The following is a 115343-nucleotide window of genomic DNA, read 5'->3' as shown; positions in this document are numbered from 1 at the left end:
TCCTGGCCGGTGGCGGATTCCCTCTGGGTGTGTTCGCTGCGCGGGAAGAGGAGCGCCTCGTAGGCGGCCAGCGCCGCTTCGGTGTCGTTCGGGTGGTCGGCCAGACAGCGGCCGAGGTCGGCGCCGTCGATGAGGGCGAGGTTGGCGCCTTCGCCCGCGAACGGGGACATCAGGTGCGCGGCGTCGCCAGTCAGCGACACGCCCGGGACGCGTTCCCAGCGGTGGCCGATGGGCAGCGCGTGGATCAGACGGGGGATCAGCGGGCCGTCCGCGTCGTTGATGAGCTGGCGCAACTGCGGCGCCCAGTCGGCGAAGTGCTCCAGCAGGGCCGTCTTAACGAGGTCAGGGTTGCTGAAGTCCCAGCCGGTGAGGGTGGTTTCTGGAGTGCGCAGCGCGGTGTAGATGTGCAGGCTGCCGTCGCCCGAGGAGGCCCTGGTCACCGCCGAGGGCGAAGAACATGCCGCCGCCCAGGAGTTCGGCCGCCTCGGGGTGGCGGGTCGCGGCGTCGAGCAGGTCCAGTTCGACGAACGAGATGCCGGTGTACTCCGGTCGGGCCGCGGAGACCAGCGGGCGGATGCGGGAGAAGGCGCCGTCGGCGCCGATGAGCAGGTCGCAGGTGATGGCCACGCCGTCGGCGAAGGTGACCTCGTGTTGTCCCTCACCGAGCGCACGGGCGCCGGTGACCTGGCGGCCCCAGCGGATCATGTCCTTGGGCAGCGCGTCGAGCAGCAGGTCGCGCAGGTCGCCGCGGTCGATCTCGGGACGGTCCCCGGTGCCGTCGTCTTCCTCGGCGAGCAGCACCTTGCCGTGCTTGTTGAACACGCGCAGTGTCTCGCCGCCGGCATGGACACGGGCCCGGAATGCGTCGTAAAGGCCGGCGGTGCGCAGGGCGGCCTGCCCGGTGTCCTCGTGGATGTCGAGCATGCCGCCCTGGGTGCGGGCCTGCGGTGAAGCGTCACCTTCGAAGATGGTGGCGGCGATGTTGTTGATGTGCAGGACTCGGGCGAGGGCCAGGCCGCTCAGGCCGCCGCCCACGATGGCGATGGGGTGGTGGGTGGTGGGGGTCATCTGCGGTTACCTTTCGGGGCGGCGGCCGGCTGCCGGCCGTCGGAGTGCGCTTGGCGAGGCATTGCTCAGAGTTCAGGCGGGAACAGGCTGTGCGGGGCGGTGTCGCTGAAACAGGCGTCCAAGATGAACGCGGACGCCTCGGCGGCCTTGGCGCTGCGGGTGAACATGGCTTCCTCGTAACGGGCCACGGCCGCGTCGAGGTCGCCGGGCTGCGCGGTGATCGCCTTCGCCAGTTCGGCACCATCGAACAGAGCCAGGTTTGCGCCGCTGCCGGCAAACGGCGACATGAGGTGTGCCGCATCTCCCAGCAGCGTCAGGCCGGGCACGTGCTGCCACGTCAGACCGACGGGCAGGGCGTAGATGGTCCGCGGGATGAGAGCGCTGTCCGCCTCGCTGATCAGGGCGCGCAGTTCGGGGGCCCAGTCGGCGAACTCCTTCAGCAGAATGGCCTTGCCCGTGTCGGCGGAAGTCCAGTCGGTGTGGTGGATCCATTCGCGTGATGTGCGCAGGGCGATGTAGATGTGCAGCGAGCCGTCGGGTTCGCGGTGGGCGAGCAAGCCGCGGTTGGCGCCCAGAGCCATCAGCATGCCGTTGCCGACGACCTTGGCAGGGCCGGGGTGCCGGGCGTCGGCGTCGTAGTGGTCGACCTCGATGAAGGACACTCCGCTGTAGACGGGGACCGCGTCGGTGACCAGGGGGCGGATGCGGGACCAGGCGCCGTCCGCGCCGACGAGCAGGTCGCTGACCGCCTTTGTGCCGTCCTGGAGGGTGATCTCATGGCGCCCTCCGTCGAGAGCGCGGGCCGAGAGCACGCGGCTCCCCCACCGGATCGTGCCGGCAGGCAGCGAATTGATGAGCATGGCGCGCAGGTCGCCGCGGTCCACTTCGGGCCGGTCGCCCTCATCGCTGTCGTCGACGGCATCGACGAAGACGGTGTTGTGCTGGTCCAGGATCCGCTTGGCCTGCCCACCGGCGTGCACGATGCTGCAGAACTGTCCGATCAGCTGGGCATCAGCGAGTGCGGGCTGACCGTCGTCGGCGCCGATGTCGAGCATGCCGCCCTGCGTGCGGGCGTCGGGCGAGGCATCCGCCTCGAACACGGTGCAGGGGATGTCGTGCAGGTGAAGTACGCGTGCGAGGACGAGCCCGCCAAGGCCGCCACCTACGATCGCGATGGTCGGGGTTGTCATCTGGTCTCCAAGAGTTCGGTCCCGGCCGGAGGCCGGGCGAGGGGCGCCGGCAGGCAGCGGCGCGGAGGAAGGGTGTCGATCAGCCGATGCTGTACGTGCGCACGGGGGCCAGGGCCGTGGACCAGTCGACGAGCTGGTCGAGGACCGACTTCAGGGCCGCGGTCTGATGCTCACCAGGGGTGAAATCGCTGAAGCCAGCGAAGTCGGTGTGCATGCTCAAGGCGACCTGAGCGGACACAACGGCGATCTGCAGCGCGCCCATGACCGGCCGCAGTGCCTCGACGGCGCGCACGCCGCCGTCCATGCCGTACGACACGAAGGCGGCCGCCTTGTTGTTCCACTCGGCGTAGACATGGTCAAGGGCGTTCTTGAGCACGCCGGGGAAGGAGTGGTTGTACTCCGGGGTGACGAAGACGAAGCCGTCGTACCCCGCGACGGTGCGGGCCCACTCCTGAGTGGCGGGCTGGGTGTAGCGACCCATGGCCGGCGGCATGGGCTCGGACAGATGGGCGAGGTTGACCTCGGCGAGATCGACGAGGTCGAAACGGGCGTCACTGCGCTGGCGGGCCTGGTCAAGAACCCAGCCGGCTACGGCCTCGCCGCGGCGGCCCTCACGGGTGCTGGCCAGCACAACAGCAATCTTGATCATGAGAACTCTCCGTGGAGTGGGAAGGACGTGGACGGGAGTTGGCGAAGCTGCCGGTTCGGGTAGTGGAGGCAGCGCATGCGGTGCGCGGGCGGATCTACTTGCCGGGTTTGCCGCGCAGCGCCACTTCCTTGATCAGCCAGGAGGCGGCGAACCAGGCGGCACACAACACCGCGAGGGCGAGGAAGACCGAACCCGTGCCCTGGGCCACCCCGTCGAGGTACGCCCGGCCGTCGTCCGGGGTGCGTCCGTCGAGCGCGTGGGTGAACAGGGACCCGAAGGCGGTGACGCCGAGGGAGCCGCCGAGGCACACCGTCTGCTGGAACAGCGGGAGGTACAGCACGCCCGCGAACATCACGATGCTCACTCGTGGGCGCCCTGGTCCCGCCGCGGGAGCGGAGGGCATCCGGCTCGGGCGCTGCCGGGTGAGCCGAGGCCGGCGTACGACCCGGACCGCACGACACTGACCCGTTGAGCGGCGACACGAGGAAGAAGGACGATCCCACGCGCGCCGGCGTCATGATCAGCGGCTGGGGCAACTACGGCAAGACCGCGTCCGTCTGCTCAGCCGGGGCCGTCTTCGAAGACCAATGGCTGAAACTACACGACAGTCTCCACCCTGGGGCGCTACCGGGCACGCGTGATCTTCATGCACCGGTCGTCTACGTCTCCACCCCGGTGACAGCGACCCCGAAGAGCCTGTGCGCATCAATCCTGGGCTTCTTCCGTGCCCCGACCCGCAGGGCGGCCACACTGCCGGAACTGGTACGGCAGGTTGCCGACTCCCTGCACGACCACGGCGTCAAAGCACTGATTCTGGACGACATCAGCCGACTTCGGATGCACCGTGCCGACGACCAGGACGTCCTCGACCTGCTGCGGGCCTTCATGAGTCTGGACGTCACGTTGATCCTGACCGGCGTCAACATCCAGGGCGTCGGGCTGCTGCGCGAGGCCAGATGGAACAAGAAGACCCGGCAGTGGGAGATGCCACCGCTGGAGTCAACCCGCATCCACGGCTTGGAGATCACCCAGACCGAGCACCGTTTCGACCTCATCGAGCTCGATCGCTTCCGCTACGTGACTCCGAACCAGATCGCTACCTTCGTCGGCCACTTGAAGGGAATCGAGCAGCATCTGCGGCTGATGCATGCGAAGCCGGGCATGCTCACGGACGGCACCATGCCGGAGTACCTCATGCGCCGTACCGGCGGCGTCATCGGCCTGTTGGGACGACTGCTCGAGGACGGAGCTCAGGAGGCCATGGAGTCCGAGAAGGAACTGATCGACGAAAGCCTGCTGGACGAAATCGTGCTCAGGCGGGACGCACCCGAGCAGGCGCCAGACGAGCCCGTGATCCCGGCGGACTCGCAGACGGCCGTCACAAGGCGGCGGGCGAAACGGCCGCGGAACACCACGTTCGATGACCATGGCCCCACTGCGCACGCGGGCGCCTGACAAATGAGCCTGGGTCCTCTCCCCCGGAGTCTCGAACCTGCGCCAGGAGAGTCCCTGGTCAGCTACCTGCTGCGGCTCGGGCATCGCCTCAGCCTCCCGCCTCTGCAGCTGATCCGTGCCGCGGGCTGGACTGATCGCGTCCACGCTGCACACATCCCAGGCAGTCTGTTGTTGAGTCTCACCGGGCCGGAGACACAAGGGTTCGCCCGCCTGACCCGGCAGACAGCCGCGGAAGTGTCGGCACTGACACTGGCACAGTGGCGAGACCGGTATCCGCCCATCGCCCAGTCGGAATCGTCCGCGCCCGGGCCGGGACCGAGGAGGCCGGACCCGTGGCTCTTCGTCGGCTCCCCCCGGTATTGCCCCTCCTGCCTGACAGGTGACTGCTCCCCGGCTCAGCAACTCCACGGCGGCGCCTGGCACAAGCTGTGGCACCTTCCCAGTTCGAACGAGTCCTCCGCGAGCTCGGCGCCGAACTCCGAGCACCCCGGCGACCGCTCATCGACTACCAGCGCCGACGCGAGGCACTCAGGGACTGGGCTCTTCCTGGGGACGATTGGGATGCCCTGGTCAGCGAGTTGCCACCGCTTCCCGGCCCCATCCGGCCACCGGTCGGTGACCGCAAACGCCAGGACGCCTCCGTCTACATCTGGGTACAGGTCACACAAGGCGAGCATCTCTTCGCCCCGCGCACCATCGAGGCCGAACAGCCTCAACACATCCAGCTCGAATGGGCCCTCCGCCGCAACACCACCTGGTACAACCTCGTCCGCCCAGACACCTTTCGACACTATGCCGACCTGCGGAAACTCCTCGCCGAATATGCCCAACAGCTCGCCCGGGACATCGACTCGGGTGCAGTCAGCCCCTCCATACCCAATGAGCAGCCCGACGCTCACGCACAGTGAACACTGAGAGTTTTGATCCGCCAACTAACCCCCTCAAGATCCGCCAACAAGAATTCCCCACGGGCTCCTGGCCTGCATGGTTCAGACCATGATCCGCCAGCTAAAACTCTCGGTCACAGCGGTCCGGAGGATCCATGCAGGACCGCATTGCATAAAAGTGCAGCGAAACGTATAGTCATGCCATCCAGGAGGAGGGTTTTTCCATGGCGGTACGTGCGGCGGTGGCCGGAGCGAGCGGGTATGCGGGCGGTGAGCTGCTGCGTCTGCTCCTGACCCACCCCGAGGTCGAGATCGGCGCCCTGACCGGGAACTCCAACGCCGGACAGCGACTGGGCGCGCTCCAGCCGCACCTGCTGCCGCTCGCGGACCGGGTGCTGGAGCCGACCACCCCCGAGGCGCTCGCCGGGCACGACGTCGTCTTCCTCGCGCTGCCGCACGGCCAGTCCGCCGCCGTCGCCGAGCAGCTCGGCGACGAGGTGCTCGTGATCGACATGGGCGCCGACTTCCGTCTGAAGGACGCCGGCGACTGGGAGACCTTCTACGGCTCCCCGCACGCCGGCACCTGGCCCTACGGCCTGCCCGAACTGCCGGGTGGCCGCGCCGCGCTGGAGGGGTCCAAGCGTGTCGCGGTACCCGGTTGCTACCCGACCGCCGTCTCCCTCGCCCTGTTCCCGGCCTACGCCGCCGGGCTCGCCGAGGCCGAGGCCGTGGTCGTCGCCGCGTCCGGCACCTCCGGCGCGGGCAAGTCGCCCAAGCCGCACCTGCTGGGCAGCGAGGTCATGGGCTCCATGTCGCCGTACGGCGTGGGCGGCGGGCACCGGCACACCCCCGAGATGATCCAGAACCTCAGCGCGGCGGCCGGCGAACGCGTCACCGTGTCCTTCACGCCCACCCTGGCGCCGATGCCCCGCGGCATCCTCGCCACCTGCTCCGTGAGGGCGAGGCCCGGCGTCACCGCCGAGTCCGTGCGCGCCGCCTATGAGAAGGCCCTCGCCGACGAGCCCTTCGTCCATCTCCTCCCCGAGGGGCAGTGGCCCGCCACCGCCTCCGTGTACGGCTCCAACGCCGTCCAGGTGCAGGTCGCGTACGACGCCGCCGCGGGCCGGATCGTCGCGATCAGCGCCATCGACAACCTGACCAAGGGCACCGCGGGCGGTGCCGTCCAGAGCATGAACATCGCCCTGGGTCTCGACGAGACCACGGGACTTTCGACGATCGGAGTTGCGCCGTGAGTGTGACGGCAGCAAAGGGATTCACGGCGGCGGGCATCGCCGCCGGGATCAAGGAGAACGGCAACCCCGACCTGGCCCTCGTGGTCAACAACGGCCCCCGCCGCGCCGCCGCCGGCGTCTTCACCGCCAACCGCGTGAAGGCCGCCCCCGTGCTCTGGTCCGAGCAGGTCCTCAGGAGCGGGCAGCTCGCCGCCGTGGTCCTCAACTCCGGCGGCGCCAATGCCTGCACCGGTCCCAAGGGCTTCCAGGACACCCACGCCACCGCCGAGAAGGCCGCCGAGGTGCTGGGCGTCGGCGCCGGCGAGGTCGCCGTCTGCTCGACGGGCCTCATCGGCGTCCTGCTCCCCATGGACAAGCTGCTCCCCGGCGTCGAGACCGCCGCAGGACAGCTCTCCGAGCACGGCGGCGAGAAGGCCGCCATCGCCATCAAGACCACCGACACCGTCCACAAGACGTCCGTGGCCGGCAAGGACAGCTGGACCGTCGGCGGCATGGCCAAGGGCGCGGGCATGCTCGCCCCCGGCCTCGCCACCATGCTCGTCGTCCTCACCACCGACGCCGACGTCGACGGCGAGACCCTGGACAAGGCGCTGCGCGCGGCCACCAAGGTCACCTTCGACCGCGTCGACTCCGACGGCTGCATGTCCACCAACGACACCGTGCTGCTGCTCGCCTCCGGCGCCTCCGGCGTCACCCCGGCGTACGAGGACTTCGCCGAGGCCGTACGGCAGGTGTGCGACGACCTCGGCCAGCAGCTCATCCGCGACGCCGAGGGCGCCAGCAAGGACATCAAGGTCGAGGTCGTGAACGCGGCCACCGAGGACGACGCCGTCGAGGTGGGCCGCTCCATCGCCCGCAACAACCTCCTCAAGTGCGCCATCCACGGCGAGGACCCCAACTGGGGGCGCGTCCTGTCCGCCATCGGCACCACCCGGGCCGCCTTCGAGCCCGACCGCCTCAACGTCGCCATCAACGGCGTCTGGGTCTGCAAGAACGGCGGAGTGGGCGAGGACCGCGACAAGGTCGACATGCGCTACCGCGAGGTGCACGTCGTCGCCGACCTGGCCGCCGGCGACGCCACCGCCACCATCTGGACCAACGACCTCACCGCCGACTACGTCCACGAGAACAGCGCCTACTCCTCATGACCGTCACCCGTAAGCACACCGCGCTGCCCAAGGCGCAGATCCTCATCGAGGCCCTGCCCTGGCTGACCCGGCACCACGGCAAGACCGTCGTCATCAAGTTCGGCGGCAACGCCATGGTCGACGAGGACCTCAAGGCGGCCTTCGCCCAGGACGTCGTCTTCCTGCGGCACGCCGGGCTGAAGCCTGTCGTCGTGCACGGCGGCGGCCCGCAGATCAGCCGCGCGCTCGAGACGCACGGCATCGTCAGCGAGTTCAAGGCCGGCCTGCGCGTCACCACCGAGGACGCCATGGACGTCGTGCGCATGGTGCTCGCCGGGCAGGTCCAGCGGGAGCTGGTCGGGCTGCTCAACCGGCACGGCCCGCTCGCCGTCGGCCTCACCGGCGAGGACGCGCACACCCTCACCGCCATCAAGCACCAGCCCGAGATCGACGGAGAGCTGGTCGACATCGGGCGGGTGGGCGAGATCACCGAGATCGACACGGGCGCGATCGAGGCACTGCTCGCCGACGGCCGCATCCCGGTCGTCTCGTCGATCGCCCGCTCCCAGGACGACCACCATGTCTACAACGTCAATGCTGATACGGCGGCTGCGGCACTCGCTGCTGCTCTGGGCGCCGAAACCCTCATGGTCCTCACGGACGTCGAGGGCCTCTACGAGGACTGGCCGAACAGCGACGAGGTGATCAGCCGTCTCACCGCGTCGCAGCTGGAGAAGCTCCTGCCGGACCTGTCCTCCGGCATGGTGCCCAAGATGGAGGGCTGCCTCCACGCCGTACGCAACGGCGTGAACACCGCCCGCGTCATCGACGGCCGGGTCCAGCACTCGATCCTGCTGGAGATCTTCACGGACGAGGGCATCGGCACCATGGTCGTGCCCGACGAACAGGGGGAGTCGTGAGCAACGCGGAACTCACCGCCCGGTGGCAGGGCGCGCTGATGAACAACTACGGCACCCCCCGCCTCCCCCTGGTGCGCGGGGAGGGCCAGCGGCTCTGGGACGCCGACGGCAAGGAGTACCTCGACTTCGTCGGGGGCATCGCGACCAACGCCCTCGGCCACGCCCACCCGGCGGTCGTCGAGGCCGTGACCCGGCAGATCTCCTCCCTCGGCCACATCTCCAACCTCTTCCTCGCCGAGCCGACCGTGGCACTGGCCGAGCGGCTGCTCCAGCTCTTCGGCCGGGACGGCAGGGTCTTCTTCTGCAACTCCGGCGCCGAGGCGAACGAGGCCGCCTTCAAGATCGGCCGGCTCACCGGACGCACCCACGTCGTCGCCACCGAGGGCGCCTTCCACGGCCGCACCATGGGCGCCCTCGCCCTGACCGGGCAGGCCGGCAAGCGGGAGCCGTTCCTGCCGCTGCCCGGCGACGTCACCCACGTGCCGTTCGGCGACGCCCAGGCCCTGGACGCGGCCGTCACCGAGGACACGGCCGTCGTCGTCCTCGAACCCATCCAGGGCGAGCTGGGCGTCGTCGTCCCGCCCCCCGGCTACCTCAAGGCGGCCCGCGCCATCACCGCCGCCAAGGGCGCGCTGCTGGTCCTCGACGAGGTGCAGACCGGCGTCGGCCGCACCGGGAACTGGTTCGAGTACCAGGCCCACGAGGGCGTGCTCCCGGACGTCGTGACCCTCGCCAAGCAGCTCGGCGGCGGTCTGCCGCTCGGTGCCACCGTCGCCTTCGGCCGCGCGGCCCACCTGCTCGCACCCGGACACCACGGCACCACCTTCGGCGGCAACCCGGTGGCCTGCGCCGCCGGACTCGCCGTGCTCGACACCATCGCCGACGAGGGGCTGCTGGAGAACGTCAAGCGGCAGGGCGCGAAACTCCGCGACGGGATCGAGGGCTCCGGCCACGCGTTGATCGACCACGTCCGGGGAGCGGGCCTCCTCCTGGGTATCGTGCTCACCGAGCCGCTCGCGCCCCAGGCGCAACAGGCGGCTCAGGACGCCGGGTTCCTTGTGAACGCGCCCGCCCCCGATGTCGTACGGCTGATGCCTCCGCTGAACCTCGGCGACGACGCGGTGGACGCGTTCCTCGGGGCGCTGCCCGGCATCCTGGACGCCGCCGGCCAGGCGGGCGGGGAAGGACGATCCGGAGAATGAGACGACGATGAGCCAGGAGCAGGATCAGGAGCGCACGGCGGGAGGGGCCGGGCAGGCCGGGCCCGCCGTGCCGCAGACCCGTACCGCGCGGCACCGGCGGATCGTGGACATCCTCAACCGGCAGCCGGTGCGGTCGCAGAGCCAGCTCGCGAAGCTGCTCGCCGACGACGGGCTGAGCGTCACCCAGGCGACGCTCTCCCGCGACCTCGACGAGCTGAACGCGGTCAAGATCCGCAACAACGACGGGGATCTGATCTACGCGGTGCCCAGTGAGGGGGGTTTCCGCACGCCGCGGGCGCCGTTGGGGGAGTCCGCCAAGGAGGAGCGGATGCGGAGGCTGTCGGCGGAGCTGCTGATTTCCGCGGAGGCGTCCGCGAATCTGGTCGTCCTTCGGACGCCGCCCGGGGCCGCGCAGTTCCTGGCGTCCGCGATCGATCAGGCGGAGTTGCAGGACATTCTCGGGACCATCGCCGGGGACGACACGTTGCTGCTGATCAGCAGGGAGCCCACGGGTGGGCAGGCGCTGGCTGATCACTTGCTGCGGTTGGCTCAGAACGGGCACTGAGGGGTCGGCCGCGCGCCCTAAGGCGCCTGCCGACTGCGGGCAGTCGTTCCGCTTGGGGCGGCACGGGTGGGCGCAGGCGGCACCCCCCAGCGGGCCTGTGTCGCACCCCTGTGCGGCCACCGGGTTGTGGGGCCTGTTGCACGCCGGGTGCGGCCCGGTGCGTGGCTGGTCGCGCAGTTCCCCGCGCCCCTTACGGGGTGCTCGTCAGCCCAGCCACCGGGCTAGGTGTGCTGTGCAACGTACCTCGTCGCCCGCTGTGATCAGGAGGGCCTCCGTGTCGGGGAGGGACTCCAGCCAGCGCAGGCCCTCCCGTGAGCCCATCGCGAAGGCCGCCGTGGCCCAGCAGTCCGCCCACGTCAGCCGGGGAGCGACCACCGTCACCGCCACCAGGTCGGTCACCGCGGAGAGGCCCGTACGGGGGTCGACGATGTGGTCGCCGCGCTCCGCGGTCCCCGACGTGGCCACCGCAAGCTCCCGCGCGCCGGCCGCGGAGACCACCGCCGCCAGCCCTCCGGGGCGCAACGGGTCCGCCACACCCACCCGCCAGGGCCGTCCCGTCCCCGGTGACCCGAGCAACTGGACGTCTCCGCCCCCGTTGACGTTCACCCCCGACGCCCCGGCCGCCAGCAGCCGCCGGGCCGCGCGCTCGGTGGCCCAGCCCTTGACGATCCCGGTCGGGTCGAGCTCTCCCCGGTACCGCGTGCTGAACCAGCCTCCGCTGACCCGTTCCGCCTCCGCGGCCAGCTCCAGCACCTCGGCGACCTCGGGATCGCACGCCCCGACGTCCAGCTCACCGCGCGCCAGCCGGGAGATCTGGCTGTCCTCGCGGTAGGTGCTGAACACCTCGTCCACCCGGCGCAGTCCGGCGACGGCGTCCTCCATCGCCGCGCGCACCGCGCCCGGTTCCCCGCCGCGGACGTCGAGCGAGAAGACGGTCCCCATCGTCTCCTCCACGCGACGCACCGCGGCGGGCGCCTCGACGGGTTCGGCGGCCACCGTGTCAGCCACCGGCCTGGTCCAGCGCCGACTGGAGGGACTCCTTGTAGCCGGCGCTGGTGTACGTGGCGCCCGACACGGCGTCGATGTCGGCGGAGCCGGCCCGCACCGCCGCCTGGTTGAGCTTCGGTACGGCGTCGGACGTGACCTGGTCGCTCTGGCCGCCCCTGGGCGCCTGGACCGCCTCCGCCCTGGTGATCTTCCCGCCGTCGACGGTGACACGTACCTGGACGGGCCCGTACTGGGTCTGCGCCACCTCGCCGGTGACCGTCCGCGCCTCGGCCGCGGCACCGCCCTCCGGGGCGGCGGGCGCGGCGGCGCGCGCCTTGTCCAGGGCCGACTGGAGGGACTGCTTGTAGCCGTTGCTCGTGTAGGTGGCGCCGGAGACGGCGTCGATCTCGGCGCTCTGCGCGGCCACGGCCGCCTGGTTGAGTTTCGGTACGGAGCCGGCGGTGACCTGGTCGCTCTGGCCGCCCTTGGGTGCCTGGACCGCCTCCGCCTTGGTGATCTTCCCGCCGCTGACGGTCAGCCGGACCTGCACCGCCCCGTACTGGGTCTGCGCCGCGTCGCCGGTGACCGTGCCGTCCCCGATGGGACGGGCGCCACCCTGCACGGACTCCGCCGCGGGAGGGGCGCCGCCCGCCGCAGCGGCCGACCCCGGGTCGGACCCGGGTTTCAGCGACAGCAGCAGCACGATCCCGGAGACGGTGACGGCGGTCGCCAGCACGGCACGCCGGAGGGGGTGACTCTTCCTCATCGCTTCTCAAGCTCCTGGAGGGTAACGGGCGACCGGGGCCGACGGCCCGCCGCTCACATCTCGAACGACTCGTGGTGGATCCGCCGCGCGGGGACCCCGGCGTCGCGCAGCGCCGCGTACACCTGCTGGGCGAACCCGGGCGGCCCGCACATGAAGACGTCGTGGCGGTCGATGTCCGGCATCTTGCGCCGCAGGCTCTCCGCGGAGATGTCCGGGCGCTCCCCGTCGGGGCTGTTCACCGCGTACATCAGCCGGGCGCCGCGCTCGTCGGCGATCTTCGCCAGCTCGCCCCACAGCGCCAGGTCCTGCGTGCTGTTGGCCCGGTACAGCAGGGTGATGTCACCGGACGCGCCGGGCAAAGTCTCGAACAGGGCGCGCATCGGGGTGATGCCCACCCCGCCCGCGACCAGCAGCACCTTGCCGCGGCTGCGCCGCTGCGCGGTCAGCGCCCCGTAGGGGCCCTCGGCCCACACCCGGGTGCCGGGTTCCAGCTCACGCAGCCGGGAGCTGTGGTCACCGATCGCCTTGACGGTGATCCGCAGCATGTCCGGGCGGGGTGCCGCGGACAGCGAGTACGGGTGCGAGCTGAACCGCATGCCGGGCGCCAGGAACCGCCAGCGGAAGAACTGCCCGGCCTCGGCGCCCATCCGGTGCAGCCGGCGCCCGCCGATCAGCACCGACACGACGCCCGGAGTCTCCTCGACGACCGCGTGGACGCGCATTTGGTGCCGCAGGTTCAGCCGGACCGGGGTGATGATCCGGTACCAGAGGACCAGTGCGGTGACGGCGCCGTAGAGGCCGTACCAGAAGGTCTTCGCGGACGGGGTGACCGCGAACTCGTTGCCGGTGGTGATCTGGTGCCAGAACGTCAGGAACACTGCCGCGTAGGTCAGCAGGTGCACGTGGTACCAGCCGTCGTACGGCAGCCGGCGCCGGACCGGGCCGACCGACAGGAAGGCGATCACGAACAGCAGGCCGGTGCCGATGGCGGCCTTGCCCATGTCCGGCAGCGTGGTGACGGAGGTGACCGTCTGCGACACGATGTCGGCGAGGGTCCTGCCGGCCTGCCGGGCGTAGCCCCACATGATCAGGAAGACATGGGCGACGACCAGGCTGACGGTGTAGCGGCCGCTCATCGCGTGCCAGCGGGCGACCCGGTCCGAGCCGACCCGCCGTTCCAGCGCGGGCACCCGCGCCATCTGCAGCACGACCAGGGCCATCAGGTATCCGGCGAGCAGACCGGTGATCCGGCCGGCGGCGATGATCTTCCCGGTGGTGTCCGCGATGGACGGCGTGCTCGTCCACCACAGCCAGAGCACGGCCACCGCGCCCGCGCCCACGGCGAGCAGCAGCGGCACGGCGGGGGAGCGGCGCGGACGGATGCGGCGCATCGTCTGGCGGCGGGCGGCACGGCCGCCGGCGAGCGTGGTGGTCACGGTTCCTCCGTGGGACTCGGCCCTTGGCCCACTCATACGTGCCGTCACGCTGGAGTGTTCAGAGGAATCCGTGCTTCTGCCGCGCCCCTCAGTAGCGGGTGACGGCCGTGCGTCCGCCGGTCGTGCCGATCGCCAGGTGCGGGGCCCGCGCCGGGTCGGCTCAGCGCAGGATCCGCCGCATCGCGCTCTTGGACACGGAGACACAGCCGGCCGTGGCGCCACGCCCGTCGACGTGCAGGAAGATGCCGGCGCCCCGGCCGCGCACGGGCTTGCGGTAGTTGAAGTCGACGACCAGGGCGTGGGCGTACTGGGCGCGGTAGGTGATCAGGTGTTCCGCCTGGCCGGCCCGGCAGTCGCCCGCCCGGGGCTCGGTCCAGCGGTTGTAGGAGCGCGAGTCGTTGTCCTGGCACCACCAGGAGTTCTGCCGTACGGGGCGGTAGGTGTACCGGGTCCCGGACGGGGCCGCCTCGGTCCCGAAGGCGTACGGCATGCCGTACAGGCCGGTGGGGGTGGTGCTGGTGCCCTGTTTGCGCCGTGTCCCCTCGACGAGTGTGCCCGAGCCGAAGCGGGCCGGTGCGGAACCGGCCGCCGTCCAGCGTCCGCCCTTGCGGTTCCACCAGGTGACCGTGCCGGTGGTGGAGTCCGTCCCCGCCGCCACCGCGGTGATGAGCTGGGTGCCGCCCCCGGTGTCCGCCATCCGCTCCGGCAGCGGCGACCCGGGACGCTGGGCGGTGCCGAGCGCGAGCAGGGACAGGGACACGAGGACGGCGGCGGAGACGGCACCTGGGCGCATGGGTCAGACGCTAGACGGGGGCAGCGGCAACGGCAGCCCGGGAAGTCCGTCCATGCTCGTCGCGATGTGCTCCTTCTTGGTGAAGTAGGCGTCCAGGGAGGTGTCGTCCTCCCGGGCGAACCGCTTCTCGTGCAGGTCGCGTTCGCTCTCGTACGCCATGAAGGGCACGGCGTAGCCGCAGGTGTCGCGGATCAGCTCGGCCCGCACGACGACGATCGCGCGCAGCCCGTGGGTCCAGGGGTCGATGTCCGGGAAGTGCGCGAGCAGCTGCGCGAACCGCGGATCGTCCCGGAACACGGGCTCCCCGCGCCCGTGCACGCGGACGATGTTCGGCGGCCCCTGGAAGGCGCACCACATCAGGGTGATCCGGCCGTTCTCCCGCAGATGGGCGACGGTCTCGGCGTTGGAGCCGGCGAAGTCGAGGTAGGCGACGGTGAGCTCGTCGAGGACCGCGAAGGATCCCTTGAGCCCCTTGGGTGAGAGGTTGACCGTGCCGTCGGCGGACAGCGGAGCGGTGGCGGTGAAGAAGACGGGCTGGTCCTCGATGAAGGTGCGCAGGCGCCCGTCGATGCGTTCGTACGTTTTCCCCATGTCAACCGATTATCGGGCCAGATTCTTCGTCTGTCTAAGGATTTTCCGGCGCTGTCCCGGTCTCGGTGACGGAGGGACCGTGGCCGCCCCGGCCGGCGCGTACACGGGGCGGCCACAGCGCCTGTCACCTCACTCGGTGAGCGTGCAGGCGGCCAGGGGTGGCGGGCTCGTCCCTGAGGGGTGTCTCCGGGTGGGTCGAAGCGGCGCCTGTCCCGGTGAGCAATACGCGCAAGCGGTTTCTCGCGTTCAACGCCCGTACGGAGTGGCCTTCGAAAGGTCCGGGTGTGGCGTCGCCCGGACCCTGAATTGACGAATCATGCGGACTCCTGCATACTCATGCATGTCAGCGATTGCACTGTAAGGAGAAACCCGTGACCGAGCGCGTCGTACTCGCCTACTCAGGCGGTCTGGACACCTCCGTCGCCATCGGCTGGATCGCCGAGGAGACGGGCGCCGAGGTCATCGCCGTTGCGGTCGACGTCGGCCAGGGCGGCGAGGACCTGGACGTCATCCGCAAGCGCGCGCTCGCCTGCGGTGCCGTCGAGGCCGAGGTCGCGGACGCGAAGGACGAGTTCGCCGAGGAGTACTGCCTCCCGGCGATCAAGGCCAACGCCCTCTACATGGACCGCTACCCGCTGGTCTCCGCGCTGTCCCGGCCGACGATCGTCAAGCACCTCGTCGCCGCTGCGCAGAAGCACGGCGCCACCACCGTCGCCCACGGCTGCACCGGCAAGGGCAACGACCAGGTCCGCTTCGAGGCCGGCATCGTCGCCCTCGCCCCCGACCTGAAATGCATCGCCCCGGTCCGCGACTACGCGATGACCCGTGACAAGGCCATCGCCTTCTGCGAGGCCAAGGGCCTGCCGATCGCCACCACCAAGAAGTCCCCGTACTCCATCGACCAGAACGTCTTCGGCCGTGCCGTCGAGACCGGCTTCCTCGAGGACATCTGGAACGCGCCCATCGAGGACGTCTACGAGTACACCCAGAACCCGGCCGTGGCCCGGGAGCCCGACGAGGTCGTCATCACCTTCAAGGAGGGCGTCCCGGTCGCCATCGACGGCAAGCCCGTCACCGTCCTCCAGGCGATCCAGCAGCTCAACGAGCGCGCCGGCGCCCAGGGCATCGGCCGGATCGACATGGTCGAGGACCGCCTCGTCGGCATCAAGTCCCGCGAGGTCTACGAGGCCCCCGGCGCGATCGCCCTGATCACCGCCCACCAGGAGCTGGAGAACGTCACGGTCGAGCGCGAGCTGGCCCGCTACAAGCGGCAGGTCGAGCAGCGCTGGGGCGAGCTGGTCTACGACGGCCAGTGGTTCTCCCCGCTGAAGCGCGCCCTGGACGGCTTCATCGCCGAGGCCAACCAGCACGTCAACGGCGACATCCGGATGACCCTGCACGGCGGCCGCGCCGTCGTCACCGGCCGGCGCTCGGAGTCGTCCCTGTACGACTTCAACCTGGCCACCTACGACACCGGCGACACCTTCGACCAGGCCGCGGCCAAGGGCTTCATCGACATCTACAGCCTGTCGTCGAAGATCGCGGCCAAGCGCGACCTCGGCTGAGCCGCAGCGCCTGACGACCCCTTACACGCACTAGCCTGACAGCCGCCTCCCCGCGCTCCCGCGGGGAGGCGGCGGCACATCCGGAACCCTCGAGGAGCACGCAAGTGAGCAGCAACAGCGGTGACGTCCGGCTCTGGGGCGGCCGTTTCGCCGACGGTCCCGCCGAGGCCCTGGCGAAGCTGTCCGCGTCCGTCCACTTCGACTGGCGGCTGGCCCCCTACGACATCGCCGGCTCCCGCGCCCACGCGCGCGTGCTGCACACGGCGGGCCTGCTCACCGAGGACGAGCTGACCCGCATGATCGAGGGCCTCGACCGGCTGGAGGCCGACGTGGCCTCCGGCGCGTTCACCGGCACCATCGCCGACGAGGACGTCCACACCGCCCTGGAACGCGGACTGCTGGAGCGCCTCGGCCCTGACCTCGGCGGCAAGCTGCGCGCCGGGCGGTCCCGCAACGACCAGGTCGCCACCCTCTTCCGGATGTACCTGCGTGACCACGCCCGCGTCATCGCTTGCCTGATCGCCGACCTCCAGGACGCCCTGGTCGGGCTCGCCGAAGCCCACCCGGACGTGGCGATGCCCGGCCGCACCCACCTCCAGCACGCCCAGCCGGTGCTCTTCGCCCACCACGTCCTCGCGCACGTGCAGTCCCTCTCCCGGGACGCGGAGCGCCTGCGCCAGTGGGACGAGCGCACCGCCGTCTCCCCGTACGGCTCCGGCGCCCTCGCGGGCTCCTCCCTCGGCCTGGACCCGGAGGCGGTCGCCAAGGACCTCGGCTTCGAGCACGGCAGCGCCGGCAACTCCATCGACGGCACGGCCTCCCGCGACTTCGTCGCCGAGTTCGCCTTCATCACCGCGATGATCGGTGTGAACGTCTCCCGGATCGCCGAGGAGGTCATCATCTGGAACACGAAGGAGTTCTCCTTCGTCACCCTCCACGACGCCTTCTCCACGGGCTCGTCGATCATGCCGCAGAAGAAGAACCCGGACATCGCCGAGCTGGCGCGCGGCAAGTCCGGCCGCCTGATCGGCAACCTCACCGGCCTGATGGCCACCCTCAAGGCCCTCCCGCTCGCGTACAACCGTGACCTCCAGGAGGACAAGGAGCCGGTCTTCGACTCCATCGACCAGCTGGAGATTCTGCTGCCGGCCTTCACGGGCATGATGGCCACCCTCACCGTGCACCGCGAGCGCATGGAGGAACTGGCCCCGGCCGGCTTCTCCCTCGCCACGGACATCGCCGAGTGGCTGGTCCGCCAGGGCGTGCCGTTCCGGGTCGCCCACGAGGTGGCCGGCGAGTGCGTGAAGGTCGCCGAGGCGGAGGGCAAGGAGCTGGACGAGCTGACCGACGAGCAGTTCGCGAAGATCTCCGCGCACCTCACACCGGAGGTGCGCTCGGTCCTCGACGTCCCCGGTGCCCTGGCCTCCCGCAACGGCCGAGGCGGCACCGCCCCGAGCGCGGTGGCGATCCAGCTGGCGGAACTGAAGGAGAACGTAGCCCTCCAGCACAAGTGGGCCACAGCGAAGAAGCAGTAGCAAAGACGCCCCTCAGGGGCGCGGGGAACGGCGCGCTCAACTCCCACGCCGCCGCTCCCACCGCGCCCCGAAGTCCCACCCCCTCAGGGGCGCGGGGAACGGCGCGCTCAACTCCCACGCCGCCGCACCCACCGCGCCCCGAAGTCCCACCCCCTCAGGGGCGCGGGGAACTGCGCGAACAACCCCCACGCACCCGCACTGACCGTGCCACCAAGACCACCCCCCTAGGGGCGCGGGGAACTGCGCAAATGCACCCGCACCCGCCATCCCCCGCGAAGCGCCCGCGCTCATGGGCGCCCGCCCTAATCCCAAGGCGGAGCCACACTTCGGGTTACGTTGGCCCCAACGCCGCACCGGAGCCGACCCGACGGAGTCGAGATGCCCTTCGCCCGCCTGGCCACCGCCACCACCCCCACCGCCCACCTCGGCCTGGGCCTCGCCGCGATCGCCCGCCCCGGCTACATCACCCTCGGCCGGGACGCCGACCTCGGCGATCACGACCACCGCACCGTCGAGAACCTCCGCACCCGCACCCACGAACTCCTCGACGCCGCCTACGCCCAGGGCGTGCGCTACTTCGACGCCGCCCGCTCCTACGGCCGCAGCGAGGAATTCCTCGCCGACTGGCTGAAGAACCACCCGGACGTCACCGACGTGGTCGTCGGCAGCAAGTGGGGCTACACCTACACCGCCGGCTGGACCACCGACGCCGAACGGCACGAGGTCAAGGACCACTCCCTCGCCGCGTACGAACGCCAGCGTGCCGAGACCGACGCGATCCTCGGCGACCGGCTGGACCTCTACCAGATCCACTCGCTGACCCCGGACAGCCCCGCCCTCGCCGACAAGGAACTGCACGCCCGGCTCGCCGAGGCCGCGGCCCAGGGTCTCACCGTCGGTTTCTCCACCAGCGGCCCCCGCCAGGCGGACGCCATCCGCGCCGCCCTCGCCGTCACGGTCGACGGAGCGCCCCTCTTCCGCACGGTGCAGTCGACCTACAACGTTCTGGAGACCTCCGCCGGCCCCGCGCTCGCCGAGGCCCACGACGCCGGGCTCACGGTGATCGTCAAGGAGGGCATGGCCAACGGCCGCCTCGCCGGCCCCCAGGCCCCCGAGCCGTTGCGCGCCGTCGCCGAGGAGACCGGCCTGGGCTGCGACGCCGTGGCCCTCGCCGTCGCGCTGCGTGAGCCGTGGGCAGGCATGGTCCTGTCGGGCGCGGCCACCACCGTCCAGCTCGTCTCCAACCTGCACGCGGCGGCCGTCGACCTGACCGACGACCAGCTCGCCCGCCTGGCCCCGCTGGTCGAGAGCCCCGACGCGTACTGGCAGCACCGCAGCGGCCTGCCCTGGCACTGACCTCACCCTCGCCGTCCGCCGCCGACAGCCTCGGAACGACGCCACGCGATGAGACATGAGTACCCCACGTGAGACATCAACGTCTCACGTGCGGTACTGTCGTCTCATGGCTGTCGACCGAGACCAGGTGCTGCGCAGCGCCGCCGCCCTGCTGACCCGCAAGTCCACCGCGACGATGGACGAGGTCGCCAGGGCCGCCGGCATCAGCCGCGCCACCCTGCACCGCCAGTTCGCCGGGCGGGACGCACTGGTCCGCGCCCTCGAAGCGCTCGGGATCGCCGAGTGCGAGGCCGCCCTCGCCGCCGCCCGCACCGACGAGGGCTCCGCCACCGACGCCCTACGGCGCCTGGTCGCCGAGATCGAACCGCACGCGGGCCTGCTCGCCTTCCTCTACTCCGAGAACCAGCTGTTCGAGGGCGAGGAGCAGAACGAGGGGTGGGCCAGGATCGACGAGGGCGTCGCGGACCTGTTCCGGCGCGGCCAGTCGAGCGGCGAGTTCCGCATCGACCTCACCCCGGCCTGGCTCACCGAAGCCCTCTACGGCCTGCTCGCCTCCGCCGCCTGGGCGGTCGCCGAAGGCCGGGTCGCCCCCAACGACTTCACCCACATGATCGTCGAACTGCTGCTCGGCGGCGTACGACGCCCGGAAGAACCGGCACGAAGGAAGCAGTCATGACCAGCGCCATACGGCCGTACAGCACGACCGAGGAGACGCCGCGGCCCGGGCGCTGGCTCGCCCTCTCCGTCCTGGTGCTCGCCGTCCTGCTGGTGGCCGTCGACGCGACCGTCCTCGGCCTGGCCACCCCGTACATCAGCGAGGACCTCGCACCCACCGGCACCCAGCTGCTGTGGATCGGCGACGTCTACTCCTTCGTGATCGCCGGTCTGCTCGTCTCCATGGGCAGCCTCGGCGACCGCATCGGCCGCAAGCGCATCCTGCTGTACGGCGCCGCGGCGTTCGGCGCGATCTCCGTGCTCAACGCGTACGCGCACACGCCCGAGGTGATGATCCTGGCGCGCGCCCTGCTCGGCGTCGCCGGGGCCACGCTGATGCCGGCCACCCTCGCCCTGATCCGCAACCTCTTCCACGACCCGCGCGAGCGGAGCCTCGCCATCGGCATCTGGGGCGCGACCGCCTCGGCGGGCACCGCGGTCGGCCCGATCCTCGGCGGTCTGCTGCTCGAACACTTCTGGTGGGGCTCGGTCTTCCTGATCAACCTGCCGGTGATGGCCGTCCTGGTGGTCGTCGGCATCAAGCTCCTGCCCGAGTCCCGCACGCCGCAGCCGGGCCCGTGGGACCTGACCAGCGTGGTCCTGTCCCTGTCCGGGATGATCGGCGTCGTCTACGCGGTGAAGGAGACGGCGAGTCACGGCCCCGCCCCGTCCGCCCTGGCCGCGGGCCTGCTGGGCGCGGCGGCCCTGTACTTGTTCGTCCGCCGCCAGCTCACCCTCCCGGTGCCGCTGCTGGACGTGCGGCTGTTCCGGCACCCGGGGTTCAGCGGCGCGGTGCTGGCCGACCTGCTGGCCGTCCTCGGACTGTCCGGCCTGGTCTTCTTCCTCTCCCAGTACCTGCAACTGGTCCAGGGCCGCCGCCCGTTCGAGGCGGGCCTCGCGGAACTGCCCGCGGCGATCGGCGCGGTGGTGGCCGGCCTGGTCGCCGGCCGTGCCGCGCGCCGCTTCTCGGTGCGCTCGGTCGTCGCCGGGGGGCTGGCCGCCATCGGTCTCGCCCTGGCCGCCCTCACCGTCATCGGCCAGTCCACCGGCTACCCCCTCCTCGGGGCGGCCCTCCTGGTCGTCGGCGCGGGCGCGGGCTTCTCGTTCACGGTGACCGCGGACGTGATCCTCTCCAGCGTGCCGAAAGAACAGGCGGGAGCGGCCTCCGCCGTCTCGGAGACGGCGTACGAACTCGGCGCGGCCCTCGGCATCGCCGTCCTGGGTTCCATCGTCACCGGCGTCTACCGGGGCTTCCCCGGCCCGGCGGGCACCCCGGCCGCCGCGCACGAGTCCCTGGGCGGCGCGGTGGAAGCGGCGACCCACCTGCCCGCCGCCACCGCCGCCCCCATGCTCGACGCGGCCCGCGAGGCCTTCGTCAACGGCCTCACCCTGGCAGCGGGAGTCGGAGCAACAGTTCTCCTCGCCGCCTCAGCAGCAGCCTGGTACATGCTCCGCAACCAACACCTGGACAACACCTGACCCGCTGAAGGGGCGCGGGGAACGGCGCGCTCACCCCCCCACAGACCCCCACCAGCCCCCGCGCCCATGGAGCCGCCCTCCAGGGGCGCGGGGAACGGCGCACTCAACCCCCACAGACCCGCACCAGCAACCCCCGCGCCAATGGAGCCGCCCTCCAGGGGCGCGGGGAACTGCGCGACAAGCCCCCACCCGCCCGCAGGGACCCGAAACCGCGGTGGGCGCCGGCGGAGGAGACTCCACCGGCGCCCACCGGAAAGAAACGCCGGCCGACTAGGCCGCCTCTTTCGCCTTGCTCGCGTACATGTCCACGTACTCCTGCCCCGACAGCCGCATGACCTCCGTCATCACCGAGTCGGTGACCGCCCGCAGCACATACCGGTCGCGGTCCATGCCCTCGTAGCGCGAGAACTCCATCGCCTCACCGAACCGCACGGTGACCCGCCCCGGCCGGGGCACCCCCGCGCCGCCCGGCTGCAGCTTGTCCGTGCCGATCATGGCGAACGGCACCACCGGCGCCCCGGTCATCAGCGTGAGCCGGGCGATGCCGGTACGCCCCCGGTACAGCCGTCCGTCGGGGGAGCGGGTGCCCTCCGGGTAGATCCCGAAGACGTTCCCCTCCTCCAGCACCCGGCGCCCGGTCATCAGCGCGGCCACACCGCCCCGGCCGCCGTCGCGGTCGACGGGGATCATGCCGACGCCCGTGAAGAACCACGCCATCAGCCGCCCCTTGAAGCCCTTGCCGGTGACGTACTCGTCCTTGCCGATGAAGAAGACCTGCCGGTCGCAGACGAGCGGCAGGATCATCGAGTCGATGAAGGTGAGGTGGTTGCCGGCCAGGATCACGGGACCGTCACCCGGGATGTGCTCCGCGCCCTCCACCCGTGGGCGGAACATCAGGCGCATGATCGGACCGAGCACTGCCTTGATGAGCGCGAAGCGGGACAACGGGCCCTCCGGTGGGAAGCGGACGTCGACGAATGCCGTATGAGTCTGTGCAGGTGAGGACATTACTCGCGGTCCGGGGAGTCACGCACATCGGACTCGTGGCAGTTAACCGAGGTCTTACGGACTCTTGACCGGGGTTCACCTGCGCGCCCGTACCCGTGGGCGGTGGGCAACACGGCCGTCACGCTGTGACGGAGCTCGCTCGCACGACGACGGCGCTCGCCCCGGCCCGCGCTCCGTGCGGGTACCCGGGTGCGCCGGTACGAACCGGACGTGCCGTCACATCGCCTCCGCAATACGACATGTGTACGTCATCCGTATGAGGGGCGGACGCCCACGCGGACGCCACGCGACACCACCCGCGTGTTCGGCTCCAGGTCTCCCGTGCGTCATTCACGCCCCCCTACGATCGGCCCGCACCGGACGAGCCGACACAGGAGGCGTTCATGGCAGCACGGGAGTCGAACGAACAGGCGAGCGGGACCGGACGGCGGGCCCTGCTCGGCGCGGCGGTCCTCGGCGCGGGCGGAACCGTCCTCGGACTCGGCGGCACGGCGCGGGCCGCCGGCGCCGGACACGGTCACGGGAGCGGGAGCGGCCGGGGCCTGGGCAGCCTGCCCGTGCCGACCGTCATCGGCCACCGGGGCGCCAGCGGCTACCGTCCCGAGCACACCTTCGGCTCGTACCAGCTCGCCCTCGACATGGGTGCCGACATCGTCGAGGCCGGCGACCTCGTCCCCACCAAGGACGGTCACCTCGTCTGCCGGCACGAACCGGAGATCGGCGGGACCACCGACGTCGCCGAGCACCCCGAGTTCGCCGGCCGCCGCACCACCAAGATGCTCGACGGCGTCCAGGTCACCGGCTGGTTCACCGAGGACTTCACGCTCGCCGAGCTCAAGCGGCTGCGGGCCGTGGAGCGCATCCCCGCCAACCGCCCGCACAACACCCTCTACAACGGCCGCTGGGAGATCCCCACCTTCGAGGAGGTGCTGCGCTGGCAGGACGAGCAGACCCGCAGGCGCGGCAAGCAGGTGTGGATCTACCCCGAGCTCAAGCACCCCACCTACTTCCGCAAGCTGGGCCTCGGCCTGGAGGAGCGGGTGGCGAAGGTGCTGCGCCGGCACGGCAAGGACCGCAAGAACTCACCCGTCATCCTGCAGTCGTTCGAGCCGACCGCCGTCGAGCGGATGAACGAACTGGTCGGCAACCCGCTCGTCGTCCTGCTCGACGCGGCGGGCACCCGCCCCTGGGACTTCACCGAGACCGGCGACCGGCGCACCGTCGACGACCTGATCACGCCCAAGGGCCTGAAGACGATCGCCTCCTACGCGCAGGGCATCGGCCCCACGCTCGACCTGATCATCCCGCGCGACGCCTCCGGCCGGCTGACCGAGCCCACCACCCTGGTCCGCGACGCGCACCGGGCGGGCCTGATCCTGCACCCCTACACCATGCGCAACGAGAACCCGTTCCTGCCCGCGGAGTTCCGCAAGGGCGGCGACCCCGACGCCTACGGCGACGTCTTCGGCGCCTACCGGGCGTATTTCGCCACCGGCATCGACGGCGTCTTCACCGACAACCCCGACACCGGGCTGCTGGCCCGCGAGGACTTCGTCAACCGCTGACCCGTCCCGCCCCGGAAGGGGTGAGGTACGCGCGCCCCGGGCAACCCCGCCCGGGGCGCGCGGGTCGTTGCGCATGTGAGAACCGATCCGCTCTCCGCGTACGACCCGCCCGCCCTCGACCCGCCCGCCCCCGACCTGGTCTCCCTCGACCTGGTCGCCCTGCTCCGACCCCTCCTCGCCGCGGAGGCCGCCGCCGAGGCGTTCGGCTCCGGTGCCGAACCGGGCGACCTGGAACAGGCGGTCTGGCTGCGGCTGCTGGAGCGGCTGCGCCGCGCCGGCCCGCCGCCCGATCCGCCCCTGTGGCTGCGCCGGGCCGTCCGTGCCGAGGCCCGCAGGGTTCGCCGTACCGCCCGTCGCGAGACGGCGCTGACCTGCGAACCGGCCGACGCGGACCGCCCGGACCCCGAACGGCTCGCCCTCGCCGCCGCCCGCCGCCGCGTCCTGCGTGACGCCGTGCGCCGGCTGCCCGGCCGCTGCCCCCGCCTGCTCGCCGCGTTGCTGTCCCCGCGCGATCCGACCTACCGGGAAATCGCAGGGGAGTTGGGTATCTCACAGGGCGGTCTCGGCCCGGAACGCTCCAGATGCCTGGGATGTCTGCGGCGTTTACTCGCGGCGGAGGTTGCGGCGCGCTGAGGACGGGGATAGGAGTGAGGGACAACAGGTGATCAGGTGAGCGGGAGGCGTGCGCACATGGGCATGAGCGTGACCATCTCTGCGGCGGCCGAGCAGGACGCGGAGCAGATCTTCAGGTTGCAGTACCTGTGCTTCCAGAGCGAAGCCGCCCTCTACGGCAACTACCGCATCGATCCCCTGATCCAGAGCCTCGACTCGGTGCGCGAGGAGGTCACCGGCGACTGCGTGTTCGTCGCCCGCCTCGGCGACGAGATCGTCGGCTCGGTGCACGGCAGGATCACCGAGGACGGTGCCGCCGCGATCGGCAAGCTCTGCGTCCACCCCCGCCTCCAGGGACACGGCATCGGCGCCCGGCTGCTCAAGGCCGCCGAGTCCGCCCTCGCGGGGGAGCGCGGCGCCCGGACCTTCCGGCTGCACGCCGGTCACCGCAGCGAGAGCAACCTCAGCCTCTACAGCAAGGTCGGCTACCAGCGCGTGGGTACGTCCCGCGGCGCCGACGGCGTACCGATGATCGTGCTGGAGAAGAAGGCGGAGACGTACGCGACGACCGCCTGACCGTGACGGCGTGACACAGGGGGGCGGCCGCCCGAGGGGGGCGCCCGTCAGGCCGCCGGCTCCTGCGGCCGCGCCCGGCGCAGCCAGTACACGGCGGTCAGCGGCAGCAGCACGGGGATGAAGAGGTAGCCCATCCCGTAGTCGGACCACACGGTCGCGTCGGGGAAGGCGGACGGCTCCACCAGCGTCCACGTGCCCACGGTCAGTACGCCCACGAGCTCGGCGGCGCAGCACACCAGCGCCGCCTTGCGGGCCTTCTCCCCGCCGCGCACCAGCGTGTAGGTGATGAAGCCGTAGACGACGCCGGCCATCGCCGACAGCGAGTAGGCGAGCGGTGCCCGGTCGAACTCGGTGGCGATCTGGTAGACCGAGCGCGACACCGCGCCGACCACCATCACCCCGTACAGCCAGACCAGCAGCACCCCGGGCCCGCCGGTCAGCCGTGTCCGGTTCGGCCGCTCCTGCGTCGCGGTCACCTCAGCCTCCCCAGATGTCGAAGAGCCGCACCTCGAGCACGGCCAGCACCACGCCGCTCGCGGCGACGGTCACCGAACCCCAGCGGGTGCGCTCGCCCAGCGACAGGAAGCCCGCCGCCGGGACACAGGCGAACGAGCCCAGCAGATACGCCACGAAGATGGTCGTTCCCTGCCCCGGCTTCTCGCCCCGGGCCAGCTGCACGATCCCGACCACCAGCTGCACCAGCGCCAGCAGCGATACCACGGCCATGCCGATGAAGTGCCAGTCCTTCGTCGGCTGGTCACGGTAGGCGGCCCAGCCGCACCAGGCGGCGAGCAGCAGCGCGGCGACAGCGGTCACCACGGTCAGGACATCCAGCATGGCAGCGAGCCTATTACGCCGGAAAAGCCGCGCCCACGTCGGCCCCGCGGGCACCGTTCCCGGTCCGCACCCCGAGGCCCGTAGGGTCGATGGCATGACCATTCACGCGCGCGCCCTGCTCTTCGACAACGACGGGACCCTCGTCTCCTCCCTGGACTCCGTGAACCGCTGCTGGACGCGGTGGGCCGTGGAGTACGGGCTCACGGCCGAGGACTTCGCGCGGATCGAGCTGCACGGCCGGCCGGCCGCCGAGATAGCCGCCGACCTGCTGCCCGCCCGCGTCGTGCCGCAGGCCGTCGCGCGCATCGAGGACCTGGAGGTGGAGGACGTCACCGACGGCGGGGTCAGCCTGCTGCCCGGGACCGCGGAGTTCCTTGCCGCCCTGCCCGCCGAGCGCTGGGCCGTGGTCACCTCCGCCACCCGGCGCCTCGCCGAGGCCCGGCTCGGGGCCGTCGGCATCCTGCCCAAGACCCTGATCGCCGCCGACGACATCACCCGCGGCAAGCCCGACCCGGAGCCCTACCTGCTCGCCGCCCGCACCCTCGGCGTCGACCCGGCCCACTGCGTGGTCTTCGAGGACGCCCCCGCCGGACTCCAGGCCGGCCGCGCCGCCGGCATGACGACCGTGGCCTTGGCCACAACCCACCAGGCCGGGGAGCTGACGGCCGACCTGGTCGTCGACGACCTCTCCGCCCTGTCCGCACTGGTCACGGACGCCGGAGTCGAGATCTCCGTACGCCCCTGACGTGCGCGCACGGGTGTCCACGGCTGTCCAGTATGCGGACAGCCGTGTCCGCTCCGGGGTGAACGTCTGCTTTACTGACCGCATGACCACGACGAGCGACCGCATCCCTGCGACCGAGGCGACCACGACGCCCGGTGCTCGTTGTATGTGTCCGCTCCGAATGCGCGCCTTCTAGAGGGCCCCCGCACCGCCTGAGCCTCGCGCCCCGAAGCGAGACCGCTCGCGTCCGCCCGCATGCCCCGCATGCGCGACCGAGCCACGCCCCGCGCACGTTCCTCCACGGCCTTCCGCGCCGCACCGCGAGTTCCGTGCCGCCCCATGCCTTCCCCCCGTATGCCTCGTGCCCGGCGCCCACGACGCGCCGCGCACTCGACAGTGACGGAAACCCACGTGATCACCACCTCGGGCCTCACCAAGGTCTACCGCTCGCGCGGCCGCGAGGTCACCGCCCTGGACGGCGTCGACCTCCATGTCCGCGAAGGAGAGGTCTACGGCGTCATCGGCCAGTCCGGCGCCGGCAAGTCCTCCCTCATTCGCTGCGTCAACCTGCTGGAGCGACCCACCGCGGGCACCGTGACCGTGGCCGGCCAGGACCTCACCGCGCTCACCGGCCGCGGCCCGCGGGCCGGCCGGGAACTGCGCCAGGCGCGCAGCCGTATCGGCATGGTCTTCCAGCACTTCAACCTGCTGTCCTCGCGCACCGTCCAGGACAACGTCGAACTTCCGCTGGAGATCCTCGGCAAGAGCGGGAAGGAACGTTCCCGCAAGGCGCTGGAACTGCTCGACCTGGTCGGTCTCGCCGACAAGGCCAAGGCGTACCCGGCCCAGCTCTCCGGCGGGCAGAAGCAGCGTGTCGGCATCGCCCGCGCCCTCGCCGGCGACCCCAAGGTGCTGCTCTCCGACGAGGCCACCAGCGCCCTCGACCCGGAGACCACCCGCTCGATCCTGCAACTGCTGCGCGACCTGAACCGCCAGCTCGGCCTCACCGTCCTGCTCATCACCCACGAGATGGACGTCGTGAAGTCGATCTGCGACTCGGCCGCCCTCATGGAGCGGGGCCGCATCGTCGAGTCCGGCACGGTCACCGACCTGCTGGCCACCCCCGGCTCGGAACTCGCCGCCGCGCTGTTCCCCGTCGGCGGCGAGGCCACCGGCGAGGACCGCACCGTCGTCGACGTCACCTTCCACGGCGAGAGCGCCACCCAGCCGGTCATCTCCCAGCTGTCGCGCACCTACAACATCGACATATCGATCCTCGGCGCGGCCATCGACACCGTCGCCGGCCTCCAGGTCGGCCGCATGCGCATCGAACTGCCCGGCCGCTACGAGGACAACGTCGTGCCCATCGGCTTCCTGCGCGAACAGGGCCTGCAGATCGACGTCGTCGACCACGACGAGCCCACGCTGGTGAAGGAGGGCGCCAAGTGACCTGGTCCGAGATGCAGCCGCTGCTCGAACAGGCCTGTACCGAGACGCTGATCATGGTCGGCTGGTCCACCCTGATCGCCGTCGTCGGCGGCCTCCCGCTCGGCATCCTGCTGGTCCTCACCGACAAGGGCGGACTGCTGCAGAACACCGTGGTGAACAAGGTCATCGGGCAGATCGTGAACATCGGCCGCTCGCTGCCGTTCATCATCCTCATGGTCGCCCTGATGAACTTCACCCGCTGGGTCACCGGCACCACCATCGGCAGCGAGGCCGCGATCGTGCCGCTCGCCATCGGCGGCATCCCCTTCTTCGCCCGGCTCGTCGAGACCGCCGTGCGCGAGGTGGACCACGGGCTCGTGGAGGCCGTGCAGGCGATGGGCGGCAACACCTGGACCATCGTCCGCAAGGTCCTCGTCCCCGAGGCCCTGCCCTCGCTGATCGCCTCGACCACGACCACGGTCATCGCGCTCATCGGCTACTCCGCCATGGCCGGCACGGTCGGCGGCGGCGGACTCGGCGACCTCGCCGTCCGCTACGGCTACCAGCGCTTCGAGACCGGCCTGATGTGGATCACCGTCGCGATCCTCGCCGTGGTCATCTCCCTCATCCAGTTCGCCGGCGACTTCGCCGCCCGCGCCCTGCACCGCCGCGGCGCCCGCTCCGGACCCGGTCCGAAGCTGCGGCTGCTGAAGGGCGAGGAGCCCGCCGCGGCCGAGGTCGGCAAGGTCGCCTGACCCGGTCCCGGCCCGCCCCCAGACTCCCCGTGCACCGCGACGGGGTCGCACCACCCAAGGAAAGGCACTTTTCGTGCGTAACACCGCCAAGATCACCACCGCCGTCCTCGCCGCCGGAGCCCTCACCCTCGGGCTCTCCGCCTGCGGCTCGGACAAGGACGCCGCCTCCGACACCTCCGGCCCGCTGGTCGTCGCCGCGAGCCCCGTGCCCCACGCCGAGATCCTGAACTTCGTCAAGGACAACCTCGCCGAGAAGGCCGGCCTCGACCTCGAGGTCAAGGAGTTCACCGACTACGTCACCCCGAACACCGCGACGGAGGACGGCTCGGTCGGCGCCAACTTCTTCCAGACCCAGCCGTACCTCGACGACTTCAACAAGAAGAACGGCACGCACATCGTGTCCGTCGTCGACGTGCACCTGGAGCCGCTCGGCCTCTACTCGCACAAGGTGAAGAAGGCCGACGAGCTGAAGAGCGGCGCGACGGTCGCGATCCCCAACGACACCGTCAACGAGGGCCGGGCCCTGCAACTGCTCGCGGCCAACGGCCTGCTCACCCTCAAGGACGGCGTCGGCACCTCGGCGACCCCCGCGGACATCACGGACAACCCCAAGAAGCTCACCTTCAAGGAGCTCGAGGCCGCCCAGACCCCGCGCTCCCTGGACGACGTCGACGCCGCGGTGGTCAACGGCAACTACGCCATCGAGGCCGACCTGAAGCCCGCCAAGGACGCCCTGGTCCTCGAAGAGGCGAAGAACAACCCGAACAGCAACCTCCTCGCCGTCAAGGAGGGCCAGGAGGACGACCCGCGGGTGAAGAAGCTCGCCGACCTCCTCACCTCGCCCGAGGTGAAGAAGTACATCGAGGACACCTACGCCGGATCGGTCCTTCCCTCCTTCTGACCCCCCCCGGATCCACCGCGACGCCCTCCACGGGGTCCGACTCCGCGCCGCTCGGCGACGGGGGAGGACCCCGTGGTGCGTTCCGGTGCTTGCATGCTGCATGCTGGGCAGTTCAGCAGCACCCGACGGTCTCTCAGTTACGGAGCGGCGCATGACGAGCACCTTCCCCGACATCTCCATCAGCACGGAGCGGTTGGTGCTGCGTCCCCTCGACGTGGACGACGTCCCCGCCCTCGCCGCGATGATGAACGACGAGCAGGTGGGCGCCTGGACCGACGTCCCCCAGCCCTTCTCCGAGGAGGCCGCCCGCGCCTGGATCACCGACGACGCGCCCGCCGCACGGGCCTCCGGCCGCGGACTCGACCTCGCGGTCACCGAGTTCCTCACCCAGCGCCTGGTCGGCGTCATCCGGCTGGCGGGGACCGACTGGCACGTGCGCTCCACCGTACTGTCCTACATCGTCGCGCCGTGGGCGCGCGGGGAGGGATACGCCTCCGAGGCGGCGCTCGCCACCGCCCAGTGGCTCTTCGGCGACCAGAAGCTCGAACGCGTCGAACTGCGCACCGCGGCCGACAACGCGGCGGCGCAGCAGGTCGCCCAGAAGATCGGCTGCATCAGCGAGGGCGTGCTGCGCAACGCCTGCATAGCCAGGGTCCGCACCGAGGACGGAGGCTGGAGCGAGGTGCGCACCGACTTCATCGTGTGGAGCCTGCTGCCGGAGGACATCGAGGGCGCGGACGGCCAACTGGCCGACAGCAACGGCTTCTCCGGCTACACCGACTGGAACTGACGTCCGACGAGCGCCCGGCGGACGACACCGGCGCGGCGGTCCGTGCCCGCACCAGGTAATCTCGACAGACCGCCCCCGGGCGGAACAGCCGACGACGACCTGCGCGAACCCAGGAGACTGACGACGATGGCCGACCGGGTCACGGTGATCGGCTGGGACGGCTCGCCGCTGACCGAGGCGGCACGCGCCGCACTGGGAGCCGCCACCCTGGTGGCCGGCGCCGCTCACCACCTGGCACTCCCCGAGGTGCCCGCCACCGCCGAGCGCATCCGGCTCGGCTCCGTCGCCCTCGCCGCCCGGCGCGTCGCCGCCCACCGCGGCACCGCGGTCGTGCTCGCCGACGGCGACCCCGGCTTCTTCGGAGTCGTACGGACCCTGCGCGCGCCGGAGTTCGGCCTGGAGGTCGAGGTCGTACCCGCCGTCTCCTCGGTCGCCGCCGCCTTCGCCCGGGCCGGCATGCCCTGGGACGACGCGGAGGTCGTGGTGGCCCACCCCCGCACCCTGCGCCGCGCGGTGAACGTCTGCCGGGCCCACACCAAGGTGGCGGTCCTCACCTCCCCGGGCGCCGGCCCCGCCGAACTGGGCCTGCTCATGGAGGGCGTCCACCGCTCCTTCGTCATCTGCGAGGAACTCGGCACCGAGCGCGAGCAGGTCACGGTCGTCACCTCCGACAAGGCCGCCGACCACACCTGGCGCGACCCCAACGTGGTGATCGTCATCGGCGGTCCGGTGGCCGCCGGCGACTCCGCGGGCTGGCTCGCCGGGCGCGGCCCCGCGCCCGGACCGCGCGGCTGGACGCTGCCCGCCGAGGAGTACGGCGGCGAGCTCGGCGAGGGCGAGCAGGACGTCCTGCGCACCGGCCAACTCGCCCGCCTCGGACCGGGCCTCGGCGACCTCGTCTGGGACATCGGCTGCGGCTCCGGCGCCTTCGCCACCGACGCCGCACGCGCCGGAGCCGCCGTCATCGCCGTCGACAGCGACCCGCGGGCCTGCGCCCGCACCGACGCCGCCGCCCGCCGTCACGGGGTCCAGATGCAGATCGTCCACGGCACCGCCCCGCAGGTCATGGAGAACCTGCCCGAACCGGACGTCGTCCGCGTCGGCGGCGGGGGAGCGGCCGTGGTCTCCGCCGTCGCGGACCGCCGCCCGCAGCGCATCGTCACGCACGCCGCCACCCGCGACGCGGCCGAGCTGATCGGCCGGAACCTGACGGAACACGGCTACCGGGTCGAGTGCGCGCTGCTGCAGTCCGTCCAACTCGACACGCGGGCCTGGACGGAGACGGAACGGAGCGTTGTGTTCCTGCTCAGCGGGGTGCTGCCCGCGCGCGGCCGCTGAGCCGCACGGCCGTCCCCGTGATCGGGTTGTCGTACCGCGCGCGGTAGGCTGGCCGATCGTTGTACCGCACCGGACACCCGACGCTTCGTCGGTCAATGTCCAAAAAGCGCGCCCGTTTTGGGGTGGGTCGTGGTACGGCAGGAACCGGAGGACGCGCAACGTGGCGCAGTCCACAGCGGAACCGTCGCCGATCAAGCTGACGCGACGGCGGTACGGCCGCGACAATGCCAGTGAATGGCTTTGTCGCCTTTTTCGGGCGGGCCGTTCGTGCCGCTGGGGACGCACGCTCGTTCTCCAGTATGGGGCGGTCGGTGCGCCGTTCCGGGTGAGCTGGTCGTAGGAGCACTAACCGATGGGCGAGGGGTACGCATGACCGACACCGGCCAGGTCCCGGGCGAGGGACTGCCGGAGAACGCAGGCAGGGTGGAGCAGCCGGGCGTCACCGCGCCTGAGGCGTACACCTACCTCTCCGACAGTCCCGCCGAGGACGAAGACCTGCTGCTGCCCGGCGCCCAGGGCGCCTGGGGCAACGAGATCGCACCGCCCGCGCCCGAGCCGGTGGTCGAGACCGTCCACCAGCCCGGCCCGCACGAGACGGCCGGCCGCGACAGCGGATCGGTCGACCTGGGCGGCGTCCGGCTCCCCGAGCCGCCCCAGCAGGCCCCGGCCGCGCCGCGCCGCCCGCTGCACCTCGGCCCGCCGATGCCCGACCTCTCCGCCAGCCCGGTCCGCTCCCTCGCCGACCGCGGCCCCGCCGACCTGCCGGCCCGCCAGCCCGGCCCGCCGACCCTCGGCCCCGAGTACCTCGACGTCCCGCGCGCCCGGGAGACCGCCGCACCGCAGGTCGCGGCGGCGCAGGCCACCGGGCCGTGGGCCGCCCGGGGCACGGCCGGCGCGGGTGTGGGGACCGCGGAAGCGACAGCCCCCGAGGCGGGGTCCGTCGACGCGGCCCAGGCGGTCGTCGCCCGGGTCGCCACCGACGCGGTCGCGCAGGCGGACGTGAGCGCGGGGGCAGCAGGCGGCGAACAGGCTCCCGCCGCGGTGCCGTACACCGACCACGGCACGCCGGTGCCGGCGCCGGGTGCGCCCGGCGACACGGCCGCCGGGCAGGCGTATCCGCAGGCGGACGCGGTCGCGTCCGTGCCGGCCGGTCCCGGGGCGCCCGAGGGCGTGCCCTCCGAGGGGGTCGCCGTCGCGCCGGAACACGCCGAGGTGGCGGAGCCCGTGGCGGAGGTTCCGCAGCGGGCTGAAGCCGTACAGCAGGCGGAACCCGTTGCGGAGGCTCCCGTGGCGGCGCCCGAGGCGGGCCTGCCCCGGCAGGGGACGGCCGGGGCCGCTCCGGCGCCGGGCGAGGCGGACCCCGCGGGCGTCGCCGTGGCCGAGGCCGGTCCGGCCCAGGAGGCGCCCGTGCCGGGTGCCGGGACCGTGGAGCCTGTCGCAGAAATGCCCGACGGTGACGTCGCCGTCGCCGCGCCCGAGGGGACGCAGGTGCCGCAGGAGGCCCCCGCCGCCGAGGACGTGGCCGTGGCGCAGACGCCTCAGGTGCCGGACGCCGAAGGCGTGGTGCCTCAGCCTCAGGTCGAGCACCACGCGGAGACCGAGCCCGAGGCCACCGTCGCGCAGGAAGCCCCGGACACCGCGGCCGAGCAGGCCCAGGCTCCGCAGGACGCCGTCCAGGCGCCGGTCGTCGACGGCGCCGTGCCGCAGCCGGCCGGTGACCGGACCGCCGGTGCGCCGGTGGGCGAGCCCCAGAGCGACCCCGAGGCGGGCGCGGCACCCGGCACCGACGTGCCGCAGCCGGCTCCCGTCGCGGAGACTCCCGTACCCGAGCCCGTCCAGGCACCCGCACCCGAGGCAGCCGCCGCCGCGCCGGTGCCCGAGCCTCTCGCGGCGCAGAGCGTGCAGGCGTCCGAAGCCCCGGCGCCCGAAGCTTCCCTCGCGCCCGAAACGGCCCTCGTACCCGAAGCCGTGGCGCCCGAAGCCGTGGCGCCCGAAGCCGTGGCGCCCGAAGCCCCGGCACCGGACGCCCCCGGCACGCCGGTCCCGGCCGCCGCACCCGCCGCCGAGGACGAGACGGCCGTGGCCTCCCCGGAGCCGGAAGCCGCCGCACCGGCCGCGGACGCCACCGCCGACCCTGCCGTCGCCGACCCGTCCGCCGCCCCCGCCCCCGCCGAGCCCGAGGCCCCCGCACCGGCCGACGCCGTGCAGGGACCCCAGCAGACCCCCGCGCACGCGACCCCGCTGCCCGGCACCCTGCCGCTCACGCCCGAGGCCGACCAGCCGCTGGGGCAGTTCGTCCCCGTGGACGGCACCGTGCCCACCGCTCCGCACCTCGCCCCCACCCCGCCGCAGGACGTCACCGTCCCCGAGGACGGGACCGCCCCGGCCGACGCCGTACCGGCCGCCGCCGTGGCCGACGCCGACACGGACGTCCCGCAGAACGCCGACGACCTGGACACCCAGGGCGCCGGAGTGGAACCGGAACCGGCGGCCGGCCCGGCGGGGCCCGCCGCCCCCGGGTACGCGGACGCCGAGCGTGAGGCCGTGCTGAAGGTCATGCGCGAGCGCCGCGACATCCGCAACGGCTTCCGCAGCGACCCCATCCCCCACGAGGTGCTGCTCCGGGTCCTGGAGGCCGCCCACACCGCGCCCTCCGTCGGCCACTCGCAGCCCTGGGACTTCGTCGTCATCCGCTCGGCCGAGACCCGGCGCCGGATGCACGAACTGGCCATGCGCCAGCGCGAGGCCTACGCCAAGTCGCTCCCCAAGGGCCGGGCCAAGCAGTTCAAGGAACTGAAGATCGAGGCCATCCTCGACACCCCGGTGAACATTGTCGTCACCGCCGACCCCACCCGCGGCGGCCGCCACACCCTCGGCCGGCACACCCAGCCGCAGATGGCGCCGTACTCCTCCGCGCTCGCCGTGGAGAACCTCTGGCTCGCCGCCCGGGCCGAAGGACTCGGCGTCGGCTGGGTCAGTTTCTTCGACGAGCGCGAGATGGTCCGCGCCCTGGAGCTGCCCGACCACCTGGAGGTCGTCGCGTACCTGTGCGTCGGCTACGTCGACGAATTCCCGGACGAGCCCGAGCTGATGCAGGCCGGCTGGTCCAGGCGTCGCCCCCTGTCCTGGGTGGTGCACGAGGAGACGTACGGCCGCCGCGCCCTGCCCGGAGAGGACCCCCACGACCTGCTTGCCGAGACCGTCGCGCAGATCCGCCCGCTGGACGCCAAGGCGCTCGGCGAGGCGTGGGAGCGCCAGAAGCGTATGACCAAGCCGGCCGGAGCGCTCGGCATGCTGGAGATCATCTCCGCGCAGCTGTCCGGCCTGTCCCGGCAGTGCCCGCCGCCGATCCCGGAGCCCGCGGCCGTCGCGGTCTTCGCCGGCGACCACGGGGTGCACGCCCAGGGCGTCACCCCCTGGCCGCAGGAGGTCACCGCCCAGATGGTGGCCAACTTCCTCGGCGGGGGAGCGGTCTGCAACGCCTTCGCCGCCCAGGTCGGCGCCGAGGTCTGCGTCGTCGACGTGGGCGTCTCCTCCGACCTGCCGGCCACTCCCGGGCTGCTGCCGCGCAAGATCCGCGCCGGCACGTCCGACATGACCACCGGCCCGGCGATGACCCGCGAGGAGGCCAAGCAGGCCGTCGAGGTGGGCATCGAGACGGCCCGGGACCTGGTCGCGGCCGGCAACAAGGCTCTGCTCACCGGCGAGATGGGCATCGCCAACACCACCGCGTCGGCGGCCCTGATCTCCGTCTTCACCGGCGCGGACCCGGCCGAGGTCACCGGCCGCGGCACCGGCATCAACGACGAGACGCTGGTCCGCAAGACCGACGTCGTGCGCCGCGCCCTGGAACTGCACCGGCCCGACCCGGCCGACCCGCTGGGCGTCCTGGCCGCCGTCGGCGGCTTCGAGCACGCAGCCATGGTCGGCCTCCTGCTCGGCGGCGCGTCGCTGCGTACGCCGGTGATCCTGGACGGCGTCAGCGCCGGCGCCGCCGCCCTGGTGGCGCGGGCCATCGCCCCCGAGGTCCTCGCGGCCTGCATCGCGGGCCACCGCAGCGCCGAACCCGGCCATGTCGCGGCGCTCAACAAGCTGGGTCTGCGTCCCCTGGTCGACCTCGACCTGCGGCTCGGCGAGGGCACGGGCGCCCTCCTCGCGCTGCCGCTGGTGCAGAGCACCGCGCGGGCCATGCACGAGGTCGCGACGTTCGACTCGGCGGGCGTGACGGAGAAGTAGCGGCCGACGTCCCCGCCCGCCCGTCGACACGGGGAGGGCGGGGACACCGGACTCCCAGGGCTCCGTGGCGCCCACGGGCCGGTACGAGTGAGACCCGTCCCACTCACCGGACCCAGCCCGCCCCCGCCGCCCGCGGGCATAAAATGCCACGTCAGGCCCGCTCCGACGCCGCAGCGTGCCCGCGCTGACCCATCGCTCGTCCGAGGAGCTCCCGCTGATGGCCGAACACCCGCCCTACCCCGTAGGCCTCCGCCTCACCGGCCGCCGGGTCGTCGTCCTCGGCGGCGGTCAGGTCGCCCAGCGGCGCCTTCCCGCCCTGATCAGGGCCGGCGCCGACATCCACCTCGTGTCCCCCGGAGCCACTCCGTCCGTCGAGGCGATGGCGGACGCCGGCGAGATCACCTGGCATCGGCGTCCCTACGCCGAGGGCGACCTCGCGGAGGCCTGGTACGCGCTGATCGCCACCAGCGACCCCGAGGCCAACACGGCGGCGTCCGCCGAGGCGGAGAACCACCGCGTCTGGTGCGTCCGCTCCGACGACGCCGACCGGGCCACCGCCTGGACCCCGGCGACCGGCCACAGCGAGGGCGTCACCGTCGCCGTGCTCACCACCGACGCGCGCGGACGCGACCCCCGGCACACCGCCGCCGTCCGCGACGCCGTGGTCGAGGGCCTGCGCGACGGCACCCTCGTCGCCCCGCACCACCGCACCCGCACCGCGGGCGTCGCCCTCGTCGGCGGCGGCCCGGGCGACCCGGACCTCATCACCGTGCGCGGCCGGCGCCTGCTCGCCGAGGCCGACGTGGTCATCGCCGACCGGCTCGGCCCGCGCGACCTGCTCGCCGAACTCCCGCCGCACGTCGAGGTGATCGACGCGGCGAAGATCCCGTACGGTCGCTTCATGGCCCAGGAGGCCATCAACAACGCGCTGATCGAACACGCCAAGCAGGGCAAGTCCGTGGTCCGCCTCAAGGGCGGCGACCCGTACGTCTTCGGCCGCGGGATGGAGGAGCTCCAGGCGCTCACCGAGGCCGGCATCCCCTGCACCGTCGTCCCCGGCATCACCAGCTCCGTCTCCGTACCGGGCGCGGCCGGCATCCCCGTCACCCACCGCGGTGTGGCGCACGAGTTCACCGTGGTCAGCGGCCATGTCGCCCCCGACGACGAGCGCTCGCTGGTCGACTGGCCGTCCCTGGCGAAGCTGACCGGCACCCTCGTCGTCCTCATGGGCGTCGACAAGATCGGCCGGATCGCCGAGACCCTGGTGGCGCACGGCAAGTCCCCGGACACCCCGGTCGCCCTCGTCCAGGAGGGCACCACCGCCGCCCAGCGCCGTGTCGACGCCACCCTCGCCACGGTCGCCGAGACCGTCGTCGCGCAGGACGTGAAGCCGCCGGCGGTCATCGTCATCGGCGACGTCGTGGCCGTGGGTCCGGACGGGACGGCGGCCTGACATGGGCGAGATCATCACCGTCGACGATCCCGCGGACCCGCGCCTGCAGGACTACACCGACCTCACCGACGTCGAACTGCGCCGCCGCCGCGAACCCGCCGAGGGCCTGTTCATCGCCGAGGGTGAGAAGGTCATCCGGCGCGCCGGGGACGCCGGTTACGCCATGCGGTCCATGCTCCTGTCGCAGAAGTGGGTCGACGTCATGCGGGACGTCATCGACCGCTCCGACACCCCGGTGTACGTCGTGGAGCCCGCGCTCGCCGAACAGGTCACCGGCTACCACGTGCACCGCGGCGCGCTCGCCTCCATGCAGCGCCGGCCCCTGCCCACCGCCGCCGACGTGCTGCGCACGGTCCGCCGCGTGGTCGTCATGGAGTCGGTCAACGACCACACCAACATCGGCGCGATCTTCCGCTCCGCAGCCGCCCTCGGCATGGACGCGGTGCTGCTCTCCCCGGACTGCGCCGACCCGCTGTACCGCCGCAGCGTCAAGGTCTCCATGGGCGCCGTCTTCTCCGTGCCGTACGCCCGCCTGGAAACCTGGCCGAAGGACCTCGCGTCGGTCCGTGAGGCGGGGTTCACCGTGCTCGCCCTGACCCCGGACGAGCGGGCCCGGTCCCTCGACGAGGCGGCCCCGCACCGGATGGACCGGGTGGCGCTGATGCTCGGCGCGGAGGGCAGCGGCCTGTCCGCGCGCGCCCTGGCCGCCGCCGACGCCTGGGTCCGCATCCCGATGTCCCACGGCGTCGACTCGCTCAACGTGGGCGCGGCGGCCGCGGTGGCCTTCTACGCGGTGACGGCGGGCCGGCCGCAGGAGTAGGGGGTCCCCGTCCGGCGGCGTCCGGCGGGACGTGAGCGCCGCGGGCTCAGGACGGACCCTGGCAGCCCTGCACCAGCGCGATGCCGAACGCCACCACCAGCGTCACCACCACGAACACGAACAACCGCTGCCTGAGCAGGCGCGGATTGGCCGGACGCAGACCGGACCCGCTCGTCCGGGGGGCGGGCCGGCGGCCGCCCGTACCGGTGCCGGGCCGCGTGGCGCCGCGGGAGGCGGGACCGGAGCGCGGCCTGGGGCGCGAGGGCGAGCCCTGGCGGGGCGCACCCTCACGGGGCGCACCCCCTCCCCGGGACGCCGGGACACCGCGACCGCTCCGTGAGGGTGTCGGGCCACCACCCCGGGAGACGGGACCGGGACCGCGCCCGGCCGACGCTCCGCGCGGGGGAGTGGCCCGGCCGCCCTGCCTGCGCGCGTCCCGCTCCGGATAGGTGTCCGCGAGGCGCCCGGTGGGCCGCTCGGACTCCGGGGTGCGCGGCGCGGGCGGGCGGACGTCGGCGAGGCCCTGCGCCTCACGCGCGGCGATCTCCTTGAGCCGCAGCGACAGTTGCAGTGTGCTGGGCCGCTCCTCGGGGTCCTTCGCCAGACAGGCGCGGACCAGCGGGGCCAGCGCGTCCGGGACACCCTGCAGCTGGGCCTCCTCGTGCACCACGCGGTACAGCATCACCTCGGAACTGCCGTGCCCGAAGGGGGAGTCGCCCATCGACGCGTAGGCGAGCGTGGCGCCCAACGAGAACACGTCGGTGGCGGGGGTGACGGCCGCGCCGCGCACCTGCTCCGGGGCGAGGAACCCGGGCGAGCCGACGGCCGTGCCGACGTGCGTGAGCGTCGAGGCGCCGGTGGCCCAGGCGATGCCGAAGTCGATGATCCGCGGCCCCTTCGGGGACAGCAGGATGTTGGACGGCTTGAGGTCCCGGTGCACCACACCGGCCTCGTGCACGGCGACGAGCCCCTCGGACAGGGCGGCTCCGACGGCGGCCACCTCGGCCGCACCCAGCGGGCCCTCGTCGGCGACCTTGTCGTGCAGCGACGGGCCCGGCACGTACTGGGTGGCGAACCAGGGGCGGTCCGCCTCCAGGTCGGCGGCCACCAGCCGGGCGGTGCAGCCACCCCTGATGCGCCGGGCCGCCGAGACCTCGCGGGCGAACCGTGAGCGGAACTCCTGGTCCTCCGCCAGGTCGGGACGGATGACCTTCAGCGCGACCCGCTGCCCCTTCTTGTCGGAGCCCAGGTAGACCACGCCCATCCCGCCCGCGCCGAGCCGTCGGTGAAGCCTGAAAGAGCCGACGACGCGCGGGTCCTCGCGCCTCAGGCGCATCATCGCCATGTTCATCCCCGCTGCCCGGTCCTGTGACGTGCCACAGCTTACGTTTCCACACCCGTCCGTGCGCAGAGGCCGCGCCCTCCCGTATCGACGGATTGTCAGTGGCCGGTGGGAGACTTGAACAGTGGTCAGGGGACGCGTGAGCAGGCCGGGTTCACGCGACGGCGCAAGGCGCCGGTCCCAACCACCCGAAGGGTAAGGGGGATTGATCACGTGAAGGGTGACCGTGTGGAGATCGTCGTGGACGCCGGGGACACGACGCGTACGTACGAGGTGGTGGCCTCCAGGGCCGGGCGCAGGGTGGAGACGGCGGTGCGACGAGGAGTGGTCGAAGTGAGCGAAGTCACCCGAACCGGGGCTGTGGTACGGACCGCGCGTTTCATGGCGAACCGGGTGCTCGCCCTGGTCGAGCAGCCCGTGCCGCGACAGGACACCTCGGAGGGGTCCTGACGGGGCGGCCGTCCCCTCGGGGATGTCCCTGAGGCGGAGGACCCCGTCTCCACCCAGGGGAGTACGACGCCGGTGCCCGCTCATCCTCGGGGAGGCCCGCCAATCGGTACGAGGGCATGACGTGACGGATGCCGGTAAGCCCTAGATTTGTCACCGAGCGGCGGGTGCAGCACTCGTCCCCCGAGGTCAACGCCCGCCGCCGTCAAAGACAACAGAAACGGTCAGGAGAGGGGCCATGGCGTACACGGCACCGCGGACACTGCTCCGCACGCGGGAACGCGGCGAGGGCCGCCGGCACCCGCTGGTGGCGACGCTGATGGCCCTGCCCCTGGCGGTCCTGCTCCTCCTCGTCTTCGACGGGTGGGAGACGGTGACCACACAGGCGTCGTCCGTGGGAGAGATGCTGGGGCGCTGATCGGCGACCCCCAGGCCCGGAAGAGCGGTCCGGGCGGGGACATCACCCATGAAACCCCGTGGGGACGGGGGTGCGGCGGACGGCAAAATGCCGGCGCAGCTGGGGAGCTGCGCCGGCATTGCCATGTCCGGGCACGCCGGGCGTCCGTAGGCCCGTACGCCGCGGCCCGGTCGGGCACGCGACCGCGACGTGGCGTCCCGCCCGCGTAGCCTCACCCCGTGACCCCGGACCTGCCTTCCGCCCTGACCGCCCGCGCCGCTCAGGCGGCTCACGCGAGTGCCGTCGCCTGCGCCTGCGTCGCGGCCACCCTGGCCCACCGCGAGGACACCACCGTCGTCCGGCACGCCGCCACCGTGGCCAAGGCACACGCCCCCGGCACCGACCCCGGCGAACTGGCCCTGCGCGTCGCCGTCGCCGCCGGCCTCCCCGGCGTCCTGCTGCCCCCGCTCGCCCCGGCCCCGGTCGAACTGCACGGCCGTCCGGTCACGTACTGGCCCTACGGCACACCCGTGGACCCCGACGACCCGGACGCCGCCCCCTGGGAGGAGGCGGCCACCCTCCTGGCCCGCCTGCACCTCGCCCCGCTCCCCGCCGGGCTGCCCCCGATGCGCGGCCCCGAGAAGGCGGCCCGTGCCGTCGCCCTCCTCCGGGACACCCGACCCCGCCATCCCGCCGCCGCCCCGCTGCTGGAGGCTTGGGCGGAGCTGCCTCCTTGGGCCCGAGGGGAGGAACCGGCGCCGGGCGCCGCACGCCTGTGCCACGGCGACTTCCACCTCGGCCAGCTGATACGCCGGGCCGGGCCCGGCACCCCCTGGCTGCTGATCGACGTGGACGACCTGGGCTCCGGCACACCCGTGTGGGATCTGGCCCGCCCCGCCGCCTGGTACGCCTGCGGCATGCTCGGCCCCGACGCCTGGCACCGCTTCCTGACCGCCTACCGCGCGGCCGGCGGTCCGGCCGTACCGGCCGACGGCGACCCGTGGACCGCGCTGGACGTCCCGGCCCGCGCGCTGACCGTCCAGACCGCCGCCCGCGCCGTCACCAAGGCGGTCGCCGCGGGCCGGGCGCTGGACGAGGTGGAGGAGTCGCTGGTCGACGCCTGCGCCCGCATGCGTTCCGTGGCGGCGCCGTCCCCGGCGGACTGAGACCAATTTCCGCGACATAGGGTGCAACCGGCCCGCGGCAGGAGAGAGTCTGTCCTGGCGATACGCGAAGCAGGAACGACCGGCGAGGAGTTGAACCGGATATGCAGTGTCCGAAGTGCCGTGCCCCCATGCACACCTACAACCGCAACGGTGTCCAGATCGAGCAGTGCAGCGGGTGCCGGGGGATCTTCCTCGACTACGGCGAGCTCGAGGCGCTGACCCGGCTGGAGTCCCAGTGGTCGCAGCCCGCCCCGCCCCCACCCTCCGCACCCCAGGCGTACCCGGCCGCGGCGCCGCAGGCCCCGGCCTGGGGAGCGCCGCACGGCGGCCACTACGGCGGCCACCGCCGCCACAAGAGCTTCGGCCACATGCTGTTCTCCAGCTGACGGCACACGACGAAGCCCCCGGTCGAGGGACCGGGGGCTTCGTGCGGTGTGGACGATACTGGGATTGAACCAGTGACCTCTTCCGTGTCAGGGAAGCGCTCTCCCGCTGAGCTAATCGTCCTCGGGACCACGACCACTCCGCGGAGCGGATCATGGGCACTGCGTGCGCGATACTGGGATTGAACCAGTGACCTCTTCCGTGTCAGGGAAGCGCTCTCCCGCTGAGCTAATCGCGCGGGTACGGATCTTCGAGAAGATCCAGTGGACGATACTGGGATTGAACCAGTGACCTCTTCCGTGTCAGGGAAGCGCTCTCCCGCTGAGCTAATCGTCCTTGGAGGTGGAGACGGGATTTGAACCCGTGTAGACGGCTTTGCAGGCCGTTGCCTCGCCTCTCGGCCACTCCACCAGGAGTGTAGGGGACCGGGAAGCCCCCTCTTCCTTCGAGCGGACGACGAGGCTCGAACTCGCGACCTCAACCTTGGCAAGGTTGCGCTCTACCAACTGAGCTACGTCCGCCTGTCGTTTCGGTCCGCTTGCGCGTCCCGGCGACGAACTGAACTCTAGCGGATTCCCGGGCCAGCACAAAAACCCGTTTGCCCAGCGTGCTGCGCTGCGCCTGCTCACAGGCGTGGCCACGTCACCGCCACGCGGGCCGCCATAGACTCGTGGCGTGCTCGACCTGCCACCTCTCGCGCGCTTCGGTGACCGTGTCGCCACCGGCCTCGCCGACGTCACCGACGACCCCGCCGCCCTCGACTCCACGGGCTTCTGGGCCGTCGCCGCCGACTTCGAGGGCCGTCTGACCTGCGCCCGGTTCCGGGACGTCCGGGACGAGCCGGTGCCCCGGCCGGCGCCGGGGGGATGGCGGGGACCCGCGGCCGGTGACTGGACGTCCTCCCTCGACCGCGCCGCGTACACGGCGGCGGTGCGCCGCATCCGCGACCACATAGCCGCGGGCGAGGTGTACCAGGCGAACCTCTGCCGCGTCCTGTCCGCTCCGGTGCCCCCCGGCGCCGACGTGGACGCCCTGACCGCGCTGCTGGCCCGTGGCAACCCGGCGCCGTACGCAGGAACGATTCGGCTGCCCCGGCACGGCGTGGAGATCGCCACCGCGTCCCCCGAGCTGTTCCTGCGCCGGGACGGGCGGGTCGTCGAGTCCGGGCCCATCAAGGGCACCGGCCGCACCGAGGCGGACCTCCTGGAGAAGGACTACGCCGAGAACGTCATGATCGTCGACCTGGTCCGCAACGACATCGGGCAGGTCTGCGCCACCGGCACGGTCACCGTGCCCGACCTGTGCGCCGTCGAGAAGCACCCCGGTCTGGTCCACCTCGTGTCGACCGTCCGCGGCGAGCTGAGGGACGGCCAGGGCTGGCCCGAACTCCTCGGCGCGGCCTTCCCGCCCGGTTCCGTCACCGGGGCGCCCAAGTCCAGCGCGCTGCGGATCATCGAGGCCCTGGAACCGGCACCGCGCGGCCCCTACTGCGGCGGGATCGGCTGGGTCGACGCCGACCGTGGCACCGGTGTGCTCGCCGTCGGCATCCGCACCTTCTGGATCGACCGGGACACGGACGGCACGGCCGTGCTGCGGTTCGGCACCGGCGCCGGCATCACCTGGGGTTCCGACCCCGAGGGGGAGTGGCGGGAGACCGAGCTGAAGGCCTCCCGGCTGCTCGCGGTAGCGTCGGGGACGTACCAGGTGAGCGAAAGGATCCGGACGTGAAGATCTGGCTCGACGGCGCGCTGCGGGACATCGAGTCCGCCCGCGTCTCCGTCCTCGACCACGGACTGACCGTGGGCGACGGCATCTTCGAGACGGTGAAGGTCGTGGACGGCCGGCCGTTCGCCCTCACCCGGCATCTCGACCGGCTGACCCGCTCGGCCCGCGGGCTCGGGCTGCCCGACCCCGACCTCGACGAGGTGCGCCGCGCCTGCGCCGCCGTCATCGAGGCCAACCCGGTGCCGCTCGGCCGGCTCCGCCTCACCTACACCGGTGGGCAGGGCCCGCTCGGCTCCGACCGCGGCGAGCACGGCCCCACCCTCGTGGTCGCCCTCGGCGGGACCGCGCGCCGCCCCGACTCCACGGCCGTCGTCACCGTGCCCTGGACCCGCAACGAGCGCGGCGCCCTCACCGGCCTGAAGACCACCTCGTACGCCGAGAACGTCGTCGCCCTCGCCCGCGCGCACCAACACGGCGCCACCGAGGCGCTGTTCGCCAACACGGTCGGACAGCTCTGCGAGGGCACCGGGTCGAACGTCTTCGTCGTCCTCGACGGCGAGATCCACACCCCGCCGCTCGCCTCCGGCTGCCTCGCGGGCATCACCCGTGCCCTGGCCGCCGAGTGGACCGGAGCCAAGGAGACCGACCTGCCGCTGGACGTCCTGCGCGAGGCCGACGAGATCTTCCTCACCTCCACCCTGCGCGACGTGCAGGCCGTGCACCGCGTCGACGACCGTGAACTGTCCGCCGCCCCCGGCCCGGTGACGGCCAAGGCGATGCGGGTCTTCGACGAGCGGTCCGCGGCGGACATCGATCCGTGAGGGGCCGGAAAACCGGCTGAAGCGGGGGAGCGAAGCGGGTAGAACACCCCTGATGACCACCACCCTGCGGCCGACCGAGCCGCTTCAGCGGAACCCCGACGGGACACGCTCGCGCCGTTTCCACGTCTGCGTGAACAGCCGTCCCGTCGGTGAGGTGCACCTGGGCACGGACCCGGTCTTCGGCGACGCCGTGGCCCGGGTCGTCAGCCTGCGCATCGACGAACCGGACCGGCGGCGCGGCCGGGGCACGGTCGCCGCCCTGGCTGCGGAGGAGGTGGCCCGCACGTGGGGCTGCCGGCGCATCGAGGTCACCGTGCCCGCCGAACCGGGCACCCCCCTCTCCCTCGCCACCGCACTCGGCTACGTCGTGCGCAACCGGTCCATGGAGAAGGCCCTCGGCGGCACCCCGCCCGCCCTCCCGGACGGCACGCGCGCACGGCCCATGACCGAGGAGGAGTTCGTCCCCTGGCAGACCGCGAGCTCGGCGGACTACGCCCAGGAGTGGGTCCGGCGCGGGGTTCCGGAGGCCGAGGCACGCGCCAAGGCCGCCTCCGACCAGGCGGCGCTGCTGCCCCACGGCCTCGCCACCGAGGACATGGTCCTCAGCGTCCTCGAGCACGAGGGCGTTGTGGTCGGCACGCTGTGGCTCGCGCTGCGCGGGGAGCGCGCCTACGTGTTCGACGTGGAGACCGTGCCGGTGCACCGCGGCCGGGGGCACGGCCGCAGCCTGATGCTCCTGGCCGAGGCCCAGGCCGCCGCCGCGGGCAACCGGGCCGTCGGCCTCAACGTCTTCGCCGGCAACACCCCGGCGGAACGGCTCTACGCATCGCTCGGCTACACGACGACGAGCTACTCGCTGTACAAACCACTGACGTAACCGCCACCGCCCCGCCGACCCGGGTCACGGCCGCTCCCGGACGGGGCGAACGGACCCGCCCGCCCACCAGGGCGGAGGCTTTCGTGGCCGGCTCGGCGTGCTGTCAGGCGCCAGGCGCCAGGCGGCGCGGGGCCGGTCAGGCCTCCGGGTCCGCCAGCAGGCGGTCCGCGATCTCCTCGATGCGTGCCCGCAGCCCCTCCTGGCTCTTGCCGCCGTCGAGCCGCTCGCCGCCGATGACGTACGTCGGCGTCCCGGTCACGCCGATCGCCTTGCCCTCGGCCTGGTCCGCGTCCACCACCAGGATGTGCCGCCCGTCGATCAGGGCGGTGTCGACCTCCTCGGCGTCCAGACCGAGCTCGCCGGCGACCTCGGCCAGGACGGACTCGCCCCGGCGGTCCAGCTCGTCGAGCCGGTCCAGCACGGCCTCCACGTACGGCCACCCCTGCCCCTGCTCCCACGCCTCCTCGGCGGCCTGCGCGGCGGCGAAGGCGTGCTTGTGCTTCTCCAGCGGGAAATGCCGCAGCCGGATCTCCAGGCGGTCGCCGTACCGGGCACGCAGGGCGCGCAGGTCGGTTAGGGCGGTGCGGCAGTCGGAGCACTGCAGCTCACACCACACCTCGAGAACGGGGGCGGCGGCGCGGGCGGGGGAGGAGTCACTCATGGTGACAGTCTTCCAGCCGGGCCCCGCGCCACCCAATCCGGGCACGTACCGGGCGGGCGCCGACCGGCACCTGCGGATGATCCGCGACCCGGAGATGTCCCTGATGTCCGCCCCGAGCATGGCCGGGCGGCCTGCGCCGGGTGCAGGATGGAAGGGACGAGACCCTCTCGTGCCCGTACGCACCTGCCCTGGAGGACCGGATGATTGCCGAGACCGTCTGCTCCGCCGTCGCCGCGGCGGGCCTGGGCATCGCGGTGGTCACGGCCTACCGCAAGCGCTACCTCGCCGCGACCCGCATCGCCGCGTACGCGCTGGTGCCGCTCGGCCTGGTCATGGCCGGGGTCGTCGACTGGCTCGCGGACACCGCCTTCAGCCCGACCGCCTGGGCCGGATTCGGCGTGCTGGGACTGGCCTGGGTGCTGTTCGCCACCACCCGCGTCGTGGAGCGCCGACGCGGCGGCACCCGTAAGGAACGCAAGGCGGCGCGGCAGGCGGCCGCCCCCACGGCCGCGGCACCGGGCGCCTCCGCGCCCGCCCTGGGGCGGACGGCCCCTCAAGAGGAAAGCCCCGCGACCCGCCGCGCGCCGGCCTCCCAGGGGGACGACGACTTCAGCGACATCGAGGCCATCCTCAAGAAGCACGGCATCTGACGCCCCTCGCACCACATGCGTCACAGGGGGTCCCGGACCGCCCGGAAGTGATCACCAACCGAACCGTAGGTCGCGGTTTCGGCGTACCCGCGTGCTTTCCGTGAGTGTTGATCGCGTGGCGCCCGTCGGATGCGTCATCATCGCGGCGAGATGCTGGACACGACACAGAGCGATGCCGCGCCGCTGCAGGACGAGCCGCGCGGATGCCTTTTCGCCCTATCCCAGCCACCGCTGATGATCTTTCTTGCGGTGATCGGGTGTCTGCTGCTCACGGCTGCCCTGCACGACCTGCTGTGGCTGTGAGCCGTACCCGCGGTTCCCGGCGTCACCCGTCGGGACCGCGTCGGCCCACCGTCCGTCCGTAGCGCCCGAAGGGGTCAGCCCGCCGCTTCCTTGCGGCGCGCCCGGTAGGCGGCGACGTGCAGCCGGTTGCCGCAGGTCCGGCTGTCGCAGTAGCGGCGCGAGCGGTTGCGGGAGAGGTCGACGAAGGCGTGCCGGCAGTCCGGCGCCTCGCAGCGGCGCAGCCGCTCCTGCTCACCGGCGACCACGAAGAACGCCAGCGCCATCCCGCAGTCGGCGGCCAGGTGGTCGGCCACCGAGGCGCCGGGCGCGAAGTAGTGCACGTGCCAGTTGTAGCCGTCGTGGTCGGTGAGCCGGGGAGTGGTGCCGGCCGCCGCGATCAGCTCGTTGATCATCGTGGCCGCGCTGCGGGCGTCGGGCGCGGCGAAGACCGCGGCGAACCGGGCCCGGATCTTGCGTACCCCGGCCAGGTCGAACTCGGTGAGCGTGCCGACCTCGCTGACCTTGTGGTCCCGCACGAACGCCTCGAGGGCGGCGACGTCCGGCAGTCCGTCCGGTGTCGCGTCGTCCTCCGGTGCGGTGTTCACCAGATCCACCACGGTGTCCAGCGCGCACCGGGTGTCATGGGTGATCAGCACGATTCGCTCCCTGGCCTGGGGGTCGGGCGGGCGCCCGCCGATGCTGGCCGATGGTAGTGGCTCCGGCGCGCCCGGCACCTCCCCCTGTTCCGCACATGGCTTCGAATCCAACGCGGAACGGCGCCCGGTCGTTCCCGGCCGCCCGTGCGTGTGCCCCCGCGGACAGCGTGGGTGTGCCCTCGCGGACAGCACAACGGCGCCGGACCGCGGTGGACCGCGGCGCCGGCGCCGGTGTGTGTGAGCCGTATGCGGCTGCCCGTATGCGGCTGTCCGGGCCCGAGCCGTCACCCCGAGTCGACGGCGTCGGGCGGTTCCGTGGCCCTCGCCTAGCTTTCCGCCAGGATGTGCGAGAGCTCCTGATCGAGATCGAAGTGCCGGTGTTCCGTGCCGGGCGGCACGGCGGCGTCTGTGCGCTTCAGGAAGGACTCCAGGGCCCGCGCCGGGGCCTCGAGCAGGGCTTCCCCCTCCGGAGAGCTCAGGGCGATGCACACGACGCCCTGACCATGACTGCGCGACGGCCAGACGCGGACGTCGCCGGTGCCCGTGGGGCGGTGAAGTCCCTCGGCGAGGAGGTCGCGGGCGAACACCCACTCGACGGTTTCCTCGGCTCCGGTGTGGAAGGTGGCGTGCACGGCGTAGGGGTCGGCCGTGTCGTACCGCAGGCCTGCGGGGACAGGCAGGGAGGACTCGCTCGACACAACGAGGCGCAGGTGCAGCTCGCAGCTGACCGTGGTGTTCATAAGCGCCAGGGCCTTTCGCTCAGTGTGCGCTCGGGGATTCGCACGTCGGCGAAATCGACATGCCACCTACGGTGCCGTTGTAAACCCCTCTGAGTGTTTTGCGTGGGATTACGTAACTCTTCCGGCCGAGAGATCGTTCGCGGCCTGCGCCCATTCCGGTGACGTCTTTCGCTCGGGTAGTGTTGGGCTGCATGAACACGGGGAGTGACGAGTCCGTCGAGGTCACGGCAGTGACCCACGGGGTGACGGTGGACGAGGGCGAGGGCCGGGACGAGCGGGGGCTCGGTTCGCGGGCGCCCGAGTTCGTCAGAGCACGGCGGGCGCTGCATCTGAGCTGGCAGGTGGGGGTCTTCGTCGTCGGCCTGGCCGTCGTGGTGGCCGGCGTGATCATGCTGCCGTTGCCCGGCCCCGGGTGGGTCGTGATCTTCGGCGGCATGGCGATCTGGGCGACCGAGTTCGTGTGGGCCCAGCTGGTGCTGCGCTGGACCAAACGCAAGGTCACCGAGGCGGCCCAGCGGGCGCTGGACCCCAGGGTGCGTCGCCGCAACATCATCCTGACCTCGGTCGGCCTGGTGATCGTGGCCGCGCTGGCCGGCTTCTATCTGTGGAAGTTCGGTCTGCAGATGCCCTGGAAGATCAAGGATCAGTGACGCGCGCCGGGGGCCGGACCGCGCGGCCCCCGGTGGTCACGGGCACCCCCTGACATGGGGTAATGTTCTCCCTGCGTCCGGGCGATTAGCTCAGTGGGAGAGCGCTTCGTTCACACCGAAGAGGTCACTGGTTCGAACCCAGTATCGCCCACCGGATCAAGGCGGCCCGGCTCACGAATCGTGAGCCGGGCCGCTTCGTCGTGCGGGCCCATGCGCCGCCCCCGGCCCCCGTCGCGGGGTTCCGCTTCTCTCGCGTGCACCCAACCGTGGCCTTTCGCGTCGATGGCCGGCGCCCATGGGGCGCTGTTCGGCCGGTCGGCCACGCGGTGCCGGCCTGCCGGTTTTCGTCCCGCCAGGGATCGGTGGCGGGCGCGGCCGTCGTCAGGCCCGTGCCGGGGGCGGGCATCGATTGGTGTCCGAATCACTGACGTGCCCTGAGGGCCTTCGTGTCTTGTGCCGGGCTCCGGGGACCGGACGGTGACGGTCCGTTATGTGTGGTGGGGCGCCGAGGACCGGGCGCGGCGCGTCAACAAGAGCATCTGCCTCTTGGAGAAGAAGTATCCGGAGAGCGAGGTCGAGACCGGCTTCCAGCCGTACCCCTATTCCTGGAAGAAGTTCAACACCCGGGCCCCGGGCGGGAATCCGCCGGACATGTTCCGAAATGCCATTGGCCCACTACGCGAATAGGACGCGAATAATGTGTCGCTCGACCCCGGTGAGCAGGTGACGGCCGGCGACCTCGCGCTCCGAGGGGCCGCATGCCGTGACGCACGAGGCGGGCGCATGCGGGCACACTCCGTACATGGACCGGAACCATTACCGCTTCCGCAGTGTGTGGACCCTGTCCGCGCCCGCCGCGACCGTGTACGGAGTACTGGAGCGGATCGAGGACTACCCCCGGTGGTGGCCGCAGGTGCGGGAGGTCGCCCGCCTGGACGACAGCACCGGCATCGTCACGATCCGCTCCGTCCTGCCGTACGACCTGACCTTCACCCTGCGGGAGGGGAGGCGGGACCGGGAGAACGGCGTGCTGGAGGCAGGGCTGTCCGGCGACATCGACGGCTGGGCCCGCTGGACCGTCACCGATCTGGGCGCGCACGGCTGCCTCACCCACTACGAGCAGGAGGTCGACGTCCGTGCGCGGCTGCTGCGCCTGCTGGCGGTGCCCGGCCGTCCCCTCTTCCGCGCCAACCACGCGCTGATGCTGCGGGCCGGGCGGCGCGGACTGGCGGCACACCTCGAAGCGGTTTGAACGAAGCCCGCCCGGACCTGTATTGTTCAGTGCGTTCCCGGGCGATTAGCTCAGTGGGAGAGCGCTTCGTTCACACCGAAGAGGTCACTGGTTCGAACCCAGTATCGCCCACGCTCGGGAGAGCGACGTGTGTCCGCCGAAAACGCGGACCGCGTCGCTCTCTTTGTTTCTGTGCCGCCTCGCGCGTTGTGTGGGGGGCTCCGCCACCCACACCCCCGGCTCACAGTGCCGTCGTGGGCCGGTGATGTGAGGTCACGCCGCTGCCGGCAGATCCGGGCGCAGGGGCCAGGCCGGATCGACGACCTCCTCCGTGCCCGTGCGTGCGAACCACGCCTGCAGGCCCCGCGCCTGCGCCGCGTACCACACCGCCTGCAGCGTGTGCAGCTCACCGGGGGACAGCCGCTCCAGCCGGGCCGCGAACCGCCTCCCCACCGCCCGGGTGACCTCCAGCGCCGCCACCGCGTCCGCCGCCGCGTCGTGCGCGCCTTCCAACTCCACCTCGTAGTGCGCGCACAGGTCCGTCAGCGTGCGGCGGCCCTTGCGGTAGCGGTCCAGATGCTTGTCGAGCACCCGCGGATCCAGCACCAGCAGCGGCGTCCGCTCGAACCAGCGGGCCAGTGACGACGCCCGGTGCCGGCGCAACTCCCGGTCCAGCAGGGTCAGATCGAACGGCGCGTTCATCACCACCACCGGACGGCCCACCGCCGCCTGCTCCGCCAGCGCCTGGGCCACCTCGTACATCACCGGCGCGGGCCAGCGGCCGTTGCGCTGCAGGTGCTCGTCCGTCAGCCCGTGCACCTGCGTCGCCGCGGCCGGCACCGGCACCCCCGGGTTCACCAGCCAGCGGGTCACCCGCGGCCGGGAGCCCGGGGCGTCCTGCACGACAAGGGCGGCCGACACGATCCGGTCGGCCTCGACGTCCACACCCGTCGTCTCCGTGTCAAAGGCGGCCAGCGGCCCCTCGTACCAGCACGTCATACCCACCAACCCCTCGCTCACCACCAGCAGTTGACGCGCCGCCCACTGCTCGGTCCGGTGATACCCGCGCTGTTTGCGCCGTACGCCGGAAGGAGACAACAGGAGTACGGGTCTCTGCAGTTCAGCGACCCGCACGTGGGATTCGACTGTTCTGGAAGGCTGTTGGTCATGGCCATCGCGCAGCCCGAACGGGGCGGGCTGCTGCCGGAGCGCACACCGGTCGCTCGCGGCACCCTCGCCACCACCGCCTGCATGGAGACGTTGCAGGTCGGCTATCTGCACGCCGTCGCCGCGGCGGCCGGCTGCTCGCTGTCCCAGCCCTTCCCGGACAACGGCATCGACTGGCACGTCAGCCACAGCGCCCCCGGACACCTGGTCGACGACGAGGTCACCATCAAGGTGCAGCTCAAGGCCACGTCTCAGATCGCCCCACACCCCCGGGGCCGTTCCTTCTCCTTCACGCTGGACAACGCCCACCTGGAGAAGCTCGCCCGCACCCCGGTCTCCGTGCACAAGATCCTCGTCGTGATGATCCTGCCGCGCTCCCAGGACGACTGGCTGCGCGCCCACCACGACCGGCTCGACCTGCGGCACTGCTGCTACTGGACCAACCTCGCGGGGCACCCCGTGACCGGCCGCCGGCGCACCACCGTGCGGATCCCCACCTCACGTGTCTTCGACGACCGGGCGCTGTGCGAGATCATGACGCGGGTCGGGACGGGAGGAAGGCCGTGACCCACCGCCCGACCGGGGAGCCCGCCCGGCCCGTACGCCCGCACCCCGCCGACGCCGCACTCGACGGGCCGCCCCCCGAGGCCGCGGACACCGACCCCGCCGTGCTCACCGCCCTGCTGCGCCGGCACGGCTGGCAGCGGCGCGGCGGCGCCCCCGGACGCTACGGCCGCTGGGCCCCGCCCGGCCCGGACACCGGCACCAGCCTGCTGGTCCCGGTCGGCCGGGCCTTCCCCGACAGCGAGGACCTGCTCGCCGAGGCGCTGCTGGCCCTTTCCCGCAGCGGCACCCCCTCCGCCCGCGAGATCCTGCTCGCCCTCTCCCTGCCCAGCGACGAGATCCGCTGGTGGCGCGACATCCCGGCCGGGCCCGGCGACGCCGTCGCGTGGACGGCGGAGGAGCAGCTGCGGTCCGCCGCCCGCCGCACCCTCCTCTCCGCGGCGCTCGCCACCCGCGCCCGCACCGGTTTCCACGGCGCCCGGCACCGCCGCCCGGCCGCCGCCGCGCTGGACGGCGTCCTGGTGGGCCCGGCGCGGGGCGGCCGTACCCTCACCGCCTTCGTCCCCGTCACTTCCGGCCGCCCCCTCGCGGTGTGCCTGTTCCACGCCCTGCACGCCGCCCGCGAGGCCGTCGACTACCGGCGCGCCACCGGGGGCATGGACGCCTTCACGACGGCCGTCGGGGCGGGCGTCAACCACGAACTCACCGAGGCCCTCGTCGCCCTCGTCCGGGGCACCGAGGGCGCCCGGGTCGCCGTGTCCTGGGCCCCCGCGGCCGGTGTGCCCGAGGGCTGCGTGGCCGCCGCCGAGCCCGTGGAGTTCTCACCCGGCGACCTGCCCGTGCTCATCGAGGCCGGCCGCCGCTACCGGAGCGCGGAGCCGTCCGTCACGGTCACGGTCACCGGCGCGGTGGTGCGCATGTACCGGTCGGAGCCCCGGGGCGAGGGGACGGTGCGGCTGCGGGTGCTCGCCGGGCCCGACGTCGGACACGTCCGCGTCACCCTGGGGGAGGAGCACTACCGGATCGCCGGGCACGCCCACCTGATGGGCCTGCCGGTGCGACTGCGCGGGCGGCTGCTCGGCCGGAGCGGATTCCGCCGTCTCACCGAGGTCCAGGAGGTCGCTCCGGCCCAGGTGGACGAGGCCGAACGGGACCGGCTGATGAAGGCGCTGCAGGAGAGCGCGGACTGCTTCGGCGAGGCCTGCGGCCCGGCCTGCGACGACTGATTTCGCGTCCCGCCGTCCCGGGTCGGTACGATCGCACCCATGCGTGCGCTCCGGTATGGCGCCGCGACCACAGCCTTCAGTCAGGAGAGACCGGTGTCAGACGTCCGTGTGATCATCCAACGCGATTCCGAGCGGGAAGAACGCGTGGTGACGACGGGCACTACGGCCGCCGAGCTCTTCGCGGGCGAGCGCTCGGTCATCGCCGCGCGGGTGGCCGGCGAGCTCAAGGACCTCGCGTACGAGGTTCGGGACGGCGAGACCGTCGAAGCCGTGGAGATCTCCTCCGAGGACGGCCTGAACATCCTGCGCCACTCCACCGCGCACGTGATGGCCCAGGCCGTGCAGGAGCTGTTCCCCGAGGCCAAGCTGGGCATCGGCCCGCCGGTCCGGGACGGCTTCTACTACGACTTCGACGTGGACAAGCCCTTCCACCCCGATGACCTCAAGGCCATCGAGAAGAAGATGCAGGAGATCCAGAAGCGCGGCCAGCGCTTCTCCCGCCGTGTCGTCACCGACGACGAGGCACGCGAGGAGCTCGCCGACGAGCCGTACAAGCTGGAGCTGATCGGTCTCAAGGGCGCCGCGTCCCACGACGACGGCGCGGACGTCGAGGTCGGCGCCGGCGAGCTGACGATCTACGACAACCTGGACGCCAAGACCGGCGAGCTGTGCTGGAAGGACCTCTGCCGCGGTCCCCACCTGCCCACCACCCGGAACATCCCGGCGTTCAAGCTGATGCGCAACGCCTCCGCGTACTGGCGCGGCAGCGAGAAGAACAAGCAGCTCCAGCGCATCTACGGCACCGCCTGGCCCTCCAAGGAGGAGCTGAAGGCCCACCTGGAGTTCCTCGCCGAGGCCGAGAAGCGCGACCACCGCAAGCTCGGCAGCGAGCTCGACCTGTTCTCCATCCCGGAGCAGATCGGCTCCGGCCTCGCCGTCTTCCACCCCAAGGGCGGCATCATCCGCCGGGTCATGGAGGACTACTCGCGGCGCCGCCACGAGGAGGAGGGCTACGAGTTCGTCTACACCCCGCACGCGACGAAGGGGAAGCTCTTCGAGACCTCGGGCCACCTGGACTGGTACGCCGACGGCATGTACCCGCCCATGCAGCTCGACGAGGGCGTGGACTACTACCTCAAGCCCATGAACTGCCCGATGCACAACCTGATCTTCGACGCGCGCGGCCGCTCCTACCGCGAACTGCCGCTGCGTCTCTTCGAGTTCGGGACCGTGTACCGGTACGAGAAGTCGGGCGTGGTGCACGGCCTGACCCGGGCCCGCGGCTTCACGCAGGACGACGCGCACATCTACTGCACCCGCGAGCAGATGTCCGAGGAGCTCGACAAGACCCTCACCTTCGTCCTCAACCTGCTGCGCGACTACGGCCTGACCGACTTCTACCTGGAGCTGTCCACCAAGGACCCGGAGAAGTTCGTCGGCACCGACGAGGCCTGGGAGGAGGCGACCGAGACGCTGCGCCAGGTCGCCGAGAAGCAGGGCCTGCCGCTGGTCCCCGACCCGGGCGGCGCCGCCTTCTACGGCCCGAAGATCTCCGTCCAGGCGAAGGACGCGATCGGCCGTACCTGGCAGATGTCGACCATCCAGCTCGACTTCAACCTGCCGGAGCGCTTCGACCTGGAGTACACGGCCGCGGACGGCACCAAGACCCGCCCGGTCATGATCCACCGCGCGCTGTTCGGCTCCATCGAGCGGTTCTTCGCGGTGCTGCTCGAGCACTACGCGGGTGCCTTCCCGGCCTGGCTCGCCCCGGTCCAGGCGCTCGGCATCCCGATCGGCGACGCGCACGTCGAGTACCTGGAGAAGTTCGCGGACGCGGCCCGCAAGCAGGGGCTGCGCGTCGAGGTCGACTCCTCCTCGGACCGGATGCAGAAGAAGATCCGCAACGCCCAGAAGCAGAAGGTGCCCTTCATGGTCATCGCGGGCGACGAGGACATGGCGAACGGCGCGGTCTCCTTCCGCTACCGCGACGGCTCGCAGGAGAACGGCATCCCCGTCGACGAGGCCATCGCCAAGATCGCCAAGGTCGTCGAGGAGCGGGCGCAGGTCTGACCCGCGCAGGCGTCGAGACCCCCGGGATCTCCCGGGGGCCTTTTCCGCGTGCCGCCGGACACGCCATATGCTGCACGCATGACGAGTGAGCCGGAGCAGCAGTTGGGAGTGGGCACGCAGGACGCGTTCCAGCGTCTGTGGACGCCCCACCGGATGGCCTACATCCAGGGCGAGAACAAGCCGAGCGGCCCCGGCGCCGGCGACGGCTGTCCCTTCTGTTCCCTCCCGGCCGGCTCCGACGAGGACGGGCTGATCCTGCGCCGCGGCGAGCTGGTCTACGCGGTGCTCAACCTGTACCCGTACACGGGCGGCCACCTGATGACCGTGCCCTACCGGCACGTGGCCGACTACACCGAGCTCACCTCCGAGGAGACGGCGGAGCTCGCCGCGCTCACGCAGCAGGCGATGACGGCGCTGCGCACGGCCTCCGGCGCCCACGGCTTCAACATCGGCATGAACCAGGGCACGGTCGCGGGCGCGGGCATCGCCGCCCACCTGCACCAGCACGTCGTCCCGCGCTGGGGCGGCGACACCAACTTCATGCCGGTCATCGGGCACACCAAGGTGCTGCCGCAGCTGCTCGCGGACACCCGCAAGATGCTGGCGGAGGCCTGGCCCACGGACTGACACCGGCCGGCCGGTCCGGCCCGCGGGCGGGGGCCGTCACCCGGACCCCGCCCGGCCGGTGCGCCTACGCGTCGTACAGGTCGGCGTTCTTCGGCGCGACGTCCTGCACCGCCGTGGAGAGGGACGAGGAGCGGGAACCGAACTTCTCCGTGTCCACGCCGTTCTCCGCCAGCACCTTGATCGCCGCCGAGTGCACCACCCGGAGCACCGGGGTGGCCGCCCGCAGCGCGTCGTCCGCCATGAACCGGTGCCGCCAGGGCTTGTCCGCCCAGGCGTGACGCAGTCCGAACGGCTCGGGCAGGCTGAGCTTGCCGCCCAGCCAGTACAGCAGCGGCGGGTACTTCGTCAGGGGCGCCCGCGCGGCCAGCCGTACCACCTCGTCCGAGTCGACCAGCGGGAGCTTCACCTTCCGGGTCTCCCAGAACTTGATCGACTTCTGGACCTCCTTCTCCTTGGCCGCCGGCTTGGTCGTGAACAGGGAGTGCACCGGCCCGAGGGCGTGCCCGGTCACCTCGATGCGCAGCGTCTCGTGCAGCACGGTCACCGTGATCAGCATGGTGATCACCAGCTGGCCGTCCCACAGGGTCCACTGCACCCCCAGGTAATGCCGGTCGCCCGCGCCGAACTGCTGCTTGTTGCAGATCTCCTGTATCGCGTGCTGCTTGACCTGGTACGCCTCGACGTCCGTGCCCTCGGGCCGGGACACCGACGTGGCGTTCTCCCCGATGGGCGTGACGATCCAGTGGCGGATCGACGGCTTGGGGAAGCCGCCGGTGTTCAGCGGCCCGCGCTCCAGCATGCGCAGCCGGTCGTGAATCGCCTTGATCACGTCCCAGCTGCGGAACGGGTGGATCTCCCGGTCGGGGTCGGCCTGCACCAGGTCCTCGGCGAGCTGCCAGCTGCCCCAGCGGGTGCCCATGCCGAGGATGCCCTTGGGGCCGGCGTAGAACACGGAGTTGGACTGCTGCTCGGCGCTGAGCCGGGCCAGGGACTGGCGCAGCTGCTCCGCCGCGGTCTCACCGGGGCTGCTCGGCACCGCCTCGGGCACCTTGGCGCCGATGCTGCTGCCGGAGAGCAGGCTGTCCCAGCGCTCCCGAAGGTCCCTGGCGGTGCGCTCGCAGATCTGCTTGGCCCAGAACCAGCCCAGCACCGGGGCCACCACCGCCGCGCGGGCGTACCAGCCCCAGAAACCGTCGAAGGGCATGCGGAGCAGGAACAGCGCGGCCAGGGCGCCGACGCCGACCAGCAGGGCGGTGGCGAACGCGCCGGCCCGCTTGTCGTCGCGCTTGGTCATCGTCGTACGGATCTGGAAGACCAGCAGCCACACCAGCAGGCCGGGCAGGAAGAGCAGCCCGCACAGGACCATGACGGCACTCAGCCAGTTGTCGCGCTCGCGGCGGATGCGGTGCGCGGCCAGCGCGTGCTCGACCACCACCTGGGGCTGGGTGCCGAAGGACTGGATGAGCGGGGCGCGGCCGGAGCCGAGCATGCGGTCGATGACCGCCCGGGAGAACGCCTCGCCCAGATTGGGCCGGAACAGCTTGATCCGGGGCTTGGCGACCTCCGACTTGTGCCACTCGCTGTTGGCCTTGAGTATCTCGTCGGCCTCGTTGTCCCGGTAGGCCGCCGAGGCCAGCGCGAACGTGGGTGTCTGGCCCTCGTCGCCCGTGCGCGGTACCTGCGGACCGAAGAAATCCGCGTAACCGCTCTCAACGGTCATTCCCGCCCCCCGATCGCCGCGACTGTCGTCTTGCGGCCTTCCCGACTTCCGTGCTGTGCACACCTGTTGATCAGGTGTTCAGCGTATAGGCAGCCACCGTCGTCCGCCGGGGGTCGGTCCAAGCCGTTCTCCGGTACGGAGCGGGGCGCATCGGAGTGCCGGTACGGCGCGGCACGCGCGCGGGCGCCCGCCGGGAGCACCGGCGGGCGCCCGGCGCCGGTCACGAGGCCGCGCGCGCCTCCTCCTTGACCCGCTCCGCGACCTGCGGCGGCATGGGTTCGTGCCGGGCGTAGCGGCGGCTGAAGCGGGCCGTGCCGTGCGACAGCGACCGCAGATCGACCGCGTACCGGCCGATCTCGATCTCCGGCACCTCGGCCCGGATCAGGGTGCGCCCGCCGGGTGACTGCTCGGTGCCCAGCACCCGGCCGCGGCGGCCGGACAGGTCACTCATCACGGGCCCGACGTAGTCGTCTCCGACCAGCACGCTCACCTCGGCCACCGGCTCCAGCAGATGGATCCGCGCGTCCGCGGCGGCCTCCCGCAGGGCCAGCGCGCCCGCCGTCTGGAACGCGGCGTCGGAGGAGTCCACCGAATGCGCCTTGCCGTCCAGCAGCGTCACCCGCACGTCGATGAGCGGATGCCCGGCGGCAACTCCCTTGATCGCCTGGGCCCTTACGCCCTTCTCCACCGAGGGGACGAACTGCCGGGGCACGGCGCCGCCGACGACCTTGTCCACGAACTCGATGCCCGAACCGTTCGGCAGCGGCTCCACCTCGATCTCACAGATCGCGAACTGCCCGTGCCCACCGGACTGTTTGACGTGCCGGCCGCGTCCGGACGCCTTGCCGCCGAACGTCTCCCGCAGCGACACCCGGTGCGGCACGACGTCGACCTGGACGCCGTACCGGCTGCGCAGCCGCTCCAGCGCCACGTCCGCGTGCGCCTCGCCGAGGCACCACAGCACCACCTGGTGGGTGTCCGGGTTCTGCTCCAGACGCATCGTCGGGTCCTCGGCCACCAGCCGGCTCAGCCCCTGGGACAGCTTGTCCTCGTCGGCCTTGCTGTGCGCCTCGATGGCCAGCGGCAGCAGCGGGTCCGGCATCTCCCAGGGCTCCATGACCAGCGGGTCGTCCTTGCCGGACAGAGTGTCCCCGGTCTCCGCGCGGCCCAGCTTCGCCACGCACGCCAGGTCGCCCGCGATGACGTGCGACACCGGCCGCTGCTGCTTGCCGAACGGCGTGGACAGGGCGCCGACCCGCTCGTCGACGTCGTGGTCCTCGTGGCCCCGGTCGCTCAGCCCGTGGCCGGACACATGGACGGTCTGGTCGGCGCGCAGCGTCCCGGAGAACACCCGCACCAGCGAGAGCCGTCCCACGTAGGGGTCGGAGGAGGTCTTCACCACCTCCGCGGCCAGCGGGGCGTCGGGGTCGCACGGCTTCAGCTCACGCGGCCTGCCGTCCGGGGTGGTCACGCGCGGGGTGCCGTGCTCCAGCGGGGTCGGGAAGCCACCGGTCATCAGGTCGAGCAGTTCCACCGTGCCGAGCCCCTGACGCGCCCCGGGGGCGGCGGGCGCGGCGGCCAGCACGGGGAAGAACACGCCCCGCGCCACCGCCCGCTGCAGATCCTCGATCAGCGTCTTGACGTCGACGTCCTCACCGCCGAGATAGCGGTCCATGAGGGTCTCGTCCTCGCTCTCGGAGATGATCCCCTCGATCAGCCGGCCGCGCGCCTCCGCGATCAGCGGCACATGGTCGCCGACCGGCTCCGACTCCACGCGCTCGCCGCTCGAGTAGTCGAACAGCTTCCGCGTCAGCAGGCCGATCAGACCGGTCACGGGCGTGTGCCCGTCGGGCCCCTCGGGGCCGCGCAGCGGCAGGTACACCGGCAGTACGGCGTCGGGGTCGTCCCCGCCGAAGGTCTCCGCGCAGATCCGGGTCATCTCCTCGAAGTCGGCGCGGGCCGCCTCCAGATGCGTGACGACGATGGCGCGGGGCATGCCGACCGCCGCGCACTCGTCCCACACCATGCGGGTCGAGCCGTCCACGCCGTCCGCGGCGGAGACGACGAAAAGGGCCGCGTCCGCGGCCCGCAGACCGGCCCTGAGCTCCCCGACGAAGTCGGCGTAGCCGGGGGTGTCGAGCAAGTTGACCTTGATGCCGCCCCATTCCACCGGCACCAGGGAGAGCTGCACCGAACGCTGCTGCCGGTGCTCGATGTCGTCGTAGTCGGAGACGGTGCCGCCGTCCTCCACGCGGCCCGCCCGGTTCACCGCCCCCGCGGTCAGCGCGAGGGCCTCCACCAGCGTCGTCTTGCCCGATCCGGAGTGGCCGACCAGCACCACGTTCCGTACGGACGTGGGGCGGTCGGCCGCCTGTGCCCTGCCGGCGGCCCCGGGGTGTGTGTGCGCCTTGTCGCCCATGATCCTGCCTCCCGTGCACGGTGAGGTCACTGTGGGCGCGGACCCGTCGAACCCTTCCCCGGACCCGGTCCGGGGGCATCGCCTGCGGTGCGGCTACGGCGGCGCCCGCGGTCCTTCGAGCTTTCCACTCCCGTCACGGCGCGTCCATACGAAGGACCGGATCCCGCGCGCCGCCCCGGTTCACGGAGACGCGGTCCGCTCCGGCGTGGCGGCCGGGGGCCACGGTACGGGTGCCCCGCAGCCGCGCACCCGCGTGCGTGACTACGATGGGGCCGCCGGTGGCCAGCAGGGGTCACCCGGTCACACCGACCGTCGGGAAGGCCATGCTGAACAAGTACGCGCGTGCATTTTTCACGCGTGTCCTCACACCGTTCGCCGCGTTTCTCATCCGACGGGGGGTCAGCCCCGACACGGTCACGCTCATCGGCACCGCGGGCGTGGTGGCCGGCGCGCTGGTCTTCTACCCCCGGGGCGAGTTCTTCTGGGGCACGGTCGTCATCACGCTCTTCGTCTTCTCGGACCTGGTCGACGGCAACATGGCCCGCCAGCTCGGGCGCTCCAGCCGCTGGGGCGCCTTCCTGGACTCCACCCTGGACCGGGTCGCCGACGGCGCGGTCTTCGGCGGGTTCGCCCTCTGGTACGCGGGCTCCGGCGACAACAACGCGCTCTGCGCGGTGTCGATCTTCTGCCTGGCCAGCGGCCAGGTGGTGTCGTACACCAAGGCGCGCGGCGAGTCGATCGGCCTGCCGGTCGCCGTCAACGGTCTGGTCGAGCGGGCCGAGCGGCTGGTGATCTCGCTGGTCGCGGCCGGGCTCGCCGGGCTGCACGCGTTCGGGGTGCCCGGCATCCAGTACCTGCTGCCGATCGCCCTGTGGGCCGTCGCCGTCGGCAGCCTCGTCACGCTGGTCCAGCGGGTGGTCACCGTCCGACGTGAGTCCGCCGAGGCGGAGGCCGCCGAGCAGCAGCAGGCGCAGGGGAGCGAGGCCGCGCAGTGAGTGCCCAGGAGCGGCTCGCCGACGCCCTGTACGGCGCCGGCTGGGGCACCGTGAAGAAGCTGCCCGAGCCCGTCGCCGTCCGCCTCGGCCGCACCATCGCCGACATCGCCTGGAAACAGCGCGGCAAGGGGGTGCAGCGGCTGGAGAGCAACTACGCGCGCGTCGTGCCGGACGCGGGACCGCAGCGGCTGGCGGAACTGTCCCGCGCGGGCATGCGCTCGTACCTGCGCTACTGGATGGAGTCCTTCCGGCTGCCCGCCTGGAGCCCCGCGCGCATCGCGGACTCCTTCCAGCCCACGGACCTGCACCACCTCAGCGACGGCATGGAAGCCGGCAAGGGCGTGATCCTCGCGCTGCCGCACCTCGCCAACTGGGACCTCGCCGGCGCCTGGGTCACCACCCAGCTCGGCCTACCGTTCACCACCGTCGCCGAGCGCCTCAAGCCGGAGACCCTCTACGACCGCTTCGTCGCCTATCGCGAGGGCCTCGGTATGGAGGTCCTGCCACACAGCGGCGGCTCCGCCTTCGGCACCCTGGCCCGGCGACTGCGCGACGGCGGCCTGGTCTGCCTGGTCGCCGACCGCGACCTGTCCTCCTCGGGCGTCGAGGTGGACTTCTTCGGCAGTCCCGCCCGGATGCCCGCCGGCCCCGCCCTGCTGGCCCAGCAGACCGGCGCCCGGCTGCTGCCCGTGACCCTCTGGTACGACGACTCGCCGGTGATGCGGGGCCGCGTCCACGCCCCGGTCGAGGTTCCCGCGTCAGGTACGCGCGCCGAGAAGACGTCCGTCATGACACAGGCGCTGGCCGACGCCTTCGCCACGGGAATCGCCGACCATCCGGAGGACTGGCACATGCTGCAGCGCTTGTGGACCGGAGACCTCGATTCCGCGACCGCCCGCGAGAAGGACCAGAAGGGGACCTCGTGAGGATCGGCATCGTCTGCCCGTACTCCTGGGACGTGCCGGGTGGCGTCCAGTTCCACATCCGTGACCTGGCCGAGTACTTCATCCGTCTCGGGCACGAGGTGTCCGTCCTCGCCCCGGCCGACGACGACACCCCGCTCCCGCCCTACGTCGTCTCCGCCGGCCGCGCCGTGCCGGTGCCGTACAACGGTTCGGTGGCCCGGCTCAACTTCGGCTTCCTGTCGGCCGCGCGGGTGCGGCGCTGGCTGCACGACGGCGCCTTCGACGTGGTGCACATCCACGAGCCGTCCTCACCGTCCCTGGGCCTGCTGACCTGCTGGGCGGCGCAGGGCCCGCTGGTGGCGACCTTCCACACCTCCAACCCGCGCTCCAAGGCGATGATCGCCGCGTACGCCATCCTCCAGGCCGCACTGGAGAAGATCAGCGCGCGGATCGCGGTCAGCGAGTACGCCCGCCGCACCCTCGTCGAACACCTGGGCGGTGACGCGGTGGTCATCCCCAATGGCGTCGACGTCGACTTCTTCGCCAAGGCGGAGCCCGCGCCCGAGTGGCAGGGCGACACCATCGGCTTCATCGGCCGCATCGACGAGCCGCGCAAGGGCCTGCCGGTGCTGATGCGGGCGCTGCCGAAGATCCTCGCCGCCCGACCGGGGACGCGGCTGCTGGTGGCCGGGCGCGGCGACGAGAAGGAGGCGGTCGAGTCGCTGCCGGCCGAACTGCGCCCGCGCGTCGAGTTCCTCGGCATGATCAGCGACGAGGACAAGGCCCGCCTGCTGCGCAGCGTCGACCTGTACGTGGCGCCCAACACCGGCGGCGAGAGCTTCGGCATCATCCTGGTCGAGGCGATGTCGGCGGGCGCCCCGGTGCTCGCCTCCGACCTCGACGCGTTCGCCCAGGTCCTCGACCAGGGCGCGGCGGGCGAGCTGTTCGCCAACGAGGACGCGGACGCGCTCGCCGACGCGGCGGTGCGGCTCCTGGAGGACCCCGTGCGCCGTGAGGAACTGCGGGCGCGGGGCAGCGCCCATGTGCGCCGCTTCGACTGGTCGACGGTCGGCGCGGACATCCTCTCCGTCTACGAGACGGTCACGGCAGGCGCGGCAGCGGTCGCCACGGACGACAGGGCGACGGGCCTGCGGGCCCGCCTGGGCCTGGCCCGGGACTAGACGGCGGTAGGACGAGCGCCCCTCAGGGGCGCGGGGAACTGCGCGCTCAGCCCCCAGCGGGCCGCACCCGGCGTACGACGACGCGAGGCACTCTCTTAGCCGCAAGTACGGCGCTGAAGGCAGGCCCGCCGGGAGGGTGCCGCCCGCGGCCACCCGTGCCGCCAAGCGGCACGACTGCCCGCAGCCAGCGGGCGCCGGGGTGAACGCCCCCGAAGGGGCGCGGGGAACTGCGCGGCCGGCCACCGACGGGCCGCACCCGGCGTACGACGACGCGAGGCACCCCCTGAGCCGCGGGTACGGCGTGGAGGGCGAGGCCTCCCGAGAGGGTGCCGCCCGCGCCCACTCTCCCCCCACTCTCGGCTCCGCTCGAGCGGGGGGACCCCCATCGCCCCAAGCGGCACGACTGCCCGCAGACGGCGGCGTCCTCAGGGCGCGGGGAACTGCGCGGCCGGCCACCGACGGGCCGCACCCGGCGTACGACGACGCGAGGCACCCCCTGAGCGCCGGGTACGGCGTGGAAGGCGAGGCCCGCCGAGAGGGCACCGCCCCAGGGACCGCGCCCGGCGCAGCCGGTACTAGCCTTGCCGCCCGTGACCCCAACCCTGATCTGGATCCTCGTCGTCCTCGTCGCCGTAGGCCTGTACCTGAGCTGGACGGCCGGCCGGCTGGACCGGCTGCACGCCCGGATCGACGCCGCCCGCGCCGCGCTGGACGCGCAACTGCTGCGCCGCGCCTCCGTGGCGCAGGAACTGGCCACCTCCGGCGTGCTCGACCCCGCCGCGTCGATCGTGCTCTACGAGGCGGCGCACGCGGCACGGCAGGCGGTGGAGGAGCAACGGGAAGTCGCCGAGAGCGAGCTGAGCCAGGCCCTGCGGGCGGTCTTCGCCGACGCCCAGCAGGTGGACGCGGTCCGGGAGGCACCCGGGGGAGAGGAGGCCGCGCTGGAGCTCGCCGAGGCCGTCCGCAGGGTGCCGATGGCCCGCCGCTTCCACAACGACGCCGTACGGGCCGCCCGCGCGCTGCGCCTGCACCGCAAGGTGCGCTGGTTCCGGCTGGCCGGCCACGCGCCGTTCCCGATGGCCTTCGAGATGGACGACGAGCCGCCGACGGCCCTGGTGGAGCGGGCCGCCTGACGGCAAGATCCAGCCACTTCACCGACGGGCGGCGACCGAAAACGAGCCACCGGCTCTCCATTGGCCCTTGCTGTGGCCTGCTCCGTTCACGTTTCCTCAGTGCTGCAGAATCCCCCTCACCTCAGCGAGGTCATCCGTGTCCAGCACGCTCACCGAAAACCAGGGTCCCGAGACCGGCACCGCGCGCGTCAAGCGCGGCATGGCCGAACAGCTCAAGGGCGGCGTGATCATGGACGTCGTCACGCCGGAGCAGGCGAAGATCGCCGAGGACGCCGGCGCGGTCGCCGTCATGGCCCTGGAGCGCGTCCCGGCCGACATCCGCAAGGACGGCGGTGTGGCCCGCATGTCCGACCCGGACATGATCGAGGGCATCATCGACGCCGTCTCGATCCCGGTGATGGCCAAGTCCCGCATCGGCCACTTCGTCGAGGCCCAGGTGCTGCAGTCGCTCGGCGTCGACTACATCGACGAGTCCGAGGTCCTCACCCCGGCCGACGAGGTCAACCACTCCGACAAGTGGGCCTTCACCACCCCCTTCGTGTGCGGTGCCACCAACCTCGGCGAGGCCCTGCGCCGCATCGCCGAGGGCGCCGCGATGATCCGCTCCAAGGGCGAGGCCGGCACCGGCAACGTCGTCGAGGCGGTCCGTCACCTGCGCCAGATCAAGAACGAGATCGCCCGCCTGCGCGGCTACGACAACAACGAGCTGTACGCCGCCGCCAAGGAACTGCGCGCCCCGTACGAGCTGGTCAAGGAGGTCGCCGCGCTGGGCAAGCTGCCCGTGGTGCTGTTCTCCGCCGGCGGTGTGGCCACCCCGGCCGACGCCGCGCTGATGCGCCAGCTCGGCGCCGAGGGCGTCTTCGTCGGCTCCGGCATCTTCAAGTCCGGCGACCCCGCCAAGCGCGCGGCGGCCATCGTCAAGGCGACCACCTTCTACGACGACCCGAAGATCATCGCGGACGCGTCCCGCAACCTCGGTGAGGCCATGGTCGGCATCAACTGCGACACCCTGCCCGAGACCGAGCGCTATGCCAACCGCGGCTGGTGACGCACGGATGACCGATGCGCCTGTCATCGGCGTCCTGGCCCTCCAGGGCGACGTACGGGAGCACCTGGTGGCCCTGGCCGCGGCCGACGCCGCGGCCGGGCCGGTCAGGCGCCCCGAGGAACTCGCCGAGGTGGACGGCCTCGTCATCCCCGGCGGGGAGTCGACCACGATTTCCAAACTGGCCGTGCTGTTCGGCCTGATGGAGCCCCTGCGCGCACGCGTGCGTGACGGCATGCCGGTCTACGGCACCTGCGCCGGCATGATCATGCTCGCCGACAAGATCCTCGACCCGCGCTCCGGGCAGGAGACCGTCGGCGGCATCGACATGATCGTGCGCCGCAACGCCTTCGGCCGGCAGAACGAGTCCTTCGAGGCCGCCGTCGACGTGAAGGGCGTTCCCGGGGAACCCGTGGAGGGCGTCTTCATCCGCGCCCCCTGGGTGGAGTCCGTCGGCGCCTCCGCCGAGGTCCTCGCCGAACACGACGGCCACGTCGTCGCGGTCCGCCAGGGCAACGCGCTGGCCACCTCGTTCCACCCGGAGCTGACCGGCGACCACCGGGTGCACCGGCTGTTCACCGACATGGTGCGGGCGTACCGGCGCGGCGAGTCCTTGTAGGATTCCTGCGTTCGTTGCAGAGATGGGTTACGCGAAGGAGACAGGCAGATGTCCGGCCACTCTAAATGGGCCACGACGAAGCACAAGAAGGCCGTGATCGACGCCAAGCGCGGCAAGCTCTTCGCGAAGCTCATCAAGAACATCGAGGTCGCGGCCCGGATGGGCGGAGCCGACCCCGAAGGCAACCCGACGCTGTACGACGCCATCCAGAAGGCGAAGAAGCAGTCGGTCCCCAACAAGAACATCGACTCCGCGGTCAAGCGCGGTGCCGGCCTGGAGGCCGGTGGCGCCGACTACGAGACGATCATGTACGAGGGCTACGGCCCCAACGGTGTCGCGGTGCTCATCGAGTGCCTCACCGACAACCGCAACCGCGCCGCCTCGGACGTGCGCGTCGCGATGACCCGCAACGGCGGCTCCATGGCCGACCCGGGTTCCGTGTCGTACCTGTTCAACCGCAAGGGCGTGGTGATCGTCCCCAAGGGTGAGCTGTCCGAGGACGACGTCCTCACCGCCGTCCTCGACGCGGGCGCCGAGGAGGTCAACGACCTCGGTGAGTCCTTCGAGGTGCTCAGCGAGGCCACCGACCTGGTCGCCGTGCGCACCGCGCTGCAGGACGCCGGCATCGACTACGAGTCGGCCGACGCCAACTTCGTCCCGACCATGCAGGTCGAGCTGGACGAGGAGGGCGCCAGGAAGATCTTCAAGCTCATCGACGCGCTGGAGGACAGCGACGACGTGCAGAACGTCTTCGCCAACTTCGACGTCAGCGACGAGATCATGGAGAAGGTCGACGCGTGACGCTCCGCAGCCGGCGGGCCGACGGGAACACACCCCGTCGGCCCGCCGTGTTGTCGGTGGCACCCGATAGCCTGCACAAACAGGTGATCGAGCAAGGGGGCGACGCGTGCGCGTGCTGGGGGTGGACCCGGGACTGACCCGGTGCGGTGTCGGCGTGGTCGAAGGGGTCGCGGGACGCCCGCTGACCATGCTCGGCGTGGGAGTCGTCCGCACCCCGGCCGACGCCGACCTCGGGCACCGCCTGGTCGCCGTCGAGCAGGGCCTGGAGCGGTGGCTGGACGAACACCAGCCCGAGTTCGTCGCCGTGGAGCGCGTCTTCAGCCAGCACAACGTGCGTACGGTGATGGGCACCGCCCAGGCCAGCGCCGTGGCGATCCTCTGCGCCTCCCGGCGCGGCATCCCCGTCGCGCTGCACACCCCCAGCGAGGTCAAGGCCGCCGTCACCGGCTCGGGCCGGGCCGACAAGGCCCAGGTCGGCGCCATGGTGACCCGCCTGTTGCGGCTCGACGCACCGCCGAAGCCCGCCGACGCCGCCGACGCCCTGGCCCTCGCCATCTGCCACATCTGGCGCGCCCCCGCCCAGAACCGGCTCCAGCAGGCCGCCGCCGCGCACGCGGCGCGCGCCCCCCGGACACCGCCGAAGACCCCACGGGCCCCCGCGGCCTCCCACGCATCGAAAGGCCGTACGGCATGATCGCCTTCGTCAGCGGCACGGTCGCCGCCCTCGCCCCCGACACCGCGGTGGTCGAGGTCGGCGGTGTCGGCATGGCCGTCCGGTGCACGCCGGACACGCTGTCCACGCTCCGTGTCGGCCAGCCCGCGAAGCTCGCCACCTCCCTAGTCGTCCGCGAGGACTCCCTGACCCTGTACGGCTTCGCCGACGACGACGGACGCCAGGTCTTCGAGCTGCTCCAGACCGCCAGCGGCGTCGGCCCCCGGCTGGCCCAGGCGATGCTCGCCGTGCACAGCCCCGACGCCCTGCGCAGAGCGGTGGCCACCGGGGACGAGAAGGCGCTGACCGCCGTCCCCGGCATCGGCAAGAAGGGCGCCCAGAAGCTGCTCCTCGAACTGAAGGACCGGCTCGGGGAGCCCACCGGCGCCCCCGCGGTCGGCGCGCCCGTCACCACCGGCTGGCGCGACCAGCTGCACGCCGCCCTGATCGGCCTCGGGTACGCGACCCGCGAGGCCGACGAGGCCGTGGCCGCGGTCACCCCCCAGGCGGAAGCCGCCGAGGGCGCCGTACCGGTGGGGCAGCTGCTGAAGGCGGCCCTGCAGACGCTGAACCGCGCCCGATAGCCCGCGCCGGCCGCCCGGCGGCCCGCACCCGCGCCCGAGTCCGCATGGAGAGCTGAGGCACACGCACATGAACTGGGACGACACGAACGACACCGCCGCCTCCGAGCGGCTGGTGGAATCGGTCGCCGACCGCGAGGACCAGGCCGTCGAGGCCGCGCTGCGTCCCAAGGACCTGGGCGAGTTCATCGGCCAGGAGAAGGTCCGCGAGCAGCTCGACCTCGTCCTGCGCGCCGCCCGCGCCCGCGGCGCCACCGCGGACCACGTGCTGCTCTCCGGCGCCCCCGGCCTCGGCAAGACCACCCTCTCCATGATCATCGCGGCCGAGATGGAAGCCCCCATCCGCATCACCTCGGGCCCCGCCATCCAGCACGCGGGCGACCTCGCCGCGATCCTGTCCTCCCTCCAGGAGGGCGAGGTCCTCTTCCTCGACGAGATCCACCGCATGTCGCGGCCCGCCGAGGAGATGCTGTACATGGCGATGGAGGACTTCCGCGTCGACGTGATCGTCGGCAAGGGCCCCGGCGCCACCGCCATCCCGCTGGAGCTGCCGCCCTTCACCCTGGTCGGCGCCACCACCCGGGCCGGCCTGCTGCCGCCCCCGCTGCGCGACCGCTTCGGCTTCACCGCGCACATGGAGTTCTACGAGCCGGCCGAGCTGGAGCGGGTCGTCCACCGCTCGGCGAGCCTGCTCGACGTGGAGATCGACACCGAGGGCGCCGCGGAGATCGCCGGCCGCTCCCGCGGCACCCCCCGCATCGCCAACCGCCTGCTGCGCCGCGTCCGTGACTACGCGCAGGTCAAGGGCGACGGCCGGATCACGAAAGATGTGGCCGCCGCGGCCCTCGCGGTGTACGAGGTCGACGCCCGGGGCCTGGACCGGCTGGACCGGGCGGTGCTGGAAGCCCTGCTCAAGCTGTTCGGCGGCGGCCCGGTCGGCCTGTCCACGCTCGCCGTCGCCGTGGGGGAGGAGCGTGAGACCGTGGAGGAGGTGGCCGAACCCTTCCTGGTCCGGGAGGGACTGCTCGCCCGCACACCGCGCGGACGGGTGGCCACCCCGGCGGCATGGTCGCATCTCGGCCTCACGCCGCCCCGGTCGCAGGGCGCCGGAAAGGGACAAGGGGACCTGTTCGGGGCGTGACGGCGAGCACGTTGGCCCGGGCAGGAACCCGGGTGCCATGCTGAGCGTTGTTCCGGTGGTGCGGACTCGCTTAGACTCCGCCGATGCCGCCCTTGTCGGTGGCAGTACATACCCCCAACCATCAGGCCGTTCACCATCGCGGTCGTGTGAAGGAAGTTCCGACCCGTGAGTCTCCTGACCCTCCTCCCGTTCATTGTGCTCATCGGGGCCATGTTCCTGATGACCCGGTCGGCCAAGAAGAAGCAGCAGCAGGCCATCGAGATGCGGAACCAGATGCAGCCCGGTTCCGGCGTCCGCACGATCGGGGGCATGTACGCCACGGTCAAGGAGGTCAGCGAGGACACCGTCCTCCTCGACGCCGGGCCGGGTGTGGAGCTGCTGTTCGCCAAGAACTCGATCGGCGCCGTCCTCACCGACGAGGAGTACAACCGCATCGTGCACGGCATCGAGCACGACCTGCAGTCCGACGCCGACGTCGTCCCGGACGACGCCTCCTCCCTCACCGAGACCGACGACTCCTCCGACGCTGCCGCCGTCTCCGACGACACGCCTGTCGACCTCGGCAAGAAGGACGCGGCCGACGAGCCGGCGGACGAGCCCGCCGACGCCACGGCGGACGCGCGGTCGAAGAAGTCCGACGGCGAGACCGACGCGAAGTAGCCGTGTTCACGGGGCGCGCGGGTGATGCCCGCGCGCCCCGGGACATGCCCGGCTCGCACGGGATCCCGACACCATGTCATGGCCACCCGCCCCCTGACCGGGGACGAGGCGGCCCGAGAGGGAGTACGAGAAGGTGGCAGCACTCAAAAAGGGACGGAACGCGAGCGCCACAAGCAAGCCGTGGCGCTCGCTGGCTCTGATCCTGATCGCCATCGTGGCGCTCACCGGAGGGATGTTCGCCTCCGGGCACACCACTCCGCGTCTCGGCATCGACCTGGCCGGTGGCACGAGCATCACGCTGGCAGCGGTCCCCGAGGCCGGCCAGGAGTCCGCGATCAACAAGACCAACATGGACACCGCTGTCTCCATCATGGAGCGGCGCGTCAACGGTCTTGGCGTCTCCGAGGCCGAGGTCCAGACGCAGGGCGAACGCAACATCATCGTCAACATTCCCAAGGGCACGAATTCCAAGCAGGCCCGGGAACAGGTCGGCACCACCGCCAAGCTCTACTTCCGTCCCGTCATCGCCACCGAGCTGGCCGGCGGCGGGGCCGCCCCGGAGCCGAGCGCCACCGGCGACGCCTCCGCCGACCCCTCCGGCGACAAGGCCACGGACAAGGAGGCCACCGGCGGCTCCTCGCCCTCGGCGTCCACCAGCCCCTCGGCGAGCGCCACCACCCAGGGCCGCGCGGTCACCGACGCGCTGAAGGCCGACGAGAGCCCCGCCGCCACCGACAAGGCGAGCCCCTCCCCGTCCGCCACGGGCGGCGCTGCCGACGACGACAGCAGGCTCCAGGCCCAGTACGCCGCGCTCGACTGCACCAAGGAGAGCGTCCGCGCCACCGCCGGTGACGGCGCCAAGGCCACCGACTCCACCGTCGCCTGCGGCCAGAACTCCCAGGGCCAGTGGCAGAAGTACATCCTCGGCCCCGCCGCCGTCGACGGCACCGACGTCGACGAGGCCGACGCCGTCCTGAACACGCAGTCCGGCGCCGGCTGGACCGTGACCATGAAGTTCACGGGCGAGGGCTCGAAGAAGTTCGCCGACATCACCGGCCAGCTCGCGCAGAAGCCGTCCCCGCAGAACCAGTTCGCGATCGTCCTGGACGGCGAGGTCGTCTCCGACCCGTACGTCCGGCAGGCCCTGACCGGCGGCAACGCCGAGATCTCCGGCAACTTCACGCAGCAGTCGTCGCAGGAACTGGCGAACATGCTGTCCTACGGCGCGCTGCCGCTGACCTTCCGCGAGGACAGCGTCACCACCGTCACCGCCGCCCTCGGCGGCGAGCAGCTGCAGGCCGGTCTCATCGCCGGTGCCATCGGCCTCGCGCTGGTGATCCTCTACCTGCTCTTCTACTACCGCGGCCTGTCCTTCATCGCCGTCGCCTCGCTGCTGGTCTCCGCCGCGCTCACCTACGTGATCATGGCGCTGCTCGGCCCGACGATCGGCTTCGCGCTGAACCTGCCGGCCGTCTGCGGTGCCATCGTGGCGATCGGTATCACGGCGGACTCGTTCATCGTCTACTTCGAACGGGTCCGGGACGAGATCCGCGAGGGCCGCACCCTGCGTCCCGCCGTGGAGCGCGCCTGGCCGCGCGCCCGGCGCACCATCCTGGTCTCCGACTTCGTGTCCTTCCTCGCCGCCGCCGTGCTCTTCGTGGTCACCGTCGGCAAGGTGCAGGGCTTCGCGTTCACCCTGGGTCTGACCACGGTCCTCGACGTGGTGGTGGTGTTCCTCTTCACCAAGCCGCTGCTCACGCTGATGGCCCGCCGCAAGTTCTTCGCGAGCGGACACAAGTGGTCCGGCCTCGACCCGAAGGCGCTGGGTGCCAAGCCACCGCTGCGCCGCACCCGTCGTCCCTCCGCCCCTGCCCAGACGAAGGAGGCGTGAGAGATGTCGAAGCTCGGCACCCTCGGCGCCCGACTGCACCACGGCGAGATCGGCTACGACTTCGTCAAGAACCGCAAGATCTGGTACGGCATCTCGATCCTGATCACCATCACGGCCATCGTCGGCCTGGCGGTGCGCGGCCTGCACATGGGCATCGAGTTCCAGGGCGGGGCGGTCTTCACGACCCCGAAGAACATGAGCGTCTCGGTCTCCACGGCCGAGGGCTTCGCGGAGGACGCCTCCGGCCACGACGCCATCGTCCAGAAGCTCGGTGACGGCAGCCTGCGCATCCAGGTCGCCGGCATCGACACCAAGACCTCGGACACCATCAAGGACCGGCTGGCCGACGACCTCAAGGTCGACGGCGAGCAGATCAACGCCGAACTGGTCGGTCCCAGCTGGGGCGAGCAGATCGCCAACAAGGCCTGGCAGGGTCTGGGGATCTTCCTGATCCTGGTGGTGATCTATCTGGCGATCGCCTTCGAGTGGCGCATGGCGCTCGCGGCGTTCGTCGCACTGATCCACGACATCACCATCACGGTCGGTATCTACGCCCTCGTCGGCTTCGAGGTCACCCCCGGCACGGTGATCGGTCTGCTCACCATCCTCGGTTACTCGCTGTACGACACGGTGGTCGTCTTCGACAGCCTCAAGGAACAGACCAAGGACATCACCAAGCAGACCCGCTGGACCTACAGCGAGATCGCCAACCGCTCGATCAACAGCACGCTGGTGCGGTCGATCAACACGACGGTCGTGGCGCTGCTGCCGGTGGCGGGGCTGCTGTTCATCGGTGGCGGTGTCCTGGGCGCCGGCATGCTGAACGACATCTCGCTGTCGCTGTTCGTCGGCCTCGCCGCCGGTGCGTACTCCTCGATCTTCATCGCCACGCCGCTGGTCGCCGACCTCAAGGAGCGCGAGCCGGCGATGAAGTCCCTGAAGAAGCGCGTGCTGGCCAAGCGGGCCCACGGCGGGGACACGGACGCCGACCAGGCGGTCCCCGCGGCCGACAGCGACTACGACGACGAACCCGAGGACGTCGCGGCCGCCGTCGTCGGACCCCGTAACCAGCCCGCCTCCCGCGCGCGTGGCCGTGGCCGTCCTTCGGGGAAGCGCCGATGACCCAGCACACCGACCTCTCCGCCCTGCTGCTGAGCCGGATCCGGGACGTGGCGGACTACCCGGAGCCGGGCGTGATGTTCAAGGACATCACCCCGCTCCTGGCGGACCCCAAGGCGTTCGACGCGCTCACCGAGGCGCTCGCGGACGTCGCCCGCCGGGCCGGTGCCACCAAGGTGGTCGGCCTGGAGGCACGCGGCTTCATCCTCGGCGCCCCGGTGGCCCTGCGGGCCGGCCTGGGCTTCATCCCGGTCCGCAAGGCGGGCAAGCTCCCCGGGGCCACGCTCAGCCAGGCCTACGACCTGGAGTACGGCTCCGCCGAGATCGAGGTGCACGCGGAGGACCTCGGCGGCGACGACCGCGTCCTGGTCGTCGACGACGTCCTGGCCACCGGCGGCACCGCCGAGGCCTCGCTCCAGCTCATCCGCAGGGCGGGCGCCGAGGTCGCGGGCCTCGCCGTGCTGATGGAGCTCGGCTTCCTCGGCGGCCGGGCCCGGCTGGAGCCCGCCCTGGCGGGCGCCCCGCTGGAGGCGCTGCTCACGGTCTGAGGACCCTGAGGGCCCCGCACAGCGGACCCGACGACACCACGCAGGCGGACCCGGAGGAATCCGGCGTCCGCCTCGTGCGTTTCTCCGGTTGACGGTCCTCACACCGCTCCGGAGGCGATCGTCGGGCCCGGGCTCGCTACCATGGGGTCTCCGGAGCCTGACCGGGGACCCGGATCGCGCACGAGGAGCCCTCTTGCCAGACGAGGCCCAGCACCTGACCGCCGCCAAGCCCGAGTCCGCCTCGGCAGCCGCGGCGAAGCCCGCGCCGAGCGCGCCACAGGCGAAGAACGACACCCGCGGGCCGGTGCAGCGCGCCCAGGCTGCTCCCGTCGACAAGCCCGAGCAGCCGCGGCCCAAGCCGGCGCCCCCCGACCGCTCCGCCCCGTCGGCCCGCACCAACACCGGCCAGCCGCGCTCCGGCTCCTCCAACCGCGTCCGCGCCCGCCTGGCCCGGCTCGGCGTGCAGCGGGCCAACCCGTACAACCCGGTGCTGGAGCCGCTGCTGCGGATCGTCCGCGGCAACGACCCCAAGATCGAGAACGCCACGCTGCGCCAGATCGAGCGCGCCTACCAGGTCGCCGAGCGCTGGCACCGCGGCCAGAAGCGCAAGAGCGGCGACCCGTACATCACCCACCCCCTCGCCGTCACCACGATCCTCGCCGAGCTCGGCATGGACCCGGCCACGCTGATGGCCGGGCTGCTGCACGACACCGTCGAGGACACCGAGTACGGCCTGGAGGACCTGCGCCGTGACTTCGGCGACGTCGTCGCCCTGCTCGTCGACGGCGTCACCAAGCTGGACAAGGTCAAGTTCGGCGAGGCCGCGCAGGCCGAGACCGTGCGCAAGATGGTCGTCGCCATGGCCAAGGACCCCCGCGTCCTGGTCATCAAGCTCGCCGACCGCCTGCACAACATGCGCACCATGCGCTACCTCAAGCGCGAGAAGCAGGAGAAGAAGGCGCGCGAGACCCTGGAGATCTACGCGCCGCTCGCCCACCGCCTGGGCATGAACACCATCAAGTGGGAGCTGGAGGACCTCGCCTTCGCGATCCTCTACCCCAAGATGTACGACGAGATCGTCCGCCTGGTCGCCGAGCGCGCGCCCAAGCGCGACGAGTACCTCGCCATCGTCACCGACGAGGTGCAGCAGGACCTCAGGTCCGCCCGCATCAAGGCCACCGTCACCGGCCGGCCCAAGCACTACTACAGCGTCTACCAGAAGATGATCGTCCGCGGCCGTGACTTCGCGGAGATCTACGACCTGGTGGGCATCCGCGTCCTCGTGGACACCGTCCGCGACTGCTACGCGGCCCTCGGCACGGTGCACGCGCGATGGAACCCGGTCCCCGGCCGGTTCAAGGACTACATCGCGATGCCCAAGTTCAACATGTACCAGTCGCTGCACACGACGGTCATCGGCCCCGGCGGCAAGCCCGTCGAGCTGCAGATCCGCACGTTCGACATGCACCGCCGCGCAGAGTACGGCATCGCCGCGCACTGGAAGTACAAGCAGGAGGCCGTCGCCGGCGCCTCCAAGATCCGCACCGACGCGCCCAAGTCGTCCGGCAAGAGCAAGGACGACCACCTCAACGACATGGCGTGGCTGCGCCAGCTCCTCGACTGGCAGAAGGAGACCGAGGACCCGGGCGAGTTCCTGGAGTCGCTGCGCTTCGACCTCTCGCGCAACGAGGTCTTCGTCTTCACCCCCAAGGGCGACGTTATAGCGCTGCCCGCCGGTGCCACCCCCGTGGACTTCGCGTACGCGGTGCACACCGAGGTCGGCCACCGCACCATAGGCGCCCGGGTCAACGGCCGCCTGGTGCCGCTGGAGTCGACCCTCGACAACGGCGACCTGGTGGAGGTCTTCACCTCCAAGGCGGCCGGCGCGGGCCCCTCCCGCGACTGGCTGGGCTTCGTGAAGTCGCCCCGCGCCCGCAACAAGATCCGCGCCTGGTTCTCCAAGGAGCGCCGCGACGAGGCGATCGAGCAGGGCAAGGACTCCATCGTCCGCGCCATGCGCAAGCAGAACCTCCCCATCCAGCGCATCCTCACCGGCGACTCGCTCGTGACGCTGGCGCACGAGATGCGTTACTCGGACATCTCCGCGCTGTACGCGGCGATCGGCGAGGGCCATGTCTCCGCGCAGAACATCGTGCAGAAGCTGGTGCAGGCCCTCGGCGGCGAGGAGGCGGCCACCGAGGAGATCGACGAGTCGGTCCCGCCCACCCGCAGCCGCCGCAAGCGCCGCTCCAGCGCCGACCCCGGCGTCATCGTCAAGGGCGTCGAGGACGTGTGGGTCAAACTGGCCCGCTGCTGCACCCCCGTACCGGGCGACCCGATCATCGGCTTCGTCACCCGCGGCAGCGGCGTCTCCGTGCACCGCAGCGACTGCGTGAACGTCGACTCGCTGTCCCGCGAGCCCGAGCGGATCCTCGAGGTCGAGTGGGCGCCCACCCAGTCCTCGGTGTTCCTGGTCGCCATCCAGGTCGAGGCCCTCGACCGCTCCCGGCTGCTCTCGGACGTCACGCGCGTGCTGTCCGACCAGCACGTCAACATCCTCTCCGCGGCGGTGCAGACCTCCCGCGACCGGGTCGCCACCTCCCGGTTCACCTTCGAGATGGGCGACCCCAAGCACCTGGGACACGTCCTGAAGGCCGTACGCGGTGTGGAGGGCGTCTACGACGTCTACCGCGTCACCTCGGCCCGCAACCGCGGCTAGGAAGCGCGCCAGGCACACGGAAGGGGCCGCCGTACCTCGGGTACGGCGGCCCCTTCCGTGTGCGTGCGGCCCGCCCTCAGCCGCCGAACTCCTGCAGACCCTTCAGCGCCTGCTCCAGCAGGGCCTGGCGGCCCTGCAGCTCGCGCTCCAGCTTGTCCGCCTTGGCGGTGTTGCCCTGCGCCCTGGCCTGCTCGATCTGGCGCTCGAGCTTGTCCACGGCGGCCTGCAGCTGACCGGTCAGACCCTCGGCCCGCGCACGGGCCTCCGGGTTCGTCCGGCGCCACTCGGCCTCCTCGGCCTCCTGCAGGGCGCGCTCCACGGTGTGCATCCGGCCCTCGACCCGCGGCCGGGCGTCCCGCGGCACATGGCCGATGGCCTCCCAGCGCTCGTTGAGCGCACGGAACGCGGCCCGGGCGGCCTTCAGGTCCGTGATCGGCAGCAGCTTCTCCGCCTCGCCGGCCAGCTCCTCCTTGAGCTTGAGGTTCTCGGCCTGCTCCGCGTCACGCTCGGCGAACACCGAGCTGCGGGCGGCGAAGAAGACGTCCTGGGCGCCGCGGAAGCGGTTCCAGAGGTCCTCCTCGTGTTCGCGCTGGGCGCGGCCCGCGGCCTTCCACTCCGTCATCAGGTCGCGGTACCGGGCCGCCGTCGGACCCCAGTCCGTCGAGTTCGACAGCGCCTCGGCCTCAGCGACCAGCCGCTCCTTGGTCCGGCGCGCCTCCTCGCGCTGCGCGTCCAGCTGCGCGAAGTGCTGCTTGCGCCGCTTGGAGAACGCCGACCGCGCGTGCGAGAAGCGGTGCCACAGCTCGTCGTCGGACTTGCGGTCCAGCCGCGGCAGGCCCTTCCAGGTGTCCACCAGGGCCCGCAGCCGTTCCCCGGCCGCCCGCCACTGGTCGGACTGCGCCAGCTCCTCGGCCTCGGTGACCAGCGACTCCTTGGCCTTGCGCGCCTCGTCCGACTGACGGGCCCGCTGCGCCTTGCGCTCCTCGCGGCGCGCCTCCACCAGCTCCACGAGCTTGTCCAGCCGGGCCCCGAGGGCCGCCAGGTCGCCGACCGCGTGATGGGCGTCCACCTGCTCGCGCAGGTGGCCGATCGCGGCCATGGCGTCCTTGGACGACAGGTCGGTGGTCTTCACTCGCTTCTCGAGGAGGCCGATCTCGACAACCAGGCCCTCGTACTTGCGCTCGAAGTAGGCCAGCGCCTCGTCGGGGGAGCCGGCCTGCCAGGAACCGACGACCTTCTCGCCGTCGGCCGTACGCACGTACACGGTTCCCGTCTCGTCGACGCGGCCCCACGGGTCGCTGCTCACAGCGCCTCCTCCACATGATGCCGTCGAGGGGGCCTGTGTGCTCCCCCGGGCATCGTCCACAGTTTCGTCACGGCCAACATAGGCGACCGACGGGATGCCTGTCCGCATCCCGCGCGACCGAAATTACGCAGTTGGGGCTCACGATGCGGCGACGGTCGCCTTGTTGATCACGACCGTCGCGTTGGGCGCCCCGTCGCCGGCCCCGGTGCTCTCACCGGCGTCGGCGATCTTCTTCAGCACCTTCAGACCGGCGTCCGAGATGGTGCCGAACGGGCTGTAGCTCGGCGGGAGCTGGCTGTCCTGGTAGACCAGGAAGAACTGGCTGCCGCCGCTGTCCTTCTGGCCGGTGTTGGCCATGGCGACCGTGCCCGCCGGGTAGACGTTGTCCTTCAGGCTCGCGTCCTTCAGGTTCTCGTCCGGGATGGTGTAGCCCGGCCCGCCGGTGCCGGTGCCCGTGGGGTCGCCGCACTGCAGCACGTAGATGCCGTTCGTGGTGAGCCGGTGGCACTTCGTGTGGTCGAAGTAGCCCTTGTCCGCCAGGAAGTCGAACGAGTTGACCGTGTGCGGGGCCGCCGACGCCTTCAGCGCCACGTCGATGGCGCCGCAGGTGGTGTCCAGCTTCAGCGTGTACTTCGCCGACTTGTCGATCGACATCGCCGGCTCCTTCTTCCAGGTCTTCTTCGCGACCTCGCCCTTCGCGGGCTCCTCGCACGGGTCCGGGGCCTTGCTGGGCGCCTCCGCGCCCGGCGTGGCCTCGGCGCCCGGCGTGGCCTCCGCGCTCGTGGTGGTCTTGTCGTCGTCCTGCTTCAGCACCCCGGTCGTGTACAGCGCGAGGCTGCCGATCAGGACCACACCGAGCACCGACGCGATCACCGCGTTGCGGACCCGCGCCTTCTGACGCGCCTCGGTACGCCGCTGCTGCTGCCGCAAGAACTTCTCCCGGGCGAGCTGACGCCGCCGCTGCTCCTGGCTGACCACCGGGTTCTCTCCTCATGCGTCTCGTGTGCCGGCCGGTACGCGTGCGTACGTGCGGTGAGCCGACCCCCTGCGTGTGCCCCGTACCGTATATGGGTTCGCTGAGGAATCGGCAGCGCCGGTAGGCTCTGACCACGGGCGCAGCCCCGTCGCAAGTCTCCCGTACCGACACAAACGAAGGACGATCGTGCTCATTGCCGGGTTCCCCGCCGGGGCCTGGGGGACGAACTGTTATCTCGTCGCCCCCGCCGCCGGCGAGGAGTGCGTGATCATCGACCCCGGCCACCAGGCCGCCGACGGCGTCGCGGAGGCGGTCCGCAAGCACCGGCTCAAGCCCGTCGCCGTCGTCCTCACCCACGGTCACATCGACCATGTCGCCTCGGTGGTCCCGGTGTGCGGGGCGCACGACGTCCCCGCCTGGATCCACCCCGAGGACCGGTACATGATGAGCGACCCCGAGAAGGGCCTGGGCCGTGCCATCGGCATGCCGCTCATGGGGGAGCTGACGGTGGGGGAGCCGGACGACGTCAAGGAGCTCACCGACGGCGCGAAACTGCGGCTGGCGGGCCTGGAGTTCGGTGTCTCGCACGCGCCGGGCCATACCAAGGGGTCGGTGACCTTCGGCCTGCCCGAGTCGGCGGACGTCCCGCCGGTCATGTTCTCGGGCGACCTGCTGTTCGCCGGCTCCGTCGGACGCACCGACCTGCCCGGCGGTGACATGGCCGAGATGCGCGACTCGCTGGCCCGCGTGTGCCTGCCGCTCGACGACTCGACCGTGGTGCTGTCCGGCCACGGCCCCCAGACGACCATCGGCCAGGAGCGCGCCACCAACCCGTATCTGCGGCAGGTGGCGGCCGGCCAGGGAGCGCCAGAGGCTCCCCGACGAGGAATGTGACGACTACTTCCGTGAGCACTTTCAAGGCCCCGAAGGGCACGTACGACCTGCTGCCGCCCGATTCCGCCAAGTTCCTCGCTGTGCGCGAGGCGATCGCGGCCCCGCTGCGCGGCTCCGGCTACGGCTACATCGAGACACCCGGCTTCGAGAACGTCGAACTGTTCGCGCGCGGTGTCGGAGAGTCCACCGACATCGTCACCAAGGAGATGTACGCCTTCGAGACCAAGGGCGGCGACCGGCTCGCCCTGCGCCCCGAGGGCACCGCATCCGTGCTGCGCGCCGCCCTGGAGGCCAACCTGCACAAGGCGGGCAACCTCCCGGTCAAGCTCTGGTACTCCGGCTCGTACTACCGCTACGAGCGCCCCCAGAAGGGCCGCTACCGCCACTTCTCCCAGGTCGGCGCCGAGGCGATCGGCGCGGAGGACCCCGCGCTGGACGCCGAGCTGATCATCCTCGCCGACCAGGCGTACCGCTCGCTCGGCCTGCAGAAGTTCCGCATCCTGCTCAACAGCCTCGGCGACAAGGAGTGCCGCCCGGTCTACCGGGCCGCGCTGCAGGACTTCCTGCGCGGCCTCGACCTGGACGAGGACACCCTGCGCCGGGCGGACATCAACCCGCTGCGCGTCCTGGACGACAAGCGGGAGTCGGTGCAGAAGCAGCTCACCGGCGCGCCCCTGTTGCGCGACTACCTCTGCGACGCCTGCAAGGCGTACCACGAGGAGGTCCGCGAGCTGATCACGGCGGCGGGCGTGGCCTTCGAGGACGACCCCAAGCTCGTGCGCGGCCTGGACTACTACACCCGCACCACCTTCGAGTTCGTCCACGACGGCCTGGGCTCCCAGTCCGCGGTGGGCGGCGGCGGCCGCTACGACGGCCTGTCCGAGATGATCGGCGGCCCCGCGCTGCCGTCCGTCGGCTGGGCGCTCGGCGTCGACCGCACCGTGCTGGCGCTGGAGGCGGAGGGCGTGGAGCTGGAACTGCCCGCCACCACCAGCGTGTTCGCCGTGCCGCTGGGCGAGGAGGCCCGCCGCGTGCTGTTCGCGAAGGTCACCGAGCTGCGCAAGAACGGCGTGGCCGCGGACTTCGCCTACGGCGGCAAGGGCCTGAAGGCCGCGATGAAGGCGGCCAACCGCTCGGGCGCCCGGTACGCGCTCATCCTCGGCGAGCGGGACCTCGCCGAGGGCGTCGTCCAGCTCAAGGACCTGGAGTCCGGCGAGCAGACCGCGGTCGGCGTGAACGAGGTCGTGGCGGAACTCGAGTCCCGCCTCGGCTGAGCCATCCGCTCCACGGGCGCCGGGTCCCCTCGCCAGGGGGCCCGGCGCCCGCCTCGTCAACGGGGCGCACCCCGCCGCCACCCGGAAGGGGAGCCGGGACCGGACGCCTGTGCGGGCGCCCCGCGAAGGTCGGCCGAAACCCCGCGTCCCGGGGCGAACAGACGTACGTCCTTATCCACGGTCAACGGCGCACGCACCGAGCCGTACGGCACAATGGCCCCTGCCCGAAGCAGTCCCCACTCACCAGTGACGGAATCGGCGTGATGAGCAAGACGACAGTCAGGGACGTCGACATGGAGCCCGAATCCCCCTCCCCGCACCAGCGTGCCGCCTCCGCGCCGCGCACCGAGGGCGCGAGCCGGGCGTTCGCGCTGCTCCTGATCATCACCGGCGCCGCCGGCGTCCTCGCCGCGTGGGTGATCACACTCGACAAGTTCAAGCTGCTCGAGGCCAAGGTCAAGGGTGAGACGTTCGTCCCCGGCTGCAGCCTCAACCCGGTCGTCTCCTGCGGCAGCGTCATGGAGAGCGACCAGGCCTCCGTGTTCGGCTTCCCCAACCCGATGCTCGGCCTGGTCACCTACGGGATCGTGGTCTGCGTCGGCGTGAGCCTGCTCGCCCGGGCCCGCTTCCCGCGCTGGTACTGGCTCACCTTCAACGCCGGCACCCTCTTCGGCGTCGGCTTCTGCGCCTGGCTGATGTTCCAGTCCCTGTACCGGATCAACGCCCTGTGCCTGTGGTGCTGCCTGGCCTGGGTCGCCACGATCATCATGTTCTGGTACGTGACCTCCTTCAACATCCGCAAGGGCTTCCTGCCCGCCCCGAACTGGCTGAAGAGCTTCTTCGGCGAGTTCACCTGGGTCATGCCGGTGCTGCACATCGGCATCATCGGCATGCTGATCCTGACCCGCTGGTGGGATTTCTGGACCAGCTGACCGCCCGCCCGGGCTGTCGGCGCGGTGCTTTAGGGTTTCAGGGTGGAGCCCGACCTGTTCACCGCCGCAGCAGAAGAACGCCAGGAGAAGGACCCGGCCGGCAGCCCCCTGGCGGTCCGGATGCGCCCGCGCACCCTCGACGAGGTGGTGGGCCAGCAGCACCTGCTGAAGCCGGGATCCCCCCTGCGCAGACTCGTCGGCGAGGGCTCCTCCGGGCCCGCCGGCCCGTCCTCGGTGATCCTCTGGGGCCCGCCCGGCACCGGCAAGACCACCCTCGCCTACGTGGTCTCCAAGGCCACCAACAAGCGTTTCGTGGAGCTGTCCGCGATCACCGCGGGCGTCAAGGAGGTCCGCGCGGTCATCGACGGCGCGCGCCGCGCCTCCGGGGGGTACGGCCAGGAGACCGTCCTCTTCCTCGACGAGATCCACCGCTTCAGCAAGGCCCAGCAGGACTCCCTGCTCCCGGCCGTGGAGAACCGCTGGGTCACCCTGATCGCCGCGACCACCGAGAACCCGTACTTCTCGGTCATCTCCCCGCTGCTGTCGCGCTCCCTGCTGCTCACCCTCGAACCGCTCACCGACGACGACGTCCGCGGTCTGCTGCGGCGCGCCCTCACGGACGAGCGGGGCCTCAAGGGCGCCGTCACCCTCCCCGAGGACACCGAGGACCACTTCCTGCGCATCGCCGGCGGGGACGCCCGCCGCGCGCTCACCGCCCTGGAGGCCGCGGCCGGCGCCGCGCTCGACAAGGGTGAGGCGGAGGTGACCCTGGCGACGCTGGAGGAGACCGTCGACCGGGCCGCCGTGAAGTACGACCGCGACGGCGACCAGCACTACGACGTCGCCAGCGCCCTGATCAAGTCCATCCGCGGCTCCGACGTGGACGCCGCCCTGCACTACCTGGCCCGCATGATCGAGGCCGGCGAGGACCCCCGCTTCATCGCCCGCCGCCTGATGATCTCCGCCAGCGAGGACATCGGCCTCGCCGATCCGAACGCGCTGCCCATCGCGGTCGCCGCCGCCCAGGCCGTCGCCATGATCGGCTTCCCCGAGGCCGCCCTCACCCTCAGCCACGCCACCATCGCCCTCGCCCTCGCGCCCAAGTCGAACGCGGCCACCACCGCGATCGGCGCCGCCCTGGAGGACGTGCGCAAGGGACTGGCCGGATCCGTGCCGTCCCACCTGCGCGACAGCCACTACAAGGGCGCCGGCAAGCTCGGTCACGGCAAGGGCTACACCTACCCGCACGACCTGCCCGAGGGCATCGCCGCCCAGCAGTACGCGCCCGACGCCCTGAAGGACCGCGAGTACTACGAGCCCACCCGGCACGGCGCGGAGGCGCGGTACGCGGACGCGGTGGAGTGGACCCGGAAGCACCTCGGTCGCAGGCGGTCCTGAGCACCCTGTAGACTCACGCGAAGTGCTGTGTCCCGTGTCCGGCTCCGGTCGGCGCCTCAGGCGGGACGACCAGCCGGATCCTTCGATCCAGGAGCGTCGCGCACCGTCGTAGGTGTCGCGGGCAGCCCACCACCACCCGTACGTCACGGGACCGGTCGGTGGGCCGTTCGTGTGCTGCACGTATGTGCCCAGACCAGGGGAGCGGCTGCCCGGCTCGTCCCGCGTGGACCTGCTGGGATTCCCCGGCTGCGGATGCGACCTCCCGTAACCCTGAGGCAGCCGTAAAGGAAAAGGAAAAGAAGTGGCGAACCAGTCCCGCCCCAAGGTCAAGAAGTCGCGTGCCCTCGGCATCGCGCTGACCCCGAAGGCCGTCAAGTACTTCGAGGCCCGCCCCTACCCGCCGGGTGAGCACGGCCGTGGCCGCAAGCAGAACTCGGACTACAAGGTCCGTCTGCTGGAGAAGCAGCGTCTGCGCGCGCAGTACGACCTCTCCGAGCGGCAGCTCGTCCGTGCCTACGAGCGCGCCTCCAAGACCTCGATGAAGACCGGCGAGGCCCTGGTCATCGAGCTCGAGCGCCGTCTCGACGCGCTGGTCCTGCGTTCGGGCATCGCCCGCACGATCTACCAGGCCCGCCAGATGGTCACGCACGGCCACATCCAGGTGAACGGCAAGAAGGTCGACAAGCCTTCCTTCCGTGTCCGCCCGGACGACGTCGTCGAGGTCCGCGAGCGCAGCAAGGAGAAGACCCTCTTCACGATCGCTCGTGAGGGTGGCTTCGCCCCCGACGGTGAGATCCCGCGCTACCTGCAGGTGAACCTCAAGGCCCTGGCGTTCCGCCTGGACCGTGAGCCGAACCGCAAGGAGATCCCGGTGATCTGCGACGAGCAGCTCGTCGTCGAGTACTACGCCCGCTGATCCCAGCAGGCACGCGGTATCCCGAGCCCGTCGTCTTCCCGCCCCTCGGGGCGGGCGAGGCGGCGGGCTCGTCTTCGCCCCGCCCCGCGCGGAACTCCGGCCGTGCCGGACACTAATCCGGTACGGAGACGCGCCACCGGCGCGATAGGCTCGGTGACACGACTTTCTCGATGTTCAGGCGCGTTTCAAGGGAGCGGGTGCACACAGTGTCCGGTGGCGAGGTGGCCGGAATCCTGGTGGCCGTCTTCTGGGCGATCCTGGTCTCCTTCCTCGCCGTCGCGCTGGCGAGGCTGGCCCAGACGCTCCGGGCGACCACCAAACTGGTGGCGGACGTGACCGACCAGGCCGTCCCCCTGCTGGCGGACGCCTCCACGGCGGTGCGCTCCGCGCAGACCCAGATCGAACGGGTCGACGCGATCGCCTCCGACGTCCAGGAGGTCACCTCCAACGCCTCCGCGCTGTCCACCACCGTGGCCTCCACCTTCGGCGGCCCTCTGGTCAAGGTCGCCGCCTTCGGCTACGGCGTGCGCCGGGCCGTCAGCGGCCGCAAGGAGGACGCGCCCGCCAAGACGCGGCGCGACGTGATCGTGGGCCGCACCGTCCCGGGCGCGCGGCGCGACAAGCGGACCCGGGGAAAGAAGGACTGACCCGACGATGTTCCGCCGAACGTTCTGGTTCAGCACCGGCGTCGCCGCCGGCGTGTGGGCCACCACCAAGGTCAACCGCAAGCTCAAGCAGCTCAAGCCCGACCACCTCGCCGTCACCGCGGCGAACAAGGCGATCGAGGCGGGCGGCCGGCTCAAGGACCGCGCGGTGGACTTCGCGCTCGAGGTCCGCGACAACATGGCCCGGCGGGAGGCCGAACTGGGCGACGCGCTCGGGCTGAACGCCCCCGTCGACCGTGAACTGCCCGCGCCCCGCGGCTACGCCGTGATCGAGAACCGCAACAGCCCCCCGTACGTCGAGGGCTCCAAGAAGTCGACGTACCCGACGTACCCGTACAACCGGAATGAGGACCACTGATGGAGTCGGCCGAGATCCGCCGCCGCTGGCTGAGCTTCTTCGAGGAGCGCGGGCACACCGTCGTCCCGTCGGCGTCGCTCATCGCGGACGACCCGACTCTGCTGCTCGTCCCGGCCGGCATGGTGCCCTTCAAGCCCTACTTCCTCGGCGAGGTCAAGCCGCCCTTCGACCGCGCCACCAGCGTGCAGAAGTGCGTGCGCACCCCCGACATCGAAGAGGTCGGCAAGACCACCCGCCACGGCACGTTCTTCCAGATGTGCGGCAACTTCTCCTTCGGCGACTACTTCAAGGAAGGCGCCATCAAGCTCGCCTGGGAGCTGCTCACCAGCCCCCAGGACAAGGGCGGTTACGGCCTGGAGCCCGAGAAGCTCTGGATCACCGTCTACCAGGACGACGACGAGGCCGAGCAGATCTGGCGCGACGTCGTCGGTGTGCCCGCCGAGCGCATCCAGCGCCTGGGCAAGAAGGACAACTTCTGGTCCATGGGCGTCCCCGGCCCCTGCGGCCCCTGCTCCGAGATCAACTACGACCGCGGCCCCGAGTTCGGCGCCGAGGGCGGCCCCGCCGTCAACGACGAGCGGTACGTGGAGATCTGGAACCTCGTCTTCATGCAGTACGAGCGGGGCGAGGGCACCGGCAAGGACGACTTCGAGATCCTCGGCGACCTGCCCAGCAAGAACATCGACACCGGCCTCGGCCTCGAACGGCTCGCCATGATTCTGCAGGGCGTGCAGAACATGTACGAGATCGACACCTCCATGGCTGTCATCGAGAAGGCCACCGAGCTGACCGGCGTCCGCTACGGCGACGCTCAGAGCTCCGACGTCTCCCTGCGCGTGGTCACCGACCACATGCGCACCTCGGTCATGCTCATCGGCGACGGCGTCACCCCCGGCAACGAGGGCCGCGGTTACGTGCTGCGCCGCATCATGCGCCGCGCCATCCGCAACATGCGCCTCCTCGGCGCCACCGGCCCGGTCGTCAAGGACCTCATCGACGTCGTCATCGGCATGATGGGGCAGCAGTACCCGGAGCTGGTCACCGACCGCGAGCGCATCGAGAAGGTTGCCCTCGCCGAGGAGAACGCCTTCCTCAAGACGCTGAAGGCCGGCACCAACATCCTCGACACCGCCGTGTCCGAGACCAAGGCCGCGGGCTCCGACGTGCTCCCCGGCGACAAGGCCTTCCTGCTGCACGACACCTGGGGCTTCCCCATCGACCTCACCCTGGAGATGGCCGCCGAGCAGGGCCTCTCCGTGGACGAGGACGGCTTCCGCCGCCTGATGAAGGAGCAGCGGGAGCGCGCCAAGGCCGACGCCCGGTCCAAGAAGACCGGCCACGCCGACCTCGGCGCCTACCGCGAGATCGCCGACCGGGCCGGCGCCACCGACTTCATCGGCTACACGGACACCGAGGGCGAGTCCGCCGTCGTCGGCATCCTCGTCGACGGCGTCTCCTCGCCCGCCGCCACCGAGGGCGACGAGGTCGAGATCGTCCTGGACCGCACCCCCTTCTACGCCGAGGGCGGCGGCCAGATCGGCGACACCGGCCGGATCCGCACCGACTCCGGTGCCGTCATCGAGGTCCGCGACTGCCAGAAGCCGGTCCCCGGCGTCTACGTCCACAAGGGCGTCGTCCAGGTCGGCGAGGTCACCGTCGGCGCCCGCGCCCACGCCGCCATCGACGACCGCCGGCGCAAGGCCATCGCCCGCGCCCACTCGGCCACCCACCTCACCCACCAGGCCCTGCGCGACGCCCTCGGCCCGACGGCCGCCCAGGCCGGTTCCGAGAACCAGCCCGGCCGGTTCCGCTTCGACTTCGGCTCCCCGGCCGCCGTCCCGCAGACGGTCATGCTGGACGTCGAGCAGAAGATCAACGAGGTGCTCGCCCGCGACCTCGACGTCCGCGCCGACGTGATGGGCATCGACGAGGCCAAGAAGCAGGGCGCCATCGCCGAGTTCGGCGAGAAGTACGGCGACCGGGTCCGCGTGGTCACCATCGGCGACTTCTCCAAGGAGCTGTGCGGCGGCACCCACGTGCACAACACCGCCCAGCTGGGTCTGGTGAAGCTGCTCGGCGAGTCCTCCATCGGCTCCGGCGTGCGCCGCATCGAGGCCCTGGTCGGCGTGGACGCCTACAACTTCCTCGCCCGCGAGCACACGGTCGTCAACCAGCTCACCGAACTGCTCAAGGGACGTTCCGAGGAGCTGCCCGAGAAGGTCTCCGCCATGCTCGGCCGGCTCAAGGACGCCGAGAAGGAGATCGAGAAGTTCCGCGCCGAGAAGGTGCTCCAGGCCGCCGCCGGTCTCGCCGGGTCCGCCAAGGACATCAAGGGTGTCGCCGTCGTCACCGGCCAGGTCCCGGACGGCACCACTGCCGACGACCTGCGCAAGCTCGTGCTCGACGTGCGCGGCCGCATCCAGGGCGGCCGGGCCGCCGTGGTGGCCCTGTTCAGCGCGGTCAACGGCAAGCCCCTCACCGTCATCGCCACCAACGAGGCCGCCCGCGAGCGCGGGCTCAAGGCCGGTGAGCTGGTGCGCACCGCCGCCAAGACCCTCGGCGGCGGCGGTGGAGGCAAGCCGGACGTCGCCCAGGGCGGCGGCCAGAACCCGGCCGCCGTCGGCGAGGCCGTGGACGCCGTGGAGCGTCTCGTGGCGGACACCGCCAAGTGAACGACGGTCCCACGCACCAGCAGGCGGACGGCCCGGCCCTGCGCCGCGGCCGCCGCCTCGCGGTCGACGTCGGGGACGCCCGGATCGGGGTCGCCTCCTGCGACCCCGACGGGATCCTCGCCACCCCGGTCGAGACCGTCCCCGGCCGGGACGTCCCGGCCGCGCACCGCAGACTGAGGCAGCTCGTCGAGGAGTACGAGCCGATCGAGGTCGTCGTCGGTCTCCCTCGCTCCCTCAAGGGGGGCGAGGGCCCCGCCGCCGCCAAGGTCCGCGGCTTCACCAAGGAGCTGGCACGTATGATCGCCCCGGTTCCGGTGCGGCTCGTGGACGAGCGGATGACCACGGTGACGGCCAGTCAGGGGCTGCGCGCCTCGGGCGTGAAGTCCAAGAAGGGCCGCGCCGTCATCGACCAGGCTGCCGCTGTGATCATCCTCCAGCAGGCACTGGAATCCGAACGGGTGTCAGGCAGACCACCCGGCGAGGGCGTCGAAGTGGTCATCTGATCGCGATACGGTAACGTTCCGCGCGATGCGGGCGGTGTTCGAACAGCCCCGCACTAAGAGAGGCGGAACGGGAGCCGCGGTCGTCAGGTGGCCGGGCTGCCGCCGCCTCGCGGCTCTAGGGGATCGATGACTGAGTATGGCCGGGGCCAAGGCTCCGAACCGTGGCATCCGGACGACCCGTTGTACGGGGACGGCGGATGGGGAGGGCAGCAGGGCCGGCAGGCCGCGCAGCCTCCCTACGACGGCCAGGCGCAGCAGTACCCGCAGCAGCCGCAGACGCAGCAGCAGTACGGCGACTGGGACACCGGTGACCAGGGCGGATACGGCGACCAGTCGTACCCGCAGTACGACCAGTACGGTCAGCAGTACGCGCCCCAGCAGCCCCAGCAGCCTCATCACCAGTCTCAGCAGCCGCATCACCAGCAGCAGTACCCGCAGCAGCAGCCCCAGCAGCAGTACGACCAGAACGGCTGGCCCACGGGCTCCTACCCCCAGGACCCCTACGCCGGCGGTCCGGCGGACCCGTACGCCCAGCAGCCGTCCGCTCCGTACGGCGGGGAGCAGTCCGACTACTACGGCACGCCCGAGGCCTACCCGCCGCCCGAGCCCCCCGGCCGCCGGCGCGCCGAGCCCGAACCCGAGCCGCGGACGGACTGGGACCCCGGCCCCGACCAGGGCGAACACGCGTTCTTCGCGGGCGGCGACGACGACGATGACGGCCGCGACGAGGAGCCGGAGGACCGGCGCGGACGCGGTGACCGCAGGGGCGGCAAGGAGCGCCGGGGCGGCAAGGAGAAGAAACGACGCAGCGGCCTGGCGTGTCTCGTGGTCGTCGTGGTCTTCGGCGGCGGCCTGGCCGGTGTCAGCTACTTCGGCTACCAGTTCTACCAGGATCGTTTCGGCAGCGCCCCGGACTTCGCGGGCTCCGGCAACGGCGAGCAGGTCACCGTCACCATCCCCAAGGGCTCGGGCGGTTACGCCATCGGCCAGGAGCTCAAGAAGATGGGCGTGGTCAAGAGCGTCGACGCCTTCGTCGCGGCGCAGGCGGCCAACCCGGACGGCAAGAGCATCCAGGACGGCGTCTACACGATGCAGAAGGAGATGTCGGCCGCCAGCGCGGTCGAACTGATGCTCAGCCCGACGAGCCGCAACAACCTGATCATCGCCGAGGGCAAGCGCAACGGAGCCGTCTACGAGCTCATCGACGCGCGCCTGGAGGTCAAGAAGGGCACCACGGCCAAGGTCGCCGAGACCAAGTGGAAGACGCTCGGCCTGCCCGCCTGGGCCATGAACCACCCGGACGTGAAGGACCCGCTGGAGGGTTTCCTGTTCCCGTCCAGCTACGCCGTCGCCAAGGGGCAGACGCCGGAGGACGTCCTCAAGCAGATGGTGGCTCGTGCCACCGAGAAGTACGAGTCGCTGGACTTCGAGGCCAAGTCCAAGAGCCTGGGCCTCGACGGGCCGTGGGAACTGGTGACGGTCGCGAGCCTGGTGCAGGCCGAGGGCAAGACCCACGACGACTTCCGCAAGATGTCCGAGGTCGTCTACAACCGGCTGAAGCCGACCAACACCGAGACCTACCAACTGCTGCAGTTCGACTCGACCTTCAACTACCTGAAGGGCGAGAGCAACATCGACATCGCCGAGTCCGAGATCAAGAGCAACAAGGACCCGTACAACACGTACACCAACAAGGGCCTGCCGCCCGGCCCCATCGGCAACCCCGGTGACGAGGCACTCCAGGCGGCGCTGAAGCCGACCGCGGACGGCTGGATCTACTTCGTGGCGACCGACGGTGTGAACAAGACCGAGTTCGCCAAGACGCACGACGACTTCCTGAAGCTGAAGGACAAGTTCAATGACCGTTAGGAGCGGGGCCCGCCGTGCCGCCGTGCTCGGCTCCCCGATCGCCCACTCCCTCTCCCCGGTGCTGCACCGCGCCGCCTACGCCGAACTCGGCCTTCAGGGCTGGACGTACGACCGGTTCGAGGTCGACGAGCAGGCGCTGCCCGGCTTCCTCGAGACGCTCGGCTCCGAGTGGGCGGGACTGTCGCTGACCATGCCGCTGAAGCGGGCCGTGATCCCGCTGCTTGACTCGGTCAGCGACACCGCCGCCTCGGTCGACGCGGTCAACACCGTCGTCCTCGGCGAGGACGGCCGCCGCACCGGCGACAACACCGACATCCCCGGCATGATCGCCGCCCTGCGCGAGCACGGCATCGACAAGGTGGACACCGCCGCGATCCTCGGCGCCGGCGCCACCGCCTCCTCCGCGCTCGCCGCGCTGGCCCGCGTCTGCTCGGGCGAGATCGTCGTCCACGTGCGCAGCGAGGCACGGGCCGCCGAGATGCGGCAGTGGGCGGAGCGGCTCGACGTCACCGTGCGGATCGCCGCCTGGGACGACGCCGAGCAGGCCCTGCACGCCCCGCTGGTCATCAGCACCACCCCGGCCGGCGTCACCGACGCCCTCGCCCACGCCGTGCCCGAGCGCCCGGCGGCCCTCTTCGACGTGCTGTACGACCCGTGGCCGACCGTCCTCGCCGCCCGCTGGTCCGCGTACGGCGGGGCCGTGGTCAGCGGCCTCGACCTGCTGGTGCACCAGGCGGTGCTCCAGGTGGAGCAGATGACCGGACGGTCGCCGGCCCCCCTGGAGGCCATGCGGCACGCGGGCGAACAAGCCCTCGTCGCGCGATAGGATCCCGCCTCGGTTCCGCAGGGGGCGGAGCCAGGGAGGGGCGGCCGCGCGGCGCCCGGAGAGCGGAGCCGACTTCCTCGGCCCGTACGCCCCGCAGCGGGACAGCGACGACGGCCGGCTCGGCGCCCACGCGCCGGAGCCCGCCGCGGACGCCCGCCGGCCGAGCGGGGCCGACTTCCTCGGCGCCTACGCGCCCCCGCGCGGGAGCGACGACCGGGCCTGACCGGGTGCCCGGCCCGTGATCCCGGCCGTCCGCCTGCTGGACCGGCGGCCGGGCACCGTGCCCGACGTGGGAGGATCGAAGCACGGCGGACCGGGACCCGCGCACCCCGCCCCGCCGCACGCGTACGCGAAAGGGCGCGCGCAGGGCAGTACCGGGGCGCGAACACGGAGGAGCACCGTTGAGCAGGTTGCGCTGGCTGACCGCGGGGGAGTCCCACGGTCCCGCACTCGTCGCGACGCTGGAGGGCCTTCCCGCCGGCGTGCCGATCACCACGGACATGGTGGCGGACCACCTGGCGAGGCGGCGGCTGGGCTACGGCCGCGGTGCCCGGATGAAGTTCGAGCGGGACGAGGTCACCTTCCTCGGCGGTGTCCGGCACGGCCTGACCCTGGGCTCTCCGGTCGCGGTCATGGTGGGCAACACCGAGTGGCCGAAGTGGGAGCAGGTCATGGCGGCCGACCCGGTCGACCCCGAGGTGCTCGCGGGCCTGGCCCGCAACGCCCCGCTGACCCGGCCCCGCCCCGGCCACGCGGACCTGGCCGGCATGCAGAAGTACGGCTTCGACGAGGCCCGTCCGATCCTGGAGCGCGCCTCCGCCCGGGAGACCGCGGCCCGGGTGGCGCTCGGCGCGGTCGCCCGGTCGTACCTGAAGGAGACGGCCGGCATCGAGATCGTCTCCCACGTCGTCGAGCTGTGTTCGGTGAAGGCACCGCGGGGCGTGTACCCCACGCCGGCCGACGTCGAGAAGCTCGACGCCGACCCGCTGCGCTGCCTGGACGCCGACACCTCGAAGGCGATGGTCGCCGAGGTCGACCAGGCGCACAAGGACGGTGACACCCTCGGCGGCGTGGTCGAGATCCTCGCCTACGGCGTGCCCGTGGGCCTCGGCTCCCACGTCCACTGGGACCGCAAGCTCGACGCGCGGCTGGCCGGCGCCCTCATGGGCATCCAGGCCATCAAGGGCGTCGAGATCGGTGACGGCTTCGACCTCGCCCGGGTCCCCGGCTCCAAGGCGCACGACGAGATCGTGAACACGCCCGAGGGCATCAAGCGGGTCTCCGGCCGAGCCGGCGGCACCGAGGGCGGCCTGTCCACCGGTGAACTGCTGCGCTGCCGCGCCGCGATGAAGCCGATCGCCACCGTCCCCCGCGCCCTGAAGACGGTCGACGTCACCACCGGCGAGGCCGCACAGGCCCATCACCAGCGCTCCGACGTCTCCGCCGTGCCGGCTGCCGGCATCGTCGCCGAGGCCATGGTCGCCCTGGTGCTGGCGGACGCGGTGGCGGAGAAGTTCGGCGGCGACAGCGTCACCGAGACCCGCCGCAACGTCACCTCGTACCTCGAGAACCTGGCCGTCCGGTGAGCCCGCGTCTCGTCCTGATCGGCCCGATGGGCGTGGGCAAGTCCACCGTCGGCGGGTTGCTCGCCCAGCGCCTCGGCGTCGCCTACCGGGACACCGACGACGACATCGTCGCCGCCGAGGGGCGCACCGTCGCCGACATCTTCGTCGAGGACGGCGAGCCCGCCTTCCGCGCCCTGGAGAAGCAGGCCGTCCAGGAGGCGCTCACCGCGCACGACGGCGTCCTCGCCCTGGGCGGCGGCGCGATCCTCGACGCCGGCACCCGCGCGCTGCTCGCCGGACAGCCGGTGGTCTACCTGTCGATGGACGTCGAGGAGGCGGTCCGCCGCACCGGCCTGGGCGCCGCCCGCCCGCTGCTCGCGGTCAACCCGCGCAAGCAGTGGCGCGAGCTGATGGAGGCCCGCCGGCACCTGTACGAGGAGGCGGCCACCGTCGTCGTACCGACCGACGGCCGCACGCCCGAAGAGGTCACCGACGCGGTCCTGGACGCACTGGAGCTGAAGGAAGCATGAGCAACGAGGCAGTGACCCGCATCCACGTCGCGGGCACGGCGGGCACCGATCCCTACGACGTCCTGGTGGGCCGGCAGCTGCTGGGTGAACTCGCCGGACTGATCGGGGAGAAGGCCCAGCGGGTGGCGATCATCCACCCCGAGGCCCTCGCCGAGACCGGCGACGCGCTCCGCGCGGACCTCGCCGGACAGGGCTACGAGGCCGTCGCCATCCAGGTGCCGAACGCGGAGGAGGCCAAGACCGCCGAGGTCGCCGCCTACTGCTGGAAGGCGCTCGGCCAGTCGAACTTCACCCGCACCGACGTCGTCGTCGGCGTCGGCGGCGGCGCCACCACCGACCTGGCCGGATTCGTCGCCGCGACCTGGCTGCGCGGTGTCCGCTGGATCGCCGTGCCGACCACCGTCCTCGCCATGGTCGACGCGGCCGTCGGCGGCAAGACCGGCATCAACACCGCCGAGGGCAAGAACCTCGTGGGCGCCTTCCACCCGCCCGCCGGTGTCCTGTGCGACCTCGCCGCCCTCGACTCCCTGCCGGTTCACGACTACGTCTCCGGACTCGCCGAGGTCATCAAGGCCGGCTTCATCGCCGACCCGGTGATCCTGGACCTCATCGAGTCCGACCCCGAGGCCGCCCGCACCCCTGCGGGCCCGCACACCGCCGAGCTCGTCGAGCGCTCGATCCGGGTGAAGGCCGACGTCGTCTCCTCCGACCTCAAGGAGTCCGGCCTCCGCGAGATCCTCAACTACGGCCACACCCTCGGCCACGCCATCGAGAAGAACGAGCGCTACAAGTGGCGCCACGGCGCGGCCGTCTCCGTCGGCATGCACTTCGCCGCCGAACTGGGCCGGCTGGCGGGCCGCCTGGACGACGCCACGGCCGACCGTCACCGCACGGTCCTCCAGTCCGTGGGCCTGCCCCTCGCCTACCGCTACGACCAGTGGCCCAAGCTGCTGGAGAACATGAAGGTCGACAAGAAGTCCCGCGGCAACCTGCTGCGCTTCGTCGTCCTGGACGGGCTCGCCAAGCCCACCGTGCTGGAGGGCCCCGACCCGGCCATCCTGCTCGCCGCCTACGGCGAGGTGGGGGAGTAGCGCCCGACGGGCACTCGTCACCGCCCCCGGCCGTTCACACAACGACGGCAGGGGGCGGTACCGTTCGGTACGCGCGGGACGACACCCCCGCTGTCAGCGACCCATCGCCTGTACGAGACGGAGTGGCACCGGATGCAGCACGCAGTGGGTTCTCCGCTGCCGCCGCCCCATCAGCCGGGGCACGGACCCGCCGCCGGCTGGTCACCGGCCGCGCACCACCCAGGTCAGCCCCCGCAGGGCCCGCCGCCCCCGATGTCCGCACCGCCCCCGGGATTCGCGCCCCCGCCCCCGGCGGCACCGCGGCACGCCTCGATGCCCCCGCCGCCGGACTCCACCGGCCATGTCACGCTGCCGCCCGGCGGCCCGGTCGGCATGCCGAGCCCGCCGCAGGCCCCGGCGACCCCCGACCCGGGCGCGACGACCCTCGCCGTGCTGCTGATCGGTCCCGCGGGCGCCGGCAAGACCAGCGTGGCCAGGTACTGGGCGGACCACCGCCGGGTGCCCACCGCCCACATCAGCCTCGACGACGTGCGCGAGTGGGTCCGCTCCGGCTTTGCCGACCCCCAGACCGGGTGGAACGACCACTCCGAGGCCCAGTACCGCCTGGCCCGCCGCACCTGTGGTTTCGCCGCCCGCAACTTCCTGGCCAACGGCATCTCGTGCATCCTCGACGACGCGGTCTTCCCCGACCGTCCGGTCGTCGGCCTCGGCGGCTGGAAGCGGCACGTCGGCCCCGGCCTGCTGCCCGTCGTCCTCCTCCCCGGCCTGGACGTCGTCCTGGAGCGCAACGCGGAACGCACCGGCAACCGCCGTCTCGGCGACGAGGAGGTGGCCCGCATCCACGGCCGCATGGCCGGCTGGTACGGCTCGGGCCTGCCCATCATCGACAACTCCCAGCTGGACATACCCGAAACGGCCCGCATCCTCGACGACGTCCTCACCCGCGCGATAGCCAGCCCTCCCACGTGGTGACCGCCTCCCGGGCCTGACCCCGTCCGCACCCGGGCGGAGCTGGGCGCCGAGCCCGGGGCGGGGCGCACCCCCACTCGGCCCCGCCCGACCGGCGACATCGCGCCACCCCTCCTACGCTCGAACCATGTCTGAGGTCTACGCGGTCCGCCGGACGCGGCTACGGGAACGCTGCAACGCGAGCGGCAGCACGGCAGCGCTGGTGTCCCGGCCCGCCAACGTGCGCTACCTCGCCGGCGCCGCCCCCGAGAACGCCGTGCTCCTGCTCGGCAGGACCGAGGACGTACTGGTCTGCCCGGAGCCCCCGGACGACCGCACCCCGCACAGCCGCCCCGACGAGGCGCTCCGCCTGCACCTCATGTCCGGCATCGGCGGCGACCCGGCCGTCGAGGCCGCCGCCCTCGCCACGGCCCAGGGCGTCGACGCCCTCGCCGTGGAGGAGCACCACCTCACCGTCACCCGGCACCGGGCGATCGGCGAGGCGGCCCCCCGTCTGCGCCTCACCGGCGTCGCGGGCGCCGTGGAACAGCTGCGCGTCGTCAAGGACGAGGAGGAGATCTCCTGCCTCCGCATCGGCGCGGAGATCGCCGACCAGGCCCTGGGCGAACTCCTGGAGTCCATCCTGGTCGGCCGCACCGAACGCCACCTCGCCCTGGAGCTGGAGCGCCGCCTGGTCGACCACGGCGCCGACGGACCCGCCTTCCCCACCTCCGTGGCCACCGGCCCCAACGCCGGCCGCCCCGGCCACCGCCCCACCGACCGCCGCGTCGAGGAGGGCGACTTCCTCTCCGTCTGCCTCGGCGCCACCTACCGCGGCTACCGCTGCGAGATCGGCCGTACCTTCGTCATCGGCACGGCCCCCGCGGACTGGCAGATCGAGCTGTACGACCTGGTCTTCTCCGCCCAGCGCGCGGGACGCGAGTCCCTCGCCCCCGGCGCCGCATGCCGTGACGTGGACCGTGCGGCGCGCCAGGTCCTGGACTCCGCCGGGTACGCCGAGGCGCTCCCCGTCCTCACCGGTCACGGTGTCGGACTCGAAATCGACGAGGACCCTCAATTGACCCCGGCGGCCATGGGTAAACTGGACGCTTGCGTGCCGGTCACCGTCGAGCCGGGGGTCCACCTCCCCGGCCGGGGCGGAGTCCGGATCGATGACACGCTCGTCGTGCGCCCCGAGGCGGACGGCGGACCCGAGCTACTCACCATCACGACCAAGGAGCTGCTCGCGCTCTAGCCTCGCGCAGTGCGCCTGCCTTCGCCCCGGCCGTCGTCCACGTCAGTCCAGTCCAGGAGATTCCGCAACCGTGGCTTCCACGAACGACCTCAAGAACGGCATGGTGCTCAAGCTCGAAGGCGGCCAGCTCTGGTCCGTCGTCGAGTTCCAGCACGTCAAGCCCGGCAAGGGCCCGGCCTTCGTGCGCACCAAGCTCAAGAACGTGCTCTCCGGCAAGGTCGTCGACAAGACCTTCAACGCCGGCGTCAAGGTCGAAACGGCCACCGTCGACAAGCGCGACATGCAGTTCTCCTACATGGACGGCGACTACTTCGTCTTCATGGACATGGAGACCTACGACCAGCTCATGGTCGACCGCAAGGCCGTCGGCGACGCCGCCAACTTCCTCGTCGAGGGCTTCACCGCCACCGTCGCCCAGCACGAGGGCGAGGTGCTCTTCGTGGAGCTGCCGGCCGCCGTCGAGCTGACGATCCAGGAGACCGAGCCGGGCGTCCAGGGCGACCGCTCCACCGGCGGCACCAAGCCCGCCACGCTGGAGACCGGCCACCAGATCCAGGTCCCCCTCTTCATCACCACCGGTGAGAAGATCAAGGTCGACACCCGCACGAGCGACTACCTCGGCCGGGTGAACAGCTAACCGTGGCTGCCCGCAACACGGCCCGCAAGCGCGCCTTCCAGATCATCTTCGAGGGCGACCAGCGCGGCACCGAGGTCCTCACGGTCCTCGCCGACTGGATCCGGCACTCCCGGTCCGACACCCGGCAGCCGCCGGTGAGCGAGTACACGATGCAGCTCGTCGAGGGCTACGCGGAACACGCGAAGCGCATCGACGAGCTGATCGCCCAGTACTCGGTCGGCTGGACGCTCGACCGGATGCCGGTCGTGGACCGCTCGATCCTGCGGCTCGGCGCGTACGAGCTGATCTGGGTCGACGAGACGCCGGACGCGGTCGTCCTGGACGAGATGGTGCAGCTGGCGAAGGAGTTCTCCACGGACGAGTCGCCCTCGTTCGTGAACGGCCTCCTCGGCCGCCTGAAGGAACTCAAGCCCTCACTGCGCCGCGACCAGTAGGAGCGGCCCGGCAGGAGCGCCCCGGCAGGGGCGCCCCTCAGGGGCGCGGGGAACCGCGCGCTCAGCACACACGGCCGACAGCGAACCGCAGCCGGCAGACGAAAAAACCGCCGGGGTGCCGGAACCAGAAGGTCCGGCACCCCGGCGGCACGTTTCTGCGCCCCCGCGGAGCGCCTACACGTCCTCGTGCGAGGCCACCGCACGGCGCGCGTCCGCGTCCAGCACGCCCCAGCTGATCAGCTGCTCGGTGAGGACCGACGGCGACTGGTCGTAGATGACGGCGAGCGTGCGCAGGTCGTCCTGGCGGATCGACAGCACCTTGCCGTTGTAGTCGCCGCGCTGCGACTGGATCGTCGCCGCGTAGCGCTGCAGCGGGCCCGCCTTCTCGGCCGGCACCGTGGCCAGCCGCTCCAGGTCCAGGACCAGCTTCGGCGGCGGCTCGGCGGCACCGCCCGGAGTGGTGCCCGGCAGCAGCTCCTGCACCGGAACGCCGTAGAAGTCCGCCAGCTCCGCGAGGCGCTGCACGGTCACGGCGCGGTCGCCGCGCTCGTAGGAACCGACCACGACCGCCTTCCAGCGGCCCTGGGACTTCTCCTCGACACCGTGGAGGGAAAGGCCCTGCTGGGTGCGGATCGCCCGGAGCTTGGCCCCGAGCTGTTTGGCGTATTCGCTGGACATATAGCTCCCCGGCACTGTGTCGACGCGGATGGCTGGATTCCATGCCGCGCGGCTGGTAACTCACTGTGAGGTTACGCAGCGTTACTCTCGTGCGTCAAGCCGAATGGTCCACACCGACTCTTCCGTGGTAGCGAAGATCGGCTGCTCCATCCGGGTGACGGGGGGTGTCGCTGCGGCCGGGAGGCGACCTGTTAGCCTGAGAACGCACATCCGACGTCCTTTAAGGTCCGTCCCGTGAGGCGGAGAAGGAGGTCCGTTTCGTATGGACAAGCTCGAACCGCAACCGCCGCATCCCTCGCGGCCGGACGCACGGCCCGTTCTCGAGGCCCCCGACATCGCGCGGGTCATGACCCGTATCGCCCACGAGATCGTCGAACGCGCCAAGGGCGCCGACGACGTGGTGCTCCTCGGCATCCCGACCCGAGGCGTCTTCCTCGCCCGGCGGCTCGCCGAAAAGCTCGAGCAGATCACCGAGCGCAAGGTCCCGGTCGGCTCCCTCGACATCACCATGTACCGCGACGACCTGCGTCTGCAGCCGCCGCGTGCGCTGGCCCGCACCGAGATCCCCGGTGACGGCCTCGACGGCAAGCTGGTCGTCCTCGTCGACGACGTGCTCTTCTCCGGCCGCACCATCCGCGCCGCCCTCGACGCCCTGAACGACATCGGGCGCCCCCGCGCGGTGCAGCTGGCCGTGCTCGTCGACCGCGGCCACCGCGAACTGCCCATCCGCGCCGACTACGTCGGCAAGAACCTCCCCACGTCGCTGCGGGAGACGGTCAAGGTCCTGCTCGCCGAGGAGGACGGCCGCGACACCGTGCTGCTCGGCGCCAAGCAGATCCCCCAGTAGCACCGCGGAGCGCGCGCCGGACCGGTGTGCGCCGGCGCGGCACGCCCACGCGCGTACCCGTCTGCCCGATTTCGCCTCATAGACCTGCTTTTACGGAGCCTGACAGATGCAGCGTCATCTCATCTCGGCCGCCGACCTCACCCGCGACGACGCCGTCCTCATTCTCGACACCGCCGAGGAGATGGCCCGGGTCGCCGACCGGCCGATCAAGAAACTCCCCACCCTGCGCGGCCGTACCGTCGTCAATCTCTTCTTCGAGGACTCCACCCGGACCCGGATCTCCTTCGAGGCCGCCGAGAAGCGGCTGTCCGCGGACGTCATCAACTTCACCGCCAAGGGCTCCAGCGTCTCCAAGGGCGAGTCCCTGAAGGACACCGCCCAGACCCTGGAGGCCATGGGCGTGGACGCCGTGGTCATCCGGCACGGCGCCTCCGGCGCCCCCTACCGGCTGGCCACCTCCGGCTGGATCGACGCCCACGTCATCAACGCGGGCGACGGCACCCACCAGCACCCCACCCAGGCGCTGCTCGACGCCTTCACGATGCGGCGCCGGCTCGTCGGCCGTGACGCGGGCCTCGGGCACGACCTGAACGGCCGCCGCGTCACGCTCGTCGGTGACGTCCTGCACAGCCGGGTCGCCCGCTCCAACGTCGACCTGCTGCACACGCTCGGCGCCGAGGTCACCCTCGTCGCCCCGCCCACCCTGCTCCCGGTCGGCGTCGAGACCTGGCCCTGCGAGGTGTCGTACGACCTCGACTCCACGCTGCCCAAGTCCGACGCGGTGATGATGCTGCGCGTCCAGCGCGAGCGGATGAACGCCGCGTTCTTCCCCACCGAGCGGGAGTACTCGCGCCGCTACGGCCTCGACGGCGAGCGCATGGCGCGGATGCCCGAGCACGCGATCGTGATGCACCCCGGCCCGATGGTCCGCGGCATGGAGATCACCGCCGAGGTCGCGGACTCCGACCGCTGCACCGTGATCGAACAGGTCACCAACGGCGTCTCCATCCGGATGGCCGTCCTGTACCTGCTGCTCGGCGGAGCCGAGTTCCAGGCCCCGAGCACCCCCGCCCGTACCGCCGAGGAGAACCGATGACGACGAGCAAGACCCTGATCCGTGGTGCGCAGGTGCTCGGCGGCGAGCCGCAGGACGTCCTGATCGACGGTGAAACGATCGTCCAGGTCGGCACCGGGCTCTCCGCCGACGGCGCCGAGGTCGTCGAGGCCGGCGGCAAGGTGCTGCTGCCGGGCCTGGTCGACCTGCACACCCACCTGCGCGAGCCCGGCCGCGAGGACTCCGAGACCGTCCTGACCGGCACCCGCGCCGCCGCGAGCGGCGGCTACACCGCCGTGTTCGCCATGGCCAACACCTTCCCGGTCGCCGACACCGCCGGCGTCGTCGAGCAGGTCTGGCGGCTCGGCAAGGAGCACGGCTACTGCGACGTGCGGCCCATCGGCGCCGTCACCGTCGGCCTGGAGGGGCAGAAGCTCGCCGAACTGGGCGCCATGCACGAGTCCGCGGCCGGCGTCACCGTCTTCTCCGACGACGGCAAGTGCGTCCACGACGCCGTGATCATGCGCCGCGCCCTGGAGTACGTGAAGGCCTTCGACGGGGTCGTCGCCCAGCACGCCCAGGAGCCCCGGCTCACCGAGGGCGCCCAGATGAACGAGGGCGTCGTCTCCGCCGAGCTGGGTCTCGGCGGCTGGCCGGCCGTCGCCGAGGAGTCGATCGTCGCCCGGGACGTGCTGCTCGCCGAGCACGTCGGCTCCCGCGTCCACATCTGCCACCTGTCGACGGCGGGCAGCGTCGAGATCGTCCGCTGGGCCAAGTCCCGCGGCATCCGCGTCACCGCCGAGGTCACCCCGCACCACCTGCTGCTCACCGACGAGCTGGTGCGCTCGTACAACCCGGTCTACAAGGTCAACCCGCCGCTGCGCACCGAGCGCGACGTCCTGGCCCTGCGCGAGGCGCTCGCCGACGGCACGATCGACATCGTCGCCACCGACCACGCCCCGCACCCGCACGAGGACAAGGACTGCGAGTGGGCCGCCGCCGCCATGGGCATGGTCGGCCTGGAGACCGCACTGTCGGTGGTCCAGGAGACGATGGTGGACACGGGCCTGCTGGACTGGGCCGGCGTCGCCGAGCGCATGTCCTGGGCGCCCGCCCGCATCGGACGGGCCGAGGGCCAAGGCCGCCCCGTCTCGGCAGGTGAGCCCGCCAACCTCACTCTCGTCGACACGGCATACCGTGGATCGGTGGACCCCGCGGGCTTCGCCTCGCGCAGCCGCAACACCCCCTACGAGGGCCGCGAGCTGCCGGGCCGTGTCACGCACACCTGGCTCCGGGGCAAGGCCACGCTCGTCGACGGGAATCTCACGTGACACCTGTACTCCTGCTGGCCGCCGAGAAGGAATCGGCGGTAGTGACCGACTGGGCCGCCCGGATCGGCTGGGTCGTCGGACTCGCCCTCTTCGTCGCGCTCGTCTACTGGCTGATGCGCGAGGGCTGGAAGTGGCGAGGGACGCTGCAGAGCGACCTGCCGGAGCTGCACAGCGCGCCGGACGACCCCGGCCCGGCGACACTGACCATGAGCGGCCGCTACCACGGGTCCACCACCGCCGGTCAGTGGCTCGACCGCATCGTGGCGCACGGCCTGGGCACCCGCAGCCGGGCCGAGCTCACCCTGACCGACGCCGGACTGGACGTCGTACGTCCCGGGGCGGACGACTTCTTCGTCCCGGCGGACGCGCTGCGCGAGGCCCGGCTCGACAAGGGCATCGCCGGCAAGGTCCTCACCGAGGGCGGCCTGCTGGTCGTCACCTGGGCGCACGGCGAGCGGCTGATCGACTCGGGCTTCCGCTCCGACCACGCCGCCGAGCACAACGCCTGGGTGGAAGCCCTCACCAACATGATCAACAAGACGGAAGGCGCACGATGACAACCTCCACCAGGGGAGCCGACAAGGTTCCCGCCGTTCTCGTCCTGGAGGACGGCCGGATCTTCCGCGGCCGCTCCTACGGGGCGGTGGGGGAGACCTTCGGCGAAGCGGTGTTCTCCACCGGCATGACCGGCTACCAGGAGACCCTCACCGACCCGTCGTACCACCGGCAGGTCGTGGTGATGACCGCCCCGCACGTCGGCAACACCGGCGTCAACGACGAGGACGCCGAGTCCAAGCGGATCTGGGTCTCCGGCTACGTCGTGCGCGACCCCGCGCGCGTGCCGTCCAGCTGGCGCTCGCGCCGCACCCTCGACGAGGAGCTGGCCGCCCAGGGCGTCGTCGGCATCAGCGGCATCGACACCCGCGCCCTCACCCGCCACCTGCGCGAGCGCGGCGCCATGCGCGTCGGCATCTTCAGCGGCGACGCCGTGCGCGACGACGCGGCGCTGCTCGCCCGCGTCCAGGAGGCGCCCGAGATGACGGGCGCCGACCTCTCCGCCGAGGTCGCCACCACCGAGCCGTACGTCGTCCCCGCGGTCGGTGAGAAGAAGTTCACCGTCGCCGCCGTCGACCTCGGCATCAAAGGCATGACCCCGCACCGGATGGCCGAGCGCGGCATCGAGGTGCACGTGCTGCCGGCCACCGCGACCGTCGACGACGTCTACGCGGTGAACCCGGACGGCGTGTTCTTCTCCAACGGCCCCGGCGACCCCGCCACCGCCGACCACCCCGTCTCCGTGATGCGGGGCGTGCTGGAGCGCGGCACCCCGCTGTTCGGCATCTGCTTCGGCAACCAGATCCTCGGCCGCGCCCTCGGCTTCGGCACCTTCAAGCTGAAGTACGGCCACCGCGGCATCAACCAGCCGGTGCAGGACCGCACGACCGGCAAGGTCGAGGTCACCGCGCACAACCACGGCTTCGCCGTGGACGCCCCGCTCGACAAGGTCTCCGACACCCCGTTCGGCCGCGCCGAGGTGTCCCACGTCTGCCTCAACGACAACGTGGTGGAGGGCCTCCAGCTGCTCGACAAGCCGGCCTTCAGCGTCCAGTACCACCCCGAAGCGGCCGCGGGCCCGCACGACGCCGCCTACCTGTTCGACCGCTTCGTCTCCCTGATGGAGGGCCAGCGTGCCTAAGCGCACCGATATCCAGTCCGTCCTGGTCATCGGCTCCGGCCCGATCGTCATCGGCCAGGCCGCGGAGTTCGACTACTCCGGCACCCAGGCCTGCCGCGTGCTCAAGGCCGAGGGCCTGCGCGTGATCCTCGTCAACTCCAACCCGGCGACGATCATGACCGACCCGGAGATCGCCGACGCCACCTACGTCGAGCCGATCACGCCCGAGTTCGTCGAGAAGATCATCGCCAGGGAGCAGCCGGACGCCCTGCTGCCCACCCTGGGCGGCCAGACGGCCCTGAACACCGCGATCTCCCTGCACGGCAACGGCGTCCTGGAGAAGTACGGCGTCGAGCTGATCGGCGCCAACGTCGAGGCCATCAACAAGGGTGAGGACCGCGACCTGTTCAAGGAGGTCGTGGAGGAGGTCCGCCGCAAGATCGGCCACGGCGAGTCCGCCCGCTCCTACATCTGCCACTCCATGGACGACGTCCTCAAGGGCGTCGAGGAGCTCGGCGGCTACCCCGTCGTCGTCCGCCCGTCCTTCACCATGGGCGGCGCAGGATCCGGCTTCGCGCACGACGAGGAGGAGCTGCGCCGCATCGCCGGGCAGGGCCTCACCCTCTCGCCGACCACCGAGGTGCTCCTGGAGGAGTCCATCCTCGGCTGGAAGGAGTACGAGCTGGAGCTGATGCGCGACAAGAACGACAACGTCGTGGTCGTCTGCTCCATCGAGAACTTCGACCCCATGGGCGTGCACACCGGCGACTCGATCACCGTCGCCCCGGCGATGACCCTGACCGACCGCGAGTACCAGGTGCTGCGCGACGTCGGCATCGCGATCATCCGCGAGGTCGGCGTCGACACCGGCGGCTGCAACATCCAGTTCGCGGTGAACCCCGAGGACGGCCGGGTCATCGTCATCGAGATGAACCCCCGCGTCTCGCGCTCCTCCGCGCTCGCCTCCAAGGCGACCGGCTTCCCCATCGCCAAGATCGCGGCCAAGCTCGCCGTCGGCTACACCCTCGACGAGATCCCGAACGACATCACGCAGGAGACCCCGGCCTCCTTCGAGCCGACCCTCGACTACGTGGTCGTGAAGGCCCCCCGGTTCGCCTTCGAGAAGTTCCCGAGCGCCGACTCCACCCTCACCACCACCATGAAGTCGGTCGGCGAGGCCATGGCCATCGGCCGCAACTTCACCGAGGCCTTCCAGAAGGCGCTGCGCTCCCTGGAGAAGAAGGGCAGCCAGTTCACCTTCACCGGCGAGCCCGGCGACAAGGCCGAACTGCTGCGCGAGGCCGTCCGGCCCACCGACGGCCGCATCAACGCCGTCATGCAGGCCATCCGCGCGGGCGCCACCCCCGACGAGGTCTTCGACGCCACGAAGATCGACCCGTGGTTCGTCGACCAGCTCTTCCTCATCAAGGAGATCGCCGACGAGCTGGCCGCCGCCCCCGAGCTCACCCCCGGCCTGCTCGCCGAGGCCAAGCGGCACGGCTTCTCCGACCAGCAGATCGGTGAGATCCGGGGCCTGCGCGAGGACGTCGTCCGCGAGGTCCGCCACGCCCTCGGTGTCCGCCCGGTCTACAAGACGGTCGACACCTGCGCCGCCGAGTTCGCGGCGCGGACGCCGTACTTCTACTCCTCCTACGACGAGGAGACCGAGGTCGCGCCGCGCGAGAAGCCGGCCGTCATCATCCTCGGCTCCGGCCCCAACCGCATCGGCCAGGGCATCGAGTTCGACTACTCCTGCGTCCACGCCTCGTTCGCCCTGAGCGACGCCGGCTACGAGACCGTGATGGTCAACTGCAACCCGGAGACCGTCTCCACCGACTACGACACCTCCGACCGGCTCTACTTCGAGCCGCTCACCCTGGAGGACGTCCTGGAGATCGTGCACGCCGAGCAGCAGGCCGGACCGGTCGCGGGCGTCGTCGTGCAGCTCGGCGGCCAGACCCCGCTCGGCCTCTCCCAGGCGCTCAAGGACAACGGCGTGCCCGTCGTCGGCACGCCCCCGGAGGCCATCCACGCCGCCGAGGACCGCGGCGCCTTCGGCCGGGTCCTCAAGGAGGCCGGCCTGCCCGCCCCCAAGCACGGCACCGCCACCACCTTCGCCGAGGCCAAGGCCATCGCCGACGAGATCGGCTACCCGGTCCTGGTGCGCCCGTCGTACGTGCTCGGCGGACGCGGCATGGAGATCGTCTACGACGAGACCCGGCTGGAGAGCTACATCGCCGAGTCGACCGAGATCAGCCCTTCCCGGCCGGTCCTCGTCGACCGCTTCCTCGACGACGCCATCGAGATCGACGTCGACGCCCTTTACGACGGCGAGGAGCTCTACCTCGGCGGCGTGATGGAGCACATCGAGGAGGCCGGCATCCACTCCGGCGACTCGGCGTGCGCCCTGCCCCCGATCACCCTCGGCGGATTCGACATCAAGCGGCTGCGCGCCTCCACCGAGGCCATCGCGCGCGGGGTGGGCGTGCGCGGACTGATCAACATCCAGTTCGCCCTGGCCGGGGACATCCTCTACGTCCTGGAGGCCAACCCGCGCGCCTCGCGCACCGTGCCCTTCACCTCGAAGGCGACCGCGGTGCCGCTGGCCAAGGCCGCCGCCCGCATCTCGCTGGGCGCCACCGTCGCCGAGCTGCGAGCCGAGGGCCTGCTCCCGGCCACCGGCGACGGCGGCGAGCTGCCGCTGGACGCGCCGATCTCCGTCAAGGAGGCCGTGATGCCGTGGTCCCGCTTCCGGGACATCCACGGCCGCGGCGTCGACACGGTCCTCGGCCCGGAGATGCGCTCCACCGGCGAGGTCATGGGCATCGACAGCGTCTTCGGCACGGCGTATGCCAAGTCACAGGCCGGCGCCTACGGGCCGCTGCCCACCAAGGGCCGCGCCTTCATCTCGGTCGCCAACCGGGACAAGCGCTCGATGATCTTCCCGGCGCGCGAGCTGGTGGCCCACGGCTTCGAGCTGCTGGCCACCTCCGGCACCGCCGAGGTCCTCAAGCGCAACGGCATCAAGGCCACCGTGGTGCGCAAGCAGTTCGAGGGCACCGGACCCAACGGTGAGAAGACCATCGTCCAGCTCATCCACGACGGCGAGGTCGACCTCATCGTCAACACCCCGTACGGCACGGGCGGCCGGCTCGACGGCTACGAGATCCGCACCGCGGCCGTGGCCCGTTCGGTGCCCTGCCTGACCACGGTCCAGGCGCTCGCCGCCGCGGTCCAGGGCATCGACGCGCTCAACCGGGGCGACGTGGGAGTCCGCTCGCTCCAGGAACACGCGGAACACCTGACAGCGGCCCGCGAGGACCAGTAGCCCCCAGGGGGACACCGGAAACGGTGTCCCCCTCTTCATGAGGACACCATGTACAGGATTCTGTTCACCCTGCTCTTCTCACGGATGGACCCGGAGCAGGCCCACCACCTGGCCTTCCGCTGGATCCGCCGCGTCGCGCGCGTCCCGGTCCTGCGCACCTTCGTCGCCGCCGTGCTCGCCCCCCGCCACCAGGAACTGCGCACCGAGGCCCTCGGACTGCGGCTGCACAGCCCCTTCGGCCTGGCCGCCGGCTTCGACAAGAACGCCGTCGGCATCGACGGCCTGGCGATGCTCGGCTTCGACCACGTCGAGATCGGCACGGTCACCGGCGAACCGCAGCCCGGCAACCCCGGGAAGCGACTGTTCCGGCTGGTCGCCGACCGGGCGCTGATCAACCGCATGGGCTTCAACAACGACGGCTCGCTCGCCGTCGCCGCCCGCCTGGCCTCCCGCACACCGGTCTTCCGCACGGTCGTGGGCGTCAACATCGGCAAGACCAAGGTCGTCCCGGAGTCCGAGGCCGCCGCCGACTACGTGAAGTCCGCCGAGCGGCTCGCCCCGCACGCCGACTACCTGGTCGTCAACGTCTCGTCCCCGAACACCCCCGGGCTGCGCAGCCTCCAGGCCGTGGACCAGCTCCGCCCGCTGCTCACCGCCGTCCGCGAGGCCGCCGACCGCGCGGTACCGGCCCGCCGGGTGCCGCTGCTGGTGAAGATCGCCCCGGACCTGGCCGACGAGGACGTCGACGCCGTCGCGGACCTCGCCGTGGAACTCGGCCTCGACGGCATCATCGCCACCAACACCACCATCGCCCGCGAGGGCCTCGGCCTGACCTCGGACCCGTCCGTGGTGCGGGAGACCGGCGGACTGTCCGGCGCGCCCCTCAAGGCACGCTCCCTGGAGGTGTTGCGCCGCCTCTACGCGCGCGTGGGCGACCGGATCACGCTGATCGGCGTCGGCGGCGTCGAGAACGCCGAGGACGCCTGGCAGCGCATCCTGGCCGGCGCCACGCTGGTCCAGGGGTACAGCGCGTTCATCTACCAGGGCCCCTTCTGGGCCCGCGCCATCCACAAGGGGCTCGCCGCGCGGCTGCGCACCAGCCCCTACGCCACGCTCGCCGACGCGGTGGGCGCCGACGTGAGGACTACGACATGACCGGTCTGGATCCCTTCGGACTGCGGCTGCGCCGCGCGATGGACGAGCGGGGACCGCTCTGCGTGGGCATCGACCCGCACGCCTCGCTGCTCGCCGAATGGGGCCTGAACGACGACGTGAACGGTCTGGAGCGGTTCAGCCGCACGGTCGTCGAGGCCGTCGCGGGGCGGGTCGCCGTGCTCAAGCCGCAGAGCGCCTTCTTCGAGCGGTTCGGCTCGCGCGGCGTCGCCGTGCTGGAGACGACCGTGCGCGAGGCCCGGGAGGCCGGGGCGCTGGTCGTCATGGATGCCAAGCGCGGCGACATCGGCTCGACCATGGCCGCCTACGCGGAGTCGTTCCTGCACAAGGGCGCGCCGCTGTTCTCCGACGCCCTCACCGTCTCGCCGTACCTCGGCTACGGCTCGCTGAGCCCCGCCGTCGCGCTGGCCCGGGAGTCCGGCGCGGGACTGTTCGTGCTGGCCCTGACCTCCAACCCGGAGGGCGGCGAGGTGCAGCACGCGGTGCGGGCCGACGGGCGCACCGTCGGGGCGACGATCCTCGGGCACCTCGCGCTGGAGAACGCCGGTGAGGAACCGCTCGGCTCGTTCGGCGCGGTCGTCGGGGCGACCCTCGGCGACCTGTCGTCGTACGACCTGGACATGGGCGGGCCGATCCTCGCGCCGGGCATCGGCGCGCAGGGCGCCACGGCGGCCGACCTCCCGGCGGTGTTCGGGCGCGCGGTGCGCAACGTCGTGCCGAACGTCAGCCGGGGAGTGTTGCGCCACGGTCCCGACGTCGTCGCTCTGCGTGACGCCGCGGAGCGGTTCGCGGACGAGATCCGGGCCGCCGTGACGTCCGCCTGAGGCCTCGGGCAGGCAACTCCGTGGTCGTCGCACTCTGAATACACCCTCAAATCCGAGGAATTATGTTCCGAATGTCCGGCCTGGCGGAGGCTGACCAGGACTTTTCCTCTGTTCTCGCTGACTCAGAGCCCGAGGGCCGCTAGTCTCCGACGGAGAGTGAACGGGCAGCACCTGCTGCCCGTGGCTCCCAGGTGTGGGGCGACCAGGTTCCTCACCGGTCCGTATCCGACAGTTCGACATCCGAGGTGACGTAGGCGTGGCTCTTCCGCCCCTTACCCCTGAACAGCGCGCAGCCGCGCTCGAAAAGGCCGCCGCGGCTCGCCGGGAGCGGGCCGAGGTCAAGAATCGACTCAAGCACTCCGGCGCCTCCCTGCACGAGGTCATCAAGCAGGGCCAGGAGAACGACGTCATCGGCAAGATGAAGGTCTCCGCCCTGCTCGAGTCCCTGCCGGGCGTGGGCAAGGTCCGCGCCAAGCAGATCATGGAGCGTCTGGGGATCTCCGAGAGCCGCCGCGTGCGGGGTCTCGGTTCGAACCAGATCGCCTCCCTGGAGCGCGAGTTCGGCAGCACCGGCTCCTGAGTCCCGGACCGTCCGGGACCTCCGTCCCGGACAGCCCGCGATTGCTGGAATAATCGCCGCATGGCTGCAACACCCCGGGGGACGTCCCCCGTACCCCCGGACGATCGTCCGCGGCTGACCGTGCTCTCCGGCCCCTCAGGGGTCGGCAAGAGCACGGTCGTCGCTCATATGCGCAAGGAACACCCCGAGGTCTGGCTCTCGGTGTCGGCGACGACCCGCACGCCCCGTCCCGGTGAGCAGCACGGCGTCCACTACTTCTTCGTCACCGACGAGGAGATGGACAAGCTGATCGCCAACGGCGAGCTGCTGGAGTGGGCCGAGTTCGCCGGCAACCGCTACGGCACGCCCCGCGCGGCGGTGCTGGAGCACCTGGAGGCGGGTGTGCCCGTGCTCCTGGAGATCGACCTCCAGGGCGCGCGGCAGGTCCGTGAGTCCATGGCAGAGGCCCAGCTGGTCTTCCTGGCCCCTCCCTCCTGGGAGGAACTGGTGCGCAGGCTCACCGGCCGCGGCACCGAGCCGCCCGAGGTCATCGAGCGCCGCCTGGCGGCCGCGAGGACCGAACTCGCGGCCGAGCCGGAGTTCGACACCACCCTGGTCAACACCTCCGTCGAGGCGGTCGCCCGCGAGCTGCTAGCCTTGGTGAACGTCGTGTGATCGTGGACAACCGTCCGCCGACCAGATCGACAGAATCTTTCCCATCCATCGGAAGGTAGAGCGTGTCCTCTTCCATCTCCGCGCCCGAGGGCATCATCAACCCGCCGATCGACGAGCTCCTCGAGGCCACGGACTCGAAGTACAGCCTCGTGATCTACGCGGCCAAGCGGGCCCGCCAGATCAACGCGTACTACTCGCAGCTCGGCGAGGGTCTCCTCGAGTACGTCGGTCCTCTCGTCGACACCCACGTCCACGAGAAGCCGCTCTCGATCGCCCTGCGCGAGATCAACGCGGGACTGCTGACCTCCGAGGCCGTCGAAGGCCCCGCCCAGTAATCGGTCAGTACGTCGTACCATCAGCTTGCAGCTGACTTTTCCACAGGCCCGGCAGCACGTCTGCCGGGCCTGTGGTGTCTCATGGGGGATGGCAGCAGGTTTCCGAGGCTCGGGGAGAGACGGTGGACAAGCCGAAGGTCGTTCTGGGGGTCAGTGGCGGCATCGCCGCCTACAAGGCCTGTGAGCTGCTCCGGCGGCTCACGGAGTCGGGACACGACGTACGCGTCGTCCCCACCGCCTCCGCCCTGCACTTCGTCGGCGCCGCCACCTGGTCCGCCCTGTCCGGCAACCCCGTCTCCACCGAGGTCTGGGACGACGTGCACGAGGTGCCGCACGTCCGCATCGGCCAGCACGCCGACCTGGTGGTCGTCGCCCCGGCCACGGCCGACATGCTCGCCAAGGCGGCCCACGGCCTCGCCGACGACCTGCTGACCAACACCCTGCTCACCGCGCGCTGCCCGGTGGTCTTCGCCCCCGCCATGCACACCGAGATGTGGGAGCACCCGGCCACCCAGGAGAACGTGGCCACGCTGCGCTCCCGGGGCGCCGTCGTCATCGAGCCGGCCGTCGGCCGCCTCACCGGCGTCGACACCGGCAAGGGCCGGCTGCCCGACCCTGCCGAGATCTTCGAGGTCTGCCGCCGCGTCCTGGCCCGCGGCGCCGCCGAGCCCGACCTCGCGGGCCGGCACGTCGTCGTGAGCGCCGGCGGCACCCGCGAGCCCCTCGACCCGGTCCGCTTCCTCGGCAACCGCTCCTCCGGCAAGCAGGGCTACGCCCTCGCCCGCACCGCCGCCGCCCGCGGCGCCCGCGTCACGCTGATCGCGGCCAACACCGCGCTGCCCGACCCGGCCGGGGTGGACATCGTCCGCGTCGGGACCGCCGTGGAGCTGCGCGAGGCCGTCGTGAGCGCCGCCGCCGACGCGGACGCGGTGGTCATGGCCGCCGCCGTCGCCGACTTCCGCCCCGCGGTCTACGCGGCCGGGAAGATAAAGAAGAAGGACGGCAAGGAGCCGGAGCCCATCACCCTGGTGCGGAATCCGGACATTCTCGCGGAGGTGTCCGGCGACCGGGTGAGGTCCGGACAGGTGATCGTGGGCTTCGCCGCGGAGACCGACGACGTCCTCGCCAACGGCCGCGCCAAGCTCAAGCGCAAGGGCTGCGACCTGCTCGTGGTGAACGAGGTGGGCGAGGCCAAGACCTTCGGTGCCGAGACCAACGAGGCCATGGTGCTGGGCGCCGACGGCAGCGAGACGCCCGTCCCGCACGGCCCGAAGGAGGCCCTCGCCGACACCGTCTGGGACCTCGTGGCCGAGCGCCTCGCCTGAGTGGCTCATCCACCGCCCGCATCCTCGGAACGTCCTCCTCCGGGGTGTGGCGCCTCTGGCGAACCGCGCCCCGCCCGGAGAGAATGCCCGTGCCGCAGGTCACAGCCCTCTCGCGAGACGAGACGGGGGGACCCGCGGCGCGGCACGACCGATAAACTGTTCCACGGACGGCGTCGGGTGCAGCCCCCGCCGTTCGCCCATGATCAGCCAGCAGCCGCTGCAACCCCAGGGAGCATTGTGTCCCGTCGTCTGTTCACCTCGGAGTCCGTGACCGAGGGTCACCCCGACAAGATCGCTGACCAGATCAGCGACACCATCCTCGACGCGTTGCTCCGCGAGGACCCGTCGTCCCGGGTCGCCGTCGAGACCCTGATCACCACCGGCCTGGTGCACGTGGCCGGTGAGGTCACCACCAAGACGTACGCGGACATCGCGACGCTGGTGCGGAGCAAGATCCTGGAGATCGGCTACGACTCCTCGAAGAAGGGCTTCGACGGCGCCTCCTGCGGCGTCTCGGTGTCGATCGGCGCGCAGTCCCCGGACATCGCCCAGGGTGTCGACACGGCGTACGAGACCCGTGTCGAGGGCGACGACGACGAGCTGGACCGGCAGGGCGCCGGCGACCAGGGCCTGATGTTCGGCTACGCGACGGACGAGACGCCGACGCTGATGCCGCTGCCGATCTTCCTCGCCCACCGCCTGTCGAAGCGTCTGTCCGACGTCCGCAAGAACGGGACCATCCCCTACCTGCGCCCCGACGGCAAGACCCAGGTCACCATCGAGTACGACGGCGACAAGGCGGTCCGCCTGGACACCGTGGTCGTCTCCTCGCAGCACGCCTCCGACATCGACCTGGAATCGCTGCTCGCGCCCGACATCCGCGAGTTCGTCGTGGAGCCGGAGCTGAAGGCGCTCCTCGACGACGGCATCAAGCTGGACACCGAGAAGTACCGCCTGCTGGTGAACCCCACCGGCCGCTTCGAGATCGGCGGCCCGATGGGCGACGCCGGCCTCACCGGCCGCAAGATCATCATCGACACGTACGGCGGCATGGCCCGCCACGGCGGCGGCGCGTTCTCCGGCAAGGACCCGTCCAAGGTGGACCGCTCCGCCGCGTACGCGATGCGCTGGGTCGCGAAGAACGTGGTGGCGGCCGGCCTGGCCGCGCGCTGCGAGGTCCAGGTGGCCTACGCGATCGGCAAGGCCGAGCCGGTGGGCCTGTTCGTCGAGACCTTCGGGACCGCCAAGGTCGACGTCGAGCGGATCGAGCGGGCCATCGACGACGTCTTCGACCTCCGTCCCGCCGCGATCATCCGCGATCTGGACCTGCTGCGGCCGATCTACGCGCAGACCGCCGCGTACGGTCACTTCGGCCGTGAGCTGCCGGACTTCACCTGGGAGCGGACCGACCGCGTGGACGCGCTGCGGAAGGCCGCCGGGCTGTAGCCACGCGGGGCTGTTCTCGGCCGAGGCCCGGTGCGGCTCCCTTCGGGAGGTCACCGGGCCTCGGTGTGTCTGCGTAGATGCGGGCAGTCGTGCCGCAGCGGCGACGGGGGTTCCCGCTCGGGCGAAGCCGAGAGTGGGGAGGGCGGGCGCGACGGCCCCCCTGGCGGACGGCCGTGTTGTCAGTCGCGTTTGCCAGAATGCAGGGGTGAGCAGCGAGGACGAACACCAGGACGGCGGCGCGCAAGGTGCGCCGCCCGAGCAGCTCGCCCTCATCCGCGAGACCGTCCGCCGGACGAAAACCCCTCGCGCGAAACCCCGTACCTGGCGCGGCGCCGCGCTCGCCAAGGAGCTGCCGGTCGCCCGGGTGCTCGTCGACAAGGGTGTGCTGCACCTCGACCGGTACTTCGACTACGCCGTCCCCGAGGAACTGGACGCCGACGCCCAGCCGGGCGTGCGGGTGCGGGTGCGTTTCGGGGCCGGACGGCACCGCGTACGGGACGGCCGGCGTGAGGGCGGGGGACTGATCGACGGGTTCCTGATCCAGCGCCTGCCCGAGTCCGACTACGCGGGCCCGCTGGCCGCGCTGGCCCAGGTCGTCTCGCCCGAGCCCGTGCTGGACGAGGAGCTGCTCGGTCTCACCCGCGCGGTCGCCGACCGGTACGCGGGCAGCCTCGCCGACGTGCTGCAGCTCGCCGTGCCGCCGCGCAACGCCCGCGCCGAGAAGCGTCCCTCGCCCGATCCGCTGCCCCCGCCGCCGGCCCCGTCCGCCGGGTCGTGGGAGCGGTACGAACAGGGCCCCGCCTTCCTGGAGTCCCTGGCCTCGGGCGGCAGCCCCCGCGCCGTGTGGAACACCCTGCCGGGACCGCAGTGGAGCGAGGAGATCGCCCGGGCGGTCGCGGCGACCCTGTCCTCGGGGCGCGGCGCACTGGTCGTCCTGCCCGACGGCCGGGCCGTGGCCCGGCTCGACGCCGCGCTCACCGACCTGCTGGGGGAGGGCCGGCACGCGGTGCTCACCGCCGACGCCGGACCGGAGAAGCGGTACGCGCAGTGGCTCGCCGTGCGGCGCGGAGCGGTGCGCGCGGTGATCGGGACCCGGGCGGCGATGTTCGCCCCGGTGCGTGACCTCGGGCTGGTCGCGGTGTGGGACGACGGGGACGACAACCTCAGCGAGCAGCACGCCCCGCAGCCGCACGCGCGGGAGGTGCTGCTGCTGCGGGCGGCGCAGGACAGGTGCGGCTTCCTGCTGGGCGGCTGGAACTGCACCGTGGAGGCCGCGCAGCTCGTGGACACCGGCTGGGCCAGGCCGTTGCACGCCGCGCGGGAGCGGGTGCGGGCCGCCGCCCCGCTGGTGCGGACCGTCGGGGACCAGGACCTCGCGCGGGACGAGGCCGCCCGCGCCGCGCGCCTGCCCACCCTCGCCTGGCAGGCGGTCCGCGAGGGCCTGCGGCACGGGCCGGTGCTGGTCCAGGTGCCCCGGCGGGGCTACGTGCCACGGATGGCGTGCGCGAACTGCCGGGCGCCGGCGCGGTGCCGCCACTGCTCCGGCCCGCTGGAGGCGCACGGCTCGGACGACCTGCGGTGCGGCTGGTGCGGGCGTACGGAGAGCGGCTGGCACTGTCCGGAGTGCGGTGGTTTCCGGCTGCGGGCGCAGGTGGTGGGGGCGCGGCGGACCGCCGAGGAACTGGGGCGTGCCTTCCCCGCGGTCCCGGTCCGCACCTCGGGGCGTGAGCATGTGCTGGACACGGTGCCGGGGACGCCCGCCGTGGTGGTGAGCACGCCGGGCGCCGAACCGGTGGCCGAGGGCGGCTACGCGGCGGCGCTGCTGCTGGACGGGTGGGCCATGCTGAGCCGCCCCGACCTGCGGGCCGGTGAGGACGCCCTGCGGCGCTGGATGGGCGCGGCGGCGCTGGTCCGCCCGCAGTCGGCGGGCGGCACGGTGGTCGTGGTGGCCGAACCGACCCTGCGGCCGGTGCAGGCGCTGGTGCGCTGGGACCCGGCGGGCCACGCGCTGCGGGAACTGGCCGAGCGGGGCGAGCTGGGCTTCCCGCCGGTGTCGCGGATGGCGGCGGTGTCGGGGCCGGCGGAGGCGTTGGCCGAATTCCTGGGGGCCGCGGAGCTGCCGGCGCGGGCGGAGGTGCTGGGGCCGGTGCCTCTGCCGGTCACCCCGGCGGGCCGCCCGCGACGTCCGGGCGCGCCCCCGCCCGGCGAGCAGTGGGACCGGGCACTGATCCGGGTGCCTCCGGGGAGCGGCGCGGCTCTGGCTGCCGCGCTGAAGGCGGCGCAGGCGGCGCGGATGGCGCGGGGCGGCGGTACGCCGGTGTGGGTCCGCATCGACCCACCGGACATCGGCTGAGCCACCCGGACGTCGGCTGAGAGCCCCGGACTTCGGGTGAGCCCCGGGACTTCGGCTGAGAGGCCCGGACTTCGGGTGAGCCCCCGGACGTCGGCCGAGAGCCCCCGGACTTCGGGTGAGCCCCGGGACGTCGGCTGAGAGGCCCGGACTTCGGGTGAGCCCCGGGACTTCGGCTGAGAGGCCCGGACTTCGGGTGAGCCCCCGGACGTCGGCCGAGAGCCCCCGGACTTCGGGTGAG

General features: G+C 71.8%; 106 protein-coding genes, 7 tRNA genes and 4 pseudogenes (1 of these 117 cut by a window edge). 89 read left to right on the top strand and 28 right to left on the bottom strand.

Annotation, left to right across the window (positions count from 1 at the left end; all coding sequences use genetic code 11):
• The 4 genes and pseudogenes from ACIF8S_RS23495 to ACIF8S_RS23480 form a co-directional block, all read right to left on the bottom strand.
• A pseudogene (locus tag ACIF8S_RS23495) lies at positions 1–1068 on the bottom strand (FAD-dependent oxidoreductase) (it extends 76 nt beyond the left edge of the window).
• A 65-nt stretch (positions 1069–1133) separates the two neighbouring features.
• The gene (locus ACIF8S_RS23490) at positions 1134–2258 is read right to left on the bottom strand and encodes an FAD-dependent oxidoreductase (protein ID WP_400001473.1); all 1125 of its coding nucleotides are present in this window, start codon (positions 2256–2258) and stop codon (positions 1134–1136) included.
• A 79-nt stretch (positions 2259–2337) separates the two neighbouring features.
• Positions 2338–2907: an NADPH-dependent FMN reductase gene (locus tag ACIF8S_RS23485; protein WP_400001471.1), complete on the bottom strand. Its 570-nt coding sequence runs from the start codon at positions 2905–2907 to the stop codon at positions 2338–2340.
• A gap of 94 nt (positions 2908–3001) precedes the next feature.
• Positions 3002–3271 (bottom strand): hypothetical protein, encoded by a 270-nt coding sequence (locus ACIF8S_RS23480; protein ID WP_400001469.1) that lies wholly within the window; start codon positions 3269–3271, stop codon positions 3002–3004.
• 104 nt (positions 3272–3375) lie between these two features.
• Here ACIF8S_RS23480 and ACIF8S_RS23475 point away from each other — a divergent pair, with 104 nt between their 5' ends.
• Both ACIF8S_RS23475 and ACIF8S_RS23470 read left to right on the top strand, forming a co-directional pair.
• Positions 3376–4362, top strand: coding sequence for a TniB family NTP-binding protein (locus ACIF8S_RS23475; RefSeq protein ID WP_400001467.1), 987 nt, complete (start codon positions 3376–3378; stop codon positions 4360–4362).
• Between the two features lie 3 nt (positions 4363–4365).
• Positions 4366–4746 (top strand): annotated as a pseudogene (locus tag ACIF8S_RS23470) (TniQ family protein); the annotation flags it as partial.
• Between the two features lie 11 nt (positions 4747–4757).
• On the opposite strand, the gene ACIF8S_RS23465 reads toward ACIF8S_RS23470, so the two are convergent.
• Positions 4758–5261: a hypothetical protein gene (locus ACIF8S_RS23465; protein ID WP_400001592.1), complete on the bottom strand. Its 504-nt coding sequence runs from the start codon at positions 5259–5261 to the stop codon at positions 4758–4760.
• A gap of 212 nt (positions 5262–5473) precedes the next feature.
• On the opposite strand from ACIF8S_RS23465, the gene argC reads away from it, so the two are divergent.
• Genes argC through ACIF8S_RS23440 form a run of 5 tightly spaced genes read left to right on the top strand, consistent with a single transcriptional unit; the run spans position 5474 to position 10316 of the window.
• Entirely contained in the window at positions 5474–6502 is a 1029-nt protein-coding gene (argC, locus tag ACIF8S_RS23460; RefSeq protein WP_400001465.1) for an N-acetyl-gamma-glutamyl-phosphate reductase, read from the top strand.
• Positions 6499–7650: a bifunctional glutamate N-acetyltransferase/amino-acid acetyltransferase ArgJ gene (gene argJ / locus ACIF8S_RS23455; protein WP_400001463.1), complete on the top strand. Its 1152-nt coding sequence runs from the start codon at positions 6499–6501 to the stop codon at positions 7648–7650. The genes argC and argJ overlap by 4 nt, the downstream gene beginning before the upstream one ends.
• Positions 7647–8549, top strand: a complete 903-nt coding sequence (gene argB, locus ACIF8S_RS23450; protein WP_400001462.1) for an acetylglutamate kinase — start codon at positions 7647–7649, stop codon at positions 8547–8549. The genes argJ and argB overlap by 4 nt, the downstream gene beginning before the upstream one ends.
• Entirely contained in the window at positions 8546–9751 is a 1206-nt protein-coding gene (locus ACIF8S_RS23445; protein ID WP_400001460.1) for an acetylornithine transaminase, read from the top strand. The genes argB and ACIF8S_RS23445 overlap by 4 nt, the downstream gene beginning before the upstream one ends.
• Positions 9752–9758: 7 nt before the next feature.
• Complete coding sequence (locus ACIF8S_RS23440) at positions 9759–10316, top strand: arginine repressor (protein WP_400001458.1); 558 nt, start codon at positions 9759–9761, stop codon at positions 10314–10316.
• A gap of 204 nt (positions 10317–10520) precedes the next feature.
• Here ACIF8S_RS23440 and ACIF8S_RS23435 read toward each other — a convergent pair whose 3' ends face one another.
• The 5 genes and pseudogenes from ACIF8S_RS23435 to ACIF8S_RS23415 form a co-directional block, all read right to left on the bottom strand.
• Positions 10521–11258, bottom strand: a complete 738-nt coding sequence (locus ACIF8S_RS23435) for an FAD:protein FMN transferase (RefSeq protein WP_400001583.1) — start codon at positions 11256–11258, stop codon at positions 10521–10523.
• 58 nt (positions 11259–11316) lie between these two features.
• Positions 11317–12069 carry an FMN-binding protein gene (locus ACIF8S_RS23430; RefSeq protein ID WP_400001456.1) on the bottom strand — a complete coding sequence of 251 codons (753 nt, stop codon included), beginning with the start codon at positions 12067–12069 and terminating at the stop codon, positions 11317–11319.
• Between the two features lie 53 nt (positions 12070–12122).
• Entirely contained in the window at positions 12123–13505 is a 1383-nt protein-coding gene (locus tag ACIF8S_RS23425) for a ferric reductase-like transmembrane domain-containing protein (protein WP_400001454.1), read from the bottom strand.
• An 88-nt stretch (positions 13506–13593) separates the two neighbouring features.
• Positions 13594–14298 (bottom strand): annotated as a pseudogene (locus ACIF8S_RS23420) (L,D-transpeptidase).
• A gap of 3 nt (positions 14299–14301) precedes the next feature.
• On the bottom strand, positions 14302–14889 hold the full coding sequence (locus tag ACIF8S_RS23415) for a pyridoxamine 5'-phosphate oxidase family protein (RefSeq protein ID WP_400001453.1): 588 nt from the start codon (positions 14887–14889) through the stop codon (positions 14302–14304).
• A gap of 371 nt (positions 14890–15260) precedes the next feature.
• Here ACIF8S_RS23415 and ACIF8S_RS23410 point away from each other — a divergent pair, with 371 nt between their 5' ends.
• From ACIF8S_RS23410 to ACIF8S_RS23390, 5 genes are all read left to right on the top strand, one after another.
• On the top strand, positions 15261–16454 hold the full coding sequence (locus ACIF8S_RS23410) for an argininosuccinate synthase (protein WP_024885110.1): 1194 nt from the start codon (positions 15261–15263) through the stop codon (positions 16452–16454).
• 104 nt (positions 16455–16558) lie between these two features.
• A complete protein-coding gene (gene argH / locus ACIF8S_RS23405; RefSeq protein WP_400001451.1) occupies positions 16559–17989 on the top strand; it encodes an argininosuccinate lyase in 1431 nt (476 codons plus the stop codon).
• Positions 17990–18367: 378 nt separating this feature from the next.
• A complete protein-coding gene (locus ACIF8S_RS23400) occupies positions 18368–19345 on the top strand; it encodes an aldo/keto reductase (RefSeq protein WP_400001449.1) in 978 nt (325 codons plus the stop codon).
• Positions 19346–19451: 106 nt separating this feature from the next.
• Positions 19452–20021, top strand: a complete 570-nt coding sequence (locus ACIF8S_RS23395; RefSeq protein ID WP_400001447.1) for a TetR/AcrR family transcriptional regulator — start codon at positions 19452–19454, stop codon at positions 20019–20021.
• On the top strand, positions 20018–21538 hold the full coding sequence (locus ACIF8S_RS23390) for an MFS transporter (RefSeq protein WP_400001445.1): 1521 nt from the start codon (positions 20018–20020) through the stop codon (positions 21536–21538). The genes ACIF8S_RS23395 and ACIF8S_RS23390 overlap by 4 nt, the downstream gene beginning before the upstream one ends.
• A 270-nt stretch (positions 21539–21808) precedes the next feature.
• On the opposite strand, the gene ACIF8S_RS23385 is transcribed toward ACIF8S_RS23390, so the two are convergent.
• A complete protein-coding gene (locus ACIF8S_RS23385) occupies positions 21809–22483 on the bottom strand; it encodes a 1-acyl-sn-glycerol-3-phosphate acyltransferase (RefSeq protein WP_024885105.1) in 675 nt (224 codons plus the stop codon).
• 446 nt (positions 22484–22929) lie between these two features.
• Here ACIF8S_RS23385 and ACIF8S_RS23380 point away from each other — a divergent pair, with 446 nt between their 5' ends.
• From ACIF8S_RS23380 to ACIF8S_RS23370, 3 genes are all read left to right on the top strand, one after another.
• Positions 22930–24111 (top strand): glycerophosphodiester phosphodiesterase, encoded by a 1182-nt coding sequence (locus ACIF8S_RS23380; protein ID WP_400001443.1) that lies wholly within the window; start codon positions 22930–22932, stop codon positions 24109–24111.
• Between the two features lie 135 nt (positions 24112–24246).
• On the top strand, positions 24247–24744 hold the full coding sequence (locus tag ACIF8S_RS23375; RefSeq protein WP_400001582.1) for a sigma-70 family RNA polymerase sigma factor: 498 nt from the start codon (positions 24247–24249) through the stop codon (positions 24742–24744).
• Positions 24745–24801: 57 nt separating this feature from the next.
• On the top strand, positions 24802–25299 hold the full coding sequence (locus tag ACIF8S_RS23370; RefSeq protein WP_349790813.1) for a GNAT family N-acetyltransferase: 498 nt from the start codon (positions 24802–24804) through the stop codon (positions 25297–25299).
• 47 nt (positions 25300–25346) lie between these two features.
• Here the strand turns inward: ACIF8S_RS23370 and ACIF8S_RS23365 are convergent, their stop codons facing one another.
• Both ACIF8S_RS23365 and ACIF8S_RS23360 read right to left on the bottom strand, forming a co-directional pair.
• Complete coding sequence (locus tag ACIF8S_RS23365; RefSeq protein ID WP_400001442.1) at positions 25347–25775, bottom strand: hypothetical protein; 429 nt, start codon at positions 25773–25775, stop codon at positions 25347–25349.
• A 1-nt stretch (position 25776) separates the two neighbouring features.
• The gene (locus ACIF8S_RS23360; RefSeq protein WP_400001440.1) at positions 25777–26136 is read right to left on the bottom strand and encodes a hypothetical protein; all 360 of its coding nucleotides are present in this window, start codon (positions 26134–26136) and stop codon (positions 25777–25779) included.
• Between the two features lie 94 nt (positions 26137–26230).
• Between ACIF8S_RS23360 and ACIF8S_RS23355 the strand changes: the two genes are divergently transcribed.
• The 9 genes from ACIF8S_RS23355 to ACIF8S_RS23315 all read left to right on the top strand — a co-directional run bounded on the left by ACIF8S_RS23355 (position 26231) and on the right by ACIF8S_RS23315 (position 38581).
• Positions 26231–26881, top strand: a complete 651-nt coding sequence (locus tag ACIF8S_RS23355) for an HAD family hydrolase (RefSeq protein WP_400001439.1) — start codon at positions 26231–26233, stop codon at positions 26879–26881.
• A 390-nt stretch (positions 26882–27271) separates the two neighbouring features.
• Complete coding sequence (locus ACIF8S_RS23350) at positions 27272–28309, top strand: methionine ABC transporter ATP-binding protein (protein ID WP_400001437.1); 1038 nt, start codon at positions 27272–27274, stop codon at positions 28307–28309.
• Positions 28306–29043: a methionine ABC transporter permease gene (locus ACIF8S_RS23345; RefSeq protein ID WP_400001436.1), complete on the top strand. Its 738-nt coding sequence runs from the start codon at positions 28306–28308 to the stop codon at positions 29041–29043. The genes ACIF8S_RS23350 and ACIF8S_RS23345 overlap by 4 nt, the downstream gene beginning before the upstream one ends.
• 73 nt (positions 29044–29116) lie before the next feature.
• Entirely contained in the window at positions 29117–29944 is an 828-nt protein-coding gene (locus ACIF8S_RS23340; protein WP_400001434.1) for a MetQ/NlpA family ABC transporter substrate-binding protein, read from the top strand.
• A 151-nt stretch (positions 29945–30095) separates the two neighbouring features.
• Positions 30096–30734, top strand: a complete 639-nt coding sequence (locus ACIF8S_RS23335; RefSeq protein ID WP_400001432.1) for a GNAT family N-acetyltransferase — start codon at positions 30096–30098, stop codon at positions 30732–30734.
• Positions 30735–30860: 126 nt separating this feature from the next.
• The gene (cbiE, locus tag ACIF8S_RS23330; protein ID WP_400001430.1) at positions 30861–32072 is read left to right on the top strand and encodes a precorrin-6y C5,15-methyltransferase (decarboxylating) subunit CbiE; all 1212 of its coding nucleotides are present in this window, start codon (positions 30861–30863) and stop codon (positions 32070–32072) included.
• Positions 32073–32441: 369 nt separating this feature from the next.
• Positions 32442–36308, top strand: a complete 3867-nt coding sequence (gene cobT / locus ACIF8S_RS23325) for a nicotinate-nucleotide--dimethylbenzimidazole phosphoribosyltransferase (RefSeq protein WP_400001428.1) — start codon at positions 32442–32444, stop codon at positions 36306–36308.
• Positions 36309–36525: 217 nt separating this feature from the next.
• Positions 36526–37761, top strand: a complete 1236-nt coding sequence (gene cobA, locus ACIF8S_RS23320) for a uroporphyrinogen-III C-methyltransferase (RefSeq protein WP_400001426.1) — start codon at positions 36526–36528, stop codon at positions 37759–37761.
• Position 37762: 1 nt separating this feature from the next.
• Positions 37763–38581, top strand: coding sequence for a TrmH family RNA methyltransferase (locus ACIF8S_RS23315; protein ID WP_400001424.1), 819 nt, complete (start codon positions 37763–37765; stop codon positions 38579–38581).
• A gap of 46 nt (positions 38582–38627) precedes the next feature.
• Here the strand turns inward: ACIF8S_RS23315 and ACIF8S_RS23310 are convergent, their stop codons facing one another.
• Positions 38628–39932: a protein kinase gene (locus ACIF8S_RS23310; RefSeq protein ID WP_400001422.1), complete on the bottom strand. Its 1305-nt coding sequence runs from the start codon at positions 39930–39932 to the stop codon at positions 38628–38630.
• Positions 39933–40136: 204 nt separating this feature from the next.
• On the opposite strand from ACIF8S_RS23310, the gene ACIF8S_RS23305 reads away from it, so the two are divergent.
• The 4 genes from ACIF8S_RS23305 (at position 40137) to ACIF8S_RS23290 (ending at position 42319) form a co-directional block, all read left to right on the top strand.
• Positions 40137–40373 carry a hypothetical protein gene (locus ACIF8S_RS23305; protein ID WP_024885089.1) on the top strand — a complete coding sequence of 79 codons (237 nt, stop codon included), beginning with the start codon at positions 40137–40139 and terminating at the stop codon, positions 40371–40373.
• Between the two features lie 235 nt (positions 40374–40608).
• Positions 40609–40788 (top strand): hypothetical protein, encoded by a 180-nt coding sequence (locus ACIF8S_RS23300; RefSeq protein ID WP_024885088.1) that lies wholly within the window; start codon positions 40609–40611, stop codon positions 40786–40788.
• A gap of 218 nt (positions 40789–41006) precedes the next feature.
• Entirely contained in the window at positions 41007–41933 is a 927-nt protein-coding gene (locus ACIF8S_RS23295) for a phosphotransferase family protein (RefSeq protein WP_400001420.1), read from the top strand.
• Positions 41934–42034: 101 nt separating this feature from the next.
• Entirely contained in the window at positions 42035–42319 is a 285-nt protein-coding gene (locus tag ACIF8S_RS23290; RefSeq protein WP_400001418.1) for a zf-TFIIB domain-containing protein, read from the top strand.
• Between the two features lie 49 nt (positions 42320–42368).
• Here ACIF8S_RS23290 and ACIF8S_RS23285 read toward each other — a convergent pair.
• The 5 genes from ACIF8S_RS23285 to ACIF8S_RS23265 form a co-directional block, all read right to left on the bottom strand.
• A tRNA-Val gene (locus tag ACIF8S_RS23285) sits at positions 42369–42440 on the bottom strand.
• 43 nt (positions 42441–42483) lie between these two features.
• A tRNA-Val gene (locus tag ACIF8S_RS23280) sits at positions 42484–42555 on the bottom strand.
• 26 nt (positions 42556–42581) lie between these two features.
• A tRNA-Val gene (locus tag ACIF8S_RS23275) sits at positions 42582–42653 on the bottom strand.
• Between the two features lies 1 nt (position 42654).
• Positions 42655–42728, bottom strand: a tRNA-Cys gene (locus ACIF8S_RS23270).
• Between the two features lie 37 nt (positions 42729–42765).
• Positions 42766–42838 (bottom strand) — tRNA-Gly (locus ACIF8S_RS23265).
• 154 nt (positions 42839–42992) lie between these two features.
• Here ACIF8S_RS23265 and ACIF8S_RS23260 point away from each other — a divergent pair.
• The 3 genes from ACIF8S_RS23260 to ACIF8S_RS23250 are packed head-to-tail and all read left to right on the top strand — an operon-like array spanning position 42993 to position 45740.
• The gene (locus ACIF8S_RS23260; RefSeq protein ID WP_400001416.1) at positions 42993–44045 is read left to right on the top strand and encodes a chorismate-binding protein; all 1053 of its coding nucleotides are present in this window, start codon (positions 42993–42995) and stop codon (positions 44043–44045) included.
• Complete coding sequence (locus tag ACIF8S_RS23255; RefSeq protein ID WP_400001414.1) at positions 44042–44863, top strand: aminotransferase class IV; 822 nt, start codon at positions 44042–44044, stop codon at positions 44861–44863. The genes ACIF8S_RS23260 and ACIF8S_RS23255 overlap by 4 nt, the downstream gene beginning before the upstream one ends.
• A 52-nt stretch (positions 44864–44915) precedes the next feature.
• The gene (locus ACIF8S_RS23250) at positions 44916–45740 is read left to right on the top strand and encodes a GNAT family N-acetyltransferase (RefSeq protein WP_400001412.1); all 825 of its coding nucleotides are present in this window, start codon (positions 44916–44918) and stop codon (positions 45738–45740) included.
• A gap of 136 nt (positions 45741–45876) precedes the next feature.
• Here the strand turns inward: ACIF8S_RS23250 and ACIF8S_RS23245 are convergent, their stop codons facing one another.
• Positions 45877–46401, bottom strand: a complete 525-nt coding sequence (locus tag ACIF8S_RS23245; RefSeq protein WP_400001411.1) for a DsbA family protein — start codon at positions 46399–46401, stop codon at positions 45877–45879.
• Positions 46402–46601: 200 nt separating this feature from the next.
• Between ACIF8S_RS23245 and ACIF8S_RS23240 the strand changes: the two genes are divergently transcribed.
• Together ACIF8S_RS23240 and ACIF8S_RS23235 are read left to right on the top strand one after the other, a co-directional pair.
• Positions 46602–47051: a hypothetical protein gene (locus ACIF8S_RS23240; protein ID WP_400001409.1), complete on the top strand. Its 450-nt coding sequence runs from the start codon at positions 46602–46604 to the stop codon at positions 47049–47051.
• 150 nt (positions 47052–47201) lie between these two features.
• Positions 47202–47354 (top strand): hypothetical protein, encoded by a 153-nt coding sequence (locus tag ACIF8S_RS23235; protein ID WP_199785287.1) that lies wholly within the window; start codon positions 47202–47204, stop codon positions 47352–47354.
• Positions 47355–47428: 74 nt separating this feature from the next.
• Here ACIF8S_RS23235 and ACIF8S_RS23230 read toward each other — a convergent pair whose 3' ends face one another.
• Positions 47429–47989, bottom strand: coding sequence for a CGNR zinc finger domain-containing protein (locus ACIF8S_RS23230; RefSeq protein WP_349792296.1), 561 nt, complete (start codon positions 47987–47989; stop codon positions 47429–47431).
• Positions 47990–48315: 326 nt separating this feature from the next.
• Complete coding sequence (locus ACIF8S_RS23225; RefSeq protein ID WP_004002642.1) at positions 48316–48729, bottom strand: SsgA family sporulation/cell division regulator; 414 nt, start codon at positions 48727–48729, stop codon at positions 48316–48318.
• Positions 48730–48920: 191 nt separating this feature from the next.
• Between ACIF8S_RS23225 and ACIF8S_RS23220 the strand changes: the two genes are divergently transcribed.
• The 5 genes and pseudogenes from ACIF8S_RS23220 to ACIF8S_RS23200 all read left to right on the top strand — a co-directional run bounded on the left by ACIF8S_RS23220 (position 48921) and on the right by ACIF8S_RS23200 (position 50742).
• The gene (locus ACIF8S_RS23220) at positions 48921–49379 is read left to right on the top strand and encodes a TIGR02611 family protein (protein WP_349792295.1); all 459 of its coding nucleotides are present in this window, start codon (positions 48921–48923) and stop codon (positions 49377–49379) included.
• Between the two features lie 79 nt (positions 49380–49458).
• A tRNA-Val gene (locus tag ACIF8S_RS23215) sits at positions 49459–49530 on the top strand.
• 308 nt (positions 49531–49838) lie between these two features.
• Positions 49839–50132: pseudogene (locus tag ACIF8S_RS23210) on the top strand (sugar ABC transporter substrate-binding protein); the annotation flags it as partial.
• A gap of 49 nt (positions 50133–50181) precedes the next feature.
• The gene (locus ACIF8S_RS23205) at positions 50182–50631 is read left to right on the top strand and encodes an SRPBCC family protein (protein WP_024887415.1); all 450 of its coding nucleotides are present in this window, start codon (positions 50182–50184) and stop codon (positions 50629–50631) included.
• Positions 50632–50670: 39 nt separating this feature from the next.
• Positions 50671–50742, top strand: a tRNA-Val gene (locus ACIF8S_RS23200).
• Between the two features lie 141 nt (positions 50743–50883).
• Here the strand turns inward: ACIF8S_RS23200 and ACIF8S_RS23195 are convergent.
• Complete coding sequence (locus tag ACIF8S_RS23195; RefSeq protein ID WP_400001580.1) at positions 50884–51609, bottom strand: 3'-5' exonuclease; 726 nt, start codon at positions 51607–51609, stop codon at positions 50884–50886.
• A 168-nt stretch (positions 51610–51777) separates the two neighbouring features.
• Here ACIF8S_RS23195 and ACIF8S_RS23190 point away from each other — a divergent pair, with 168 nt between their 5' ends.
• The 4 genes from ACIF8S_RS23190 to ACIF8S_RS23175 all read left to right on the top strand — a co-directional run bounded on the left by ACIF8S_RS23190 (position 51778) and on the right by ACIF8S_RS23175 (position 56264).
• Positions 51778–52344: a DUF4365 domain-containing protein gene (locus ACIF8S_RS23190; protein WP_400001407.1), complete on the top strand. Its 567-nt coding sequence runs from the start codon at positions 51778–51780 to the stop codon at positions 52342–52344.
• Positions 52341–53567, top strand: a complete 1227-nt coding sequence (locus ACIF8S_RS23185; RefSeq protein WP_400001405.1) for a hypothetical protein — start codon at positions 52341–52343, stop codon at positions 53565–53567. Before ACIF8S_RS23190 ends, ACIF8S_RS23185 begins: the two co-directional genes overlap by 4 nt.
• 93 nt (positions 53568–53660) lie before the next feature.
• Positions 53661–55637 (top strand): threonine--tRNA ligase, encoded by a 1977-nt coding sequence (gene thrS / locus ACIF8S_RS23180; protein ID WP_400001404.1) that lies wholly within the window; start codon positions 53661–53663, stop codon positions 55635–55637.
• A 78-nt stretch (positions 55638–55715) separates the two neighbouring features.
• Positions 55716–56264 (top strand): HIT family protein, encoded by a 549-nt coding sequence (locus ACIF8S_RS23175; protein ID WP_400001403.1) that lies wholly within the window; start codon positions 55716–55718, stop codon positions 56262–56264.
• Positions 56265–56328: 64 nt separating this feature from the next.
• Here the strand turns inward: ACIF8S_RS23175 and ACIF8S_RS23170 are convergent, their stop codons facing one another.
• Together ACIF8S_RS23170 and ACIF8S_RS23165 are read right to left on the bottom strand one after the other, a co-directional pair.
• Complete coding sequence (locus tag ACIF8S_RS23170; protein ID WP_349792289.1) at positions 56329–57984, bottom strand: hypothetical protein; 1656 nt, start codon at positions 57982–57984, stop codon at positions 56329–56331.
• 220 nt (positions 57985–58204) lie between these two features.
• Positions 58205–60403, bottom strand: coding sequence for an elongation factor G-like protein EF-G2 (locus tag ACIF8S_RS23165; RefSeq protein WP_400001401.1), 2199 nt, complete (start codon positions 60401–60403; stop codon positions 58205–58207).
• A 266-nt stretch (positions 60404–60669) separates the two neighbouring features.
• Between ACIF8S_RS23165 and pgsA the strand changes: the two genes are divergently transcribed.
• The 15 genes from pgsA (at position 60670) to relA (ending at position 76453) form a co-directional block, all read left to right on the top strand.
• Positions 60670–61398, top strand: a complete 729-nt coding sequence (pgsA, locus tag ACIF8S_RS23160; protein ID WP_400001578.1) for a phosphatidylinositol phosphate synthase — start codon at positions 60670–60672, stop codon at positions 61396–61398.
• Entirely contained in the window at positions 61395–62324 is a 930-nt protein-coding gene (locus ACIF8S_RS23155; RefSeq protein ID WP_400001399.1) for a phosphatidylinositol mannoside acyltransferase, read from the top strand. Before pgsA ends, ACIF8S_RS23155 begins: the two co-directional genes overlap by 4 nt.
• Positions 62321–63484 carry a glycosyltransferase family 4 protein gene (locus ACIF8S_RS23150; protein WP_400001397.1) on the top strand — a complete coding sequence of 388 codons (1164 nt, stop codon included), beginning with the start codon at positions 62321–62323 and terminating at the stop codon, positions 63482–63484. Before ACIF8S_RS23155 ends, ACIF8S_RS23150 begins: the two co-directional genes overlap by 4 nt.
• A 590-nt stretch (positions 63485–64074) precedes the next feature.
• Complete coding sequence (locus tag ACIF8S_RS23145) at positions 64075–64617, top strand: membrane protein (RefSeq protein ID WP_024887404.1); 543 nt, start codon at positions 64075–64077, stop codon at positions 64615–64617.
• A 136-nt stretch (positions 64618–64753) separates the two neighbouring features.
• The gene (gene pdxS, locus ACIF8S_RS23140; RefSeq protein ID WP_349792285.1) at positions 64754–65665 is read left to right on the top strand and encodes a pyridoxal 5'-phosphate synthase lyase subunit PdxS; all 912 of its coding nucleotides are present in this window, start codon (positions 64754–64756) and stop codon (positions 65663–65665) included.
• Positions 65666–65672: 7 nt separating this feature from the next.
• Complete coding sequence (pdxT, locus tag ACIF8S_RS23135) at positions 65673–66281, top strand: pyridoxal 5'-phosphate synthase glutaminase subunit PdxT (RefSeq protein WP_349792284.1); 609 nt, start codon at positions 65673–65675, stop codon at positions 66279–66281.
• A 48-nt stretch (positions 66282–66329) separates the two neighbouring features.
• Positions 66330–67082, top strand: a complete 753-nt coding sequence (locus tag ACIF8S_RS23130; protein ID WP_145827925.1) for a YebC/PmpR family DNA-binding transcriptional regulator — start codon at positions 66330–66332, stop codon at positions 67080–67082.
• Between the two features lie 106 nt (positions 67083–67188).
• A complete protein-coding gene (gene ruvC / locus ACIF8S_RS23125) occupies positions 67189–67776 on the top strand; it encodes a crossover junction endodeoxyribonuclease RuvC (protein WP_400001395.1) in 588 nt (195 codons plus the stop codon).
• The gene (gene ruvA / locus ACIF8S_RS23120; RefSeq protein WP_349792280.1) at positions 67773–68378 is read left to right on the top strand and encodes a Holliday junction branch migration protein RuvA; all 606 of its coding nucleotides are present in this window, start codon (positions 67773–67775) and stop codon (positions 68376–68378) included. The genes ruvC and ruvA overlap by 4 nt, the downstream gene beginning before the upstream one ends.
• Before the next feature lie 67 nt (positions 68379–68445).
• On the top strand, positions 68446–69516 hold the full coding sequence (gene ruvB, locus ACIF8S_RS23115) for a Holliday junction branch migration DNA helicase RuvB (protein ID WP_024887398.1): 1071 nt from the start codon (positions 68446–68448) through the stop codon (positions 69514–69516).
• A gap of 165 nt (positions 69517–69681) precedes the next feature.
• Positions 69682–70176, top strand: a complete 495-nt coding sequence (yajC, locus tag ACIF8S_RS23110) for a preprotein translocase subunit YajC (protein ID WP_150153987.1) — start codon at positions 69682–69684, stop codon at positions 70174–70176.
• 133 nt (positions 70177–70309) lie between these two features.
• Positions 70310–72067, top strand: coding sequence for a protein translocase subunit SecD (gene secD / locus ACIF8S_RS23105; protein WP_400001392.1), 1758 nt, complete (start codon positions 70310–70312; stop codon positions 72065–72067).
• 3 nt (positions 72068–72070) lie between these two features.
• The gene (gene secF / locus ACIF8S_RS23100; protein WP_400001390.1) at positions 72071–73189 is read left to right on the top strand and encodes a protein translocase subunit SecF; all 1119 of its coding nucleotides are present in this window, start codon (positions 72071–72073) and stop codon (positions 73187–73189) included.
• Entirely contained in the window at positions 73186–73734 is a 549-nt protein-coding gene (locus ACIF8S_RS23095; protein WP_400001389.1) for an adenine phosphoribosyltransferase, read from the top strand. The genes secF and ACIF8S_RS23095 overlap by 4 nt, the downstream gene beginning before the upstream one ends.
• Before the next feature lie 193 nt (positions 73735–73927).
• Positions 73928–76453: a GTP pyrophosphokinase gene (gene relA, locus ACIF8S_RS23090; RefSeq protein WP_400001387.1), complete on the top strand. Its 2526-nt coding sequence runs from the start codon at positions 73928–73930 to the stop codon at positions 76451–76453.
• Between the two features lie 76 nt (positions 76454–76529).
• Here relA and ACIF8S_RS23085 read toward each other — a convergent pair whose 3' ends face one another.
• Both ACIF8S_RS23085 and ACIF8S_RS23080 read right to left on the bottom strand, forming a co-directional pair.
• The gene (locus tag ACIF8S_RS23085) at positions 76530–77759 is read right to left on the bottom strand and encodes a DUF349 domain-containing protein (protein ID WP_400001386.1); all 1230 of its coding nucleotides are present in this window, start codon (positions 77757–77759) and stop codon (positions 76530–76532) included.
• A 138-nt stretch (positions 77760–77897) separates the two neighbouring features.
• Positions 77898–78737 (bottom strand): peptidylprolyl isomerase, encoded by an 840-nt coding sequence (locus tag ACIF8S_RS23080; protein ID WP_400001384.1) that lies wholly within the window; start codon positions 78735–78737, stop codon positions 77898–77900.
• 184 nt (positions 78738–78921) lie between these two features.
• On the opposite strand from ACIF8S_RS23080, the gene ACIF8S_RS23075 reads away from it, so the two are divergent.
• From ACIF8S_RS23075 to nusB, 18 genes are all read left to right on the top strand, one after another.
• A complete protein-coding gene (locus tag ACIF8S_RS23075) occupies positions 78922–79629 on the top strand; it encodes an MBL fold metallo-hydrolase (protein WP_400001382.1) in 708 nt (235 codons plus the stop codon).
• A gap of 11 nt (positions 79630–79640) precedes the next feature.
• Positions 79641–80903, top strand: coding sequence for a histidine--tRNA ligase (gene hisS / locus ACIF8S_RS23070; protein WP_400001380.1), 1263 nt, complete (start codon positions 79641–79643; stop codon positions 80901–80903).
• A gap of 263 nt (positions 80904–81166) precedes the next feature.
• Complete coding sequence (locus ACIF8S_RS23065; RefSeq protein ID WP_400001378.1) at positions 81167–81835, top strand: vitamin K epoxide reductase family protein; 669 nt, start codon at positions 81167–81169, stop codon at positions 81833–81835.
• Positions 81836–81877: 42 nt separating this feature from the next.
• Positions 81878–83233: a replication-associated recombination protein A gene (locus ACIF8S_RS23060; protein ID WP_400001376.1), complete on the top strand. Its 1356-nt coding sequence runs from the start codon at positions 81878–81880 to the stop codon at positions 83231–83233.
• Positions 83234–83534: 301 nt separating this feature from the next.
• Positions 83535–84149 (top strand): 30S ribosomal protein S4, encoded by a 615-nt coding sequence (gene rpsD, locus ACIF8S_RS23055; protein WP_019523761.1) that lies wholly within the window; start codon positions 83535–83537, stop codon positions 84147–84149.
• Between the two features lie 197 nt (positions 84150–84346).
• Complete coding sequence (locus tag ACIF8S_RS23050) at positions 84347–84796, top strand: DUF948 domain-containing protein (RefSeq protein WP_106967097.1); 450 nt, start codon at positions 84347–84349, stop codon at positions 84794–84796.
• Positions 84797–84803: 7 nt separating this feature from the next.
• The gene (locus ACIF8S_RS23045) at positions 84804–85172 is read left to right on the top strand and encodes a hypothetical protein (RefSeq protein ID WP_400001375.1); all 369 of its coding nucleotides are present in this window, start codon (positions 84804–84806) and stop codon (positions 85170–85172) included.
• On the top strand, positions 85172–87844 hold the full coding sequence (gene alaS, locus ACIF8S_RS23040) for an alanine--tRNA ligase (RefSeq protein ID WP_400001373.1): 2673 nt from the start codon (positions 85172–85174) through the stop codon (positions 87842–87844). The genes ACIF8S_RS23045 and alaS overlap by 1 nt, the downstream gene beginning before the upstream one ends.
• Entirely contained in the window at positions 87841–88347 is a 507-nt protein-coding gene (ruvX, locus tag ACIF8S_RS23035; RefSeq protein ID WP_400001371.1) for a Holliday junction resolvase RuvX, read from the top strand. The genes alaS and ruvX overlap by 4 nt, the downstream gene beginning before the upstream one ends.
• A 126-nt stretch (positions 88348–88473) precedes the next feature.
• On the top strand, positions 88474–90216 hold the full coding sequence (gene mltG / locus ACIF8S_RS23030) for an endolytic transglycosylase MltG (protein ID WP_400001369.1): 1743 nt from the start codon (positions 88474–88476) through the stop codon (positions 90214–90216).
• The gene (locus ACIF8S_RS23025) at positions 90206–91042 is read left to right on the top strand and encodes a shikimate dehydrogenase (RefSeq protein ID WP_400001368.1); all 837 of its coding nucleotides are present in this window, start codon (positions 90206–90208) and stop codon (positions 91040–91042) included. Before mltG ends, ACIF8S_RS23025 begins: the two co-directional genes overlap by 11 nt.
• Positions 91043–91443: 401 nt before the next feature.
• Positions 91444–92628 (top strand): chorismate synthase, encoded by a 1185-nt coding sequence (gene aroC / locus ACIF8S_RS23020; RefSeq protein WP_400001366.1) that lies wholly within the window; start codon positions 91444–91446, stop codon positions 92626–92628.
• Positions 92625–93137 carry a shikimate kinase gene (locus ACIF8S_RS23015; protein WP_400001364.1) on the top strand — a complete coding sequence of 171 codons (513 nt, stop codon included), beginning with the start codon at positions 92625–92627 and terminating at the stop codon, positions 93135–93137. The genes aroC and ACIF8S_RS23015 overlap by 4 nt, the downstream gene beginning before the upstream one ends.
• Positions 93134–94228: a 3-dehydroquinate synthase gene (aroB, locus tag ACIF8S_RS23010; protein WP_400001362.1), complete on the top strand. Its 1095-nt coding sequence runs from the start codon at positions 93134–93136 to the stop codon at positions 94226–94228. Before ACIF8S_RS23015 ends, aroB begins: the two co-directional genes overlap by 4 nt.
• Before the next feature lie 132 nt (positions 94229–94360).
• Positions 94361–95200 (top strand): Pro-rich N-terminal domain-containing protein, encoded by an 840-nt coding sequence (locus ACIF8S_RS23005; RefSeq protein WP_400001361.1) that lies wholly within the window; start codon positions 94361–94363, stop codon positions 95198–95200.
• A gap of 124 nt (positions 95201–95324) precedes the next feature.
• Entirely contained in the window at positions 95325–96431 is a 1107-nt protein-coding gene (locus ACIF8S_RS23000; RefSeq protein ID WP_400001359.1) for an aminopeptidase P family protein, read from the top strand.
• Positions 96432–96501: 70 nt separating this feature from the next.
• A complete protein-coding gene (gene efp / locus ACIF8S_RS22995) occupies positions 96502–97068 on the top strand; it encodes an elongation factor P (RefSeq protein ID WP_006131211.1) in 567 nt (188 codons plus the stop codon).
• 2 nt (positions 97069–97070) lie between these two features.
• Positions 97071–97502, top strand: a complete 432-nt coding sequence (gene nusB / locus ACIF8S_RS22990) for a transcription antitermination factor NusB (RefSeq protein ID WP_150154004.1) — start codon at positions 97071–97073, stop codon at positions 97500–97502.
• Positions 97503–97676: 174 nt separating this feature from the next.
• Here nusB and bldD read toward each other — a convergent pair whose 3' ends face one another.
• A complete protein-coding gene (gene bldD / locus ACIF8S_RS22985) occupies positions 97677–98180 on the bottom strand; it encodes a transcriptional regulator BldD (RefSeq protein ID WP_024887373.1) in 504 nt (167 codons plus the stop codon).
• A gap of 262 nt (positions 98181–98442) precedes the next feature.
• Here bldD and pyrR point away from each other — a divergent pair, with 262 nt between their 5' ends.
• The 14 genes from pyrR to ACIF8S_RS22915 all read left to right on the top strand — a co-directional run bounded on the left by pyrR (position 98443) and on the right by ACIF8S_RS22915 (position 115105).
• On the top strand, positions 98443–99027 hold the full coding sequence (gene pyrR, locus ACIF8S_RS22980; RefSeq protein ID WP_215211349.1) for a bifunctional pyr operon transcriptional regulator/uracil phosphoribosyltransferase PyrR: 585 nt from the start codon (positions 98443–98445) through the stop codon (positions 99025–99027).
• 106 nt (positions 99028–99133) lie between these two features.
• The gene (locus ACIF8S_RS22975; protein WP_400001357.1) at positions 99134–100123 is read left to right on the top strand and encodes an aspartate carbamoyltransferase catalytic subunit; all 990 of its coding nucleotides are present in this window, start codon (positions 99134–99136) and stop codon (positions 100121–100123) included.
• On the top strand, positions 100120–101412 hold the full coding sequence (locus ACIF8S_RS22970) for a dihydroorotase (RefSeq protein ID WP_400001355.1): 1293 nt from the start codon (positions 100120–100122) through the stop codon (positions 101410–101412). Before ACIF8S_RS22975 ends, ACIF8S_RS22970 begins: the two co-directional genes overlap by 4 nt.
• On the top strand, positions 101409–101969 hold the full coding sequence (locus ACIF8S_RS22965) for a hypothetical protein (RefSeq protein ID WP_400001353.1): 561 nt from the start codon (positions 101409–101411) through the stop codon (positions 101967–101969). The genes ACIF8S_RS22970 and ACIF8S_RS22965 overlap by 4 nt, the downstream gene beginning before the upstream one ends.
• Complete coding sequence (gene carA / locus ACIF8S_RS22960; RefSeq protein WP_400001352.1) at positions 101966–103108, top strand: glutamine-hydrolyzing carbamoyl-phosphate synthase small subunit; 1143 nt, start codon at positions 101966–101968, stop codon at positions 103106–103108. The genes ACIF8S_RS22965 and carA overlap by 4 nt, the downstream gene beginning before the upstream one ends.
• Entirely contained in the window at positions 103101–106415 is a 3315-nt protein-coding gene (gene carB / locus ACIF8S_RS22955) for a carbamoyl-phosphate synthase large subunit (protein ID WP_400001350.1), read from the top strand. Before carA ends, carB begins: the two co-directional genes overlap by 8 nt.
• A gap of 48 nt (positions 106416–106463) precedes the next feature.
• The gene (locus ACIF8S_RS22950; RefSeq protein ID WP_400001348.1) at positions 106464–107570 is read left to right on the top strand and encodes a quinone-dependent dihydroorotate dehydrogenase; all 1107 of its coding nucleotides are present in this window, start codon (positions 106464–106466) and stop codon (positions 107568–107570) included.
• Entirely contained in the window at positions 107567–108412 is an 846-nt protein-coding gene (gene pyrF, locus ACIF8S_RS22945; RefSeq protein ID WP_400001346.1) for an orotidine-5'-phosphate decarboxylase, read from the top strand. The genes ACIF8S_RS22950 and pyrF overlap by 4 nt, the downstream gene beginning before the upstream one ends.
• 256 nt (positions 108413–108668) lie before the next feature.
• Positions 108669–108992 carry an integration host factor gene (locus tag ACIF8S_RS22940; RefSeq protein WP_003977346.1) on the top strand — a complete coding sequence of 108 codons (324 nt, stop codon included), beginning with the start codon at positions 108669–108671 and terminating at the stop codon, positions 108990–108992.
• Between the two features lie 60 nt (positions 108993–109052).
• Positions 109053–109646, top strand: coding sequence for a guanylate kinase (gene gmk, locus ACIF8S_RS22935; protein ID WP_400001344.1), 594 nt, complete (start codon positions 109053–109055; stop codon positions 109644–109646).
• Between the two features lie 62 nt (positions 109647–109708).
• Entirely contained in the window at positions 109709–109981 is a 273-nt protein-coding gene (gene rpoZ / locus ACIF8S_RS22930) for a DNA-directed RNA polymerase subunit omega (protein WP_003988945.1), read from the top strand.
• Positions 109982–110103: 122 nt separating this feature from the next.
• Positions 110104–111306, top strand: a complete 1203-nt coding sequence (coaBC, locus tag ACIF8S_RS22925) for a bifunctional phosphopantothenoylcysteine decarboxylase/phosphopantothenate--cysteine ligase CoaBC (protein WP_400001342.1) — start codon at positions 110104–110106, stop codon at positions 111304–111306.
• Between the two features lie 237 nt (positions 111307–111543).
• Positions 111544–112752 carry a methionine adenosyltransferase gene (metK, locus tag ACIF8S_RS22920; protein ID WP_145827890.1) on the top strand — a complete coding sequence of 403 codons (1209 nt, stop codon included), beginning with the start codon at positions 111544–111546 and terminating at the stop codon, positions 112750–112752.
• Between the two features lie 205 nt (positions 112753–112957).
• Entirely contained in the window at positions 112958–115105 is a 2148-nt protein-coding gene (locus tag ACIF8S_RS22915; protein WP_400001339.1) for a primosomal protein N', read from the top strand.
• Positions 115106–115343 lie beyond the last annotated feature (238 nt).

Source organism: Streptomyces sp. NPDC085937 (assembly GCF_044540535.1).
GTDB lineage: Bacteria > Actinomycetota > Actinomycetes > Streptomycetales > Streptomycetaceae > Streptomyces.
The sequence above is the reverse complement of the archived record's forward strand: the minus strand, read 5'-3'. Positions and strand labels throughout refer to the sequence as shown.

Bases quoted from the DNA above. Each gene is read 5' to 3' on its own strand.
- ACIF8S_RS23490 (WP_400001473.1), bottom strand. From the start codon at position 2,258: ATGACAACCCCGACCATCGCGATCGTAGGTGGCGGCCTTGGCGGGCTC.
- ruvB (WP_024887398.1), top strand. From the start codon at position 68,446: ATGAACTGGGACGACACGAACGACACCGCCGCCTCCGAGCGGCTGGTG.
- ACIF8S_RS23435 (WP_400001583.1), bottom strand. From the start codon at position 11,258: ATGGGGACCGTCTTCTCGCTCGACGTCCGCGGCGGGGAACCGGGCGCG.
- ACIF8S_RS23175 (WP_400001403.1), top strand. From the start codon at position 55,716: ATGACGAGTGAGCCGGAGCAGCAGTTGGGAGTGGGCACGCAGGACGCG.
- ACIF8S_RS23130 (WP_145827925.1), top strand. From the start codon at position 66,330: ATGTCCGGCCACTCTAAATGGGCCACGACGAAGCACAAGAAGGCCGTG.
- alaS (WP_400001373.1), top strand. From the start codon at position 85,172: ATGGAGTCGGCCGAGATCCGCCGCCGCTGGCTGAGCTTCTTCGAGGAG.
- ACIF8S_RS22970 (WP_400001355.1), top strand. From the start codon at position 100,120: ATGACGACGAGCAAGACCCTGATCCGTGGTGCGCAGGTGCTCGGCGGC.
- cobA (WP_400001426.1), top strand. From the start codon at position 36,526: ATGGCCGAACACCCGCCCTACCCCGTAGGCCTCCGCCTCACCGGCCGC.
- pdxT (WP_349792284.1), top strand. From the start codon at position 65,673: ATGACCGATGCGCCTGTCATCGGCGTCCTGGCCCTCCAGGGCGACGTA.
- ACIF8S_RS23025 (WP_400001368.1), top strand. From the start codon at position 90,206: ATGACCGTTAGGAGCGGGGCCCGCCGTGCCGCCGTGCTCGGCTCCCCG.
- ACIF8S_RS23380 (WP_400001443.1), top strand. From the start codon at position 22,930: ATGGCAGCACGGGAGTCGAACGAACAGGCGAGCGGGACCGGACGGCGG.
- ACIF8S_RS23485 (WP_400001471.1), bottom strand. From the start codon at position 2,907: ATGATCAAGATTGCTGTTGTGCTGGCCAGCACCCGTGAGGGCCGCCGC.
- ACIF8S_RS23000 (WP_400001359.1), top strand. From the start codon at position 95,325: ATGTCTGAGGTCTACGCGGTCCGCCGGACGCGGCTACGGGAACGCTGC.
- cbiE (WP_400001430.1), top strand. From the start codon at position 30,861: ATGGCCGACCGGGTCACGGTGATCGGCTGGGACGGCTCGCCGCTGACC.
- ACIF8S_RS23240 (WP_400001409.1), top strand. From the start codon at position 46,602: ATGATTGCCGAGACCGTCTGCTCCGCCGTCGCCGCGGCGGGCCTGGGC.
- ACIF8S_RS23190 (WP_400001407.1), top strand. From the start codon at position 51,778: ATGGCCATCGCGCAGCCCGAACGGGGCGGGCTGCTGCCGGAGCGCACA.
- cobT (WP_400001428.1), top strand. From the start codon at position 32,442: ATGACCGACACCGGCCAGGTCCCGGGCGAGGGACTGCCGGAGAACGCA.
- ACIF8S_RS23355 (WP_400001439.1), top strand. From the start codon at position 26,231: ATGACCATTCACGCGCGCGCCCTGCTCTTCGACAACGACGGGACCCTC.
- ACIF8S_RS23360 (WP_400001440.1), bottom strand. From the start codon at position 26,136: ATGCTGGATGTCCTGACCGTGGTGACCGCTGTCGCCGCGCTGCTGCTC.
- ACIF8S_RS23045 (WP_400001375.1), top strand. From the start codon at position 84,804: ATGTTCCGCCGAACGTTCTGGTTCAGCACCGGCGTCGCCGCCGGCGTG.
- ACIF8S_RS23415 (WP_400001453.1), bottom strand. From the start codon at position 14,889: ATGGGGAAAACGTACGAACGCATCGACGGGCGCCTGCGCACCTTCATC.
- ACIF8S_RS23245 (WP_400001411.1), bottom strand. From the start codon at position 46,401: ATGAGTGACTCCTCCCCCGCCCGCGCCGCCGCCCCCGTTCTCGAGGTG.
- aroB (WP_400001362.1), top strand. From the start codon at position 93,134: ATGAGCAACGAGGCAGTGACCCGCATCCACGTCGCGGGCACGGCGGGC.
- pgsA (WP_400001578.1), top strand. From the start codon at position 60,670: ATGGGGCCGCCGGTGGCCAGCAGGGGTCACCCGGTCACACCGACCGTC.
- ACIF8S_RS23195 (WP_400001580.1), bottom strand. From the start codon at position 51,609: ATGACGTGCTGGTACGAGGGGCCGCTGGCCGCCTTTGACACGGAGACG.
- ACIF8S_RS22975 (WP_400001357.1), top strand. From the start codon at position 99,134: ATGCAGCGTCATCTCATCTCGGCCGCCGACCTCACCCGCGACGACGCC.
- ACIF8S_RS23205 (WP_024887415.1), top strand. From the start codon at position 50,182: ATGGACCGGAACCATTACCGCTTCCGCAGTGTGTGGACCCTGTCCGCG.
- ACIF8S_RS22950 (WP_400001348.1), top strand. From the start codon at position 106,464: ATGTACAGGATTCTGTTCACCCTGCTCTTCTCACGGATGGACCCGGAG.
- ACIF8S_RS23005 (WP_400001361.1), top strand. From the start codon at position 94,361: ATGCAGCACGCAGTGGGTTCTCCGCTGCCGCCGCCCCATCAGCCGGGG.
- argC (WP_400001465.1), top strand. From the start codon at position 5,474: ATGGCGGTACGTGCGGCGGTGGCCGGAGCGAGCGGGTATGCGGGCGGT.
- ACIF8S_RS23335 (WP_400001432.1), top strand. From the start codon at position 30,096: ATGACGAGCACCTTCCCCGACATCTCCATCAGCACGGAGCGGTTGGTG.
- ACIF8S_RS23300 (WP_024885088.1), top strand. From the start codon at position 40,609: ATGGCGTACACGGCACCGCGGACACTGCTCCGCACGCGGGAACGCGGC.
- ACIF8S_RS23250 (WP_400001412.1), top strand. From the start codon at position 44,916: ATGACCACCACCCTGCGGCCGACCGAGCCGCTTCAGCGGAACCCCGAC.
- ACIF8S_RS23395 (WP_400001447.1), top strand. From the start codon at position 19,452: ATGGCTGTCGACCGAGACCAGGTGCTGCGCAGCGCCGCCGCCCTGCTG.
- carA (WP_400001352.1), top strand. From the start codon at position 101,966: ATGACAACCTCCACCAGGGGAGCCGACAAGGTTCCCGCCGTTCTCGTC.
- gmk (WP_400001344.1), top strand. From the start codon at position 109,053: ATGGCTGCAACACCCCGGGGGACGTCCCCCGTACCCCCGGACGATCGT.
- ACIF8S_RS23095 (WP_400001389.1), top strand. From the start codon at position 73,186: ATGACCCAGCACACCGACCTCTCCGCCCTGCTGCTGAGCCGGATCCGG.
- argB (WP_400001462.1), top strand. From the start codon at position 7,647: ATGACCGTCACCCGTAAGCACACCGCGCTGCCCAAGGCGCAGATCCTC.
- pyrF (WP_400001346.1), top strand. From the start codon at position 107,567: ATGACCGGTCTGGATCCCTTCGGACTGCGGCTGCGCCGCGCGATGGAC.
- ruvA (WP_349792280.1), top strand. From the start codon at position 67,773: ATGATCGCCTTCGTCAGCGGCACGGTCGCCGCCCTCGCCCCCGACACC.
- ACIF8S_RS23065 (WP_400001378.1), top strand. From the start codon at position 81,167: ATGAGCAAGACGACAGTCAGGGACGTCGACATGGAGCCCGAATCCCCC.
- ACIF8S_RS23290 (WP_400001418.1), top strand. From the start codon at position 42,035: ATGCAGTGTCCGAAGTGCCGTGCCCCCATGCACACCTACAACCGCAAC.
- ACIF8S_RS23400 (WP_400001449.1), top strand. From the start codon at position 18,368: ATGCCCTTCGCCCGCCTGGCCACCGCCACCACCCCCACCGCCCACCTC.
- ACIF8S_RS23430 (WP_400001456.1), bottom strand. From the start codon at position 12,069: ATGAGGAAGAGTCACCCCCTCCGGCGTGCCGTGCTGGCGACCGCCGTC.
- ACIF8S_RS23440 (WP_400001458.1), top strand. From the start codon at position 9,759: ATGAGCCAGGAGCAGGATCAGGAGCGCACGGCGGGAGGGGCCGGGCAG.
- secF (WP_400001390.1), top strand. From the start codon at position 72,071: ATGTCGAAGCTCGGCACCCTCGGCGCCCGACTGCACCACGGCGAGATC.
- pyrR (WP_215211349.1), top strand. From the start codon at position 98,443: ATGGACAAGCTCGAACCGCAACCGCCGCATCCCTCGCGGCCGGACGCA.
- ACIF8S_RS23370 (WP_349790813.1), top strand. From the start codon at position 24,802: ATGGGCATGAGCGTGACCATCTCTGCGGCGGCCGAGCAGGACGCGGAG.
- mltG (WP_400001369.1), top strand. From the start codon at position 88,474: ATGACTGAGTATGGCCGGGGCCAAGGCTCCGAACCGTGGCATCCGGAC.
- ACIF8S_RS23310 (WP_400001422.1), bottom strand. From the start codon at position 39,932: ATGAACATGGCGATGATGCGCCTGAGGCGCGAGGACCCGCGCGTCGTC.
- ACIF8S_RS23165 (WP_400001401.1), bottom strand. From the start codon at position 60,403: ATGGGCGACAAGGCGCACACACACCCCGGGGCCGCCGGCAGGGCACAG.
- bldD (WP_024887373.1), bottom strand. From the start codon at position 98,180: ATGTCCAGCGAATACGCCAAACAGCTCGGGGCCAAGCTCCGGGCGATC.
- ACIF8S_RS23170 (WP_349792289.1), bottom strand. From the start codon at position 57,984: ATGACCGTTGAGAGCGGTTACGCGGATTTCTTCGGTCCGCAGGTACCG.
- ACIF8S_RS23390 (WP_400001445.1), top strand. From the start codon at position 20,018: ATGACCAGCGCCATACGGCCGTACAGCACGACCGAGGAGACGCCGCGG.
- ACIF8S_RS23220 (WP_349792295.1), top strand. From the start codon at position 48,921: ATGAACACGGGGAGTGACGAGTCCGTCGAGGTCACGGCAGTGACCCAC.
- ACIF8S_RS23235 (WP_199785287.1), top strand. From the start codon at position 47,202: ATGCTGGACACGACACAGAGCGATGCCGCGCCGCTGCAGGACGAGCCG.
- ACIF8S_RS23225 (WP_004002642.1), bottom strand. From the start codon at position 48,729: ATGAACACCACGGTCAGCTGCGAGCTGCACCTGCGCCTCGTTGTGTCG.
- ACIF8S_RS23315 (WP_400001424.1), top strand. From the start codon at position 37,763: ATGGGCGAGATCATCACCGTCGACGATCCCGCGGACCCGCGCCTGCAG.